The 113,500-nt window shown below is 60.1% G+C and carries 109 protein-coding genes (1 of these 109 cut by a window edge); 49 read left to right on the forward strand and 60 right to left on the reverse strand.

Features of this window, described 5'->3' with window-relative positions:
- Positions 1 to 228 (forward strand): hypothetical protein (locus EGJ27_RS24945; RefSeq protein WP_218568047.1); only part of this gene is annotated, 228 nt, incomplete at its 5' end.
- Between the two features lie 69 nt (positions 229 to 297).
- Here EGJ27_RS24945 and EGJ27_RS04095 read toward each other — a convergent pair.
- Both EGJ27_RS04095 and EGJ27_RS04100 read right to left on the reverse strand, forming a co-directional pair.
- Positions 298 to 1,518, reverse strand: a complete 1,221-nt coding sequence (locus tag EGJ27_RS04095; RefSeq protein ID WP_125829456.1) for a CaiB/BaiF CoA-transferase family protein — start codon at positions 1,516 to 1,518, stop codon at positions 298 to 300.
- 12 nt (positions 1,519 to 1,530) lie between these two features.
- Positions 1,531 to 2,709, reverse strand: a complete 1,179-nt coding sequence (locus tag EGJ27_RS04100; protein WP_125829457.1) for an acyl-CoA dehydrogenase — start codon at positions 2,707 to 2,709, stop codon at positions 1,531 to 1,533.
- A gap of 152 nt (positions 2,710 to 2,861) precedes the next feature.
- Here EGJ27_RS04100 and EGJ27_RS04105 point away from each other — a divergent pair, with 152 nt between their 5' ends.
- From EGJ27_RS04105 to EGJ27_RS04150, 10 genes are all read left to right on the forward strand, one after another.
- Positions 2,862 to 3,791 (forward strand): LysR family transcriptional regulator, encoded by a 930-nt coding sequence (locus tag EGJ27_RS04105; RefSeq protein ID WP_125829458.1) that lies wholly within the window; start codon positions 2,862 to 2,864, stop codon positions 3,789 to 3,791.
- Between the two features lie 408 nt (positions 3,792 to 4,199).
- On the forward strand, positions 4,200 to 5,321 hold the full coding sequence (locus EGJ27_RS04110) for a Re/Si-specific NAD(P)(+) transhydrogenase subunit alpha (RefSeq protein ID WP_125829459.1): 1,122 nt from the start codon (positions 4,200 to 4,202) through the stop codon (positions 5,319 to 5,321).
- A 14-nt stretch (positions 5,322 to 5,335) separates the two neighbouring features.
- The gene (locus tag EGJ27_RS04115; protein ID WP_125829460.1) at positions 5,336 to 5,656 is read left to right on the forward strand and encodes an NAD(P) transhydrogenase subunit alpha; all 321 of its coding nucleotides are present in this window, start codon (positions 5,336 to 5,338) and stop codon (positions 5,654 to 5,656) included.
- Positions 5,656 to 7,110 carry an NAD(P)(+) transhydrogenase (Re/Si-specific) subunit beta gene (locus tag EGJ27_RS04120; protein ID WP_125829461.1) on the forward strand — a complete coding sequence of 485 codons (1,455 nt, stop codon included), beginning with the start codon at positions 5,656 to 5,658 and terminating at the stop codon, positions 7,108 to 7,110. Before EGJ27_RS04115 ends, EGJ27_RS04120 begins: the two co-directional genes overlap by 1 nt.
- Before the next feature lie 182 nt (positions 7,111 to 7,292).
- A complete protein-coding gene (locus EGJ27_RS04125; protein ID WP_125829462.1) occupies positions 7,293 to 8,786 on the forward strand; it encodes an acetyl-CoA hydrolase/transferase family protein in 1,494 nt (497 codons plus the stop codon).
- 320 nt (positions 8,787 to 9,106) lie between these two features.
- On the forward strand, positions 9,107 to 9,322 hold the full coding sequence (locus EGJ27_RS04130) for a DUF1127 domain-containing protein (RefSeq protein ID WP_125829463.1): 216 nt from the start codon (positions 9,107 to 9,109) through the stop codon (positions 9,320 to 9,322).
- Between the two features lie 305 nt (positions 9,323 to 9,627).
- Entirely contained in the window at positions 9,628 to 9,945 is a 318-nt protein-coding gene (locus EGJ27_RS04135) for a DUF2388 domain-containing protein (RefSeq protein WP_125829464.1), read from the forward strand.
- An 89-nt stretch (positions 9,946 to 10,034) separates the two neighbouring features.
- On the forward strand, positions 10,035 to 10,340 hold the full coding sequence (locus EGJ27_RS04140) for a DUF2388 domain-containing protein (RefSeq protein WP_125829465.1): 306 nt from the start codon (positions 10,035 to 10,037) through the stop codon (positions 10,338 to 10,340).
- A 39-nt stretch (positions 10,341 to 10,379) separates the two neighbouring features.
- A complete protein-coding gene (locus EGJ27_RS04145) occupies positions 10,380 to 10,700 on the forward strand; it encodes a DUF2388 domain-containing protein (RefSeq protein ID WP_125829466.1) in 321 nt (106 codons plus the stop codon).
- A complete protein-coding gene (locus EGJ27_RS04150) occupies positions 10,697 to 12,658 on the forward strand; it encodes a DUF4105 domain-containing protein (protein ID WP_125829467.1) in 1,962 nt (653 codons plus the stop codon). The genes EGJ27_RS04145 and EGJ27_RS04150 overlap by 4 nt, the downstream gene beginning before the upstream one ends.
- Here EGJ27_RS04150 and EGJ27_RS04155 read toward each other — a convergent pair whose 3' ends face one another.
- The 5 genes from EGJ27_RS04155 to EGJ27_RS04180 form a co-directional block, all read right to left on the reverse strand.
- On the reverse strand, positions 12,659 to 13,036 hold the full coding sequence (locus EGJ27_RS04155) for a helicase (RefSeq protein ID WP_125829468.1): 378 nt from the start codon (positions 13,034 to 13,036) through the stop codon (positions 12,659 to 12,661).
- Positions 13,037 to 13,198: 162 nt separating this feature from the next.
- Entirely contained in the window at positions 13,199 to 13,642 is a 444-nt protein-coding gene (locus EGJ27_RS04160; protein ID WP_125829469.1) for a hypothetical protein, read from the reverse strand.
- 266 nt (positions 13,643 to 13,908) lie between these two features.
- The gene (locus EGJ27_RS04165; RefSeq protein WP_125829470.1) at positions 13,909 to 14,184 is read right to left on the reverse strand and encodes an HU family DNA-binding protein; all 276 of its coding nucleotides are present in this window, start codon (positions 14,182 to 14,184) and stop codon (positions 13,909 to 13,911) included.
- Positions 14,185 to 14,369: 185 nt separating this feature from the next.
- Positions 14,370 to 15,518 carry an NAD(P)/FAD-dependent oxidoreductase gene (locus EGJ27_RS04175; RefSeq protein ID WP_125829472.1) on the reverse strand — a complete coding sequence of 383 codons (1,149 nt, stop codon included), beginning with the start codon at positions 15,516 to 15,518 and terminating at the stop codon, positions 14,370 to 14,372.
- A gap of 24 nt (positions 15,519 to 15,542) precedes the next feature.
- Positions 15,543 to 15,710 (reverse strand): rubredoxin, encoded by a 168-nt coding sequence (locus EGJ27_RS04180; RefSeq protein ID WP_054086059.1) that lies wholly within the window; start codon positions 15,708 to 15,710, stop codon positions 15,543 to 15,545.
- Positions 15,711 to 15,895: 185 nt separating this feature from the next.
- On the opposite strand from EGJ27_RS04180, the gene EGJ27_RS04185 reads away from it, so the two are divergent.
- Both EGJ27_RS04185 and ubiA read left to right on the forward strand, forming a co-directional pair.
- Positions 15,896 to 16,456 (forward strand): chorismate lyase, encoded by a 561-nt coding sequence (locus EGJ27_RS04185; RefSeq protein ID WP_125829473.1) that lies wholly within the window; start codon positions 15,896 to 15,898, stop codon positions 16,454 to 16,456.
- On the forward strand, positions 16,456 to 17,346 hold the full coding sequence (ubiA, locus tag EGJ27_RS04190) for a 4-hydroxybenzoate octaprenyltransferase (protein ID WP_125829474.1): 891 nt from the start codon (positions 16,456 to 16,458) through the stop codon (positions 17,344 to 17,346). Before EGJ27_RS04185 ends, ubiA begins: the two co-directional genes overlap by 1 nt.
- Before the next feature lie 32 nt (positions 17,347 to 17,378).
- Here the strand turns inward: ubiA and EGJ27_RS04195 are convergent, their stop codons facing one another.
- A complete protein-coding gene (locus tag EGJ27_RS04195) occupies positions 17,379 to 17,756 on the reverse strand; it encodes a hypothetical protein (RefSeq protein ID WP_125829475.1) in 378 nt (125 codons plus the stop codon).
- 160 nt (positions 17,757 to 17,916) lie between these two features.
- On the opposite strand from EGJ27_RS04195, the gene phoB reads away from it, so the two are divergent.
- The 3 genes from phoB to EGJ27_RS04210 all read left to right on the forward strand — a co-directional run bounded on the left by phoB (position 17,917) and on the right by EGJ27_RS04210 (position 21,443).
- Positions 17,917 to 18,606, forward strand: a complete 690-nt coding sequence (phoB, locus tag EGJ27_RS04200; RefSeq protein ID WP_002555882.1) for a phosphate regulon transcriptional regulator PhoB — start codon at positions 17,917 to 17,919, stop codon at positions 18,604 to 18,606.
- A gap of 97 nt (positions 18,607 to 18,703) precedes the next feature.
- Positions 18,704 to 19,990, forward strand: coding sequence for a phosphate regulon sensor histidine kinase PhoR (gene phoR, locus EGJ27_RS04205; protein WP_256672699.1), 1,287 nt, complete (start codon positions 18,704 to 18,706; stop codon positions 19,988 to 19,990).
- 112 nt (positions 19,991 to 20,102) lie between these two features.
- The gene (locus EGJ27_RS04210) at positions 20,103 to 21,443 is read left to right on the forward strand and encodes a hemolysin family protein (RefSeq protein ID WP_125829477.1); all 1,341 of its coding nucleotides are present in this window, start codon (positions 20,103 to 20,105) and stop codon (positions 21,441 to 21,443) included.
- 46 nt (positions 21,444 to 21,489) lie between these two features.
- On the opposite strand, the gene EGJ27_RS04215 is transcribed toward EGJ27_RS04210, so the two are convergent.
- From EGJ27_RS04215 to EGJ27_RS04250, 8 genes are all read right to left on the reverse strand, one after another.
- Positions 21,490 to 22,392, reverse strand: coding sequence for a M23 family metallopeptidase (locus tag EGJ27_RS04215; RefSeq protein WP_125829478.1), 903 nt, complete (start codon positions 22,390 to 22,392; stop codon positions 21,490 to 21,492).
- 158 nt (positions 22,393 to 22,550) lie between these two features.
- Positions 22,551 to 23,447: a response regulator gene (locus EGJ27_RS04220; protein ID WP_125829479.1), complete on the reverse strand. Its 897-nt coding sequence runs from the start codon at positions 23,445 to 23,447 to the stop codon at positions 22,551 to 22,553.
- A 203-nt stretch (positions 23,448 to 23,650) separates the two neighbouring features.
- Entirely contained in the window at positions 23,651 to 24,412 is a 762-nt protein-coding gene (gene phoU, locus EGJ27_RS04225) for a phosphate signaling complex protein PhoU (protein ID WP_125829480.1), read from the reverse strand.
- Positions 24,413 to 24,517: 105 nt separating this feature from the next.
- A complete protein-coding gene (pstB, locus tag EGJ27_RS04230) occupies positions 24,518 to 25,351 on the reverse strand; it encodes a phosphate ABC transporter ATP-binding protein PstB (protein WP_125829481.1) in 834 nt (277 codons plus the stop codon).
- Between the two features lie 70 nt (positions 25,352 to 25,421).
- Positions 25,422 to 27,038, reverse strand: a complete 1,617-nt coding sequence (pstA, locus tag EGJ27_RS04235) for a phosphate ABC transporter permease PstA (RefSeq protein ID WP_177522966.1) — start codon at positions 27,036 to 27,038, stop codon at positions 25,422 to 25,424.
- 69 nt (positions 27,039 to 27,107) lie between these two features.
- Positions 27,108 to 29,393, reverse strand: coding sequence for an ABC transporter permease subunit (locus EGJ27_RS04240; RefSeq protein ID WP_125829483.1), 2,286 nt, complete (start codon positions 29,391 to 29,393; stop codon positions 27,108 to 27,110).
- Positions 29,394 to 29,531: 138 nt separating this feature from the next.
- Positions 29,532 to 30,530, reverse strand: coding sequence for a phosphate ABC transporter substrate-binding protein PstS family protein (locus EGJ27_RS04245; protein WP_125829484.1), 999 nt, complete (start codon positions 30,528 to 30,530; stop codon positions 29,532 to 29,534).
- Between the two features lie 164 nt (positions 30,531 to 30,694).
- On the reverse strand, positions 30,695 to 31,984 hold the full coding sequence (locus EGJ27_RS04250; RefSeq protein ID WP_125829485.1) for an MFS transporter: 1,290 nt from the start codon (positions 31,982 to 31,984) through the stop codon (positions 30,695 to 30,697).
- Between the two features lie 440 nt (positions 31,985 to 32,424).
- On the opposite strand from EGJ27_RS04250, the gene EGJ27_RS04255 reads away from it, so the two are divergent.
- Positions 32,425 to 32,826: an acyl-CoA thioesterase gene (locus EGJ27_RS04255; RefSeq protein ID WP_125829486.1), complete on the forward strand. Its 402-nt coding sequence runs from the start codon at positions 32,425 to 32,427 to the stop codon at positions 32,824 to 32,826.
- Positions 32,827 to 32,916: 90 nt separating this feature from the next.
- On the forward strand, positions 32,917 to 33,834 hold the full coding sequence (locus tag EGJ27_RS04260) for a D-hexose-6-phosphate mutarotase (RefSeq protein WP_125829487.1): 918 nt from the start codon (positions 32,917 to 32,919) through the stop codon (positions 33,832 to 33,834).
- Positions 33,835 to 33,848: 14 nt separating this feature from the next.
- Here EGJ27_RS04260 and EGJ27_RS04265 read toward each other — a convergent pair whose 3' ends face one another.
- The 5 genes from EGJ27_RS04265 to EGJ27_RS04285 form a co-directional block, all read right to left on the reverse strand.
- Positions 33,849 to 34,382 (reverse strand): DUF3299 domain-containing protein, encoded by a 534-nt coding sequence (locus tag EGJ27_RS04265; protein ID WP_125829488.1) that lies wholly within the window; start codon positions 34,380 to 34,382, stop codon positions 33,849 to 33,851.
- Positions 34,383 to 34,542: 160 nt separating this feature from the next.
- Complete coding sequence (locus tag EGJ27_RS04270; protein WP_125829489.1) at positions 34,543 to 34,791, reverse strand: GlsB/YeaQ/YmgE family stress response membrane protein; 249 nt, start codon at positions 34,789 to 34,791, stop codon at positions 34,543 to 34,545.
- A gap of 249 nt (positions 34,792 to 35,040) precedes the next feature.
- Positions 35,041 to 36,123, reverse strand: a complete 1,083-nt coding sequence (locus EGJ27_RS04275; protein WP_125829490.1) for a 5-(carboxyamino)imidazole ribonucleotide synthase — start codon at positions 36,121 to 36,123, stop codon at positions 35,041 to 35,043.
- A gap of 8 nt (positions 36,124 to 36,131) precedes the next feature.
- Positions 36,132 to 36,623, reverse strand: coding sequence for a 5-(carboxyamino)imidazole ribonucleotide mutase (gene purE, locus EGJ27_RS04280; RefSeq protein ID WP_125829491.1), 492 nt, complete (start codon positions 36,621 to 36,623; stop codon positions 36,132 to 36,134).
- A 187-nt stretch (positions 36,624 to 36,810) separates the two neighbouring features.
- On the reverse strand, positions 36,811 to 37,722 hold the full coding sequence (locus EGJ27_RS04285; RefSeq protein WP_125829492.1) for a LysR substrate-binding domain-containing protein: 912 nt from the start codon (positions 37,720 to 37,722) through the stop codon (positions 36,811 to 36,813).
- Positions 37,723 to 37,924: 202 nt separating this feature from the next.
- Between EGJ27_RS04285 and aspA the strand changes: the two genes are divergently transcribed.
- From aspA to EGJ27_RS04300, 3 genes are all read left to right on the forward strand, one after another.
- Positions 37,925 to 39,349, forward strand: coding sequence for an aspartate ammonia-lyase (gene aspA / locus EGJ27_RS04290; protein ID WP_125829493.1), 1,425 nt, complete (start codon positions 37,925 to 37,927; stop codon positions 39,347 to 39,349).
- Positions 39,350 to 39,624: 275 nt separating this feature from the next.
- Positions 39,625 to 41,073, forward strand: a complete 1,449-nt coding sequence (locus tag EGJ27_RS04295; protein WP_125829494.1) for a sodium:alanine symporter family protein — start codon at positions 39,625 to 39,627, stop codon at positions 41,071 to 41,073.
- Between the two features lie 29 nt (positions 41,074 to 41,102).
- Positions 41,103 to 42,107: an asparaginase gene (locus tag EGJ27_RS04300; RefSeq protein WP_125829495.1), complete on the forward strand. Its 1,005-nt coding sequence runs from the start codon at positions 41,103 to 41,105 to the stop codon at positions 42,105 to 42,107.
- A gap of 57 nt (positions 42,108 to 42,164) precedes the next feature.
- Here EGJ27_RS04300 and EGJ27_RS04305 read toward each other — a convergent pair whose 3' ends face one another.
- The 3 genes from EGJ27_RS04305 to EGJ27_RS04315 form a co-directional block, all read right to left on the reverse strand.
- Positions 42,165 to 43,049 carry a bestrophin family protein gene (locus EGJ27_RS04305; protein ID WP_125829496.1) on the reverse strand — a complete coding sequence of 295 codons (885 nt, stop codon included), beginning with the start codon at positions 43,047 to 43,049 and terminating at the stop codon, positions 42,165 to 42,167.
- Between the two features lie 125 nt (positions 43,050 to 43,174).
- Positions 43,175 to 44,386, reverse strand: a complete 1,212-nt coding sequence (locus EGJ27_RS04310; protein WP_125829497.1) for a YeeE/YedE family protein — start codon at positions 44,384 to 44,386, stop codon at positions 43,175 to 43,177.
- A gap of 46 nt (positions 44,387 to 44,432) precedes the next feature.
- Positions 44,433 to 46,007, reverse strand: coding sequence for a PLP-dependent aminotransferase family protein (locus EGJ27_RS04315; RefSeq protein ID WP_371920838.1), 1,575 nt, complete (start codon positions 46,005 to 46,007; stop codon positions 44,433 to 44,435).
- Positions 46,008 to 46,105: 98 nt separating this feature from the next.
- Between EGJ27_RS04315 and EGJ27_RS04320 the strand changes: the two genes are divergently transcribed.
- From EGJ27_RS04320 to EGJ27_RS04330, 3 genes are read left to right on the forward strand one after another with little or no spacing between them, the layout of a single operon-like run.
- Positions 46,106 to 46,732 (forward strand): FMN-binding negative transcriptional regulator, encoded by a 627-nt coding sequence (locus tag EGJ27_RS04320; protein ID WP_125829499.1) that lies wholly within the window; start codon positions 46,106 to 46,108, stop codon positions 46,730 to 46,732.
- A 23-nt stretch (positions 46,733 to 46,755) separates the two neighbouring features.
- Positions 46,756 to 47,202, forward strand: coding sequence for a GNAT family N-acetyltransferase (locus EGJ27_RS04325; protein ID WP_125829500.1), 447 nt, complete (start codon positions 46,756 to 46,758; stop codon positions 47,200 to 47,202).
- A 14-nt stretch (positions 47,203 to 47,216) separates the two neighbouring features.
- On the forward strand, positions 47,217 to 47,888 hold the full coding sequence (locus EGJ27_RS04330) for a GNAT family N-acetyltransferase (protein ID WP_125829501.1): 672 nt from the start codon (positions 47,217 to 47,219) through the stop codon (positions 47,886 to 47,888).
- A 99-nt stretch (positions 47,889 to 47,987) separates the two neighbouring features.
- Here EGJ27_RS04330 and EGJ27_RS04335 read toward each other — a convergent pair whose 3' ends face one another.
- The 4 genes from EGJ27_RS04335 to EGJ27_RS04350 all read right to left on the reverse strand — a co-directional run bounded on the left by EGJ27_RS04335 (position 47,988) and on the right by EGJ27_RS04350 (position 53,045).
- Complete coding sequence (locus tag EGJ27_RS04335; RefSeq protein ID WP_125829502.1) at positions 47,988 to 48,266, reverse strand: helix-turn-helix domain-containing protein; 279 nt, start codon at positions 48,264 to 48,266, stop codon at positions 47,988 to 47,990.
- Positions 48,263 to 49,585, reverse strand: a complete 1,323-nt coding sequence (locus EGJ27_RS04340) for a type II toxin-antitoxin system HipA family toxin (protein ID WP_256672655.1) — start codon at positions 49,583 to 49,585, stop codon at positions 48,263 to 48,265. Before EGJ27_RS04340 ends, EGJ27_RS04335 begins: the two co-directional genes overlap by 4 nt.
- 224 nt (positions 49,586 to 49,809) lie before the next feature.
- Positions 49,810 to 51,618: a sodium-extruding oxaloacetate decarboxylase subunit alpha gene (gene oadA, locus EGJ27_RS04345; protein ID WP_125829503.1), complete on the reverse strand. Its 1,809-nt coding sequence runs from the start codon at positions 51,616 to 51,618 to the stop codon at positions 49,810 to 49,812.
- An 11-nt stretch (positions 51,619 to 51,629) separates the two neighbouring features.
- A complete protein-coding gene (locus EGJ27_RS04350; RefSeq protein WP_125829504.1) occupies positions 51,630 to 53,045 on the reverse strand; it encodes an acetyl-CoA carboxylase biotin carboxylase subunit in 1,416 nt (471 codons plus the stop codon).
- Positions 53,046 to 53,246: 201 nt separating this feature from the next.
- On the opposite strand from EGJ27_RS04350, the gene EGJ27_RS04355 reads away from it, so the two are divergent.
- The gene (locus tag EGJ27_RS04355; RefSeq protein WP_177522967.1) at positions 53,247 to 54,182 is read left to right on the forward strand and encodes a LysR family transcriptional regulator; all 936 of its coding nucleotides are present in this window, start codon (positions 53,247 to 53,249) and stop codon (positions 54,180 to 54,182) included.
- Here the strand turns inward: EGJ27_RS04355 and EGJ27_RS25010 are convergent.
- The 3 genes from EGJ27_RS25010 to EGJ27_RS04370 form a co-directional block, all read right to left on the reverse strand.
- The gene (locus EGJ27_RS25010) at positions 54,136 to 54,357 is read right to left on the reverse strand and encodes a PA3496 family putative envelope integrity protein (RefSeq protein WP_125829506.1); all 222 of its coding nucleotides are present in this window, start codon (positions 54,355 to 54,357) and stop codon (positions 54,136 to 54,138) included. The genes EGJ27_RS04355 and EGJ27_RS25010 overlap by 47 nt on opposite strands.
- Positions 54,358 to 54,545: 188 nt before the next feature.
- Positions 54,546 to 55,412 carry a transcriptional regulator HexR gene (gene hexR, locus EGJ27_RS04365; protein WP_125829507.1) on the reverse strand — a complete coding sequence of 289 codons (867 nt, stop codon included), beginning with the start codon at positions 55,410 to 55,412 and terminating at the stop codon, positions 54,546 to 54,548.
- A gap of 186 nt (positions 55,413 to 55,598) precedes the next feature.
- Positions 55,599 to 58,091, reverse strand: a complete 2,493-nt coding sequence (locus EGJ27_RS04370; protein ID WP_125829508.1) for a bifunctional diguanylate cyclase/phosphodiesterase — start codon at positions 58,089 to 58,091, stop codon at positions 55,599 to 55,601.
- A 291-nt stretch (positions 58,092 to 58,382) separates the two neighbouring features.
- Here EGJ27_RS04370 and uvrD point away from each other — a divergent pair, with 291 nt between their 5' ends.
- The 3 genes from uvrD (at position 58,383) to EGJ27_RS04385 (ending at position 62,205) form a co-directional block, all read left to right on the forward strand.
- Positions 58,383 to 60,566, forward strand: a complete 2,184-nt coding sequence (gene uvrD, locus EGJ27_RS04375) for a DNA helicase II (RefSeq protein ID WP_125829509.1) — start codon at positions 58,383 to 58,385, stop codon at positions 60,564 to 60,566.
- Positions 60,567 to 60,822: 256 nt separating this feature from the next.
- On the forward strand, positions 60,823 to 61,665 hold the full coding sequence (locus EGJ27_RS04380) for a Tim44 domain-containing protein (RefSeq protein ID WP_125829510.1): 843 nt from the start codon (positions 60,823 to 60,825) through the stop codon (positions 61,663 to 61,665).
- 132 nt (positions 61,666 to 61,797) lie between these two features.
- On the forward strand, positions 61,798 to 62,205 hold the full coding sequence (locus EGJ27_RS04385) for an SMI1/KNR4 family protein (RefSeq protein ID WP_125829511.1): 408 nt from the start codon (positions 61,798 to 61,800) through the stop codon (positions 62,203 to 62,205).
- Positions 62,206 to 62,239: 34 nt separating this feature from the next.
- Here EGJ27_RS04385 and EGJ27_RS04390 read toward each other — a convergent pair whose 3' ends face one another.
- Positions 62,240 to 64,003: a cation:proton antiporter gene (locus EGJ27_RS04390; protein ID WP_125829512.1), complete on the reverse strand. Its 1,764-nt coding sequence runs from the start codon at positions 64,001 to 64,003 to the stop codon at positions 62,240 to 62,242.
- Between the two features lie 298 nt (positions 64,004 to 64,301).
- Here EGJ27_RS04390 and EGJ27_RS04395 point away from each other — a divergent pair, with 298 nt between their 5' ends.
- Entirely contained in the window at positions 64,302 to 64,787 is a 486-nt protein-coding gene (locus EGJ27_RS04395; RefSeq protein WP_125829513.1) for an acyl-CoA thioesterase, read from the forward strand.
- Positions 64,788 to 64,839: 52 nt separating this feature from the next.
- Here the strand turns inward: EGJ27_RS04395 and pdxY are convergent, their stop codons facing one another.
- Complete coding sequence (pdxY, locus tag EGJ27_RS04400; protein WP_125829514.1) at positions 64,840 to 65,706, reverse strand: pyridoxal kinase PdxY; 867 nt, start codon at positions 65,704 to 65,706, stop codon at positions 64,840 to 64,842.
- 114 nt (positions 65,707 to 65,820) lie between these two features.
- Between pdxY and EGJ27_RS04405 the strand changes: the two genes are divergently transcribed.
- A complete protein-coding gene (locus EGJ27_RS04405) occupies positions 65,821 to 66,213 on the forward strand; it encodes a DUF3301 domain-containing protein (protein WP_125829515.1) in 393 nt (130 codons plus the stop codon).
- A gap of 3 nt (positions 66,214 to 66,216) precedes the next feature.
- Here EGJ27_RS04405 and EGJ27_RS04410 read toward each other — a convergent pair whose 3' ends face one another.
- On the reverse strand, positions 66,217 to 67,188 hold the full coding sequence (locus EGJ27_RS04410; RefSeq protein ID WP_125829516.1) for a GTP-binding protein: 972 nt from the start codon (positions 67,186 to 67,188) through the stop codon (positions 66,217 to 66,219).
- Positions 67,189 to 67,243: 55 nt separating this feature from the next.
- On the opposite strand from EGJ27_RS04410, the gene EGJ27_RS04415 reads away from it, so the two are divergent.
- Positions 67,244 to 67,618 carry an NADH:ubiquinone oxidoreductase gene (locus EGJ27_RS04415; protein ID WP_125830101.1) on the forward strand — a complete coding sequence of 125 codons (375 nt, stop codon included), beginning with the start codon at positions 67,244 to 67,246 and terminating at the stop codon, positions 67,616 to 67,618.
- Here EGJ27_RS04415 and EGJ27_RS04420 read toward each other — a convergent pair.
- Together EGJ27_RS04420 and zigA are read right to left on the reverse strand one after the other, a co-directional pair.
- The gene (locus tag EGJ27_RS04420) at positions 67,615 to 68,265 is read right to left on the reverse strand and encodes a DUF1826 domain-containing protein (protein WP_125829517.1); all 651 of its coding nucleotides are present in this window, start codon (positions 68,263 to 68,265) and stop codon (positions 67,615 to 67,617) included. The genes EGJ27_RS04415 and EGJ27_RS04420 overlap by 4 nt on opposite strands.
- Positions 68,265 to 69,473 carry a zinc metallochaperone GTPase ZigA gene (zigA, locus tag EGJ27_RS04425; RefSeq protein ID WP_125829518.1) on the reverse strand — a complete coding sequence of 403 codons (1,209 nt, stop codon included), beginning with the start codon at positions 69,471 to 69,473 and terminating at the stop codon, positions 68,265 to 68,267. Before zigA ends, EGJ27_RS04420 begins: the two co-directional genes overlap by 1 nt.
- Before the next feature lie 120 nt (positions 69,474 to 69,593).
- Between zigA and EGJ27_RS25015 the strand changes: the two genes are divergently transcribed.
- Positions 69,594 to 69,983 (forward strand): glutamine synthetase, encoded by a 390-nt coding sequence (locus tag EGJ27_RS25015; protein WP_125829519.1) that lies wholly within the window; start codon positions 69,594 to 69,596, stop codon positions 69,981 to 69,983.
- Positions 69,984 to 70,070: 87 nt separating this feature from the next.
- Here EGJ27_RS25015 and EGJ27_RS04435 read toward each other — a convergent pair whose 3' ends face one another.
- Positions 70,071 to 70,592: a DUF3617 domain-containing protein gene (locus EGJ27_RS04435; RefSeq protein WP_125829520.1), complete on the reverse strand. Its 522-nt coding sequence runs from the start codon at positions 70,590 to 70,592 to the stop codon at positions 70,071 to 70,073.
- Positions 70,593 to 70,760: 168 nt separating this feature from the next.
- Between EGJ27_RS04435 and cls the strand changes: the two genes are divergently transcribed.
- The gene (gene cls, locus EGJ27_RS04440) at positions 70,761 to 72,200 is read left to right on the forward strand and encodes a cardiolipin synthase (protein ID WP_125829521.1); all 1,440 of its coding nucleotides are present in this window, start codon (positions 70,761 to 70,763) and stop codon (positions 72,198 to 72,200) included.
- Positions 72,201 to 72,215: 15 nt separating this feature from the next.
- Here the strand turns inward: cls and cfaB are convergent, their stop codons facing one another.
- Positions 72,216 to 73,400 (reverse strand): C17 cyclopropane fatty acid synthase CfaB, encoded by a 1,185-nt coding sequence (gene cfaB, locus EGJ27_RS04445; protein ID WP_125829522.1) that lies wholly within the window; start codon positions 73,398 to 73,400, stop codon positions 72,216 to 72,218.
- Between the two features lie 405 nt (positions 73,401 to 73,805).
- Between cfaB and EGJ27_RS04450 the strand changes: the two genes are divergently transcribed.
- The 6 genes from EGJ27_RS04450 to EGJ27_RS04475 are packed head-to-tail and all read left to right on the forward strand — an operon-like array spanning position 73,806 to position 79,567.
- The gene (locus EGJ27_RS04450) at positions 73,806 to 74,420 is read left to right on the forward strand and encodes a CDP-alcohol phosphatidyltransferase family protein (protein ID WP_125829523.1); all 615 of its coding nucleotides are present in this window, start codon (positions 73,806 to 73,808) and stop codon (positions 74,418 to 74,420) included.
- A 34-nt stretch (positions 74,421 to 74,454) separates the two neighbouring features.
- On the forward strand, positions 74,455 to 76,212 hold the full coding sequence (locus EGJ27_RS04455) for a bifunctional alpha/beta hydrolase/class I SAM-dependent methyltransferase (RefSeq protein ID WP_125829524.1): 1,758 nt from the start codon (positions 74,455 to 74,457) through the stop codon (positions 76,210 to 76,212).
- Entirely contained in the window at positions 76,209 to 77,576 is a 1,368-nt protein-coding gene (locus EGJ27_RS04460) for a phosphatase PAP2/dual specificity phosphatase family protein (protein ID WP_125829525.1), read from the forward strand. Before EGJ27_RS04455 ends, EGJ27_RS04460 begins: the two co-directional genes overlap by 4 nt.
- Complete coding sequence (locus EGJ27_RS04465; protein ID WP_125829526.1) at positions 77,566 to 78,009, forward strand: hypothetical protein; 444 nt, start codon at positions 77,566 to 77,568, stop codon at positions 78,007 to 78,009. Before EGJ27_RS04460 ends, EGJ27_RS04465 begins: the two co-directional genes overlap by 11 nt.
- Before the next feature lie 8 nt (positions 78,010 to 78,017).
- Positions 78,018 to 78,638, forward strand: coding sequence for a 1-acyl-sn-glycerol-3-phosphate acyltransferase (locus EGJ27_RS04470; RefSeq protein ID WP_125829527.1), 621 nt, complete (start codon positions 78,018 to 78,020; stop codon positions 78,636 to 78,638).
- Entirely contained in the window at positions 78,638 to 79,567 is a 930-nt protein-coding gene (locus EGJ27_RS04475; RefSeq protein WP_125829528.1) for a phosphatidate cytidylyltransferase, read from the forward strand. The genes EGJ27_RS04470 and EGJ27_RS04475 overlap by 1 nt, the downstream gene beginning before the upstream one ends.
- Before the next feature lie 222 nt (positions 79,568 to 79,789).
- On the opposite strand, the gene EGJ27_RS25020 is transcribed toward EGJ27_RS04475, so the two are convergent.
- Positions 79,790 to 80,089: a hypothetical protein gene (locus EGJ27_RS25020; protein WP_256672704.1), complete on the reverse strand. Its 300-nt coding sequence runs from the start codon at positions 80,087 to 80,089 to the stop codon at positions 79,790 to 79,792.
- Between EGJ27_RS25020 and EGJ27_RS04480 the strand changes: the two genes are divergently transcribed.
- From EGJ27_RS04480 to EGJ27_RS04495, 4 genes are all read left to right on the forward strand, one after another.
- A complete protein-coding gene (locus tag EGJ27_RS04480) occupies positions 79,973 to 81,562 on the forward strand; it encodes a glucan biosynthesis protein D (protein ID WP_256672659.1) in 1,590 nt (529 codons plus the stop codon). The two genes, EGJ27_RS25020 and EGJ27_RS04480, sit on opposite strands and share 117 nt — an antisense overlap.
- Before the next feature lie 242 nt (positions 81,563 to 81,804).
- Positions 81,805 to 83,112 carry a hypothetical protein gene (locus tag EGJ27_RS04485; protein WP_125829530.1) on the forward strand — a complete coding sequence of 436 codons (1,308 nt, stop codon included), beginning with the start codon at positions 81,805 to 81,807 and terminating at the stop codon, positions 83,110 to 83,112.
- 10 nt (positions 83,113 to 83,122) lie between these two features.
- Complete coding sequence (locus EGJ27_RS04490) at positions 83,123 to 84,421, forward strand: hypothetical protein (protein ID WP_125829531.1); 1,299 nt, start codon at positions 83,123 to 83,125, stop codon at positions 84,419 to 84,421.
- A 74-nt stretch (positions 84,422 to 84,495) separates the two neighbouring features.
- Positions 84,496 to 86,379 carry an acyltransferase family protein gene (locus EGJ27_RS04495; protein ID WP_125829532.1) on the forward strand — a complete coding sequence of 628 codons (1,884 nt, stop codon included), beginning with the start codon at positions 84,496 to 84,498 and terminating at the stop codon, positions 86,377 to 86,379.
- A 128-nt stretch (positions 86,380 to 86,507) separates the two neighbouring features.
- On the opposite strand, the gene EGJ27_RS04500 is transcribed toward EGJ27_RS04495, so the two are convergent.
- Positions 86,508 to 86,732, reverse strand: coding sequence for a DUF6555 family protein (locus EGJ27_RS04500; RefSeq protein WP_125829533.1), 225 nt, complete (start codon positions 86,730 to 86,732; stop codon positions 86,508 to 86,510).
- Positions 86,733 to 87,166: 434 nt separating this feature from the next.
- On the opposite strand from EGJ27_RS04500, the gene EGJ27_RS04505 reads away from it, so the two are divergent.
- The 3 genes from EGJ27_RS04505 to EGJ27_RS25275 all read left to right on the forward strand — a co-directional run bounded on the left by EGJ27_RS04505 (position 87,167) and on the right by EGJ27_RS25275 (position 89,011).
- Positions 87,167 to 88,057 carry a manganese catalase family protein gene (locus EGJ27_RS04505; RefSeq protein WP_125829534.1) on the forward strand — a complete coding sequence of 297 codons (891 nt, stop codon included), beginning with the start codon at positions 87,167 to 87,169 and terminating at the stop codon, positions 88,055 to 88,057.
- A gap of 37 nt (positions 88,058 to 88,094) precedes the next feature.
- Positions 88,095 to 88,292, forward strand: coding sequence for a hypothetical protein (locus EGJ27_RS04510; protein ID WP_125829535.1), 198 nt, complete (start codon positions 88,095 to 88,097; stop codon positions 88,290 to 88,292).
- A 413-nt stretch (positions 88,293 to 88,705) separates the two neighbouring features.
- Positions 88,706 to 89,011 carry a DUF1652 domain-containing protein gene (locus EGJ27_RS25275; RefSeq protein ID WP_371920839.1) on the forward strand — a complete coding sequence of 102 codons (306 nt, stop codon included), beginning with the start codon at positions 88,706 to 88,708 and terminating at the stop codon, positions 89,009 to 89,011.
- Positions 89,012 to 89,065: 54 nt separating this feature from the next.
- Here the strand turns inward: EGJ27_RS25275 and EGJ27_RS04520 are convergent, their stop codons facing one another.
- Complete coding sequence (locus tag EGJ27_RS04520; RefSeq protein ID WP_125829537.1) at positions 89,066 to 89,578, reverse strand: DUF4142 domain-containing protein; 513 nt, start codon at positions 89,576 to 89,578, stop codon at positions 89,066 to 89,068.
- Positions 89,579 to 89,797: 219 nt separating this feature from the next.
- On the opposite strand from EGJ27_RS04520, the gene EGJ27_RS04525 reads away from it, so the two are divergent.
- The 3 genes from EGJ27_RS04525 to EGJ27_RS04535 all read left to right on the forward strand — a co-directional run bounded on the left by EGJ27_RS04525 (position 89,798) and on the right by EGJ27_RS04535 (position 92,868).
- On the forward strand, positions 89,798 to 90,298 hold the full coding sequence (locus tag EGJ27_RS04525; RefSeq protein WP_125829538.1) for a CinA family protein: 501 nt from the start codon (positions 89,798 to 89,800) through the stop codon (positions 90,296 to 90,298).
- A 147-nt stretch (positions 90,299 to 90,445) separates the two neighbouring features.
- A complete protein-coding gene (locus tag EGJ27_RS04530) occupies positions 90,446 to 91,888 on the forward strand; it encodes an iron-containing redox enzyme family protein (protein ID WP_125829539.1) in 1,443 nt (480 codons plus the stop codon).
- Complete coding sequence (locus EGJ27_RS04535; RefSeq protein WP_125829540.1) at positions 91,885 to 92,868, forward strand: class I SAM-dependent methyltransferase; 984 nt, start codon at positions 91,885 to 91,887, stop codon at positions 92,866 to 92,868. The genes EGJ27_RS04530 and EGJ27_RS04535 overlap by 4 nt, the downstream gene beginning before the upstream one ends.
- Here the strand turns inward: EGJ27_RS04535 and EGJ27_RS04540 are convergent, their stop codons facing one another.
- The 19 genes from EGJ27_RS04540 to yidC form a co-directional block, all read right to left on the reverse strand.
- Positions 92,869 to 93,837, reverse strand: a complete 969-nt coding sequence (locus tag EGJ27_RS04540; protein WP_125829541.1) for a hypothetical protein — start codon at positions 93,835 to 93,837, stop codon at positions 92,869 to 92,871.
- 99 nt (positions 93,838 to 93,936) lie between these two features.
- Entirely contained in the window at positions 93,937 to 95,772 is a 1,836-nt protein-coding gene (gene glmS / locus EGJ27_RS04545; RefSeq protein ID WP_125829542.1) for a glutamine--fructose-6-phosphate transaminase (isomerizing), read from the reverse strand.
- Positions 95,773 to 95,781: 9 nt separating this feature from the next.
- Positions 95,782 to 96,549 (reverse strand): DeoR family transcriptional regulator, encoded by a 768-nt coding sequence (locus tag EGJ27_RS04550; RefSeq protein WP_125829543.1) that lies wholly within the window; start codon positions 96,547 to 96,549, stop codon positions 95,782 to 95,784.
- Positions 96,550 to 96,757: 208 nt separating this feature from the next.
- A complete protein-coding gene (glmU, locus tag EGJ27_RS04555) occupies positions 96,758 to 98,125 on the reverse strand; it encodes a bifunctional UDP-N-acetylglucosamine diphosphorylase/glucosamine-1-phosphate N-acetyltransferase GlmU (RefSeq protein WP_125829544.1) in 1,368 nt (455 codons plus the stop codon).
- A gap of 112 nt (positions 98,126 to 98,237) precedes the next feature.
- The gene (locus tag EGJ27_RS04560; protein ID WP_125829545.1) at positions 98,238 to 98,663 is read right to left on the reverse strand and encodes a F0F1 ATP synthase subunit epsilon; all 426 of its coding nucleotides are present in this window, start codon (positions 98,661 to 98,663) and stop codon (positions 98,238 to 98,240) included.
- A 44-nt stretch (positions 98,664 to 98,707) separates the two neighbouring features.
- Positions 98,708 to 100,087, reverse strand: a complete 1,380-nt coding sequence (atpD, locus tag EGJ27_RS04565; RefSeq protein ID WP_125829546.1) for a F0F1 ATP synthase subunit beta — start codon at positions 100,085 to 100,087, stop codon at positions 98,708 to 98,710.
- 28 nt (positions 100,088 to 100,115) lie between these two features.
- The gene (gene atpG / locus EGJ27_RS04570; protein WP_125829547.1) at positions 100,116 to 100,976 is read right to left on the reverse strand and encodes a F0F1 ATP synthase subunit gamma; all 861 of its coding nucleotides are present in this window, start codon (positions 100,974 to 100,976) and stop codon (positions 100,116 to 100,118) included.
- A gap of 50 nt (positions 100,977 to 101,026) precedes the next feature.
- Positions 101,027 to 102,571: a F0F1 ATP synthase subunit alpha gene (atpA, locus tag EGJ27_RS04575; protein ID WP_125829548.1), complete on the reverse strand. Its 1,545-nt coding sequence runs from the start codon at positions 102,569 to 102,571 to the stop codon at positions 101,027 to 101,029.
- 21 nt (positions 102,572 to 102,592) lie between these two features.
- On the reverse strand, positions 102,593 to 103,129 hold the full coding sequence (locus EGJ27_RS04580; RefSeq protein ID WP_125829549.1) for a F0F1 ATP synthase subunit delta: 537 nt from the start codon (positions 103,127 to 103,129) through the stop codon (positions 102,593 to 102,595).
- A gap of 12 nt (positions 103,130 to 103,141) precedes the next feature.
- The gene (locus EGJ27_RS04585; protein WP_125829550.1) at positions 103,142 to 103,612 is read right to left on the reverse strand and encodes a F0F1 ATP synthase subunit B; all 471 of its coding nucleotides are present in this window, start codon (positions 103,610 to 103,612) and stop codon (positions 103,142 to 103,144) included.
- A gap of 57 nt (positions 103,613 to 103,669) precedes the next feature.
- Entirely contained in the window at positions 103,670 to 103,927 is a 258-nt protein-coding gene (gene atpE / locus EGJ27_RS04590) for a F0F1 ATP synthase subunit C (RefSeq protein WP_002555987.1), read from the reverse strand.
- Between the two features lie 137 nt (positions 103,928 to 104,064).
- Positions 104,065 to 104,934, reverse strand: coding sequence for a F0F1 ATP synthase subunit A (atpB, locus tag EGJ27_RS04595; RefSeq protein ID WP_125829551.1), 870 nt, complete (start codon positions 104,932 to 104,934; stop codon positions 104,065 to 104,067).
- A 16-nt stretch (positions 104,935 to 104,950) separates the two neighbouring features.
- Positions 104,951 to 105,358, reverse strand: a complete 408-nt coding sequence (locus EGJ27_RS04600) for a F0F1 ATP synthase subunit I (RefSeq protein ID WP_125829552.1) — start codon at positions 105,356 to 105,358, stop codon at positions 104,951 to 104,953.
- A 146-nt stretch (positions 105,359 to 105,504) separates the two neighbouring features.
- Entirely contained in the window at positions 105,505 to 106,377 is an 873-nt protein-coding gene (locus tag EGJ27_RS04605; protein WP_125829553.1) for a ParB/RepB/Spo0J family partition protein, read from the reverse strand.
- A 9-nt stretch (positions 106,378 to 106,386) separates the two neighbouring features.
- Positions 106,387 to 107,178, reverse strand: a complete 792-nt coding sequence (locus EGJ27_RS04610; RefSeq protein WP_125829554.1) for a ParA family protein — start codon at positions 107,176 to 107,178, stop codon at positions 106,387 to 106,389.
- A gap of 18 nt (positions 107,179 to 107,196) precedes the next feature.
- The gene (gene rsmG, locus EGJ27_RS04615; RefSeq protein ID WP_177522931.1) at positions 107,197 to 107,841 is read right to left on the reverse strand and encodes a 16S rRNA (guanine(527)-N(7))-methyltransferase RsmG; all 645 of its coding nucleotides are present in this window, start codon (positions 107,839 to 107,841) and stop codon (positions 107,197 to 107,199) included.
- Complete coding sequence (gene mnmG / locus EGJ27_RS04620; protein ID WP_125829555.1) at positions 107,838 to 109,730, reverse strand: tRNA uridine-5-carboxymethylaminomethyl(34) synthesis enzyme MnmG; 1,893 nt, start codon at positions 109,728 to 109,730, stop codon at positions 107,838 to 107,840. Before mnmG ends, rsmG begins: the two co-directional genes overlap by 4 nt.
- Before the next feature lie 676 nt (positions 109,731 to 110,406).
- Entirely contained in the window at positions 110,407 to 111,777 is a 1,371-nt protein-coding gene (gene mnmE, locus EGJ27_RS04625; protein WP_125829556.1) for a tRNA uridine-5-carboxymethylaminomethyl(34) synthesis GTPase MnmE, read from the reverse strand.
- Between the two features lie 78 nt (positions 111,778 to 111,855).
- A protein-coding gene (yidC, locus tag EGJ27_RS04630; protein ID WP_125829557.1) for a membrane protein insertase YidC crosses the window boundary here: on the reverse strand, positions 111,856 to 113,500 show its 3' portion. Its footprint extends 38 nt past the window's final position; only the last 1,645 of its 1,683 coding nucleotides appear in the window; its start codon lies beyond the right edge, outside the window; its stop codon occupies positions 111,856 to 111,858.

The following is a 113,500-nucleotide window of genomic DNA, read 5'->3' on the forward strand; positions in this document are numbered from 1 at the left end:
CGATCAACGTTTGCGTTGTTCGTCAGCGGGAGGCGAATTCTACAGCGTTACAACCGCGTGTCAAACTCTTTTTCCTCGCCGCTGCCGATCAACCGGATCGACGCTGCCTCTTCGCTGACCTTCACTTCAAAACACCTGCAACTCATTGAATTGCAAGGCTTTTTCGTTTCCGTCTGCGCCGGAAGTGGGGCGAATTATAGAGAGATTGGAGAGCACGTCAACCGCTAATTTCAAAACGTTCGAAATAACTGTTCCGAAGCCTTTGCTATATAGAAGAAGACGTACACACCTATATAGCTAAACTACACCCGCCTCTCGCAAGGCAGTGATATCGCCCTCAGACAAGCCGAGCAGTTCTCGCAGGACGCGGTCGGTATGCTCACCGAGCAGCGGTGGTGCATGCCGATATTCAATCGGCGTCTCCGACAGCCTGATAGGGCTCGCAACCTGAGCCACCGTTCCTCCCAGCGCATGGGGCAGCTCCATGGCCAGCCCCCGTGCCTGCACTTGGGGATCGGCGAACACCTGAGCAAGGTCATTGATCGGGCCGCAAGGGACGCCTGCCGCTTCAAGTTCTCCTACCCACTGCGCCGTCGTCTTGAAGACGGTTGCCTGGCGTATCAACGGTATCAGCTCATGGCGATTGGCAACGCGCAGCTTGTTGGTCAGGAACCGATGATCATCCGCCCACTGCGGCTGCCCTGCTACCTCAGCGAATTTCCTGAATTGGCTGTCATTGCCTACGGTAAGGATGAAATCGCCATCAGCCGTAGGAAAGTCCTGATAAGGCACGATGTTGGGATGGGCATTGCCCAGTCGACGTGGCGCCACGCCGGTAGTCAGGTAGTTCATCGCCTGATTCGCCAGACACGCCACCTGAACGTCCAGCAGCGCCATGTCGATGTGCTGACCGACGCCACTCTGCTCGCGATGCGCCAAGGCAGCCAGAATCGCGGTAGTGGAGTAAAGCCCGGTCAAGATGTCGGTCAGCGCCACGCCAACCTTTACCGGGCCGGCGCCCTCTTCCGCATCGGCGCGACCGGTCAGGCTCATCAACCCGCCAAGCCCCTGGATCATGAAGTCATAACCCGCACGCCTGGCATACGGCCCGGTCTGCCCAAAGCCGGTGATCGAGCAGTAGATCAACCGGGGATTGAGCGCCTTGAGCGACGCATAGTCCAATCCATACGCCGCAAGACCGCCGACCTTGAAGTTCTCGATGACGATATCGGACCTGGCGATCAACGCCTTCACCAGCGCCTGCCCTTCGGGCTGAGTGAAGTCGACGGTCACCGACTCCTTGTTGCGATTGGCAGCCAGGTAATAGGCCGCCTCGGTTGTATTTTCACCGGCAGGATCCTTCAGGAACGGCGGCCCCCATGAACGGGTGTCGTCCCCGCAGCCTGGCCGCTCGACCTTGATGACTTCCGCCCCGAGGTCCGCAAGAATCTGCCCCGCCCAAGGACCGGCAAGTACTCGTGACAGATCCAGCACACGTACATGCGATAGCGCCCCCATGACTCTGCCTCCTTAATAGAAAGCCTGGATACCGGTTTGGGCGCGGCCGAGGATCAGCGCATGCACGTCGTGAGTGCCTTCATAGGTATTCACCACTTCTAGGTTGACCAGGTGCCGCGCTATGCCGAACTCGTCGGAGATACCGTTCCCTCCCAGCATGTCGCGGGCCATGCGGGCGATATCCAGAGACTTGCCGCAGGAGTTGCGCTTCATCAGCGAGGTGATCTCGACCGCTGCCGTGCCTTCGTCTTTCATGCGCCCCAGGCGCAGGCAGCCTTGCAAGGCCAGGGTGATCTCGGTCTGCATGTCGGCCAGTTTCTTCTGGATCAACTGATTGGCCGCCAGGGGCCGGCCGAACTGCTGCCTGTCAAGGGTGTACTGACGCGCCGTATGCCAGCAGAACTCGGCCGCACCCAGCGCGCCCCAGGAAATGCCGTAACGTGCCGAGTTCAGACAGGTGAAAGGGCCTTTGAGGCCACGGACATCAGGAAAAATGTTCTCCTCAGGCACAAACACGTTATCCATCACGATCTCGCCGGTGATAGAAGCACGCAACCCGACCTTCCCGTGGATCACGGGTGCGCTCAGCCCGGCCCAGCCTTTTTCAAGCACGAAGCCGCGAATGTCGCCCTCGTCATCCTTGGCCCAGACCACGAACACATCGGCAATCGGGCTATTGGTGATCCACATCTTGCTGCCCGTCAGCCGGTATCCGCCGTCGACCTTCCGGGCGCGGGTGATCATCGCGCCCGGGTCGGAGCCGTGATTGGGCTCGGTCAGCCCAAAACAGCCGATCCACTCACCCGACGCCAGCTTGGGCAGGTACTTCTGCTTCTGCGCCTGGGTGCCGAATTCGTTGATGGGCACCATGACCAGGGAGGACTGCACACTCATCATCGAGCGATAGCCGGAGTCGATGCGCTCGACCTCACGGGCGATCAGGCCGTAACACACATAGTTCAAGCCACTGCCGCCGAACTCCTCCGGGATGGTCGCACCCAACAGACCGACTTCGCCCATCTCGCGAAAGATGGCGGGGTCGGTCTGTTCGTGCCGAAACGCTTCGAGGACACGAGGAGCCAGTTTGCTGCGTGCGAATTGCTCGGCGCTGTCGCGAACCATGCGCTCCTCTTGCGTCAATTGCTGATCAAGCAGCAGCGGATCGATCCAGTTGAAGCTCGCCTTGCTCATCTCTCACCCCACCATCGTGTAAATACGTGGGTTGATCCTAGTCACGTACCGCCAGACGGACAAACGAGAATTACGCACGCTATTGTGCTGATTTCTCACTCCGAAAAGCTCACACTTGGGTTTTTCCAGCGCCATCAGTGAGTACAGCGTACATGCGACGCAAGATCCCCAGCACCGCTGCCTTGGTGAGCTTCGAAACGGCGGCCCGCCACGAAAGCTTCACCAAGGCCGCCCACGAGCTGTCCCTGACGCAGAGCGCCATCTGTCGTCAGATCGCCAGCCTGGAAGAGTTTCTCGGCGTGGAGCTGTTCAAACGATCCCGACGCGGCGTCAAGCTGACGGACGCAGGGCTTTCCTACAGCCGGCGAATCGCGGCGCAACTGGACGCGGTTGAACGCGACACCCTTGCCGTGATGGGACAACAAGGTGCCAATACGATCGAGTTGGCGGTAGTGCCGACTTTTGGCACCCAGTGGCTGCTCCCTCGACTCAAGGACTTCCAACAGCAGCACCCGGAAGTCACGGTCAACCTTACCAACCGCACCCGTCCATTCCTGTTTGCCGATACTGATTTCGACGCCGCCATCTATTTTGGCGACGGCGAATGGCCTGGAACCCAGGCCCACCGACTGATGGGCGAAAATCCCATGCCGGTATGCAGCCCGACACTCTTGCAAGGCCGCCACGATCTCAGCGCCGAGGCCATTGCCGCGTTGCCGCTGCTGCAACAGACCACACGTCCCTACGCCTGGCGTCAGTGGTTCAACGCGCAAGGACTCAATATCGCCCGCGACATGACCGGCCCACGCTACGAGCTGTTCTCAATGCTCGCCCAGGCAGCCACGCATGAAATGGGCATCGCTCTGATCCCGTCGTTCCTGATCCAGCGAGAGCTGGGGGAGAAGCGTTTGGTGATAGCCCACCCTCAAGCCCTCACCAGCGTCAAGGCGTATCACTTGATGATTCCGGAGCGCAAAACCCAATCGGCAGCGCTGCGCGCCTTTCGTGACTGGCTGACACTCCAGGCGCAGAACTACCGCTTACCGCTTCAAAGCCCGGAGACTGGCGGTATAAAAAAGTAGTCGTGAGCATCTTGTCCCTACAGATATAACTTTATGTCGCTCCAAGACAAGCGAACATCGCCAGGTGGAAAACCTCTTCAAAGGCCCGAACAACGTGCGCTTCGGCTTTTTTTTCCGGGAATTTGGGTCGCTCGGCAAAAAATAAGCCTTCCCCACAAATTTCCCAAGGCATTCTCTGTAAGCCCCATAGATAAAGGGCTATAGCGAAATGCCGCGACAATAGGTCACAGGGTGACTTGTAGTTAATCTATAGTCTCGTTACAGAATGTATTGAACCCCCTTTCCCGCGCCTGCAAAATGCGGCGCCCCTTGCTGCAAGGGGCGTGCTGATCGGCCATTCCAGGCGCACCAGCCGTAGTGCCCTGGCCTTATTTATGAAGATAAAAAAGATCGCGCAGGAGATTTGACGTGCACATTGGTGTTCCCCTAGAAACCCAGACGGGCGAGACACGGGTTGCTGCAACCCCGGAAACCATCAAAAAGCTGATCGGCCAAGGCCATAGAATCACTGTGCAAAGCGGAGCCGGCGTTCAAGCCAGCGTTCCGGACAGTGCCTATGCAGCCGCCGGAGCCACTATCGGCAGCCTTCAGGAAGCCTTCGCGGCGGACTTGATCTTGAAGGTGGCAGCGCCGAATGACGCCGAGCTGGCGCTCCTCAAGAGCGGCACGATCGTAGTGGGGATGCTCAATCCGTTCAGCAACGAAACCATCGGCAAGCTGGCAGCCCAGGGCGTAACCGCCTTCGCGCTGGAAGCGGCGCCACGTACGTCCCGCGCGCAAAGCCTCGACGTGCTGTCCTCCCAGGCCAACATCGCCGGCTATAAAGCCGTGTTGCTGGGTGCTCACCACTATCCGCGCTTCATGCCGATGCTCATGACGGCTGCCGGTACCGTCAAGGCCGCGCGAGTCCTGATCCTGGGTGCCGGCGTCGCCGGCTTGCAGGCCATCGCGACCGCCAAGCGGCTGGGTGCCGTGGTCGAGGCTTCCGACGTTCGCCCTGCCGTCAAAGAGCAGATCGAATCCCTGGGCGCCAAATTCATCGACGTGCCGTATGAAACCGATGAAGAACGCGAATGCGCCGAAGGCGTCGGCGGTTACGCCCGCCCGATGCCTGCCAGCTGGATGCAGCGTCAGGCAGTCGCGGTACACGAGCGCGCCAGACAGGCCGATATCGTCATCACCACCGCTCTGATCCCTGGCCGCAAGGCACCTGTGCTGCTCAGCGCCGACACCGTGGCGCAGATGAAGCCCGGCTCGGTGGTCATCGATCTGGCGGCCGCTCAGGGTGGCAACTGCCCGCTGACCGTCGCCGATCAAGTCATTGTCGAGCACGGCGTGACCATCGTCGGCCACACCAACCTGCCCGCGCTGGTTGCCGCTGACGCATCGGCGCTCTACGCCCGCAACCTGCTGGATTTCATGAAGCTGCTGTTCGACAAGGAAGGCACGCTTTCGATCAACCTCGAAGACGACATCGTCGCCGCGTGCCTGATGTGCCGCGACGGCCAAGTCATCCGCAAGAACGGCTGAGGACACATACCAAAATGGAAGAGTTGATCTCCCCCGGCATCTACAACCTGATCATTTTTGTGCTGGCCATCTATGTCGGCTACCACGTGGTCTGGAACGTTACCCCTGCGCTGCACACGCCGTTGATGGCGGTGACCAACGCCATCTCTGCCATTGTAATCGTCGGCGCGATGCTCGCTGCCGCGCTGACCGTGACGCCACTGGGCAAAACCATGGGCACCCTGGCGGTCGCGCTGGCTGCAGTGAACGTGTTCGGCGGCTTTCTGGTCACCCGGCGCATGCTGGAGATGTTCAAGAAGAAAGCGCCGAAAGCGAAGGACGAGGTGCAGAAGTAATGAGTATGAATCTGGTAACCCTGCTGTACCTGATCGCTTCGATCTGTTTCATCCAGGCGCTCAAGGGTCTGTCGCACCCCACCACCTCGCGCCGCGGCAACCTGTTCGGCATGCTGGGCATGGGCCTGGCGGTCATCACCACCATCGGGCTTGTCTACAAGCTGGCCGCGCTGTCGAGCGCCGAGGGCACCAGTGCCGGAATCGGCTACATCATCGTTGGTCTGCTGGTCGGCGGTACCGCTGGCTCGATCATGGCCAAGCGTGTCGAGATGACCAAGATGCCTGAGTTGGTGGCATTCATGCACAGCATGATCGGCCTGGCAGCAGTGTTCATTGCCATCGCGGCTGTCGTTGAGCCGCAGTCACTGGGCATTGTGCGCAACCTGGGCGATGCCATCCCTGCGGGTAACCGTCTGGAGTTGTTCCTGGGCGCGGCGATTGGTGCTGTCACCTTCTCAGGCTCGGTGATCGCGTTCGGCAAGCTATCGGGCAAATACAAGTTCCGCCTGTTCCAGGGTGCGCCGGTACAGTTTGCGGGTCAGCACAAGCTGAACCTGGTTCTGGGCCTGGCCACGCTGTTCTTCGGCGTGACCTTCATGTTCACCGGCAACCTGACTGCTTTCGCAATCATGCTGGCTCTGGCTTTCGTGATCGGTGTGTTGCTGATCATCCCCATCGGCGGCGCCGACATGCCGGTGGTGGTCTCGATGCTCAACAGCTATTCGGGCTGGGCGGCGGCAGGGATCGGCTTCTCGCTGAACAACTCGATGCTGATCATCGCCGGCTCGCTGGTGGGTTCGTCCGGTGCGATTCTGTCGTACATCATGTGCAAGGCGATGAACCGCTCGTTCTTCAATGTGATTGGCGGCGGCTTCGGCGGCGCTACCGACGCAGCCGGGCCGGCGGGGAGCAAAGAGGCGCGCTCGGTGAAATCCGGCTCGGCCGACGATGCCACCTTCCTGCTGACCAATGCCGATACGGTGATCATCGTTCCGGGTTATGGCCTGGCGGTGGCCCGGGCACAGCACGCATTGAAAGAGCTGACCGAGAAGCTGGTCCATCACGGCGTGACGGTGAAGTACGCGATTCACCCGGTTGCCGGTCGTATGCCAGGGCACATGAACGTACTGCTGGCCGAAGCCGAAGTGCCCTACGATCAGGTGTTCGAGATGGACGATATCAATTCCGAGTTCGGTCAGGCCGACGTGGTGCTGGTCCTGGGCGCCAACGACGTGGTCAACCCGGCGGCGAAGAACGATCCGAAATCGCCTATCGCCGGCATGCCGATTCTCGAAGCCTTCAAGGCCAAGACGATCATTGTCAACAAGCGTTCAATGGCCAGCGGTTATGCCGGCCTGGACAACGAACTGTTCTACCTCGATAAAACCATGATGGTGTTCGGCGACGCCAAAAAGGTGATCGAGGACATGGTCAAGGCTGTGGAAAACGCATAGTTTCAGCCCATCGCCAACAGGCCCCGGCTCGCCCTGCGACCGGGGCCTGTTGCATTTCGCGTAACAGTGTTTTGCGCTGCAAGCCGCTAATTAGAGCCCTCCAATGCGACCTTGGTAGTGGGACGAAAAACATTCAACTCACTAGACTTGACGCTCGCATCCTCATCCGAGAACAACCTTCCATGTACCGTGACCGTATCCGCCTGCCCTCACTCATGAACAAGGTAATGAGCGCCGCAGACGCTGCTGCCTTGATCGAAGATGGCATGACCGTCGGCATGAGCGGCTTTACCCGCGCCGGTGAAGCCAAGGCCGTTCCCCACGCACTGGCAGCCCGCGCACTGCTGACCCCGCTGAAAATCAGCCTGATGACCGGCGCCAGCCTGGGCAACGATCTGGACAAGCAGTTGACCGAGGCCGGCGTCCTGTCGCGACGCATGCCTTTCCAGGTCGACAGCACTTTGCGCAAGGCCATCAACGACGGCACGGTCATGTTCATCGACCAGCACCTGTCGGACACCGTCGAGCAATTGCGTAACCGGCAGATCAAGGCGGTGGACGTCGCGGTGATCGAGTGCGTCGCCATCACCGAGGATGGGCACCTGGTGCTCAGCACGTCGGTGGGCAACTCGGCCAGCTTCGCGATTCTGGCCAGGCAAGTGATCGTGGAGATCAACCTGGCGCAGCCGCTGGAGCTTGAAGGTCTGCATGATGTGTACATTCCCAGCTACCGGCCGACGCGCCTGCCGATCCCGGTGCTGGAAGCCGACTCCCGAATCGGCAGCCACGCGGTGAAGATCGACCCGGCCAAGATCGTCGGGATTGTGATCAGCGACCAACCGGACTCGCCTTCCACGGTATTGCCGCCGGACGAGGACACCCAGGCCATTGCCGGTCATCTGGTGGAGTTCTTCAAGAAGGAAGTGCGCGAAGACCGCCTGACCAACAAGCTGATGCCGCTGCAAGCCGGTATCGGCACCATCGCCAATGCGGTCATGCACGGCCTGCTGGATTCCCCGTTCCATGACATGACCATGTATTCCGAAGTGCTGCAGGACTCGACGTTCGATCTGTTCGACGCCGGCAAACTGACCTTCGCATCGGGCAGCTCCATGACCCTGTCGGCCGCCAAGCACGCCGAAGTGTTCGCGGACTTCAACCGCTACAAGTCCAGGCTGGTGCTGCGCCCACAGGAAATTTCCAACCATCCGGAAGTCATTCGTCGCCTGGGCATCATCGGGATCAACACTGCGCTGGAGTTCGACCTGTACGGCAACGTCAACTCTACTCACGTTTGCGGCACCCGGATGATGAACGGGATCGGCGGCTCCGGTGACTTCTCACGCAACGCGCACCTGGCGATCTTCGTCACCAAGTCGATTGCCAAAGGCGGCGCCATCTCCAGCGTGGTGCCGATGGTCAGCCACGTCGACCATACCGAGCACGACGTCGACATTCTGGTGACTGAACAAGGGCTCGCCGACTTGCGCGGCCTGGCGCCGCGGGAGCGCGCTCGGGTGATCATCGACAACTGCGTCCACCCCGCCTACCGCGACGCGCTCAATGCCTATTTTGCAGCGGCATGCGCACGGGGCGGACACACGCCTCATATCCTCCAGGAAGCACTGAGTTGGCACATCAACCTGGAAAATACCGGCCGCATGTTGCCCGCCTGACACGCACAGTTGGGAGTGGGCAGTTCCCCCGACTGCTCGCTCCAAAACTGTTTTGGGCAAACCTGGCAAAAACTGTACTTCTGTACCGGTTGAAAACCGCTTGAAAACACCCTAGAACCGCCCCCTCAAGCCAAAAATGCACCACTTCGGTGCTCACCGGTACAGTTGCCCCATTTACGAACAAAACAGTGCCTTTAAACAGTTAACTGAACCCTCACAATACAGATGAACTGTGTCTGTAGAAGATGGACGACTGCGAGGAAAATGGGCACCAGTCAAGCCACTATCTAAACCCGCCACAAGCGGAAGGAAGTCACACCATGGAACGTACACTCAGTTCCGATCTGTTCAACGAAAGCACCAACAACGCTCCTAAAGCTGCTCTGCCTCTGCGCATGTTCGCCAACCTGATGCTGTGGCAACGTCGCCTCTCCAGCCGCCACCAGCTGGCTCGCCTGGACGCACGTTTGCTCGCCGATGCAGGTATCAGCGAAGCACAGCGTTACGAAGAGCTGAGCAAGCCGTTCTGGCGCTGATTTAGCGCTCGCTGGCTCTGGTCTCACAGGCCTCTTGCCAGCAACCCGAATCGTACAAACAAGACCCGCTCAGCTCTGCTAATGCGGGTTTTGTCGTTCAAGGGGCCAAATAACCTCGACTGATACAGTTTCTTTGGTTGAGATATCCAGCAGTACAGTTATCATTTCCTCAACCCGGACAGGCTGGCGATGCGCCGCGATGACAACAGCGATAGGCGTGCGCTAGGCTTAAGCCTTATTCTGGCCGCGTGCCTCCCGGCGACCGGGACTCAATCACCGGCTTTTTCTCACGACGGACGTTAATCATGACCCTGGTACGTATTCTCGGCGCGGCTGTTCTGCTGTCGGCAGCTGCAAGCGCTCATGCTTCGAGCTTTATCGTCACCACTGATGCAGTGGTGGATGCGGTTGCAGCTTCGACTCATGCCACTTCGGATGCCTCGTCTTCTCTGAGAGATGACAAGATCGTTCGCGCGGCACGTGATGAAGCCGCCAGCTTCGTCGGCAGTGCCGGTGAAATCCGTGGCGCGCAGCTTGAAGGTGCTTTGCAGCACATTCGCCAGCAGCTGCCACAGCTCCAGGCGACAGATGAGCAACTGGCCCAGGCCATCCTCGCCATCTGAAACAAGCCCCGGCAGCCACATTGCCGGGGTAGCCCTTGCCAAAGCATTGCGCTAGCCTTGGCGCTCGTTTTGCCGGTCTACTAAAAGCCATGCGTTTATTGCACTTCGTACTCTCTGTTCCTGTCGCCCTCCTGGCTTGCATCAGCCCAGCCCAAGCGTTCGATACGACGACCCAGAGTCTGTTCAAGACCGGGTACGTCACCAGTCAGGTCACCACCGCTCCCTTTGATAACAAGCTGGTCATGGCCGCTCAGGATGACGCCGCGGCGTTCATCGCCAGTGACGGACAATTCAAGGGCGCCCGACTGGAAGCTGCGTTGCGCAGCCTGCGCCAGTCCCATGCAAAACTTCACGCCAGCGACCTTGAACTGGCGCAGGCAATCCTCGTCCAATAGGCACTTTTTGAACCTTCGCGTTACTGGAGACGTTACTACATGCGCACCCCGCTGATTGCCGCCACCCTTGGCTTCTTGTTGATCGCCGACATCGCCCAGGCCCAGACCGTCGTGGCCACGAGCAATATCATCGTTCGCGCGTTCGGTCGCTCCATCGATTTCACCTCCGACACCACCACCTCGATCCGCGACTCCAAAGTCGTGGTTCAGGCCAAGGACGACGCTGCCAGCTATGTCGCCAGCGGTGGCGATATCCACGGAGCACAGCTCGACGCGGCTTTCGATACCTTGCGCACCCGTTTGCCGGAAGCGCGCGATGCCAGCGATCAGATTCTGGCTGAAGCAATCCTCGCATTGTGAGGCGCCTCGGCGTCTGGCTGCTCGCTGGCGCGCTGGCGCTGGTCGGAACCCCTGTACTGGCCGGGCTGCGCCTGGAACTGCACGCCGACGGGCTGACCGCCGCACAACGGCAGGCCAGCCAGACGCTGCTGGACGAAGCCATCCGGGCATTGCCGCCCAGCCTGGTGCAACGGCTCGACCGCAAGGTGGATGTCGGCTGGTCCAGCGACATGCCGGTCAATGCGTATGGGCAGGCAGCCGGACCCTATCAGCTGTACCTCAATACCCGCCTGCTCACACCGCTGACCGACGGCTCGGCCGCCACTGAACAGACCGGGCGCCCGCATGGCACGGTACGTCGGGAACTGCTGGCTACCGTTGTGCATGAGCTGACTCACGTCTATGACCGCGCACGCCTGTGGTCGCCCGCCGAACGCGCCTTGATCCTGCAATGTACCCGCCGCAGCAGTACGCTGGGCAAGATCGGATTGCCCGATCACTGCCGTGGCGAAACGGAGCGACGCTTCACCCTCAGTGACGATCCCCGGTTGCTCGACCTGGCAGGCTGGCCGCAATACGTGGGCCGACGTGGCGAACGGGAGGAGCACAATGGCCAGGTGGTTCGCAGCCCGGATCTCTATGAAATCAGCAGCCCGCTGGAATTCGTCGCGGTCAATATGGAGTACTTCCTGCTCGACCCGGCCTACGCCTGCCGTCGGCCCGCGTTGTACGCCTGGTACAAAGAGCATTTCGGCTGGGCACCGTCCGCCAAGGCAGAATGCCCGGCGTTCTATCCGTACCTGAACGCCGGCAACGATTTCGGACGTGAACCGCTCGGCAAGCTCGATCCGGAGCGCGTCTACGCTGTCGATTACCTGCTGGCCGAAGCCAATCAGAACTGGGTCAGCCGCTGGGGCCACAGCATGTTGCGCCTGGTGATCTGCAAGCCTGGCAGGCCGCGCGGCCCGGACTGTCGGCTGGATCTGGATCAACATCTGGTGTTGTCGTACCGGGCCTTCGTGGGCGATGTACAGCTTTCCAGTTGGGACGGCCTGATGGGCGCGTATCCGTCCCGGCTGTTTGTCCTGCCCTTGGCGCAGGTGATAGACGAATACACCAAGACAGAGCTGCGCAGCCTGGCGTCCGTGCCCATCACGCTTTCACGACCCGAAATCGAAGGGCTGGTGCAACACGCTGCGCAGATGCACTGGAGCTACGACGGAAACTATTACTTCCTGTCCAATAACTGCGCGGTGGAAAACCTCAAGTTGTTACGCAGCGGCACGCACAACCCCAAGCTGGTCGGGCTGGACAGCATCTTGCCCAATGGTTTGCTGGAGGTGCTCAAGGGCAGAGGACTGGCCGACACCAGCGTGCTGGACGACCCGAAGGAAGCCTTGCGCCTGGGTTACCGTTTTGATTCCTACCGCGACCGTTATCAGGCCATGTTTGAAGTGCTGGCAAAGAACCTGCCCATCACTCAGACCACCGTGGAAGACTGGCTGTCGCAACCTGCCGAAGAACGCCGCCAATGGTTCGCGAAAGCGGACCTGCGCACCAGTGCCGCCATCCTGCTGCTGGAGCAGGCCAGCCTGCGCCGTCAGTTGCTGGTTGCCCAGGACGAGGTGAAGCAGCGTTATCTGGGCGCTCGCGACCAGCACAAAGGCAGCGTTTCCAACGCGACGCGCACCTTGCAGGAATTACTGGCCAGCAGCGGTTTCCTGAGTCGGCCGGCCGAATTGCTGGGCAGCGATGGCTATGGACTGCCCCAGGCCGGGGAATGGACCCGGCTGGAAGCGGAGAGCAGCCAGCGCCAGAAGCAGTTGAAACGCCTCACCGGCGATCTGGACAAGGAAGTACGCGCCTTGCTGGAGCCTGAGCGCGCGAGGGAAATTGCCGCCAACGAGGCCAACCTCAAGCAGGTCGGCGAGCATTTGCGAACATTGCACAAGGCGGCCGGCGGCTTGCAGCTGCCTTGATCAGCGGGTTTTCTTGCGGGGCTTGAGATACTTGGTCAGGCCCTGGAACCAGATCACCAGCGCAGGATTGCCTTTGATCTGGATGTCCTTGTCCTGAATGCCCTTCATGAACGCCAGCTGTTTGTTGCTCGCCTGCAAGGTGGCGAAGCCGTAGGCGGCGTCCCGGAAGGAAATGGCGAAAGCAGGCTCGGCAACCGTGCCGGAAGCGCTACGGATTCGTTCGCCGCTGACGACGTAATGACGCGCCACCTTGCCGTCGGCCGTTTGCAGTTGAAAGGTCAGATCCTTGCCAGACAATTGTTGTTGAAAGGCAGCATTGTTTCGGCTGGCGCGTGCCATCAACAGTCCCAGCATCCAGAGTAAAAAACGGAACTTCATACGTACTGCCTCACCAAGGTTGGATCGCTGGACGCGATCAGCGCGGCAGTTTAACGGTAAATTTTCATGAAGATCTGTAGGACGATTCCGCTTTTTCTGAGCGCCCGTGAAGAATGCTCCGCAAAAGCGCTGCTCCGAACCGGAACAGCGCCTCACAGCCACTCAGCGGATGCTGTTGATGCTGCCTTTGTTGCCGGTGACTTTCACGTTCACCGTCTTGAAGATGAAGTAGTCGTTGACGCTGACTTCATAACGCGGCGCGACGATCAGGTCGGCACCGGAAGACTTGACCGCCTTGTAGGCGGCAGCGGCTTTGGTGGTTCCTACTGGATCAGGAATCGGCAGCAGTCCGCCACCGCTGCTTGCACCAGCGCCGTAGGTAACGCCATCGGCAAACTGGGTGTCGCCACCGAAGGCGAAGAAGTTGAACAGGATCTTGGTCGACGATTCACCGGTGATGGTACCGCCTACCTTGACGTCCGCTTTCAGGTCAGTCTTCACCGAGCCATCCAGCGGTGCCGACGGCTGGCTCACGTTGTAACTCACGCAGCCGCTGGTGGTAGCGATCAGCGTTGCAACCGCAGCGGACATCCATAGCTTTTTCATTCGTGATTTCCCAAATGTAGTTTATGAGGTGCAGCAGGGGCGCGACTTTAAGGGAATCGGCGAAGTGAAAAAGTCAGGAAAATCTGCGTTAGGGTGAGGTAAATGAATACCACCAAGTAGGAAATATCCTGTGTTTAACAGGAGCAGTGCCTGGCGGCAGTATCGACCAGACCGAAGGCGTAACCGGAAACGAAAAACGGGCACCCAAGCTGGTTGGTGTGCCCGTTCTGATCGCTGCCCGCCTCATGCAAGGCGCACAGCCGGTATCACGGATTGACGCTGTCTTTGAGCGCTTTGCCCGGTTTGAAGGCGACGGTATTGCTGGCTTTGATCTTTACCGGCTCACCGGTCTGCGGGTTCTTGCCGGTGCGGGCACCACGATGACGTTGCAGAAAGGTGCCGAAACCGACCAGGGTAACGCTGTCTTTCCGGTGCAACGCATTGGTGATTTCTTCGAGAACGGCGTTGAGGACGCGATTGGATTGTTCTTTGGTGAGGTCCGCCTTTTCAGCGATGGCGGCTGCTAGATCTGGTTTACGCATATGAAGCCTCTTTACGGTTTTTGTTTTTATGTCCCGCGCCGCAGTGAATACGGCAACAAGGCACCGCAACGGCTCTACGTTGCGGCAGACGTGAACGAGAATGGCATGCCGCCGAAGCCCGCGCCAGTACATGCGGCGCGATATTCGAAAGAAAAGAGCGGGCTATCCGACAAAACGAACCGAAATCAGCTCAGCAGTGCGGGAAGCACCTTGTTTAGAGCGAGTTTTTGCATAACGGCCGTTCCGGTCAGCGCGTAACCCAGCAACTGGCCCTCAGGCCCATGGCACAAGGCGGTGATATCAAGCCCCTGCCCTTCTACGCTCCAGACACCGTCCAGGCCTCGCGGTGGCGGCGAGACCACCAGCGGGCAGGCCGGAGTCTTCACTGTGATGGGCATCGGCCCGTACTTGACGCTCGTCGGCACGCCGGAAAGCGTCTGGGCCAAGGCCCGGGCGCACGACATCAGCGGCATGACATACAGCAGATTCAGTCCGTCGACCTCTGCGCAATCACCCAAGGCATGGATATTGGCGTGGGAAGTCCGCAGATGACGGTCAACCAGAATCCCGCGACCAATCTGCAGACCGGCAGCTGCGGCCAGCTCTACTCTTGGACGCAGTCCGATGGCCGAAACCACCAGATCGCAGCCGATGACCTGTCCATCGGACAAATGTGCCTCGAGACCGGCATCGGTACGCTCCAGGCGCGTCAGCACCGGGCCCAGATGAAACCGCGCGCCCAGTGCTTCGAGTCCGGCCTGGACGGCGTTGGCGGCAGGCGCCGGCAAGAGGGTCGGCATGACCTGCTCGCAAGGCGCTACCAGATCGACTTCGTAGCCGCCCAGGATCAGGTCGTTGGCGAACTCACACCCGATCAGGCCCGCGCCCAGGATCAGCACCCGGCGCTGGCCGGCGGCCGCCGCACGAAAACGCGCATAGTCCTGCAAATCGTTGATTGGGAAAACGGCGTCGGCCGCGTCGCCCTGTATCGGCACCTCAATGGCCTCGGCGCCCCAGGCCAGGACCAGATCTCGGTAATACACCGCTTCTTCGCCCAGCCAGACCCGTTTGTGGCCCGGATCGATGCCGCTGATCCGCGTATGGGTGCGGATCTCGGCGCGCAGCTGCTCGGCCATCGCGCCCGGCTCAGCCATGCTCAGGCCGTCGGCATCCTTGTTCTTGCCGAAGCCGGTGGAGAGCATCGGCTTGGAATAGGAACGACCGTCATCGGCCGTGATCAGCAACAGCGGGGTGTCGCTGTCCAGCTTGCGAAACTCCCGAGCGAGGTTGTAACCCGCAAGACCGGTACCGATGATGACGACAGGTGCGCTCATTACTCTTCCTAAGGACAAAGGGGATCAGGCGATTTCAATCATTTCGAAGTCGATCTTGCCGACTCCGCAATCCGGGCACAGCCAGTCTTCCGGGACGTCTTGCCAGAGCGTGCCCGGCGCAATCCCGTCATCCGGCCAGCCGTCGGCTTCGTTATAGATCAGGCCACAGACAATGCATTGCCACTTCTTCATGATTCGGTTCTCTTGAGGCTCGGTTATTACGGCGTGGCGGTCGTTTGCCGCCTGAACGGGGTTTGTACTGATCGGGGCGCCCGGATGCAAGTCTGATTGTGTCAGTGAACGCAACCCCGGTCGTCGGTCGGCCATGGCAATCGTGCTAAGCTCGCGCCCTCGATGATTGCCGATAATCGCTTACCGTGACCCAGCAAAGCCCAGCGTTTCCGTCCCCTTCCTGGCTTGAGCGCGAGCAACTGATCGACGCTCCCGCGCCGTCGATGCTCGACTGGCTGTTCAATCAGGACTCCCTGACCCGCCGTCTTACGCGCTTGTCCGACAACGGCTTCAGCGTGACCCCATTGCTGGAAGGCTGGCAACCGCTACGCGACGACGAGTGCGCCGCGCTGGGTCTGCCCGCTGCCAGTGAAGGCTGGGTGCGCGAAGTGTATCTGCGCGGTCACGGTGACAAGTGGGTATTCGCTCGCAGTGTCGCGGCACGCAGCGCCTTGCAGGCGGGCGGCCTGCACATGGATGAACTGGGCACGCGCTCGCTGGGCGAGTTGTTGTTCAGCGATCCGGCATTCGCGCGCGGCCCTCTCCAGATATGCCGCTACCCGGCGGCCTGGCTGCCGACGGCCGACGCCGCCCAGGGGCTGTGGGCGCGCCGCTCGCTTTTCAGCCGGGGACCGTTGAGCGTGGTCGTGGCGGAAGTTTTCCTGCCCAACCTGTGGAACGCGATTCAGACCAAGGAACACCGCTGATGTACCAGTCCCTGCTCAAATCCTTCAATCGAATCACCCCCCGCGCCTGGGACTTCATCCAGTTGACGCGCATGGACAAGCCGATCGGTATTTATCTGCTGCTGTGGCCCACGTTGTGGGCAGTGTGGATCGCCGGTAAAGGTTCGCCATCGCTGGCAAACGTCATGATTTTCGTCATTGGCGTGTTTCTGATGCGTGCCGCAGGCTGCGTGATCAACGATTACGCCGACCGCAAGGTCGACGGCCACGTCAAGCGCACCGAGCAGCGGCCACTGGTCAGCGGCCGGGTCAGCAGCCGCGAAGCCCTGGTGCTGTTCGCGGTACTGGTGGGGCTGAGTTTTCTGCTGGTATTGATGACCAACGCGACGACAGTGTGGCTGTCCTTCGGCGGCCTGGCGCTGGCGGCCTGCTACCCGTTCATGAAGCGTTATACCTACTACCCGCAAGTGGTGCTGGGCGCCGCGTTTTCATGGGGCATGCCCATGGCGTTCACTGCCGAAACCGGTGAACTGCCCGCCGCCGCATGGCTGTTGTACATTGCCAATCTGCTGTGGACCGTCGGCTACGACACCTACTACGCCATGGTGGATCGCGATGACGACTTGAAGATCGGCGTCAAATCCACCGCCGTGCTGTTCGGCGACGCCGACCGGGTCATCATTGTTACCCTTCAAGGCCTGGCGCTGTTCTGCCTGGCGCTGGCCGGGGCGCGCTTCGAGCTGGGGACGTTCTTTTATATGGGCCTGGTGGTGGCCGCCGGGTGTTTTGCCTGGCAATTCTGGAGCACCCGACTGCGCGAACGGGACGCCTGCTTCAAGGCATTCCTGCACAATCATTGGGCGGGGCTGGCGATTTTCCTGGGGATCGTCGCCGATTACGCACTCCGCTGAGCGGCCGACACGGGCCGGCCGCTCGTCCGGGTTCAGGGTTTGGCAACGTGCCAGACCCCGCCCTTGCCATCGCCTTCCACGTCCCCGGCTTTCTTGTCACTCTTGAACGTGTAGACCGGTTTGCCGTCATAGGCCCACTGCCGCGTCTTGTCGTCACGGGTAATGACCGTCCACTTGCCTTGCGCCGAACTGTCGGCCTCGGCCGCCAGCGGCGGCCAGTTGGCAGCGCATTGGTCGTTACAGGCGGACTTGCCGGCCGTGTCCTTGTCGAAGGTGTACAACGTCATGCCTTCATGATCGACCAGCTTGCCGCCCTCCACCATCGCCGGCTCGGCGGCCAGCGCCATGCCGGACGAGGCCAGCAACGCCGCCGCCAGCAGGCCCTTCAATGCAGCAGGTAAATTAGCCATCGGTACGTCCTCTTGTTGTTGTGGAACCACTACAGCCAGGTCGACCAAGCTTAGCCTCGCGTTCGGATACCGTGCTAGCCTCCTCGCAACCTGTCACACGACTGCAATAATTCCGTTATCTAATGCGCCCCAAGACAGTTAAATGACAAGAGGTTCAAGCATGGCTGGCAGGAGCATCCTGATCGTTGACGACGAAGCGCCTATTCGCGAAATGATCGCCGTTGCATTGGAAATGGCCGGCTATGACTGTATTGAAGCCGAGAACTCGCAGCAGGCCCACGCAATCATCGTCGATCGCAAGCCGGACCTGATCCTGCTCGACTGGATGCTGCCCGGCACTTCGGGCATCGAACTGGCCCGGCGCCTCAAGCGTGACGAACTGACCGGGGATATCCCGATCATCATGCTGACCGCCAAGGGTGAAGAGGACAATAAGATCCAGGGCCTGGAAGTCGGTGCCGACGACTACATCACCAAGCCGTTCTCGCCTCGCGAACTGGTCGCACGCCTCAAGGCGGTCCTGCGCCGAGCCGGGCCGACCGATGGCGAAGCGCCGATCGAAGTGGGCGGCCTGTTGCTCGATCCGATCAGCCATCGCGTCACTATCGACGGCAAGCCGGCGGAGATGGGGCCGACCGAATACCGTCTGCTGCAATTCTTCATGACCCATCAGGAGCGCGCCTACACACGCGGCCAACTGCTGGATCAAGTCTGGGGGGGCAACGTCTATGTCGAGGAACGCACCGTGGACGTTCACATTCGGCGACTGCGCAAGGCGCTGGGTGATGCTTACGAAAATCTGGTACAAACCGTGCGCGGCACCGGCTATCGCTTTTCCACCAAAAGCTGAGCGCCGTCATCGCACGCCCGGCGCGATAGCCGGGAAGTACCAGACAAGGATGTACCTTTAATTGAACCAGAATTGGCACGGCACCTTGATACGCCACATGTTGCTGCTGGTCACTGCCTGCCTGCTGGTCGGGCTGATCAGCGGGGAATACGGCTGGAGCCTGGCCGTCGGTTTGGGTCTTTATCTGGCCTGGACCCTCAAGCAACTGCTGCGCCTGCATGAATGGCTGAGCAGCCACAAGGCCGACGAGCCACCACCCGATGGCTACGGCCTGTGGGGTGAAGTCTTCGATAGCATCTATCATCTGCAACGCCGTGACCAACGCGTCCGGGGCCGTCTGCAGGCGGTCATCGATCGCGTCCAAGAATCCACTGCCGCTCTCAAGGACGCGGTAATCATGCTCGACAGCGACGGCAACCTGGAATGGTGGAACCGCGCCGCCGAAACCCTTCTGGGCCTCAAGACACCTCAGGACAGCGGCCAGCCGGTGACCAATCTGGTGCGCCATCCACGCTTCAAGGAATATTTCGCGCAGGGCAACTACGCCGAACCGTTGGAAATCCCGTCTCCCAGCAACGATCACATGCGTATCCAGCTGCTGATCACTCGCTATGGCAACAATGAACACCTGATGCTGGTGCGTGATGTCACGCGCATCCACCAGCTGGAACAAATGCGCAAGGACTTCGTGGCCAACGTGTCCCACGAGCTGCGCACGCCGCTGACGGTGATCTTCGGTTATCTGGAAACGCTGCTGGATAACGTCGATGAAGTGAACCCGCGCTGGGTCCGCGCGCTGCAGCAGATGCATCAGCAAGGCGGGCGCATGCAGACGCTGCTCAATGACCTGCTGCTGCTCGCCAAGCTTGAAGCCACCGACTATCCGTCCGACAACTACCCGGTCAATGCGGCGGAACTGCTCAAGACCATCAAGAATGACGCTCAGGCACTTTCGGGTGGCAAGAACCAGACTATCGTGCTGGAGGTCGAGAGCGACATGCACCTCAAAGGCAGTGAGACCGAACTGCGCAGCGCGTTCTCGAATCTGATTTTCAACGCGGTGAAGTACACGCCGGCTGAAGGACAGATCCGGATTCGCTGGTGGGCAGACGGCCGTGGTGCGCACCTGAGCGTGCAGGATTCGGGCATCGGCATCGAGACCAAGCACCTGCCGCGCCTGACCGAGCGTTTCTACCGCGTCGACACCAGCCGCGCGTCCAATACCGGCGGTACGGGCCTGGGACTGGCGATCGTCAAGCATGTCCTGCTACGACATCGCGGTACGCTGGAGATCAACAGTGTTCCCGGCAAAGGCAGCGTCTTTACCTGCCATTTTGCGCCCGTGCAACTGGCCAAACCCGGCGAAGGGGAAGCGGGCTACTAGGCAAGCTGGCTTGCAGCCGCTACATTGCCTCGCTCATGGCGCGTTTGTCAGGGCGTGAGCCCGGCGCAGCGTCACCTCTTTCAAGACCATACGGACCCCGTAAAACCCCACCATGGACCCTTCCCCTAGTTTCAACCTGGCTTCCCTGTTCGCCGATTTCGGCATGATTCTCTTCGCTCTGTTTCTGGTACTGCTCAACGGCTTTTTCGTTGCGGCCGAATTCGCCATGGTCAAACTGCGCTCGACCAAGGTCGAGGCCATCGCCGACAAGAACGGCTGGCGCGGGCATATCCTGCGCAAGGTTCACGGGCAGCTGGATGCCTATCTGTCGGCCTGCCAACTGGGTATCACCCTCGCCTCCCTCGGCCTGGGCTGGGTGGGTGAACCCGCCTTCGCGCACCTGCTTGAGCCGTTGCTCGCAGCGATGGGCGTAGACACACCTGAACTGATCAAAGGCATCTCCTTTTTCACTGCCTTCTTCATCATTTCCTATCTGCACATCGTGATCGGCGAACTGGCGCCCAAGTCGTGGGCCATCCGCAAGCCAGAGCTGCTGTCGCTGTGGACCGCCGCACCGCTGTACCTGTTCTACTGGCTGATGTATCCGGCCATCTATCTGCTCAATGCCAGCGCCAACGCCATCCTGCGCATTGCCGGCCAGGGTGAACCAGGGCCTCACCACGAGCACCATTACAGCCGTGACGAACTCAAGCTGATCCTGCACTCCAGCCGTGGTCAGGACCCAAGCGACCAAGGCATGCGCGTACTGGCCTCTGCGGTAGAGATGGGCGAGCTGGAAGTCGTCGACTGGGCCAACTCCAGGGAAGATCTGGTAACCCTGGATTTCAACGCCCCGCTCAAGGAAATCCTGGCCCTGTTCCGCCGCCACAAGTTCAGCCGTTATCCGGTCTACGACGCCGACCGTGGCGAGTTCGTCGGCCTGCTGCACATCAAGGATCTGCTGCTCGAACTGGCGGACCTGGATCACATTCCCGAGTCTTTCAACCTGGCCGAATTGACCCGCCCACTGGAGCGTGTCTCGCGCCACATGCCGCTCTCACAGCTGCTGGAGCAGTTCCGCAAGGGTGGCGCGCACTTCGCGCTGGTCGAGGAAGCCGACGGCAAGGTCATCGGCTATCTGACCATGGAAGATGTGCTGGAAGTGCTGGTCGGTGACATTCAGGACGAACACCGCAAGGTCGAGCGCGGCATCCTGGCCTACCAGCCGGGCAAGCTGCTGGTGCGCGGCGATACTCCGCTGTTCAAGGTCGAACGCCTGCTGGGCATCGACCTGGACCACATCGAGGCCGAAACTCTGGCCGGCCTGATCTACGAAACCCTCAAGCGGGTTCCGGAAGAAGAAGAGCAGATGGAAGTCGAAGGGCTGCGAATCATCATCAAGAAGATGAAAGGCCCGAAAATCGTGCTGGCCAAGGTGCTGAAGCTCGATTGATGCCTGTGGGAGCGGACCGCTCCCACAGTATCAAAGCAGGTGTCGGCTAATTCCCACCCACCGCGAAATTGGGCAGGCTCTGTACCGGTTGAGCGAATTCGTAAGGGATGGACTCCAGCGCCAGACCGGTGTTGCGCTGCACTACAAAGTGCAGATGCGGGCCGGTGCTGTTGCCGGTGTTACCCGAGCGCGCCAACGAGTTGCCCACGCTGACCCGTTGCCCTTCCTGGACCACCACTGAGCCCAGCATCAGGTGCAGATAGACGCCCATGGTGCCGTCGTCATGCAGAATCCGCACGAAATTGCCCGACGAGTTCGAACCTCGGCCGGACTGGTTGTTCTCGATCTTGACCACGGTCCCGGCACGTGCCGCGATAATCGGCGTGCCCACCGGCATGGCGATATCCATGGCGTAACGTCCCTTGGGGCCGTAATGGCTGTATTTGCCATTGGGGCCTTGGGTCAGGCGAAAGGGTCCGCCGATCCACGGCAGCGGGTATTTGTAGGCATGGGCAATACCTTTCGGATCGCCCAGCGCCGTGGTCAGCATCGAGGCGTAGTTCATCGCCTTGCTCGCCACCTTGGGACTGAGCACCACCAGGCGCTCGGTACTGCGCGCAGCAATGGTGCGCCGAAGCATGGAAGATGAACCGGTCACCCCCAGCACGTTCTTGAGATTGGAGAGTTTCAGCTCGACCTCGACCGGCGCATACAAATCGTTGCGCACATACAGGCTGTGAGCGCCTTTGTCGCGCTTGATGCTCAGATGAACCTGCCGGTCGAAGCGCTCGACCATGCGATCCCTGAACACCACGACCGACGCCCCGCGGGTGGGACGGTCGGTGAACGAGACAACCCCATCGGCATCGGTGAATTTATAGATCGTGACAGCCCCGGCCGATTGCGCGACCAGCGTCAGGGCAAGCAGGATCAATAAGCGTTCGAGCATCAGGGCAGTTCGGAGTCGGTGGCGAAGGAGCCAAGCCTAGCAGCGTTGCGGACAAAAGAGGAATCGCGGGTATCAATCGGCAACAGACCGGCCGTCAAGAAGTCCGCGTCAAAGCGTCGAATGGGGCAGGCCTGTGCTCAGGCCGCCCCAGCGGGCCGTCAGGCGCCCGGTATGAAGTGTTTCTGTGCGGTGCCGCGGGCGATCAGACGGGACAGGTAATCAAGCTTCTGCGCATCCTGGTCGACGAAGCGGAAGGTCACTTGCAGCCACTCGCTGTCCGGCTTCTGCTCGAACGCAGAAATGCCCTGCAGATAACCGTTGAGCCGTGCGATTTCGTTGCTCTCGCCCTGCTCCAGGTCCAGAACGGCACTGTCGAGGATCTGTGGCAGGCTGTCACTGCGACGCACCACCAGCAACGCTTCTTTGAGGCTCAGCGCCTTGATCACGCAAGACTGAATGCCGTTGGGCAAACGCAATTGGCCTTGCCCACGGCCGGCCGGCTCTGCCGACTTGGCAGGAACGGCGGGCGCTCGGGCAATACCTGCCGAAGCAGGAGCGCCGGCCGGAGCCGAACGAACCACTTCCGCCTTGCCGCCGGTCAGCGCGCTCAGGGAATCGTTGAGCGGCGAATTCATGCGTGCCGGGCCGGAGGACATCACGGCGTCCAGCTTGCCGACCTTGGCCAGGGCTTTCTTGACCTTGGACAACAGTTGCTCGTTGGTGAACGGCTTGCCGACGAAATCGGTCACGCCGGCCTGGATGGCCTGCACGACGTTTTCCTTGTCGCCACGGCTGGTCACCATGATGAAAGGAACGGTTTTCAGATAGTTGTCCTGCTCCCGACACCAGGTCAGCAGCTCAAGACCGGACATCTCGGGCATTTCCCAGTCGCACAGAATCAGGTCGAACGTATCTTTGCTCAACACTGCCTGGGCCTTGCGGCCGTTGACCGCATCCTCGGTATGAATGCCGGGAAAGTAGTTGCGTAGCCCTTTTTTTACCAAGTCGCGAATGAACGTCGCGTCATCCACCACCAACACACTGACCTTACTCATCGACGCTCCTGCGGACGTGTTCACCACGAAGGCGAACTGCGGTATGCCAACACGCCCTTTGTTTCGGCAAGCATAGCGTTGACCCATAGCCAACTGCCATATTGATTGGCTGCGCCGGCACATTAAGTTCGCGGGCGGCCTGGAATTCGCGCCTGGAATGAAAAACGCCCGGCACAGGCCGGGCGTTTATTTCGCAGGCAATCTTACTTATCGTCAGCGGCGCCCGGAACATTAGCGGTTTCGCTCGAGATACCCTGCACTTCTTCCTTCATGCGCTTGAGGCCCATGTGGCGCACGTCGGTTCCGCGTACCAGATAGATGACCAGCTCGGAGATGTTGCGTGCGTGGTCGCCGATGCGCTCCAGCGAGCGCAGTACCCAGATCACGTTCAGTACGCGGGAGATCGAGCGTGGATCTTCCATCATGTAGGTGGCCAGCTCGCGCAATGCGGTCTTGTACTCACGGTCGATGACCTTGTCGTACTGCGCGACGGACAACGCCAGCTCGGCGTCGAAGCGGGCGAACGAGTCCAGCGCATCGCGGACCATATTACGCACTTGGTCGCCGATATGACGCACTTCCACGTAGCCGCGCGGCGCCTCGCCTTCTTCGCACAGCTGGATGGCACGACGGGCGATCTTGGTCGCTTCGTCACCGATGCGCTCCAGATCGATCACCGACTTGGAAATGCTGATGATCAACCGCAGGTCGGAAGCCGCCGGCTGGCGACGGGCGAGGATGCGCAGGCATTCCTCGTCGATGTTGCGCTCCATCTGGTTGATCCGGTCGTCAACTTCCCGAACGCGTTGCGCCAGGCCGGAATCGGCTTCGATCAGCGCGGTCACGGCATCGTTGACCTGCTTTTCGACCAGCCCACCCATTTCGAGCAAATGGCTGCGAACGTCTTCGAGTTCAGCGTTGAACTGTTGGGAAATGTGATGCGTATGGCTGTCTTTGTGGATCATGCTGGGTGTCCTTGGAACGTCCGGTTAAATGCGAAAACGCAGCGGTGGTTCAGGTCTGACGAAGCACGTCCTAGGTTGTGCACGAAATGACATTTCGTACAGAACCTAGCCGTAACGACCGGTGATGTAGTCTTCCGTCTGTTTTTTTGCCGGATTGGTGAACAGGGTATCCGTATCACCAAACTCGACGAGCTTGCCCATGTACATAAACGCGGTGTAGTCCGACACCCGAGCCGCCTGCTGCATATTGTGGGTAACGATCACAATGGTGTATTTGGATTTCAGTTCGTAGATCAGCTCTTCAACTTTCAGGGTTGAAATCGGGTCCAGTGCCGAGCAAGGCTCGTCGAGCAGCAAGACTTCCGGCTCGACGGCAATGGTGCGGGCTATCACCAGACGCTGTTGCTGACCGCCGGACAGGCCCAAGGCCGATTCATGCAACCGGTCTTTGACCTCGTCCCACAATGCAGCGGCTTTCAACGCCCACTCGACGGCTTCGTCGAGCATGCGTTTTTTATTGATGCCCTGGATACGCAGCCCATAGACCACGTTTTCGTAGATGGTCTTGGGGAACGGGTTGGGCTTCTGGAACACCATGCCCACCCGACGCCGCAACTCGGCGACTTCCTCGCCACGGGTATAGATGTCGTGCCCATAAAGGTTGATAGCGCCTTCGACTCGACAGCCATCGACCAGATCGTTCATGCGATTGAAGGTGCGCAGCAGCGTCGACTTGCCACAGCCGGACGGGCCGATGAACGCAGTGACCTTCTGCTTGGGAATGTTCAGGGTGATATCGAACAGCGCCTGTTTCTCACCATAGAACAGATTCAGCCCCGGCACTTCGATCGCCACGGTTTCGTCGGCCAGGTGCAGGCTTTGCTTGGTGCGTCTCAAAGAGGACATGTTCACGCCTTGAGTGGGGCTATCGTGCTGCATGGTTTGCTCCTGTGCGAACCATTCGTTTCATCGGACCGCCCTGCTCGTGTTCGGGGGCGGTACTCTCGGATCAGTTGTCCAGCGCCTTGTACTTTTCCCGAAGGTGGTTGCGAATGGCGACCGCCGACAGGTTCAACAGAGCGATGACCAGCACCAGCAACAACGCCGTGGCATAGACCAGCGGACGGGCAGCCTCGACGTTGGGGCTCTGAAAGCCAACGTCGTAGATATGAAAGCCCAGGTGCATGATCTTCTGGTCCAGGTGCAGATAAGGGTAATTACCGTCCAGCGGCAGCGAGGGTGCAAGCTTGACCACGCCCACCAGCATCAGGGGTGCCACCTCGCCCGCAGCACGCGCCACGGCCAGGATCAGGCCAGTCATCATTGCCGGGCTGGCCATCGGCAGCACAATCTTCCACAGGGTTTCAGCCTTGGTGGCACCCAGCGCCAGCGAGCCTTCGCGCAGGCTCAAGGGAATCCGCGCCAGACCTTCCTCGGTGGCGACGATGACCACCGGCACGGCCAGCAGCGCCAGGGTCAGCGACGCCCACAACAGGCCGGGCGTGCCGAAGGTCGGTGCCGGCAGTGCTTCGGGGAAGAACAGCCTGTCCAGCGAACCCCCCAATACGTAAACGAAAAAGCCCAGGCCGAACACGCCATAGACGATGGCCGGGACGCCGGCCAGGTTATTGACCGCGATACGAATCAAGCGGGTCATCGGCCCCTGGCGTGCGTATTCACGCAGGTACACCGCAGCCAGCACGCCGAACGGCGTCACGATCACGGCCATGATCAGGGTCATCATCACCGTACCGAAGATCGCCGGGAAGATACCGCCTTCGGTATTGGCCTCACGCGGCTCTTCGCTGAGGAATTCCCAGAGCTTCTGGAAGTAGAAGCCCAGTTTGGTGAGCGTCCCCATGCTGTTGGGCTGATAGGCGTGCACCACCTTGCCCAGGTTGATCTCGATTTCTCTGCCGTTGGCGTCACGCGCCGTCAGGCTGTCGCGGTCGACGGCCAGATGCAGTGCGCTCAGCTGCTGCTCGATGGCGTTGTAACGGGCATCGAGTTCGGCACGTTCGGCGGCCATGTCGGCCTGTGCCGCAGCGTCGAGCGCGCCGTCCAGCTCCAGCTTGCGCGCCTGAAGACGCAAGCGCTCGATGCCATGGTTGATGGCACCGATGTCCTGGCGCTCGAGGGCATAAAGCTCGTCGGCGAGGCGTTCGACCCGCTGGATGCGCTCCTGAAGCGTCGCCCAGGCCGCTTCGCCTTCGGCAACGACCTGTCCGTTTTCCTTCACATTGACCAGATAGCCGTAGAAGTTGCCCCACTCGCGGCGTTCCACTGTCATCAAGTGCGCTGGAAGGGTCTGCTGAGTCAGCCACTCGCCAACGACCCAGGTGAAGTCGCTGGGGTTGAGATCACGGTTGCCGACCTTGAACAGCTCGCGGGTCATGAATTCCGGGCCGTTGTCGGGGACCGGCAAGCCGGCACCCTTGAGGCGCGCCAGGGGAACCTGTTCGCTGTCGACCCGTTCGCCTACCACCAGCATGCCCGGCTGGCCCGGTACGTCGTACTGCGCGGCCACCAGGTCGGCCGGCCAGAAATGGCCCAGGCCGCGCACGGCAATGACCGCCAGCAGGCCGATGGTCATGATCACGGCAATCGACACCGCGCCCGCACTCATCCAGATGCCGGGAGCACCGCTTTTGAACCAGCCTTTGACGGAGTTGCGTTTCACGAACTTCTGCCTTCCTTAAAGCGACGAGTATTTCTTGCGCAGGCGCTGACGGATCAGCTCTGCGAAGGTGTTCATCACAAAGGTGAACACCAGCAACACCAGCGCGGCCAGAAACAGCACGCGATAGTGACTGCCACCCACTTCCGACTCGGGCATTTCCACCGCCACGTTGGCCGCCAGCGTGCGCATGCCCTCGAACAGGTTCATGTCCATGATCGGTGTGTTGCCGGTGGCCATCAGCACGATCATGGTTTCCCCGACCGCACGGCCCATGCCGATCATCAACGCCGAGAAGATGCCGGGACTGGCCGTCAGGATCACGACTCGTGTCAGCGTCTGCCAGGCGGTTGCACCCAGCGCCAGCGAACCCAGCGTCAGGCTGCGCGGCACGCTGAACACGGCGTCTTCGGCGATGGAGTAAATATTGGGGATCACGGCGAAGCCCATGGCGATGCCGACCACCAGTGCGTTGCGCTGATCGAAGGTGATGCCCAGGTCTTCCCTGATCCAGGTGCGCATGTCTCCGGCGAACAACCAGTTCTCCAGGTGCGGGCTCATGCTCAGCGAGCACCAGCCCACCAGCACAATCACCGGAATCAGCAGCGCGCTTTCCCAGCCGTCAGGCACCCGCAGGCGAATCGAGTCAGGCAGCCGCGCCCAGGCGAAACCCGCCAGCAGAATGCCGATAGGCGTCAGCAGCAGCAGGCTGAAGACGCCGGGCAGATGAGCTTCCAGATACGGCGCCAGGAACAGTCCGGCGAAGAAACCCAGGATGACCGTGGGCATCGCTTCCATCAGCTCGATCACCGGCTTGACCTTGCGGCGCATGCCCGGCGCCATGAAGTACGCCGTGTAGATCGCCGCGGCAACCGCCAGCGGTGCGGCCAGCAGCATGGCGTAGAACGCCGCTTTCAGGGTGCCGTAGGTCAGTGGGGCAAGGCTCAGCTTGGGTTCGAAGTCGGAGTTGGACGCCGTGGACTGCCAGACGTACTGCGGCTTGTCGTAGTTTTCATACCAGACCTTGCCCCACAGCGAACTCCAGGACACTTCCGGGTGCGGGTTGTCCAGCGTGAACGGCAGGATCTTGCCGCCGCTCTCCAGCAGAATGTGGTTGGCGCGCGGGGACATCGCCAGAATGCCGGGGCCTTCTGCAACCTTGTCCACCAGCAGCGTGCGATGCGCAGTGCTATGGAACACGCCGAGCCGGCCGGCTGCATCCACGGCAATGAACCCTTTGCGGCGCTGCTCCGACTTGATCTGCATGACCGGCGCATCGCTCATCCTGAAATCGCGAACATGCATGAAGCGTGGTTCGCCGTCGGTATCCCGAGCCATGAACCACTGGGCCATGCCGCCCTTGGAGTTGCCGATCACCAGCGAAATACCGCCAACCAGCTGCGTGCTGGCGGTGATTTCGGCGTTGGCGTCTTCCAGCAGTTTGTAGCGGCCGTTGAGGGTGCTGTCGCGCAGGCTGAACACGTCCGCCTGCGCCCGCCCATTGATGACATACAGCCACTGCTGACGCGGATCGATGTAGATGGCCTTGACCGTGGCAGAGGTCTGCGGCAGCTCGATACGCGTCTGCTCGCTGGTCATCTCGCCGGTCATCATGTTTTCGGTCTGTTCGATCGCCAGCACATGCAACTGAGTGCCGGTAGCGCCGGCCAGCTTCAGACGCTCGCCATCCGCGGTAAGCGTAACGTGCTCGACCGGCCGCCCTTGCTCGTCCAGCACCAGCGGTGTCTCGCCATACGGCCAGACGACACTGGGCGTGATGGTCTTGCGATTATCGGGATAGGTGGTCTTGTAGATGTGGCGAAACACCAGCACCTGGCCGTTGGACAAACCCAGTGCGATCAACGGTGCGCCGGGCTGGTCCTTGCCGATGGACACCACTTTTGCGCCGGCCGGCAACGGCACGCTCAGGCGCTGCAATTGGGCGCCGCTCTCCAGATCGAAGAAGACCATTTCGCCCTTGTCGGAAATGCGCATCCCGACCTGGTTCTGCTCTTCGATGGTGATCATCAGCGGATTGCCCGCGTCCTGCATCCACGGGGCGCTGAGGGGATTCCGGGCCGTGAGGCTCGCGCCCTGAAACAACGGAGCGACGACGTAGGCCAGGTAAAAGAAGATCAGCGTGATGGCCGCGAGCACCGCCAGGCCACCCACCGCCACGTACCACCGCGTCACGCGATCCTTCAGGGCGCGGACACGCCGCTTGCGCTGCATCTGCGGCGTATTGAAGTCGATACGCTTGGGCAGCGAACGCTCGTCGGTGGTGGATTTGGCCAGCTCATTCATGCACAGATACCGTAGGCGCCCCGTATGACAGATTCGTTACAGCAGGGTGACGCAAAAAAGCCCGCCGCCCATGGATATTGGCAGCGGACCATTCGATTGACGACAAGACCCATCCTTGAGCCTCGCTGATAAATTCAACTACTTCGCCGCGACACCACTGGCGTTCTGCAGCCCCAGATCCGCCAGGGCTTTTTCAACGACCCGCGACGGCAATGGGATGTAACCGTCCTTCATGACCACTTCCTGTCCCTGACGAGACAGCACCAGCTTGAGGAATTCAGCCTCCAGTGGCGCCAGTGGCTTGTTGGGCGCCTTGTTCACGTAAACGTACAGGAAACGCGACAGCGGATAGGTGCCGTTCAAGGTGTTGGCTTCGTTGTCTTCGACAAAGGCGCCGCCTTCCTTCTTGGCCAGTGGCACGGTTTTGACGCTCGATGTCTTGTAACCGATACCTGAATAACCGATGCCGTTGAGCGAACTGCTGATGGAACTGACCACCGATGCCGAACCCGGCTGCTCGTTGACGTTGGCCTTGAAGTCGCCTTTGCACAGCGCCTCTTCCTTGAAGTAGCCGTAAGTGCCCGAGACCGAGTTGCGGCCAAACAATTGAATCGGCTTGCCTGCTAGGTCGCCGGTCACGCCGACGTCGCCCCAGGTCTTGGCATCGGCCTTGGCGCCGCACAGGCGGGTGGAGGAAAAAATCGCGTCCACCTGCTGCAGCGTCAGCCCCTTGATCGGGTTGTCTTTGTGAACGAACACGGCCAGGGCATCGACGGCCACCGGGATGGCCGTGGGTTTGTAGCCATGTTTCTGCTCGAACGCCGACAGCTCACCGTCCTTCATCTTGCGGCTCATCGGGCCGAGGTTGGCGGTGCCTTCGGTCAGCGCGGGCGGTGCCGTCGAAGAACCGGCCGCCTGAATCTGGATGTTCACGCTAGGGTATTCTCGCTTGTAGGCCTCGGCCCACAAGGTCATCAGGTTCGCCAGCGTATCGGAACCTACACTCGAGAGGTTGCCTGAAACGCCGCTGGTCTTGGTGTAGGACTTGATCGCGGGATCAACGGCGGCGAACGAATTGGCTGCCGCAACACCAGCGGCAACGAACGTCAGGGCGGTCATCAGGTTCTTGAGTGTCATGCCACGCGCTCCTAAGGAGAGTATCCACGATCAATATTTTGCTCATCGCATGAACACTTTATGAACTGATTGTGACAATAAGATGAAAAAAGGCCACCGTCTTCAAAAGAGGGTGGCCTTTGTATATCACGCATGATTGTCCGCCGAATGCTGTCGGCGATGGCTCAGCGCTTCTTCGACAGCAGGTACACGCCGATCGCCATGCCCATGCCGCACAGGATCGCGACATACCACGCCGGCCCCATCGGGCTGGACTTGAGCATGAACGTCACCACCATCGGGGTCAGGCCACCAAAGATGGCGTAGGCCAGGTTGTAGGAGAACGACAGGCCGGAGAAACGCACCACCGGCGGGAATGCCTTGACCATGACATACGGAACCGCACCGATGGTGCCGACGAACAGGCCGGTCAACGCATAGAGCGGGAACAGCACGCCGGGGTTATCACCCAGGATGTGATAGAAGGTCCAGGAACTCACCAGCAGACCGGCGCTTCCCAACAGGAACACCCAACCTGCGCCGAAGCGGTCGGCCAGCGCGCCGGCGCCGATGCACCCCAGGCTCAGGAACACGATTGCCAGGCTGTTGGCCTTCAGGGCAGTCGCTGCGGGAAAACCATAGATGGTCTGCAGAATGGTCGGCGTCATCAGGATCACCACGATGATGCCGGCCGACAGCAGCCAGGTCATCAGCATGGACAGCGCCACTGCCCCACGATGGTCGCGCAGCACGGCCTTGAGCGGCACTTCATCGGCCAGCGCCTTGCGCAGTTGCAGCTCGGCGAACACCGGGGTTTCGTGCAGCAGGCGACGCAGGTAGACCGACATCAGGCCGAACACACCGCCCAGCAGGAAGGGAATCCGCCAGGCGTAGTCCGACACTTCCACCGGGGTGTAGATACTGTTGATGGCCGTGGCCACCAGAGAACCCAGAAGAATGCCCGCAGTCAGCCCGGCCGTCAGCGTGCCGCAAGCGTAACCGACGTAACGTGCCGGCACGTGCTCGGACACGAACACCCAGGCGCCCGGCACTTCACCGCCGATGGCAGCGCCCTGAATGACGCGCATCAGCAGCAACAGGATAGGCGCCCACATCCCGATCTGGGCATAGGTCGGAAGCAAGCCCATGATCAAGGTCGGAACGGCCATCATGAAAATGCTCAAGGTGAACATCTTCTTGCGCCCCAACAGGTCACCGAAGTGCGCCATGATGATGCCACCCAGCGGCCGCGCGAGGTAACCGGCGGCAAAAATGCCGAAGGTCTGCATCATGCGCAGCCAGTCCGGCATGTCTACCGGGAAGAACAGCTTCCCGACGACGGCGGCAAAAAACACGAAAATGATGAAGTCGTAAAACTCCAGCGCCCCACCCAGGGCAGAGAGCGACAGAGTTTTGTAATCGCTTCGGGTCAACGGCCGCGCCGGTTGCGCAGCGCTTGAAGGTACGGATGACATGACAAGGGCTTCTCTTAACTTTCTTTGAATGGGCAAGCGACAGCTACGCTGGCTGCGGCGGGGTGGCATGCAGAAGCGATCGTCCGGCGGCAATTGTGCGGGTGGGCACCAAAATTGCCTGTACAGGTGATCTTGTTACCTGTAAGGGTCAGGCAAGATAGCAAATTGCTTCAAAAAACACATGATTAGAACAGTGCAACGGCAAAATGAAGACCCAACGGTCGTCCTGTGACGTTGCGGCCGATATACTCGCAGGCTGTCACCGGCATTGGGAATTTGTGCGAAAACGTCTGAATCAGCGGTTTTCGCAGAGTTTCCCTTCAGGCGCCTTCCGGGCGTGGGACGTGCACTGATCGCACAACCTTCACGCCCGGGGTTTCAAATGGCCCTGTCAACCGCGACAAAAATAATGAGAGTCATGGGTCAGAGGCACCCTAGGCATGATTGAGCTCGAACAGGAAGATCCAACTCCGCAAGGCGACCTTGCCTTGCAAATCACCGCACTTCCGCGGGAAACCAACGGCTTTGGCGATATCTTCGGCGGCTGGCTGGTCTCCCAGATGGACCTGGCCGGCACCGCGATGGCCAGCAAAGTGGCCGCCGGACGCGTTGCCACCGTTGCCATCGACCGCATGGCGTTCCTGGTCCCGGTTGCCGTTGGTGAGCAATTGTCCTTCTATACCCGAACCCTGGAAGTGGGCCGCACCTCGATCAAGATGATGGTCGAGGTCTGGAGCGACGATCCGCTGACCAGCGAATGGCGCAAGGTGACCGAGGCGGTGTTCGTCTTCGTGGCTATCGACGGCAGCGGCAGGACACGCTCGGTGCCCGCACGGCGCTGATCGCCGTTCGGGTATTTGCCGGGCAGTCGGTTAAACTCGACGATTGTAGAGGGGTCTATCTCCGTCACAGTCCTTGAGCGAGAACTACGCATGTCCACACTTCCGGCTGAACCCTCCATCGAATCGGTCCAGTTCGACGAACTTGAATGCTGGCGGATTCGCCACGGCAACGCCGAACTGCTGGTCGCCCGCCAAGGCGCGCAGATCCTCAGCTATCAGGTCGACGGTCAGGAACCGCTGATCTGGCTGAATGACGAGGCCGTGTTCAAGCAAGGCAAGCCGGTTCGTGCAGGCATGCCGATCTGCTGGCCGTGGTTCGGTAATCTGGAGCGCAATCCCGACAGCGTGCAGGCCATGCGCCAGAGCAGCGAGCCGGCCAAGGCCCACGGCGAAGTGCGCGCCTTGAACTGGGAATTACTGGGCGTGGGTGAAGACGGCGACGCCTTGCTGGTCGAACTGGTGCTGCCGCAGGCCGAAGGCCAGTTGCCCGGCTGGCCGCACAACGTCGCGCTCAAGCTGAGCATCCGCATGGACCAGGCGCTGAACGTCAGTCTGGTCAGCTACAACGGCGGCAGTGAAACCGTGACCCTGAGCCAGGCGCTGCACACCTACTTCGCGGTCAGCGATGTCCGTCAGATCAGCATCGAAGGGCTGAACGGCCTGCGCTACATCGAAACCCTTGAAAACTGGGAAGAGCGCGAGCAGGCCGGTGACCTGACCTTCGGCGGCGAAACCGACCGCATCTACCTCGATACGCCGAATCTGCTGAGCATTGTCGACCCACAATGGCAGCGGCGGATTCAGGTCCACACCTCCGGCTCGAACTCGGCCATCCTGTGGAATCCGTGGATCGAGAAGACCAGGAAATTCACTGACATGGCTGCCGACGGCTGGCAGCGGATGGTCTGTGTCGAAACCGCCAACGTGCTCGATGACGTGGTGACACTGGCGCCGGACGAAATGCACGTCATGGCCGTGAGCATCTGGGCCGAAGCGCTGCCGGAATAAGCGCTGCCAAGGCGTCAGAGGTCCGATTCGACAACGACCCGGGCCTTTGACGCATCCATCGCATAGGCCGCGTCGGCCAGATCATTATTGACCTTCTCTATCTTCAACGTGCCCGTTACCCACAGCGGCACGTAGATATCATCGAGCTTCACACCCTTGGGATAACGCACCAGCACCAGTTGGTTGGGCGGTGGAGGCGGCACGTGGATGCAGGCGCCCGGATACGGCACCAGGAAAAACAGGGTAGCGTTGCCTTTGGCGTCGGTTTCCAGCGGAACCGGATAACCACCAAGGCGAATGTTCTTGCCGTTCATCGCTGCCACGGTTTTGGTCGAGTACATCACCGCGGGCAAGCCCTTGCTCTGCTTCAGTCCGCCCTTGCTGTCGAACGTGCCCATGGCCTCCGGCGAGTCGTGGTCGATTTCCGGCATAGCTTCCAGTGCCTGCTGATCGGACGGGGGCATCAGCTCGAGCCAGTCGGTTTCAGGTACCTCGGCTTGGGCGAGCCCGGATAGCAACAACAGGGTAATGAACGCAAAGCGACGCATGGACAGTGCTCGGGAGGGCGAAAAGTGCCGCGTATTCTAATGCGCGGGCGGGGCTTGCACCTTGCTCTTTCGTCGTAGAAACAGCTTTGCGACAGGTCAAAAACGCAGCAGCCCCTGCACGCGAACGGGCAAGGGCTGAGCGGATGCTACTGCCAGGGGATCAGGCTTTCTTTTTGATCAGCCCGTACAGGACCAGCAGAATGATCGCGCCTACCAACGCGCCGAGGAAACCTGCACCCTCGCCTGCCTTGTAGAAACCGACTGCCTGGCCGCCATACGTTGCAGCCAGCGAACCGGCGATACCCAACAGAATGGTCATGATCCAACCCATGCTGTCATCGCCAGGCTTGAGGAACCGGGCCAGCAGGCCGACGATCAAGCCAATGAAGATGGTTCCGATAATACCCATGCCATTTCCCTCTGTATGAATTGGACACACAAACGCCTGATTGCAGCGTTGTTACTGGTATCTGAGAACAGAGGGTTGGAATGGTTCCGGAAAGCATGCCTTTGCAGACAACATCCTCCAGAAATGCCGTCGCCAGCGAGCGGCCCCCTGCACGACGGAGGAGCCAGCTTGCTGGCGAAGAGATCGGCACAGACGCGGCTCGTATTCGCCAGCAAGCTGACTCCTACGGGTAAAAGCTACCAAGGCTGATCAGATTTTGATCAACGCCTCAACCTGCTTGACTTGACGGTCAAGGGTGGCACGGTCAGCGCTGCGCACCGTGGCATGGCCGACCTTGCGGCCTGCCTTGAACGCCTTGCCGTAGTGATGCAGATGGCAGTCTTGCACCGCCAGCACTTTATCCACAGCCGGCACTTCACCGATGAAGTTGAGCATCGCGCTTTCGCCGACCTTGGCAGTCGACCCCAGCGGCAGACCGGCAACCGCCCGCAGATGGTTCTCGAACTGGCTGCATTCAGCGCCTTCGGTGGTCCAGTGCCCGGAGTTATGCACACGCGGCGCGATCTCGTTGGCCTTCAGGCCACCGTCGACCTCGAAGAACTCGAACGCCAGCACGCCGACGTAATCGAGCTGCTTGAGCACACGGCCAGCATAATCCTGGGCCAGCGCCTGCAACGGGTGATCGGTGCTGGCGATGGAGAGACGCAGGATGCCGCTGTCGTGGGTGTTGTGCACCAGCGGGTAGAAACAGGTTTCCCCGTCACGACCCCGCACGGCGATCAACGACACTTCACCGGTGAACGGCACAAAGCCTTCCAGCAGGCAAGGCACGCTGCCCAGCTCGGCGAAAGTGCCCACCACATCAGCCGCCGTGCGCAGCACTTTCTGCCCCTTGCCGTCGTAACCCAGCGTACGGGTTTTCAGGACTGCGGGCAGACCGATACTCGCTACCGCAGCGTCCAGATCGGCCTGGGACTGGATATCGGCGAACTCCGGCGTCGGAATGCCGAGGTCCTTGAACATGCTCTTCTCGAACCAGCGGTCACGGGCGATGCGCAGGGCTTCGGCACTCGGGTAGACCGGCACGAACTGCGAGAGGAAAGCCACCGTTTCAGCCGGTACGCTTTCGAACTCGAAGGTCACCAGATCCACCTCGTCGGCCAGCTGGCGCAGGTGGTCGAGATCGCCGTAGTCGGCACGCAGATGTTCACCCAGCGCAGCGGCGCAGGCGTCCGGCGCCGGGTCGAGAAAAGCGAAGTTCATCCCCAGCGGTGTACCCGCCAGAGCCAACATGCGACCCAACTGGCCGCCACCGATTACACCGATCTTCATGAAAAACCTCAGGCGTCGCGCGGGTCCGGGTTGCCCAGAACGCTGTCTGTCTGATCAGCACGGAATTGCTTCAGCACTGCATGGAATTGTGGATGCTTGGCGCCCAGGATGCTGGCTGACAGCAGAGCGGCGTTGATCGCGCCGGCCTTGCCGATGGCCAGGGTGGCGACCGGAATGCCGGCCGGCATCTGCACGATCGACAGCAGGGAATCGACACCCGACAGCATCGAGGACTGCACCGGAACGCCCAGGACCGGCAGGTGCGTCTTGGCTGCGCACATGCCCGGCAAATGCGCTGCGCCGCCGGCGCCGGCGATGATGACTTCGATGCCTCGGCCTTCGGCTTCTTCGGCGTACTGGAACAGCAGGTCCGGCGTCCGGTGGGCTGAGACCACCTTGACTTCGTAAGGGATGCCGAGCTTGTCCAGCGTATCTGCGGTGTGGCTAAGGGTGGACCAATCGGACTTGGAACCCATGATCACGCCAACCAGTGCGCTCATCGTCGTGCCTCTCATCAGGCGCCCGCAGGCGCTGCAAAAAACAAACAAGCCACGCGGGGTGACCGGCGTGGCTTGCTGTACGAAAAATGACCGATCAAACCGGCCAAAGGCCGCGCAGTATACCGCAAAGCGTCAGGATGACAGCCCCCTGGGCGACCATCCGTTACAGCTTTTTACCACTGCGGCGTCAGGACGACTCTTGCGCCGCCGCGCCTTCAAGTTTGCGCCACAGCAGCCGGACGTTGGCTTTGCGCACCAAGGCGCAGCGGTACAGACGAATTTCCAGCGGGACGTGCCATTGCGGGCCGCCGCAGACCACCAGTTCGCCCCGCGCCAGCTCGGCGCGCACGCTCAGCTGCGGCACCCAGGCGATCCCCAGCCCTTCGAGCGCCATGCTTTTAAGGCTGTCAGCCATTGCGGTTTCGTAGACAGTCGTGAAACGCAGGTTGCGCTGACGCAGCAGCAGGTTCACCGAACGCCCCAGAAAAGCCCCGGCGCTGTAGGCCAGCAAAGGCACGCTGCCCTCGCCTTCGATGTCGAACAGCGGCTGCCCGTTGGCATCTGCCGCACAGACCGGCAGCATCTCGGTCTGCCCAAGATGCAGTGAAGGAAATATTTCGGCGTCCATCTGCAGGGCCGCATCCGGGTCGTAGAACGCCAGCATCAGGTCGCAGCCGCCTTCGCGCAACGCGTGAACGGCATCGCCGACGTTGGTTGCTACCAGACGGGTCGCGATATTCAGGCCTTCATTGCGCAGCTGCGCGATCCAGCGCGGGAAGAACCCCAGGGCCAGGGAGTGCGCGGCCGCCACCTGCATCACTTCGCCCTGCCCGCCTTCCAGATGATGAAGGTGGCGAACCACTTCGCCCAATTGCTCGACCACGGTTCGCGCGGTGACCAGAAACAATTGACCGGCAGCCGTAAGCTCGATTGGCGTGCGCGAACGGTTGACCAAGGTCAGCCCCAACGCGGCCTCCAGGCTGCGGATGCGACGACTGAAAGCCGGCTGCGTTACGAAACGCCGCTCGGCAGCCTGGGAAAAGCTGCGCGTTGCGGCGAGGGCGCTGAAGTCCTCCAGCCATTTGCTTTCCAGATTCATCACATCTCCCGGATTGATCTCAGGATGGCAGGCCATCCAGTGCCGACGACCTGCCCACGTTCCGCATACGGACGGCGTCACACCATCGTTATGCCGTTCTTGCATAGCCCAGCTTGTAACAGCATTGGTCAATCATAACCGCAAAGCCCACTATTCGGGGCGTTCCGGCATTGTCCGTGCCTATCTTGAGACTCTCTCTATCATGTCCTCGTCTGCATCATCGCGCATCGAAAAAGACCTGCTTGGTGTCCTCGAAGTACCTGCCCACGCTTACTACGGCATTCAGACCCTGCGAGCGGTGAACAATTTCCACCTCTCCGGCGTGCCGCTTTCCCACTACCCGAAACTGGTCGTGGCACTGGCAATGGTCAAGCAGGCGGCAGCAGACGCCAACCACCAGCTCGGGCACCTCAACGACGCCAAGCATGCGGCGATCAGCGAAGCCTGCGCACGGCTGATCCGTGGCGATTTCCACGATCAGTTCGTGGTGGACATGATCCAGGGCGGCGCCGGCACGTCGACCAACATGAATGCCAACGAAGTCATCGCCAACATTGCGTTGGAAACCATGGGCTTCGAGAAAGGTGAATACAAGCACCTGCACCCCAACAACGACGTGAACATGGCGCAGTCGACTAACGACGCCTACCCGACGGCCATCCGCCTGGGTCTGCTGTTGGGCCATGACGCGCTGCTGGCCAGCCTCGCCAGCCTGATCCAGGCGTTCGCCGCCAAGGGTGAAGAATTCAACCACGTCCTGAAAATGGGCCGCACCCAGCTGCAGGACGCTGTTCCGATGACGCTTGGCCAGGAATTCCGCGCCTTCGCCACGACCCTGACCGAAGACCTGAACCGCCTGCGCAGCCTGGCGCCGGAGCTGCTGACCGAAGTGAACCTGGGCGGCACGGCGATCGGCACCGGCATCAACGCCGACCCTGGCTATCAGCACCTGGCGGTCGAGCGTCTGGCGACCATCAGCGGCCAGCCGCTGGTGCCTGCCGCCGACCTGATCGAAGCAACCTCCGACATGGGCGCGTTCGTGCTGTTCTCCGGCATGCTCAAGCGCACCGCGGTCAAGCTGTCGAAGATCTGCAACGACCTGCGCCTGCTGTCCAGCGGCCCGCGCACCGGCATCAATGAAATCAACCTGCCGGCGCGCCAGCCGGGCAGTTCGATCATGCCGGGCAAGGTCAACCCGGTGATTCCCGAGGCCGTCAATCAGGTGGCTTTCGAGATCATCGGCAACGACCTGGCACTGACCATGGCGGCCGAAGGCGGCCAATTGCAGCTCAACGTCATGGAGCCTTTGATCGCTTACAAGATCTTCGACTCGATTCGCCTGCTGCAACGTGCCATGGACATGCTGCGCGAGCATTGCATCGTCGGCATCACCGCCAACGAACAGCGCTGCCGCGAGCTGGTCGAGCATTCGATCGGTCTGGTCACCGCGCTCAACCCTTACATCGGCTACGAGAATTCGACCCGTATCGCACGCATCGCGCTGGAAACCGGCCGTGGCGTACTGGAACTGGTCCGTGAAGAGGGCCTGCTCGACGACACCATGCTCGACGACATCCTGCGTCCGGAAAACATGATTGCCCCGCGTCTGGCGCCCTTGAAGGCCTGATGCATCACGCAACACGCTCACCAGGTTGAGGGTCCTAGACAGCCCTCGGCTTTTGAGGGTCTGGGAGTGATTCTCCAGGCCCTTTTTTTTGCCTGCTCGTCGGAAATCCACTCGTGTTTTTCCTACATCAGGCGACTCGTTTTCCCTGCAAACACAGGGGGAACATTCATTTAGCGCCGTAAATGAAGAATCAGTCACACAAGAAAACGGCTACAGACGTAAAAACTTCGCACCGGTATAGTGCGCCCCCTCAAATGTAACGAGGAATAACAAAAATGCTGGAAATGATTAACGACTTCCTCTCAGGCAAAGTGCTGATCGTCCTTATTGTCGGCCTGGGCGGGTATTTCACGATCCGCTCACGGTTTGTCCAGTTTCGCCATTTCTTCCATATGTTCGCCGTATTCCGCGACAGCCTGCGCAGCAGCTCCGGCCAACTGAGTTCCTTTCAGGCCTTGATGCTCAGCCTCGCCGGTCGCGTCGGTGCGGGGAACATTGCCGGTGTCGGCATTGCCGTGACCCTCGGCGGCCCCGGCGCCGTGTTCTGGATGTGGGTGACCGCGCTGGTCGGCATGTCCAGCAGCTTCATCGAATGCGCCCTGGCCCAGCTGTACAAGCGCAAGGACTCCGAAGGCCAGTTCCGCGGTGGCCCGTCGTTCTACATCGAGCACGGTCTGGGCAAGCGCTGGCTGGGTATGGTCATGGCCGTGCTGCTGCTGGTGACCTTCGGCTTCTCGTTCAACGGCCTGCAATCCCACGCAGTAACCGACTCGCTGCACAGCGCGTTCGGCGTCGACTCGATGACCACCGGCATCTGCCTGGTCGTGCTGCTGGGCATGGCCTTCATCGGCGGCATCAAGCGTATCGCCGCGATTTCCGACCTGCTGGTTCCGGTCAAGACACTGATCTACATCGCGGTCACCCTCTACGTTATCGCCATCCAGATCGACCACGTACCGGCCATGCTGATGACCATCGTCAAGAGCGCCTTCGGCCTTGACCCGGTTTTCGGCGGCCTGATTGGCAGTGCGATTGTCATGGGCGTCAAGCGTGGCGTTTTCGCCAACGAAGCGGGCCTTGGCAGTGCGCCGAACGTCGCGGCCGTGGCTCAGGTCGAGCACCCGGTTGCCCAGGGCGTGGTCCAGGCATTCAGCGTGTTTCTCGACACCTTCGTGATCTGCACCTGCACCGCGCTGCTGATTCTGCTGTCGGGTATCTACGACGTGGGCTACGACGGCAACGGTATCGTGCTGGCGCAAAATTCGCTTGCCGCAGTTGTCGGTGACTGGGGTCGGATCTTCATCAGCGTTGCGCTGGCGTTGTTCGTATTCACTTCGATCCTCTACAACTACTACCTGGGCGAAAACAGCCTGCGCTACCTGGTTGGCGAAAAGCTCGGCGCCCTGGTGGGCTACCGGATTCTGGTGCTGGTGCTGATTCTCTGGGGTGCAGTGGTGGACCTCAAGACCGTGTTCGCCTTTGCCGACATCGCCATGACCATGCTTGCGTTCGTCAACCTGATCGCTCTGGCCCTGCTGTTCAAGGTCGCCCGACGCATCCTGGCCGACTACGATGCACAGCGTAAAGCCGGGATCAAGACACCGGTCTTCGACTCCAGCAAATTCCCGGATCTGGACCTGGACCGCACCGCATGGCCGGCCAACCCGACCGGGCAGCCGGTAAACACGGCCGAGGTAGACGCCAAACCCGTTCAAGCACAGTAATCACCGAAGCGCCGCGCAGGAGAACAGCCATGACTCACGATGTATCACGACCCGCCCAACGAGTGATGGTTCTTTATACCGGCGGCACGATAGGTATGCAGGCCAGCGCTGGCGGCCTGGCACCCGCGTCGGGCTTCGAGGCGCGGATGGCCGCGCAGCTGGCGGAGCTGCCGGAGCTGGTCGTTCCGCAGTGGCGTTTTCGCGAGATGTCGCCGCTGATCGATAGCGCCAACATGACCCCGACCTACTGGCTGCGGCTGCGTGATGCGGTGGTCGAAGCCGTCGATACAGACGGCTGCGACGCCGTGCTGGTGCTGCATGGCACCGATACCCTGGCCTATAGCGCCGCAGCCATGAGCTTCCAGTTGCTGGGGCTCGACGCACCGGTGGTCTTCACCGGCTCGATGCTGCCGGCCGGCGTGCCGGACAGCGATGCCTGGGAAAACGTCAACGGCGCCCTGCTTGCGCTAGGCGGCGGTCTGGCGGCGGGTGTTCATCTGTACTTCCACGGCCAGCTGCTGGCGCCGACCCGCTGCGCGAAAGTTCGCAGCTTCGGACGCCACCCGTTCGCTTCGCTGGAACGCTCGCGTGGCGGTCAGGCGCTGGATGTGTTGCCCGAAGCACTGAGCTATCGCCATCCCAAGGCACTGGCTCGCGTTGCCGCATTGCCGCTGTATCCGGGCATCGGCGCTGCGCAGGTCGATGCCATGGTCCACAGCGGTATTCAGGGTCTGGTTCTGGAGTGTTTCGGCAGCGGCACTGGCCCAAGCGACGATGCGCAATTTCTCGCCAGCCTGTCCCGCGCCAACGCACAAGGCGTTTGTGTGGTCGCCATCACTCAGTGTCATGAAGGCGGCGTCGAGCTGGACGTCTACGAAGCAGGCAGCCGCCTGCGCGTGGCGGGCGTACTGTCCGGCGGCGGCATGACCCGCGAAGCGGCATTGGGCAAACTGCATGCGTTGCTGGGGTCAGGTCTGGACACTGCCGAAGTCCGGCGCTTCATCGAACTGGACCTTTGCGGCGAACTGCGCTGACAGGTCAAATGATCGGGGCCGAGCCGTTCGGTCCCGATTTCCCGCCGTTCGCACCGATCAAACGGTGCACTCTTCCTTCGCATCACGCAGCATCGAATCCAGATTGCGTTCGATGTTTTCGCACAGCGCCTCCATCTGGATTTCATGTTCGCTGGCCCGGAACGGGCTCTGCAGATCGGTACCGATCCGTTCGATGGCCAGCAGCATGAAACCCACCACGGTAGAAGCCAGCGGCGTGAACCAGCCCAGGGTTTCCACCAGGCCGATGGGCACGATCAGGCAAAACAACGTGATGAACAGGCGTGGAAAAGCCACGTAGGGGTATGGCAGTGGCGTATTGGCGATCCGCTCCATGCCGCCCTGGCAGTTGGAGATATCCACCAGCGTGGATTCCAGCCGGGACAGGCGAATACTGTCCAGACGGCCGGCGGCGTATTCCTTGGCCAGCAGCGCGGCCGAAGCATTCAGCAAGTCGTTGGGGAAGTTATTGGTGTCGTGCCGCCGCTCGTATTCTTCGCGTGGAATCAGCGCGCGTACTTCGTCGCCGCAGCTCCCGCCCTTCAAATGGGCGGACAGGCATTTGACGTAGGCAACGTGCCGACGCAGCAACACGGCCTTGACCGGATTGATGCCGTCGTCGTCCTCCACCAGGGTCAGCACCTGCCGGGCAAAGCTGCGCGAGCTGTTGACCAGCGCGCCCCATAACGTCCGGGCTTCCCACCAGCGGTTGTAGGCGCTGGAGTTGCGAAAGCTGGTCAGCACCACCAGAGCCGAACCCAGCAGGGTCAAAGGCATCGACGGCAACGTGATCTTGCGCTCCAGATAGAGCATGAAGTCCACGGTAACGATCACATCCCAGATCAACAGCCAGAACAGCGACCAGCCCACATACCCGATGGTCTTGCCGAGAAACCGGATTTTCTCAATGATCGTCTGCTGCAAAGGCTCACCCCTTTTGTGAAATGGCCGGGCCGCTCTACATCGGCCTTGCCGCTACAGGGTGTTTGAATGCCGTTACAGCAGATGGTTCGCAAGCTACCTTTTTTAGACCGTCGACCCAGAGCGGTTCAGCAACCGCTCAATGCCACTTGCGGACGTTCGCCGGTGAAGAACATCGGACGCAGTCGGACACCCACCACGTTGCCGATGTAGGCGGCAACCAGCCACAGCCAGCCGTGCAGGCTGCCGGATGCGATCCCACTGAAATAGGCGCCGATGTTGCAGCCGTAGGCAAGCCGCGAGCCGTAGCCCAGCAGCAGGCCGCCGATGACCGCCGCTACCAGCGAGCGCTTCGGAATGTTCAGGTTCGGGGCGAAGCGTCCAGCCAGGCCAGCCGCCAACAGGGCGCCGAGCATGATGCCGATGTCCATCACGCTGGTAATGTCTTCCCAGACCGGCGCGGCGAGCGCCTTGGCATTCGCCGGCATCTGCCAGAACGGCCAGCTGGCGACATCGACGCCCATGCCGCTCGCCACTTTCCCGCCCCAGACCGCGAACGCCGAGGTAATTCCCCAAGGTCGGCCGGCCAGCGCCAGCGTTGCGTAGTTGAGCAGCGCCAATGCCACCGCGCCCCAGACCAGAATCCACGGACCACGCAGTACACGGCGCAAGCCGGTGTGTTCGCTGGTGACCGGGGCTTCCAGCTGGCCATGACGGCGCTTTTCCAGTTTCACGGTGACGAAGGCGATCAGGGCAAAGACCGCCAGGTTGGCCAGCAACGCGGGAACCACACCGAAGGTCTTGACCACCGACGTTGCAGGAAAAGACGGCAAGGCAAACCACCAGTCCACATGGTGGGTAGCGATCAGCGAACCGAGGATGAAGAACAGCAGCGTGACCAGCATTCGGGCGTTGCCGCCGCCTGCGGTAAACAGCGTGCCGGATGCACAACCGCCGCCCAGCTGCATGCCGATACCAAAGATGAACGCGCCGACGATCACGGAGACACCGGCCGGAGCCACCAGGCCTGTCACCGGCTTGCCGAACAGCTCGCCCGCACCCAGCGCCGGGAAGAACAGCAGCACGGCGACTGCGAGCATGACCATCTGCGCCCGTAGCCCGGCGCCACGACGTTCACGGATGAACACCCGCCACGCCGAGGTAAAGCCGAACGCGGCGTGATAAAGGGTGATTCCCAGGGCGGCGCCGACGATCCACAACAGCACTTGATGCATGCCGACGCTGAGCAACAGGAACTGGGCGCCGAGCAACAGCAGGAACAGCGCGGCCAACGGAGCGCCGAACTTGCGTTCCGGTGTAGCAGAAAGGGAAGTACTCATGACTGGCTCTGTGACAAATGAAAAGTGGTGGCGAGTATACTCCCGCTCATGACCCAGCCAAATGGTCGGGATTGACGCACCAGGCACGCCGCAGTCGCATCAACGCCTCTGTGATCGCGTGTTCGTCGACAGCGGCAAACCCAAGCACCAGCCCGGCACGGTTATCCACAGGCTCTGCTGAATCCGACAACCAGTAATCACTCAGTGCATTGATTTCAACACCCACACTACCGGCCTTGGCGATCAGTTCCTGTTCGCGCGCGACGCTGTCCACCTTGACCATCACATGCAGACCGGCGACCGCCCTGGGCATCGGCTGGCAGCCGGGAACATCGTTCGGCCAACCGGCCAGCAAGGCATTGCGCCGACTCAGCGCGGCACGCCGCATGCGCCGGATATGCCGCTGGAAATGCCCTTGGGCGATGAACTGCGCCATGACGAGCTGGGTGCTGACTTCCGAATGGCGCATATCCAGTGCTTTGCGCTGGGCGAACGGCTTGACCAGCGCTGGCGGCAACACCAGATAACCCAGCCGCAGCGCAGGAAACGCTACCTTGCCGAAGGTGCCGACGTACAACACTCGCCCTTGCCGGTCGAGCGCCGCCAAGGGTGCCAGCGGTGCGCCGCTGTAACGGTATTCGCCATCGTAGTCATCCTCGATGATCCAGCCGCCGCTGTTCTCGGCCCAGGCCAGCAATTCCAGACGCCGCGCCAGGCTCATCACCACGCCGGTCGGGTACTGATGCGACGGCGTCACATAGGCGAGCCGACACTGCCCGCTCTCCAGTTCATCACAGCGCATGCCTTCGACATCGACCGCCATTCCCTGCACGCGGGCACCGGCGATGGCGAACGCGTGCCCCGCTGCACGATAGCCTGGGTTTTCCACCGCCACTGCATCCCCCGGCTCCAGAAGCAACTGTGCACAAAGGCTGATGGCCTGCTGCGCGCCACTGGTGATCAGAATTTGTTCAGCGCTGCAATTCAGTCCACGCGATGAATGCAAGTAGGCCGCGATCAGCTCGCGCAGCCGCCACTCGCCGGCCGGCTCTCCATAGCCGAGCTGATGAAGCCCCGGCCTGCGCCAGAAAGCCGCCTGAAGCCTGCCCCATATGTCGAAAGGGAACAGATCGAATGCGGGCACGCCGACGCGAAACGCCCGAGGTTCGCCCTTGAGCGGATCATTCAGGTGATGTGTGTTCAACCGTTCCAGCGCCGCGCTGTGGATAACTTCAGAGGGAACTTTCACGCTGTTTTTTAGTGAATTTGTGGATAAGGCTGTGGGTAAGCTTGTTGATAAGCCTGTGGATACATTTGTGGATAATCTCTCGCGCTGCCTGTTCACTTCGCCCGGTTCGGCGCTACGCAGCGCGGCAATGTACGTTCCGTCACCCACACGCCCTTCGGTAAAACCCTCGGCATACAGTTGGTCGTAAGCCCGCATGACCGTGTTGCGTGAGATGCACAGCAATGCCGCCAGATCCCGGCTCGCCGGCAGCCGCACTCCGCTGCTCAGTTGTCCATCGAGAATGCGTTGGCGCAGCGCCTGGTAGAGCTGTCGACTCAGACCACGCTTACGATCCAGCTCGATACCGGCCAGGCTGAGTGGAAATGAAGGAATGATCGTCACGGCAATGGCCCTGCTGAATTGATCGGAAATGGATCTTACAAAGAGCCATTAGCCTGCCTAGGATTTGCCGGTCAGCCAAGGAAAATTCCATGTACACACCCGCAGCCTTTCGTGACACCGATCTTGCGAGCTTGCAGCAGCAGATGGACCAGACTCGCCTGGCAATCCTGATGACCCATGGCGAGCACGGTTTGCAGGCCTCGCATCTGCCCCTGCTGCTACGCCCGGAACAAGGCGCCCGCGGCACGCTCTACGGCCACCTCGCCAAAGCCAACCCGCAATGGCAAGACCTGGCGACCGGCTGCGAAGCGCTGGTGGTATTTGCCGGCAGTGACGCTTACATCAGCCCGTCGTTTTATCCGAGCAAGGCCGAACACGAGAAAGTCGTACCCACCTGGAATTACCTGGCCGTGCACGCCTATGGCCGGGCCGAGGTCTTCACCGATGCCCAACGCCTGCGGCAGCTGGTCAGCGAGCTGACCGACAAGCATGAGTCCCGCCGCAGCCAGCCCTGGTCGGTGGACGATGCGCCCGCCGACTACATCGCCAAGATGCTTGGTGCCATCGTCGGCTTTGCGCTGCCCATCGAGCGCCTGGAAGGCAAGCGCAAGCTGGGCCAGAACCGCAGCGCCGAAGACTACGCCGGGGTACGCAGCGGCCTGGCCGCCAGCGCCGACCCGCAGGATCGGGAACTGGCCCGGCTGATGAACCCCTGACGGGTGAACCAGAGGAGTCCACAATGCATACCGCACAGATTCGTCCAGTGACCGCCGATGATCATGCCGCCTGGTTGCCGTTGTGGCGGGCCTACCTGCAGTTCTATAACACCGAACTGGCGCCCGGCGTCAGTGACGTCACCTGGCAACGCCTGCTCGACGACACTGAGCCCAATCATTCGGCACTCGCCTGGATGAACGGTAAAGCCGTCGGCATGGTGAACTTCATCTACCATCGCTCGAACTGGAGCATCAACGATGCCTGCTACCTTCAGGATCTGTACGTCGCTGCGGAGCAACGCGGCACCGGGTTGGGCAGGTCGCTGATCGAACATGTCTACGCCACCGCCAAGGCCGATGGTTGCGACAAGGTTCACTGGCTGACCCATGAAACCAATGCGACGGCCATCCAGCTGTACGAACGCATCGCCGAACGCGGCGGCTTCATTCAATTTCGCAAAGCCCTCTGACCGGAAGTCCGCACATGTCCGAAACCGAACTGCACTGGCAAGATGCAAAGCGCCCTGACACCCGAACGCTCGAAGGGCGTTTCATTCGCCTGGAAAAACTCGATGTCGCCCGCCATGCCGCTGATCTGTGGCAGGCGTTGGAAGGTCCGAATGCCGATCCGAAATTATGGGATTACTTGCCTTACGGTCCATTTAGCGAGCGCAGCGGGTTCGATGCCTGGCTGACCGGCCACGCCGCTGAAACCGATCCATGGTTCTACACCGTGATCGATCAGCAAAGCGGCATCGCCGAAGGCATCATCAGTTTTCTGTCGATCGTCCCCGCCCACGGTCGAATCGAGATAGGCCATGTCACTTTCGGCGCGGCGATGCAGCGCACGCCCAAAGGCACCGAAGCGGTCTATCTGCTGGCCCGGGAAGCCTTCGCCCTGGGCAATCGCCGCCTGGAATGGAAATGCAACGCCAACAACGCCCGCTCCAAACGCGCAGCGAACCGCTTCGGCTTCAGCCATGAAGGCACGTTCCGCCAGCACATGGTGATCAAGGGCGTGAACCGCGATACGGCGTGGTATTCGATCATCGACAGCGAATGGCCGGATTTACAGAAAGCGTTCGAGGGATGGCTGGCTGTGGATAACTTCAAGGACGGGCAGCAGATCAAAGGGCTTGAGGGATTCAGATCGTAGGAACGGAAGACATCTAACCAAGCGGCCCACATCTTTCGGCTGCACCGGCCTCTTCGCGAGCAAGTTCGCTCCTACATGGACCGAGGCGGGCTCGACCTCTCAGGCGAAATCCCGCTTGCGCCTGACAACGCCCATCTGCAATCCGAAAGGCCGGAACACTGCGTTCAAGGATTTGAGCGTCGGGTTACCTTCTCCCTGCTCGATCTGGATCAGCGTACGCACTGAGATTTTGCAGATTTGGGCGTAGGTGCTCTGGGGCATCTTGGCTCCTTCGACACGCAGTCTTCTGACCGCGTCGCCGATTTGCAGCGAGCCATCGGCAATGCCGTTCTGCACCTCTTCTATCAACAACACACGAGCGTCAATGGAGAGCGTCATAGCAGTCCCCAATCAGCCAACCGCTGATCCAGTTTTCCCAGGGCAATGGCCGGGTGTTCAAAGGTTTTGCGAGGCAAGCCGCTGTCCTGCAACAGGTCGGGTAGAGCCCTTAACCGCGCGGCATCCCCCCGCAAATGCTCGAAGAGATGTTCGGGGTCGGCAATATCAGCCAAGGCACCACATGCCTTGCGCCAATTGATATCGCCTGCCCTCTCGATTTCTTTCGGCCATTTGGTGGTCCGGGTGACGCCTTCTGCATCCATGACCATCGGTGCCAGATCATAAATCGGGGCAAGCTCGAACCGGTCATCAAAGCGAATAATGGCAGTGTTTCGACCGTGGTTATCAGAGTTGCCCAGTATCTTGTTGATCAAATCCCGTCGCATGTAATCACAGACCAGTTCCACCACCTGCTTCTGCTGACCCGCTTGCGACCAGAGCCGCGCTAAATGAGTTACCACGTACACATGATCCATTCGACTGCCGGGTATCGTGACACCAGCCAACGAATAAACCGACTCCACCGCTAACCGCTCAACACCCTGCTGACTAACGCGGCGATCAAAGCGCTTGAGCCACAGACTGGGTTTGGCGCCTTCTTCAAGGCCCATATCATCGCTGGCTACCGTATCGATATTCAGAGCGCGCAGAGCCTGGTAATACAGGTGTTCACTGCGCAGGATATCTTGATCGTCCTTCAACGCTTGATTACGGGAGAATTTGATAAACCAGTGGGTGCGCGCTTGTGCATCCGGCAGGATCGCGTCCGGATAGAGCTGTCCGCTCTGCGCCTCCGTCATCAGCAGTTTCGGCGCCTCACCACCAGCGCCTGTAGCACCACCGATTGCCGCGCCTTGCTCGTAAGCATATTCAAGGAAGCGTTGATCGCGAGTAATCACATCCTGTCGGGAGAATCCTAACGGAGTACCAGCGTCCAGAGCCTCGAGAGACTCTTTGATTCGCATGTTCCCTATCGGAGCGGGCGTGCTCTGAGTCAGCAGGTACAGATCATCGCTGATGCCTTCCGGCTTTCGACCGATCAGATGCTTGATCAGAAAGCGTTTGGCCGCACCCGACGGCGCGATATCGTGGAGAAAAGCCGGAGCCTCTGGCAGCGATAGTGGATTGAAATCCACCGGCAGCCGGGCACTGACGGCCTGTTTGAACGGGCTTTGAAATGCATCCAGGTTGCTGTGGACGTATTTGGAGAGATATCCGACGCGGCACGGACCGAGAAGCCCCTTTATCGGCTCGGCAAACGAAAGCGTCATAGCGTCCTGCCAACGTTGGCTCGCGTACAGCTGTAGCGTGAGTTCCATGGTTGCCCCTCGAACCAGTGCGTCTGCATTGTAGTGCAGATACCTGGGGCGGACCGCTAAAAAAATGCACTTTAATGCAGATTTTCGCGGTGGAAAAGCTGGCTAGCTGCAATTTAATACAGATAGTGAAAGATGGAGGCCCATTTTCGGGGCAAAAAAAGGGGAAGCTCGCGCTTCCCCAATGAGGTAAATCTTAAATTTTTACTCGCGATACGGGCTTTTGGTCAGCCTTCGATCTCCACCAGGATTTCGCCCGGATTGACGCGGTCACCCTTGGCGACGTGGATAGCCACGACCTTGCCGGCGACGGACGCCTGGACTTCGGTTTCCATCTTCATCGCTTCAGTGATCAGCACGGCCTGACCCGCCTTGACCATGTCGCCTTCTTTGACCAGCACGTCGACGATATTGCCCGGCATTGTGGTGCTGACATGCCCGGGCGCGTGAGCCTGCTTGCGCTTGCTGGCGCCGCCGCTGACGAACTCGTTGAGCGGTTCGAACACCACCTCTTCCGGCATGCCGTCGATGGACAGGTAGAAGTGCCGCTTGCCTTCCGCCTTCACGCCCACGCCAGTGATGTCCACGCGGTAGGTTTCACCATGCACGTCGATGACGAATTCGGTCGGGACGCCCTCGCCGCCTGCCCGGGCAACCGCGCCCGCTTCAGGAATCGGCAACAGCACTTCGGGCGTCAGGGTGCCGGCAGCGCGCTCTTCCAGGAACTTGCGCCCGATATCCGGGAACATGGCATAGGTCAGCACGTCTTCTTCCGACTGTGCCAGCGCGCCGATTTCCGCGCGTAGCTTGTCCATTTCCGGCTTGAGCAGGTCGGCCGGACGCACCTCGATCAACTCTTCGTTGCCGATGGCCTGACGGCGCAGCTTTTCATCCACCTGACCCGGCGCCCGACCATAACGGCCTTGCAGGTACAACTTCACTTCATTGGTAATGGTCTTGTAGCGCTCGCCGGCCAGCACGTTGAAGAACGCCTGGGTGCCGACGATTTGTGAGGTCGGCGTGACCAGCGGTGGATAGCCAAGGTCTTTGCGCACCCGCGGAATCTCGGCGAGCACTTCGTTCATGCGGTTGAGCGCGCCCTGCTCCTTGAGCTGGTTGGCCAGGTTGGAAATCATCCCGCCAGGCACCTGATTGACCTGGACGCGGGTATCCACCGCGGTGAACTCACTTTCGAACTGGTGGTACTTCTTGCGCACGGCATAGAAGTACAGGCCGATCTCTTGTAGCAGCTCCAGATCCAGGCCGGTGTCGAACTCGCTGCCCTTGAGCGCAGCAACCATGGACTCGGTGCCCGGATGGCTGGTGCCCCAGGCAAAGCTGGAAATCGCGGTGTCGATGTGATCCGCACCGCATTCGATAGCCTTGAGCTGACACATGGCCGCCAGGCCTGCGGTGTCGTGGGAGTGAACGAAGACCGGCAACGACTGCTCGGCTTTCAGCGCCTTGACCAGCTCACCCGTGGCGAATGGCGTCAGCAACCCGGCCATGTCCTTGATCGCGACCGAGTCGCAGCCCATCGCCTCCATCTGCCGCGCCTGTTCGACGAAGGCCTCGATGGTGTGCACCGGGCTGGTGGTATAGGCGATTGTGCCTTGCGCATGCTTGCCGGTCGCCTTGACCGCCTCGATGGCCACCTGCAGGTTACGCACATCATTCATCGCGTCGAAGATGCGGAACACATCGATGCCGTTGTCTGCCGCTTTGGCGACGAACGCTTTGACCACATCATCGCTGTAGTGCCGATAGCCCAGCAGGTTCTGCCCACGCAGCAGCATTTGCAGACGGGTTTCCGGCAACGCCGCACGCAACTGGCGCAGGCGCTCCCACGGATCTTCCTTGAGGAACCGCACGCAGGCGTCGAACGTTGCGCCACCCCAGACTTCCAGCGACCAGTAACCGACCTTATCGAGCTTGTCACAGATCGGCAGCATGTCTTCGGTGCGCATGCGGGTTGCCAGCAGCGACTGGTGAGCGTCGCGCAGGATGGTGTCGGTGACGAAGATTTTCTTGCTCATTGTTCTATTCCTCACAGGCCCGCATGGGCGGCGATGGCGGCGGCGATGGCCAGGGCCAGCTCTTCAGGTTTGCGCTTGATCGAGTAGTTGGTCAGTTCAGGATGGCTTTCCACGAAGCTGGTGTTGAACCGGCCACTGCGAAATTCCGGATTGCGCAGGATTTCCTGGTAATAGGCGGCGGTGGTCTTCACGCCTTGCACGCGCATGTCGTCCAGTGCACGCAGGCCGCGGTCCATGGCCTCTTCCCAGGTCAGCGCCCAGACGATCAATTTCAGGCACATCGAGTCGTAGAACGGCGGGATGGTGTAACCGGTATAGATCGCCGTATCGGTGCGCACGCCGGGGCCGCCGGGCGCGTAATAGCGGGTGATCTTGCCGAAACTGGGCAGGAAGTTGTTCTTCGGGTCTTCGGCGTTGATCCGGAATTGCAGGGCGAAGCCGCGGTGAATGATGTCTTCCTGCTTGACCGACAGCGGCAACCCGGATGCGATGCGGATCTGCTCGCGCACGATATCGATGCCGGTGATCTCTTCGGTGATGGTGTGCTCCACCTGAACCCGGGTGTTCATCTCCATGAAGTACACCTCGCCGTCGGCAAGCAGGAACTCCACGGTGCCGGCGTTCTCGTAGCCGACAGCCTTGGCCGCACGCACCGACAGGTCGCCGATATAGGCGCGCTGTTCGGGGGTCAGTTGCGGGCTGGGGGCAATCTCGATCAGCTTCTGGTTACGGCGCTGGATCGAGCAGTCGCGTTCGAACAGATGCACGACATTGCCAAAGCTGTCGCCCAGTATCTGGGCCTCGATGTGCTTGGGGTTGACGATGCACTTTTCCAGAAACACTTCGGCAGAACCGAAAGCCTTGGTAGCTTCGGAAATCACTCGCGGGAAAGCCTGCTCCAGCTCCTCGCGGCTGTTGCAACGGCGAATGCCGCGCCCGCCGCCACCGGAAGTAGCCTTGAGCATGACCGGGTAACCGATGCGGTCACCTTCTACCAGCGCCTCATGGATATCGGCCACGTTACCTTCAGTGCCCGGCGTCACGGGCACGCCGGCCTTGATCATGCTGCGCCGCGCTTCGGTCTTGTCGCCCATCCGGCGAATGACTTCCGCCGCAGGGCCAATGAACTTGATACCGCGCTCGACGCAGATTTCCGCCAGCTCGGCATTTTCAGAAAGGAACCCGTAACCTGGATGCAATGCATCGCAACCGGTCTCCACGGCCAGGTTCACCAGCTTGCGAGGGTTCAGATAACCGGCAAGTGGTTCAGCGCCAATGCTATAGGCTTCGTCTGCACGTTTGACATGCAGGGCATGGCGGTCGGCATCCGAAAAGATGGCCACCGAGCGAATGCCCATCTCGGCGCAGGCGCGCACGATCCGAACGGCAATCTCTCCACGGTTGGCGATCAATATTTTTGTTATCACTGGCTTTTCCTCAACCATAAGGATCCGCGACCCGACGAGGTCGCCGCATTTGTAACCGCACATGTGGCTCAATGACGCAGGACCACCCTAAGCCGGATCAGCAATTAATAAAAATGAGTAAAAATTGGGGTAGCCATAAGTAAAAGCTTATAGTCAGCACTTCAGCTATTGGCCGGAGCGGCACTAATGCGTAAGTCATTGATGCGTATGACATTGCGTCAGCTGCGGATCTTCAATGAAGTCTGCGACCTGCGTTCTTACAGCCGGGCAGCGGAAGAAATGGCGTTGACCCAGCCAGCGGTGAGCCTGCAGATTCGTCAACTGGAAGAGTTGGTCGGTCAGCCGTTATTCGAGTACGTCGGCAAAAAGCTGTACCTGACCGAAGCGGCCGAGGCGCTGCAACAGGCCAGCCGGGATATCTTCGGACGCCTGGAAAACCTCGACATGCAGCTTTCGGACATGCAGGGTTCGTTGCAAGGGCAGCTGAAGCTGGCAGTGGAATCGAGCTGCAAATACTTCACTCCCCACCTGTTCGCGGCCTTCAAGCGCCAGCACCCCGAAGTCAGCCTGAACCTGACGGTGGTCAATCGTGCCCAGGTCATCCGGCGCCTGTCGGACAACCGTGACGACCTGGTGGTGATGTCGATGGTGCCGCAGGACATGGGCCTGGAGTTCCTGCCTTTTCTCAACAATCCGATCGTCGCCGTAGCGCCGCCGGATCATCCGTTGTGCGCCGCCGCACAGCTGAGCCTCAAGGAGCTGGAACCCTGGCCGCTGCTGGTTCGCGAATCGGGTTCGGGAACGCGCCGGGCATGCGAGGAATATTTCAAGGAGAAACGCGTGCATTTCACCCAGACGCTGGAGGTGTCTTCCAGCGAAGCGCAGCGTGAATGCGTGGTGGCCGGGCTAGGGCTGGCGATGTTGACGCGGCACGCGGTGAGTCAGGAACTCGCCACCGGCGCGCTCAAGGAGCTGCCCGTGGCCGAGTTGCCGTTATACCGCAGTTGGTGCGTGGTGCAGGCCAGGGACAAGCGTCTGTCGCCGGTCGCTCATGCCTTCCTTGGCTTCATCCGCACGGAACGTGCGCAGATCAGCCAGCTTGTTGAACGTTTCGACGGCCGCCCTCGGAAGGTCTGACTGACTGCCAGAGATGCTCGGGCGCGCTGTCCAGGTAATCGCAGAGATCCTGGTTGAGTTGGCGCGCCTCGCTGTAACTCTCGATTGCGCGGCGAAACTCCATACGTCGCTGGTCTTCCAGTTGACGACGGGTTTTGACGGCGCTCTTGGGTAAATCATCGTAGTGCCGAGCCATGTTCTGTCTCCCCAATACGTGGTGTGGGCATACAGAATGACGCTCGGGGATGACGATCAGGCGGCGAACACATGACAAGATGATTAAGGCTGCGCAGGCCCGCTGTCATCAGGTTCGAAAGGAGAAAAATACATATGTAACGCATCTGTGCCGTGCTGACCGGCGATAGTCGCGCTACTGAAAGGCCGTCAATCGTCGTGAGTCTTCACAGACTTGGGCGACAGCCGCAGCCCACGCAGACTGCGCTTCACACTCTTGAGGTGGTTGACCAGGCTCGGGCCGCGCGCCATGGCAACGCCCATGGCCAACACGTCGATCACCACCAGATGCGCGATGCGTGAGGTCAGCGGCGTATAGATTTCCGTGTCTTCGTGCACATCGATTGCCAGATTGACCGACGACAGCTCGGCCAGCGGCGTTTGACTCGGGCACAGGGTAATGAGGGTCGCCCCGCTCTCGCGCACCAGATTGGCCGTGATCAGCAAGTCTTTCGAACGTCCGGATTGGGAGATGCACACCGCAACATCCGTAGGCTTGAGCGTGACCGCCGACATGGCCTGCATGTGCGGGTCCGAATAGGCCGCCGCAGTCAGCAGCAGCCGAAAGAATTTGTGCTGGGCGTCGGCGGCAACCGCACCTGAGGCCCCGAAGCCGTAGAACTCCACGCGATTGGCGCCGGCCATCGCCGACACTGCCTGTTGCAAGGCGTGAGGGTCGAGGTTCTCGCGCACTTCCATCAAGGTGTGCAGCGTGGTGTCGAAGATCTTCAGGCTGAAGTCGGCGACCGAGTCATCCTCGTGAATCGCGAACTGCCCGAAGCTCGCGCCCGCAGCCAGGCTTTGCGCCAGCTTCAGCTTGAGGTCCTGAAACCCGGTGCACCCGATGGCCCGACAGAAACGCACAATCGTCGGCTCACTGATACCCACGCTGTGTGCCAGATCGGCCATGGAACTGTGCATCACCGCCGCAGGATCGAGCAGCACATGATCGGCTACCTTGAGCTCTGACTTGCGCAGCAGATGACGGGACTGGGCGATGTGTTGCAGCAGATTCAAGGGACTGACTCTATAAAGTGCGGTGGGCTGGGTTGTAGCTTTCTTGTAGTTATACTACATGACCTGCAAACCGCCCAGTTAAACGAGGCTCAAACCTCGCATCCAGGCCCACATACGGCAAAACGGCCATTTTTGTGGGAATAATCCTACATCATTGACCCTGGCGACCCATGCATTCGGCCGGTCCTACACCGGCCGACTCAATATCCCGATCATGACATCCGCTTCGACGGGCCTGCTGATCAGGTAACCCTGGACCTCGTCGCAACCATGCGCCCTGAGAAATGCCAGTTGGTCCTGATTCTCCACGCCTTCGGCCACTACCTCCAGGCCCAGGCTGTGGGCCATGGAAATGATCGCCTGAATAATGGCCGCATCCTCGGTTCCTTCTCCCAGCCCACGAATGAACGCCTGGTCGATCTTCACGTAATCCACGGGGAAGCGCTTCAGATAACTCAATGAAGAGTAGCCGGTACCGAAATCATCGATAGCCAGTTTCACACCCAGCTCATGCAACTGCAGGAAGGTCGCGATGATGTGTTCGACGCTGTCGAGCAGTTGGCTTTCGGTCAGTTCCAGCTCCAGGTATTGAGGCGCCAACCCGGTTTCATCGAGCACCTGCCGGACCAGGCTGACCAGTTTGCCCTGGCGCAACTGATGCACCGACAGGTTGACCGAAACCCGAATCGGCGCCAGTCCCTGGCGCTGCCACTCGCAGGCCTGCCAACACGCCTGCCGCAAGACAAACTCCCCGATGGCGCCAATCAGGCCGGTTTCCTCGGCCAGACCGATGAACTCGCCCGGCGGCACCATACCCCGCTCCGGATGGCGCCAGCGCACCAGCGCCTCGGCGGCATCCATGCGTCCGTTCTTGAGGGTCAGCTTGGGCTGATAGAACACTTCCAGCTGGCGCTCTTCGATGGCTTTGCGCAGCTGGATCTCCAGTTGCAGGCGTTCCAGGGTGCTGGCTTGCAGGCTGTCGGTGAAGAACTGGAAGTTGTTCCCGCCCAGATGCTTGGCGTGCTGCATCGCCATGTTTGCCTGGCTGACCAATGCGGGAATTTCCCGGGCCGAGTCCGGCAACAGGCTGATGCCCACCGACGCGCTGACCACCAGATCATGGCCGGCCACCGACAACGGCGTGCGCAGCTTGGTCAGCAGGCGGCTGGTAACCCGCGCCAGGCTCGACAGGTTGGCATAACCATCGAACAGCACGGCGAATTCGTCGCCGGAAAGCCGCGCGATAGTGTCGGCTTCCGGCAGCGTGCTGCTCAGTCGGCGGGCTACATGCTTGAGCAACTGGTCGGCAACTTCGTGGCCCAGGCTCTCGTTGAGCAGCTTGAACCGGTCCAGATTGATGTGCAGCAACGCCAGACTGCGCCCGCCTTGTCGCACTCGCAGGCTGGCTTCACGCAAACGATCCCGGAACAGCGAACGGTTGGCCAACCCGGTCAGCTCATCGAAATGGGTCAGGTAACGCATGCGCTCTTCCGACTCCCGACGCGCCGAGAGATCCGCCAGGAAACCCACGATATGACTGGTGTTGCCGGCCGAGTCGCGGACCACGCTCAGTTGCAGCCATTGCGGATACAGCTCGCCGTTCTTGCGCGTTTCAATCAGTTCGCCTTGCCAGCTGCCGGTCAGCTCCAGTGACTGGCGGATGGTCTGAAAGTGACGGCGCGCGTCCCGACTGCTGGCGATATCCATCGCCTTGCGGCCGATGACATCTTCCGGCTCGTAGCCCGATACCCGGCTGAACGCACGGTTGACGGTCAGGATGTTGTAATCCGGGTCAAGGATCAGAATGCCTTCGCTGGCCGCCTCGAATACCGTTGCGGCCAGGCGCGGCGGGCTTTTGCTCAGTGCCTGATTGGCCTCCTCCAGCTCAAGCGTGCGTTGCATGACCCGGCTCTCCAGCCCAGCTTGCGCCTCCATGAGGCTGACTTCGGCCTGGCGCCGTTGCTCGATCTCTTTTGCCAGCTCCTTGTTGAGCTGGGCGCTGCGGGTCTGGGCCTGCTGCAGATGCTCGATCAGCGCCTGGTTCTGAAAGCGGCGCAGCAGCCCTCGCAGGATCAGGCGGTTGACTTGCCAGGCGACGACGACCAGCGCAAACAACAGGATCAGGCCCAACCAACCCCAACCGCGCAAAGGAACATCGGCACCCAGGAAAAGATAGAGAATCGGCGGCACCAGGCACGGCAGGCTGAAGGCCAGAAACGCCCAGAGGCTGACCGCATAGGCCACGCTCGCTGAAAGCGTGGCCGCACCGATCAGGCCGAAAACCCATGCCTGTTGTTCGAAATTATCCACCGGCACCATGACCCACGCGGCGGTAGCCAGGGTCAGGCCGCTGACACCGGCTCCCAGCAGGAACATGCGCTGCCAGATGGGCGCTGCCTGGCGCTCCGGTGATGCATTGCGAAAGGCGGCAACCTGGGAAACCCGCAGGCAGATCAATGCCGCCAGCCAGCCCAGCCAGATGCTCACCCGCAGGTAGCCTTGCGGACTCCAGAGCAGCCAGGCGCATACCAGGCCGTTGATAAGCATGAACAGGGTCGGCAGCACCGATCCCTGGTAGAGCAAGCGTGTCCGCTCGACTGCCAACTGGCTGGCGAACTGTTTGAGAAGGCCGCGGCGACTGCCGTCATAGGCGTCGTTCGCGCTGAAACTGTCTGTCATGGCGTTTTTCTTGTCATTGATCGGCATTTCCGTGCGCCACCGGATTCGCCGGCGGCCTACAGAACCACGGCCTGAGCATGCGTCGAGCATACACAAGCGTCGGAGCGGACCAAACACCGTGCGCGGATAAAACCCGAGAACCTGCGTCGACCCCTCGCCTGCGTTACATGCGGCGCTCAACGCTCCCGCCACTTGCGAGCCGACATGACCGGTCGTCAGCACCCCGGATTTTTTAAGCCTCGCAGCAAAGCATGGTTTGCCCGACATGACGCGGCACCCTAGAATGCGTCGATGCGCGATGATCTCTCTCTTCTTCTCAATTCCCTCAACGATGCCCAGCGGCAGGCCGTAGCGGCTTCGCTGGGTCGTCAGTTGGTCCTGGCCGGCGCTGGTTCCGGCAAAACCCGTGTGCTGGTGCATCGCATCGCCTGGCTGATGCAGGTCGAGCAAGCCTCCCCGCATTCAGTGCTGTCGGTGACATTCACCAACAAGGCCGCCGCCGAGATGCGCCACCGCATCGAGCAACTGATGGGTATCAACCCGGCCGGCATGTGGGTCGGTACGTTCCACGGCCTGGCACATCGCCTGTTGCGTGCGCACTGGCAGGAAGCCGGGCTGGTCCAGACCTTCCAGATTCTCGACAGCGACGACCAGCAGCGGCTGGTCAAGCGCGTCATTCGCGAACTGGGGCTGGACGAGCAGCGCTGGCCTGCGCGCCAGGCTCAGTGGTTCATCAACGGTCAGAAAGACGAAGGCTTGCGCCCCAAGCATATCCAAGCCAGCGGCGACCTGTTCCTGACCACCATGCGCAACATCTACGAAGCCTACGAGACCGCCTGTCAGCGCGCAGGTGTCATCGACTTCTCCGAGTTGCTGCTGCGAGCACTGGATTTGTGGCGCGATAACCCCAGTTTGCTGGCGCATTATCAGCGCCGTTTCCGCCACGTGCTGGTCGACGAGTTCCAGGACACCAACGCCGTGCAGTACGCCTGGTTGCGTCTGCTGGCCCAGGGCGGTGACAGCCTGATGGTGGTCGGCGACGACGATCAGTCCATCTACGGCTGGCGTGGCGCGAAGATCGAGAATATCCACCAGTATTCCGATGACTTCCCGGATACCGAAACCATCCGCCTCGAACAGAACTACCGCTCCACCGCCAGCATCCTCAAGGCTGCCAACGGCTTGATCGTCAATAACAGCGGTCGCCTGGGCAAAGAGCTGTGGACCGATGTCGGCGAAGGCGACTTGATCAACCTGTACGCGGCCTTCAACGAACACGATGAAGCGCGCTATGTGGTCGAGACCATCGAGAGCGTGCTCAAGACCGGCATCGCCCGCAGCGATATCGCGATTCTTTACCGTTCCAACGCCCAGTCCCGGGTACTTGAAGAAGCCTTGCTGCGCGAGCGTATCCCGTACCGGATCTACGGCGGCCAGCGCTTCTTCGAGCGTGCCGAGATCAAGAACGCGATGGCCTACATGCGCCTGCTGGAAGGTCGCGGTAACGATGCGGCGCTGGAGCGGGTGATCAACGTACCGCCCCGCGGCATCGGCGAAAAGACTGTCGAAGCGATTCGCGAGCATGCGCGCCACTCGGATGTCTCGATGTGGGAAGCGATGCGCCTGCTGATCGTCAACAAGGGCCTCACCGGCCGGGCCGCCAGTGCATTGGGCGCGTTCGTCGAGATGATCGAGAACCTCTCGGCCAAGGTCATGGACATGCCGCTGCACCTGATGACGCAAACGGTCATCGAGCAGTCCGGGTTGATCAACTATCACCAGCAGGAAAAAGGCGAGAAAGGCCAGGCTCGGGTAGAAAACCTTGAGGAACTGGTCAGCGCCGCGCGCAACTTCGAGAACACGGACGACGACGAAGAGCTGACCCCGCTGGCCGCTTTCCTGGGTCATGCGTCGCTGGAAGCCGGCGATACCCAGGCGGAAGAACACGAAGACAGCATCCAGCTGATGACCTTGCACAGCGCCAAGGGCCTGGAATTCCCCCATGTGTTCCTGGTGGGCATGGAAGAAGGCTTGTTCCCGCACAAGATGAGCCTGGAAGAACCGGGTCGCCTTGAAGAAGAACGCCGTCTGGCCTACGTCGGGATTACCCGTGCCATGCAGCAGTTGGTCATGACATATGCGGAAACCCGTCGGCTGTACGGTAGCGAAACCTACAACAAGGTGTCGCGCTTCGTACGCGAGATTCCACCGGCGCTGATTCAGGAAGTGCGTCTGTCCAACAGCGTCAGCCGCCCTTTCGGCGGTACGCAGAAGGTCAGCAACAGCAGCCTGTTCAGTGGCGCAGGCATCCCCGAGACCGAATTCAAGCTTGGACAGCACGTGCAACACGCGGTATTCGGCGAAGGCGTGATCCTCAATTTCGAAGGCGCCGGCGCCCAGGCCCGGGTGCAGGTCAACTTCGCCGACGGCAGCAAGTGGTTGATGATGGGCTACGCCAAGCTGGTGCCGCTGTAGACGCAACGACTCATCTGTAGGAGCGGACTTGTCCGCGAAGGCGCATGCACAGACGATGCATTTTCTGTGGCGGTACAGGCCTCTTCGCGGACAAGCGGAGCGCCGCACGGTCCGCTCCCACAATTCAAATCCTACAGACAGATCTGAAACGTCCTACGCAAATCATGCAAAAGTCCGAAACACTAACCCGCTAGCCATGACCCTATGTGATGTGCAACATGGCGGGCGTGCAATTCACAAATACGGGATTACCCTTATGCAACGTTTTCTCAGCATCGCTATGGCGCTGTGCATCTCGCTCACTATGAGCCTGGATGCCAATGCCGCGCGTTTCGGTGGTGGCAAGAGCATGGGCTCGGCCCCATCCCATCAGGCGCGCCAGACTGCGCCCGCCACACCCGCCGCAGCCCCCAACGCTGCCGGACGCCCCGCGCCTGCCGCCAGCGGTGCTTCTCGCTGGTTGGGTCCATTGGCCGGTATCGCCGCCGGTGGCCTGCTCGCTTCGATGTTCATGGGCGACGGTTTCAACGGCCTGCAGCTGTTCGACATCCTGATCATGGGCCTCATCGCCTTCCTGATCTTCCGCTTCATTGCTCGCCGTCGGCAGCAGCAACAGCCGAAGATGGCCGGTGCCGGCGCGCCGTATCAGCGTGAAAGCAGCCAGCCTGCCCAGAACCCGATTTTCGGCAGCAGCTCGGCCAGCTCGACGGCTCCTGTGATCAACGCTCCGGCATGGTTCAACGAACAACGCTTCCTTGAAGCCGCCCGCAGCCACTTCCAGGCGTTGCAAGAGCACTGGGACGCCAACGAGATGGACAAGATCAGTGAATACGTGACGCCGCAGATGCTGCAGTTCCTGAAAAAGGAACGTGCGGACCTGGGCGACGGCTTCCAGTCGACGTTCATCGACAACCTGAGCGTCCAGCTCGAAGGTGTCGACGATCGCGCCGACAAGACCATCGCGACCCTGACCTTCTCCGGCGTGTCCAAGACCTCACGCTTTGACCAGGGTGAAGTGTTCAGTGAAAGCTGGAATATGGAACGCGCTCAAGGCGACAACCAGCCTTGGCTGGTGGCAGGAATTCGCCAGAACGGTTGAACCAGAACCCGTTCTCGCGTTCAGAACCCCGGACATGTCCGGGGTTTTTCGTTCTGTCCTTTTGGATAGTTATTTTGAGAAAGCCGTTACGCTACTGTATAACCCGCGCCATCAAGTAAGAGGATTCGTGTCGTGGAAGAAGTCATCGAACAACTGCGTGAAGCAAACGAAAAGGTCCCGGTTCCGCTCGAACTGCCGGACGAAGACTTGCTCGTCGAAATCGAGGAGCAGCTGTTCATCAATATTCCCTTTGTCTTCAAGGAATTCCTCCTGACCGTCAGCGACGTGGTGTATGGCAGCCTGGAGCCGGTCACTGTGACCGACCCGCAGTCGCACACCTATCTGCCGGACGTTGCCGCGCAAGCCTGGGACGATGGTGTGCCACGCGAGTTGATTCCGATCTGTCAGGACGGCGACGATTACTACTGCGTCGAGGAAGACGGCACCGTAGTGCTGTGGTCCGGCGAAGAAGAACTGGTGACTGAAGAGAACTGGGAATCGGTCTGGCACTGGGCGCGGGACGTCTGGCTGGAAAGCTGAGAGCGCCCCGATCCGCAGCTAACGGTCGCCGGGTTCAGTGCCCGGACGACTCGCTGTTATTGCCCAGTGTCTCCAGCAAGGCGATCTGCATCCGCGTATGCACGCGGATGAACCATCGCCACAACACAGCGGCCACCACCGCCGCCACCGCCAGAATCACCAGCAGCGACTCTCTGGTCGGCACGATACTGGCCGACAGCGCCGCCAGCATGATGAAAATCACCACCAGCGACAGCAACGGAATCACTTCGGCCACCACCTTGCGCACGCGAGCCGTATGGCGGCCGGCCATCTCGGGCTTGACGCCCATTTCCGCCAACAGCATCGAGAGCGCCTTGAGCTTGCGATAGGCGGCGATCAGGAACGGCAACGACAGCACCACCGCCGCACCGCAAATCCAGGCCTTCTGGGTACCGACGTCAGCTACCCAATCGCTCAGGTATTGGCCGATGCGCTCGGCAAAATAGCTGCCGCAGAAAAAGATCGCCATGACCAGCGCCAGGTTCACACCCACCTGCAGCAAAATGCGCCGGATCATTGACGCCAGCACCGCGCCCTGCCCGTGCGGCTGGATACTGCGCAGCCATTCGCCGTACATGCCGAACACCCGTGACAGCCGCTGCGGCATCACCGAGGCCAGCTTGTTGGACAACGGATCGGCGCCGCGAATCAGGTACGGCGTCAGCAGGGTGGTAATCGCCGAGACGGCCACTGCCACCGGATACAGGAAGTCACTGGTGACCTGCAGCGTCATCCCCAGCGCGGCGATGATGAAAGAGAACTCGCCGATCTGTGACAGCCCCATGCCAACCCGCAGCGAAGTGCGGCCGTCGTTGCCGGCAATGAACGCTCCCAACCCGCAGGACAGCATCTTGCCCAGCACCACGGCGACCGTGATGACCGCGATGGGCCAGGCGTACTCCAGCAGGATGCCGGGGTCGATCATCAGGCCGATGGCGACGAAGAAGATTGCGCTGAACATGTCGCGAATCGGCTCGACCAGGCGCTCGATCTTCACCAACTGGCGGGATTCGGCCATGATCGCGCCAATCAGGAACGCGCCCAGCACCATGCTGTATTCCAGCTTGACCACCAGCAGGCAGAAACCGAAGCACAGGCCCAGCACCGTCACCAGCAGCATTTCGTTGCTTTCAAAACGGGCGACGTAAGCCAGCAGCCGGGGTACCAGCAGAATGCCGACCACCAGCGCCACGATCATGAACAGCGAAAGTTTGCCGACCGTGGAGAACACTTCGCCGGAACTGACCGTGCCGCTGACGGCGATGCCGGACAACAGCGCGATGATGCCGATGCCCAGAATGTCTTCGACGATCAGCACGCCGAAGATCAGTTGAGCGAAGCGCTCGTTCTTCATCTTCAGGTCATTGAGTGCCTTGACGATGATGGTGGTAGAGGAAATCGCCAGAATCGCGCCCAGGAACAGCGAATCCATGGTTTTCCAGCCGAAGAACTGGCCGATCTCGTAGCCGATCCAGATCATCAGGGCGATTTCCAGGAAGGCGGCGATGAACGCCGTTGCTCCCACCTTGAACAGCTTGCGCAGGCTGAACTCCAGACCCAGGCAAAACATCAGGAAGATCACCCCGAGTTCGGCCAGGGTCTTGATGGTGTCCTCGTCATGAATCAGGCCGACCGGCGGCGTGTGAGGGCCGATGATGAAGCCGGCGACGATATAGCCCAGCACCACGGGCTGCTTGAGACGATGGAAAAGAATGGTCACCACACCCGCCACCAGCATGATCACTGCCAAGTCCTGAATGAAGTTGATGGCATGCATGGTTTCCGGCTCCTTTGGTATGACGGCGACGCTTCCACGCGCTCGACAGGCGCATGAAGCAGCCGATGAGTCGTAGAAAAGTCTGTTAAGCGTGTAGGACAAAACCCGATCCGCGGGTTTTCGCAGGTTAACACTGCACTCTCTGTCAGAATGCCGGTGCAATATATGGAAACAGATCGAGTGGATGCTGCGTGACGACCATCAGGCCGGCAGCGTCCCGATAACAGTCTTTATCAGACGCAACGATGCGAGCGCCAGCTGAGGCGCCATTTACACCCCTTGACCGTACGAGTGAGCTATGGAACCTGGAAACGCCCAGCTGTCGATGACTGTATTGATGACCCCGGACATGGCCAACTTTTCCGGCAACGTGCATGGCGGTACGTTGCTCAAGTACCTCGATGAAGTCGCCTACGCCTGCGCCAGCCGCTACGCCGGTCGCTATGTAGTGACACTGTCGGTAGACCAGGTGATTTTCCGTGAGCCGATTCATGTCGGCGAGCTGGTAACCTTCCTGGCCTCGGTGAACTACACCGGCAACACCTCAATGGAGGTCGGCATCAAGGTGGTTACGGAAAACATTCGCGAGCGCTCGGTGCGCCACACCAACAGCTGTTTCTTCACCATGGTTGCGGTGGACGACAATCGCAAACCGGCCAGCGTCCCACCGCTGGAGCCGGAAACCCCGGACGGCAAGCGACGCTTCATTCAGGCGCAACAACGCCGCCAGATCCGCCAGGAACTGGAGAAGCGTTATCAGGAAATCAAGGAAGAAACCTTGTAAGGCTATTGCCGCTCACGCTTGAATCAACGGGCGTGAGCGGAAAAAAGCCGGGCTACAGCCGTACCGCTTCGAACTTGACGCGTGGATGGGCAATACGGTCCTGGGCACGCACCAGTTCCAGCTCATAACTGGCACAAGCCTGGGTTTCCAGCAGCACTTCGTGGACCGCTGCTGCGGTGTATTCGAATGCCGCGACCAGATCGTCACCCAGCAGCACCCGACTCAGGAACAGGCCCGAGGTCAGGTCGCCGACGCCCACGGGCTGACGCGGGAACGCCAGCAACGGCCGGCGCAGGTGCCAGCTGGCGTCGGCAGTAACCAGCAACATTTCAAAGCCGTCGGCCGGCTTGCCTGGGTAATCCAGATGTTTCACCACGATCGCACGCGGGCCGCGGCTCAGCAGTGCGCGTGCCATGGCCAGGCAATCGAGCAGCGATTCGGGCTTTCGGCCTGAAAAGCTATCCAGCTCAAGCTGGTTCGGGCAGAGAAAGTCCGCCACTGCCGCTGCTTCGTCCAACAGGAAATCGCTGACTTCAGCTGGAACGATGCAGCCTTTTTCAGGATGGCCCATCACGGGATCGCACAAGTACAGCGCTGCGGGGTTGGCCGCCTTGATGCGCGCTACGCCCGTGAGGATCGCCCGGCCCTGTGCCGCACTGCCCAGATAGCCCGATAGAACGGCATCGCAGTTGCCCAGCTCACCGATGGCCGCGATACCGTCGATCAGCGCGGGAATCTGCTGCGGAGCCAGGACTTCGCCGGTCCAGTGCTTGTACTGGGTGTGGTTGGAGAACTGGACCGTGTTGAGCGGCCAGACATTGACCCCGATACGCTGCATCGGGAACACCGCTGCGCTGTTGCCGGCGTGGCCGAATACCACATGCGACTGAATGGCGAGCAAGTGAGGGGTACGTTTCATTGATCGATCCTGAACACGATGCAAATGCAGTAATAAGAAATATAAGCCGCGCAGTATGGCTGTAAATCACTCCGGGCAGTTAAGCTGGTGGCTCCTTTGTTGGAGCTACCTGCCATGCTGACCCTGGGAAACATTTTCGTGCTGATGCTGTTCGCGACCGCCGGCGCCTGGTTGTGGCACGCCCATGGCCTGCGTGAGCGAGCACTGGAGCGGGTCAAACAGCACTGCGCCAAGCTGGATCTTGAACTGCTGGACGGCAATGTCGCCCTGCGGCGCCTGACTTTCACCCGCGACGCCCAAGGCCGCAAGCGCCTGGCGCGGATCTACAACTTCGAATTCACAGTCACCGGCGAGCAGCGCCATCCCGGCACGATCACCATGTTTGGTGCCCACACCGCTCAGATCGAGCTGGCGCCCTACCCGTTCGAGATCAAGACGCCACCACCGAGCGCCGAAATCATCCAGATGAACGAGTGGCGCCAGTCCCATCAGAAGCTGAAGCCGTAGACGTTACAGCCGGCAATCGGCGAACTGCGCCTGCAACAACCCGATATCCTGAGGCGTGGTGAAGATCAGTTCCAATCGCGAATCCTGACGCCACTCACTGGGCTGCCAGTCGATGTCTCCGACGGACGCGGCGTTGCCCGAGAACCACGCGTGTTCCCCATGAATCACCATCTTGGCCCGCAGCCACTGGGCGCTGCGCAGCCAGCACTGTAAGCGTGGCAGATCGAAACGCTGCGACGGATGCCAGCGCCAGCCGACACTCCAGCCTTCCCCACTGGCATGGCTGGAGCACAGCGGCTGATCCAGGCTTGCCCAGCGCTCGGGCAACGGCGCGATGCTGAGCGGCACGTCCAGGTTATCCACAGCCTGGTTATCCACAGCGGTTCGAGCGGTAAATCCCGGAAGCTGCGCCAGCATGATCTGACCGTGTCGAGTCCACAACAGCGAGTGTTCCTTGTACTGCTCAGCCAGCGCGTGACGAGCACCGGCGTCGAGTGCCTCCGACTTGTTCATCACCAGCAATCCCGCTTCAGGCAACGCGTCTTGCTGAATGACCGGTAACGGCAAACCGGCGGCCATCGCCGCTGAGTCCAGCACCAGCACGGCTGGCTGCACATCGAGCACGCCAAGCCATGGAGCCTGACGCAGTTGCGCGATCAGTTGCGCCGGATGCCCCAGTCCTGACGGCTCGATCAGCAGACGATCAGGCCGCGCCTTGCGCAGCAGCCGTCCCAGACCTATCTGGAATGGCACGCCGTTCACACAGCACAGGCAGCCGCCAGCCACTTCGCCAAGTGCGATACCATCGGCAGCCGTGGTCAGCAGCGCGGCATCCAGACCGACCTGACCAAACTCGTTGATGAGTACCGCCCAGCGCTCGCCCGCAGGTTTGTTCGCGAGCAGGTGTTTGATCAGGCTGGTCTTGCCGGCACCCAGCGGGCCACCGATCACATGTGTGGGAATGTTCTGCAACATGAAGGTGACTTCTTCGCGAGGGTCTGGCGCCATTGAAGATGAAGGACAGGTAACGATGCAAGCACACCCGCTGCCCCTATGGATCGCGATGATCCTTGTGGCGACGCATTCAGGTTCGGTTTTGGCCGAGGCATGTCTGGTGCATAGCCAGGCTGAGCGGCTGGACGTCAAGGTCTGCCAGGAAAATATCAGCATCCCGCCGAAGATGTTCCGCGACAGTTTCTGCCAGCCGCAGTTGTCCGGGCAGAAAGTGGCGACCCAGTTTTCCCGGCAGTGCCCGACGGGTGCCTTTGGCGTCTGTAACAACGCGCAGATCGCCAATATGCCCTATCGGGAAAACATTCACTATTACGGCGTGGCGAGCGATGCCGCGTACCTCAAACCCTTTTGCGAGGGACAAAGCAAAGGCCAGTGGGTGACGCCGCCCTAGGCAAGCCAATCCAGCGTCAGAATCAGCCTTCGTTCGTTGTGCGCCAGTTGCGGTGAGCGGTGTACCAGGCCACGGCCTTCATTGCCACGCCAGCGCTCGCCCTTGAGCAGCGCAACGTCGCCGCATTCGATTTGCTGGATACAAAGCGGGTCCCGCGGCTCGGCGCCGGCCTCACCCAGCCGCTTGCGGTCGATGGCATCCTCCTTGAGCCATTGGCTGCCGACGCCGGCGTAGGTGGTAATCAGGCGCATCGGCACGTGGTCGACGTGAAAGCGCGGGCACATGGCCTTGTCCAGCGTTCGCAAGCGCAGGCCCACCGAGTCTGCACCCAGCAGGCAGGCGTAAGCGCTGACCAGCCAGGACAGGTCGGCGATGAATCCTTCGTAGCCGTGTACGTCGGCATAGCCCGACGCGAGGCCGCTCAGGTTCGGCTCCACGTCCCCGGCTTTCACACTCAAAGTAATGGACTCGGCCAGAGGCTGGTTCATCGATAACAACAGCGCGCTGAAGTCTTCGATGTGCGCGGGTAAACGGCGCTGCCAGACAGCCAGGTTGATGTCGTCGTCGAGCGCCCGGCTCAGCACTTCAGGCGTGTCACCCAGCACCTGGCGGACATGTCGGCCGTCAATCGGCAAGGCAGCGAGCATCAGGCGGCCTCTTCTTCATGCCAGGGGCCGAACGGGTCCGACAGCAATTGCCAACCCTCGGCGCCCAAGGCCATTTCGGCATCGGTCAGCAGGCAGTTATCCAGCTCGGCGATCAACAAGGTAAAGTCTATGTCTTGCCCGATGAACACCAGCTCCTGACGGCAATCTCCGGCTTCGACCGTCCATTGTTCCATGATGGACGTGACGCTCTCCTGATCCTGCGGCCAGCTCTCGCGAGGCACGAAGCGCCACCAGCGTCCGGCCAGCCCGTGGCGCATCAGCCCGCCGGCCTGAGACCAGCTGCCGGCTTCCCGGTACTTGCTTGCCAGCCAGAAGAAGCCCTTGGAGCGCAGCAATTTGCCGTTGGTCCACGGGCGGTCAATGAAACTGAAAAAGCGCTCGGGGTGAAACGGACGTCGTGCCCGGTAAGCGGTCGAGGCGATGCCGTATTCCTCGGTTTCCGGTACGTGCTCGCCGCGCAGCTCCTTGAGCCAGCCCGGCGCCTGGGAGGCGCGCTCGAAGTCGAAGCGGCCGGTGTCGAGAATGGTCGCCAGCGGCACCGCGCCCATGACCATCGGCACGATAGCGGCGTGGGTGTTGAGGCGTCTGAGGATCGCCATCAGCTCCTCGCGTTCGTGGCTGCCGATCAGGTCAATCTTGCTGATCAACAGCACGTCGGCGAACTCGATCTGCTCGATGAGCAGGTCGGTGATCGAGCGGTCGTCATCCTCGCCCAGGGTTTCACCTCGGGTCGAGAGGCTCTCGGAAGCTTGGTAATCGAGCATGAAATTCACCCCGTCGACCACCGTGACCATGGTGTCGAGCCTTGCCAGATCAGCCAGGCTCTTACCGGCTTCATCGCGGAAGGTGAAGGTTTCCGCCACAGGCAGCGGCTCGGAAATCCCGGTGGACTCGATCAACAGATAGTCGAAGCGGCCGTCCTGGGCCAAACGACTGACCTCCTCAAGCAGGTCTTCCCGCAAGGTGCAACAGATGCAGCCATTGCTCATCTCGATCAGTTTTTCTTCGGCACGATTGAGGCTGACGTCACGCTGCACCTCACCGCCGTCGATATTGATTTCGCTCATGTCGTTGACGATCACAGCGACGCGCAGGTTTTCGCGGTTGCGTAGTACATGGTTGAGCAGCGTACTTTTGCCGGCTCCCAGAAAGCCGGACAGGACAGTGACAGGTAGGCGGTCGGGCATCAGACTCATTCTCGGTACGGTTACAAGCCACGGGCTTGGTCAAGCAGGCAAACCTGCGACGGTAGATTTGTTATAGTATAACAATACACTAACCCAAGGCGGTCGACGAGGTTGTTTGTCATGTCCAGAGTTTCACTCGCCTTGATTGGCTCGCTTGTACTGCTTAGCGCTAACGCCGTGGCGTCCGGCCCCAGGCCCAATGTGGATCTGGCGACGTGTACGCGAAGCGCAACGTTGCTGGCCTGTGCAGACAGAAAGGGAAACAGCTACAGCGTGGCCACGGTCGGCCAGACACTTTACTTGCGGGGATATGAATCGAACGATGAACGCAGTTGGGCGCAGACCAATACCTACGCCGACGGGATGACGTTTTTTACAGGTCTGGCGTCGGACGGAGAGGTCTGGATAGGCACGATTCAGCGCGTCGGATGGACCACCATCACGCGACTATCCAGCTCTGATGGCACTCGCAGCAAGATCACTTGCAGCCGGCTCAGCGGTTGCCGATAAGCTGTCAGCGTTGTGGAACATTCAGCCCAGGCGTCGTAAATGCCTGAGGAAAAACGTAAATGTTCCACGTGGAACGTGTGCAAAAAATCAGCTTCGTGGCGCCACGGCACCGCATTGAGCACCCAGCCAGACGGCGCGTGTATCCATGCTGCCGTTCTGTTGCTGCCCGGTGGCGTTGAAGCTGCCAACCACGTGAGTAGTGAACTCTCGATCACTGAGAAATTGTGCTTGCCCGGTTCCCTGGGCTTTGGGGCAGGTGAACTGAAAATTCCAAGTCTTGCCATTGCGGGCCGTGATCTTCTGCGAGCAACCCGACTTTGGATCAGTCAGCGGGATATTGTCCGATTGGACCTGTGCCGGCGTCAGGCACACGCGTACACCCTGACCGCCTAATGTGACGCCCTGCTTCTGTAGCATCTGTTCCATCATCGCGCGTTGCTCAGGCGGCAGGTTCTTCAACTGCCCTAACATGAACTGCATGTCCGGCATCTGTTGGCCGTCCACTTTCATGTTGCTGGAAGTGACTTCCCACAGTCCCGGCTGCAGCATTTGCGCTTGAGCGACCGGTGCTGCCAGACAAAAAACCCAGGCCAATACTCGTTTGTTCATTAGAAGTTTCCTGATTAACCATCACCATTACTGCGCGGTCAGGCGGCGCCGTCGGGCGGGCAGTGACGATTAGACGATGAATACCGCGGCCAGTTGCACGCTGAAGAAAATAGCGACAATCCCAGCCCGCTGTGGTCTGTTAGGCACAACGACAGGAGTAGCACCGGTATGGATTATCACAGCCCTTATTTCTTTGGCTATGTGCTGGGCTTCATTCATCTGCTGGGAACCGGAGCCGCCATTCATGCGCTGCTGACCGTCCGTACCGCGCAGGGCGCCATCGCCTGGGCGATGCCGCTGCTGTTCATTCCCTACGTGACCTTGATCCCTTATCTGGTATTCGGCCGCAGCTCATTCGATGCGTACATTCGTGCACGGCGCGATGCCAACGCCGAAATGCGCAACGCTATCGGCAGCCTGAACTGGCGACCATGGGTCGAGCGCGCCGTCGCCGCGCGCCGTTCGGATGCCTACGCATCGTTGCGTGCCATGCCCAAGCTGGGCCACACACCGGCGCTGGCCAACAACGAAGTCCGACTGCTCATCAACGGCGACGCCAGCTTCACGGCGATCTTCGAGGCGATTGGTCAGGCCACACAAACGGTGTTGATCCAGTTTTTCATCATTCACGACGACGCGCTCGGCCGCCGCCTGCAGCAGCTGTTGCTGGAAAAGGCCGCAGAAGGCGTCGCGGTGTTCGTGCTGTACGACCGCATCGGCAGCCATGCCCTGCCCAAGTCCTATAGCGACAAGCTGCGCGCCGGCGGTGTGCAGATCAAGGCATTCGCCACACGCAGCGGCTGGTTGAATCGTTTCCAGATCAATTTTCGCAATCATCGCAAGATCGTTGTCGTCGATGGCTTGAAGGGTTACCTCGGCGGGCACAACGTAGGCGACGAATACATGGGACTGAAACCGCCTCTGGCGCCTTGGCGAGACACCCACGTCGAGGTGATCGGGCCGGTGGTGGCCTGTTTGCAGGAGTCCTTCGCCGAAGACTGGTTCTGGGCAACCCGGCAGCTGCCGCCGCTGAGCCTGCCCGATGTATTCCCGGAACACGGCGTGCTCTGCCAATTGCTCGCCAGCGGTCCTGCCGACGCCCAGGAAACCTGCTCGCTGTTCTTCGTCGAGGCCATCCATGCCGCCGAAGAGCGAGTGTGGATAACCAGTCCCTATTTCATTCCCGACGAAGCAGTATCGGCGGCGCTGCGCCTGGCCGTATTGCGCGGAGTGGATGTCAGAATACTGTTGCCGTCGCGCCCCGACCATTACGTGGTGTACGCCGCCTCAAGCCTGTTCGCTTTCGATGCAGTGCGAGCCGGTGTGCGGGTGTACCGCTACGAGCCGGGTTTCATGCATCAGAAGGTGGTGCTGGTGGACAGCGAAATCACCGCCATTGGCAGTGCCAATCTCGATAACCGCTCGTTCAGGTTGAATTTCGAACTCATGCTGCTCACCGTCGACCCGGCATTTTCCAGCCAGGTGGAAGCCATGTTGCTCGAAGACTTCAGCCTGGCGCGGGAGATTTCCCTTCAGGAAAGCCGCGAGACGCGTCGCCTTCATCAACTGGGCATGCGCGTGGCGCGGTTGATTTCTCCTATCCTTTGACACCGAACGAGCCGGTCAGCGGTAAAGGTCTTCCCGGGTCAAAGGCAAGCCGGTGCTTCCGTCGGCGTAAGGCTTCACCGCCAGGATCTGGTGCAGGTTGATCCAGCCACGGGCGAAGGCATAGGCGCAACCGGCCAGATACAGCCGCCAGATGCGCAACGTGTGTTCCGGCACCAGCGCCGCAGCCTGATCGAGGCGTGATTCGAGCCGACTGCTCCAGTGCTCCAGCGTCCGCGCGTAATGCGGGCGCAAGCTTTCCACATCGACGATCTCCAGGCCTGCGTTGCTGATATCGGCACTGATCATCGTCAGGTGCGGCAGCTCGCCATTGGGGAACACATAGCGATCGATGAACTCCCCTGCCCCGCGCCCGACCGGTCGACCATCCGTATGCCTGGCGGTGATGCCGTGGTTCATGACCAACCCGCCTTCCCGGACTGCTCCGAACAACCGCTGCGAGTAAAGCGGCAGGTTGGCATGGCCGACATGCTCGAACATCCCGACGCTGACCACCTTGTCGAAGCGTCCGTCCTGTGGCAGATCACGGTAGTCCAGCAGTTGCAGCTCGATCTGCCCGTCCAGTCCCTGTGCCTGAATACGCTGATTGGCGAGGTCCAGCTGTTGACGACTGAGGGTAATGCCCAGCACCGTCACACCAAACTTGCGCGCGGCATAGCGCGCCAGTCCGCCCCATCCGCAACCGACGTCGAGCAAATACTCTCCAGGCTGCAAACGCAGTTTGCGACACAGGTGCTCGAACTTGTCCAGCTGCGCCTGCTCCAAGGATTCGTGACCGGTCTTGAAGTAGGCACACGAATACGCCATCTCTTGATCGAGCCACAGCTGATAGAAGTCGTTGGACAAATCGTAGTGGTAGGAAATCGACTCGGCGTCGGTTTGCTTGTCGTGCTGCGTGCGTGAAGGCAGTACCGGGTCTTCGTCACTGAGCAGCGCATGGGTCAGCTCATCGCAAACCCTGACGACTTCGCTGATAGAGCCTTCCAGCTCCAGGCGCCCTTCCACGAACGCACTGCCGAGCAAATCGAGACTGGGATGAGTGAAATCGGAAACCAGTTGCGGGTCTTTGACCAGAATCGTGACACTGGGCGAGGGGCCAAGATCCATCTCATGGCCGTTCCACAGCTTGAGCCGCAGGGGTAGCTGTAGATTCCGAAGGGCTGGGGGAAGTAGCGCGATCATGTGAGTAACCCCTAATCCAGAAGCTGGAAAAAAGGGTAGTCCAAAACGGATCCTATCAGGAACCGTCAGGCCGAATGGCGTGCTGGCAAAGACTGGAAATCGACGACGGGAACGGCACAAAGCCCACTGATTCAAGCCAGACGTGCAGCCTGTATTGGATCACCCTGAGTTGAGAGACCCTCAATTTGTAACAGAGTTCTTCGACGTTCGTCCGTGAAAATTGTTTTAAGTGCGCATCTCATAGCGGCAGAGCTCAAAAACCGCTCAATTTGTCGGCGGTGAGAGCTATCGCACAAATGGGAGTGCGTGGTAAGTACGGCATTATGTTTCACTAGCACAACGCTGCTTCCCGCTTATCCAACGCCCGGTGTCAGGCAGTTATCCACAGACAAGGATGTACCTCCGTTGATCTCGATCTACCAGCTGAAGCCGCGCTTCCAGAACCTGCTGCGCCCGCTTGTAAAACGTCTCTATGACCGCGGCACCACGGCCAATCAGGTCACCCTCGCCGCCTGTGCCGTTTCTATCCTGATCGGCGCCATCGTCGCGCTTTCGTTGCCCCATGTCTGGGTGTTTGCCCTGATCCCGGCGTGGATGATCCTGCGCATGGCGCTCAACGCAATCGACGGCATGCTGGCCAGGGAATTCGGCCAGCAGTCTCGGCTCGGTGCCTACCTGAACGAACTGACCGACGTCATCGCCGACAGCGCACTGTTCCTGCCCTTTGCTTCGCTTCCAGGTGTCAGCCCCTGGCTGGTGGTGCTGGCGACATTGCTGGCGATCATCACCGAATACGCTGGCGTGCTCGGCCCGATGGTCGGTGCCTCCCGGCGCTACGACGGACCGATGGGCAAGAGCGACCGCGCGCTGGTATTCGGCGTGCTGGGCGCAGGTGTGGCAGTCGGCTGGTTTGCGCCCTTGTGGATAAATACTGTGCTGGCGGTGGTCAGTGCATTGCTGGTGTACACCGTGATCAATCGAATCCGGCGCGGGCTGGCCGAAGCGCCCGCACCTGAGTAACGAACCGACCTGAACTTTGCATAAGGAAATTGCAATGCGTGATGTGAACGAGCGGCGCTTCACCACCCATGATGGAGCAGAGCTGTTCTACCGCCACTGGCCTGCCGCCGGACTCGCGCCCGGTGTTCCACGTCAGGCGGTCGTCCTGTTCCACCGAGGACATGAGCACTCTGGCCGCATCGCCCATCTGGTCGACGAACTGGACCTGCCCGGATTCGATTTCTACGCCTGGGACGCGCGCGGTCACGGCCAGTCTCCCGGCGCCCGAGGTGACAGTCCAAGCTTCGCCACCAGCGTGCGTGACGTGCAGACCTTCGTCGATCACATCAGCGCGACCTACGATATTCCCGAGCAGAACATGGCCGTGGTCGCGCAAAGCGTCGGCGCCGTGATCGCGGCGACCTGGGCGCACGACTACGCGCCGAAGATCCGCGCCCTGGTGCTCGCCTCGCCCGCTTTCAAGGTCAAGCTGTACGTGCCCTTTGCCCGCACCGGGCTGGCGCTGTTGCGCAGGTTCAAAGGCAACTTCTTCGTCAACAGCTACGTCAAGGCGCGCTTTCTGAGCCATGACCCGGCACGTGTGGCGTCCTACGACAGTGACCCACTGATCACCAAGGCCATTTCGGTCAATGTGTTGCTGGGGCTGTATGACGCCGCCGAGCGCGTGGTCGCCGATGCCCAGGCGATTCAGATCCCGACCCAGCTGTTGATTTCCGGTGCAGACTTTGTGGTCCACCGCCGGCCGCAGGAACGCTTCTTTGAGCGGCTGAGCAGCCCGCGCAAGGAAAAGCACATCCTGCCGGGCTTCTTCCATGACACCCTTGGCGAGCGAGACCGGCATCTGGCCGTCAGCCGGATACGGCGTTTCGTGTTGCAGAACTTCGCGAGCGCACCCCAGCCACTAGCGTTGCTGGACGCCGACCGGCTTGGAGCGACCTGCGCCGAGGCCGAAGCCTTGGCGGCTCCACTGCCACGCAACTCGCTGCGCGACCTGTACTGGCGCATGACCCGCGCCAGCCTGCGTCTGGGCAGTCGACTGTCGGTCGGCCTGAAGCTGGGCTTGGACACCGGCTTCGATTCGGGCAGCACCCTGGATTACGTCTACCGCAACACCGCCATGGGCAAAGGCGCCCTGGGGCGGATGATCGATCAGAACTATCTGCAATCCATCGGCTGGCGCGGGATACGTCAGCGCAAGCTGCACGCCGAAGAATTGCTGCGCCTGGCCATGGCGCAGCTGCGCAAGCAGGACACGCCAGTGCGGATCGTCGACATCGCCGCCGGCCATGGCCGTTACATCCTTGAAGCCATGCACGGCGTCGAACCGCTACCTGAATCCATCCTGCTGCGCGATTACAGCGACATCAACGTGCGCGACGGCAGTGCATTGATCCAGCAAAAAGGTTTGCAGGGCGTCGCCCGCTTCGTCAAAGGCGATGCGTTCGATCGTAACGACCTGGCGGCGCTGGAGCCGAAGCCGACCCTGGCGGTTGTCTCCGGGCTGTATGAACTGTTTGCCGACAACCAGCGGGTCGCCGACTCGCTGGCCGGGCTGGCGTCGGCCGTCGAACCCGGCGGTTACCTGATCTACACCGGCCAGCCGTGGCATCCGCAACTGGAACTGATTGCCCGCGCCTTGACCAGCCACCGTGAAGGTCAGGCGTGGGTCATGCGGCGCCGCAGCCTGATCGAAATGGACCAGCTAGTGGAAGCCGCGGGGTTCCGCAAGCTCACCCAGCGCGTGGACGAGTGGGGAATCTTTACCGTGTCTCTGGCGCAGCGCATCCAGTGAGCGCCCAACGTGAGCCTGGCTTATGGAAGCGGGCGGTGCTCTGGTTGCTGCTGTTGGCGCCGTTCTTCTTCGCCAGTTACGGTTTCGCAACCTGGTACACGGCGCAGCGCAGCGACGTCGGCAGTTTGTCGTTCGCCTGGGAAAGCGCCATTCCGTTCTGGGCCTGGACCATCGTTCCCTACTGGTCCATCGATCTGCTCTACGGCTTCTCACTGCTGGCCTGCCTGACACGGCGCGAGCTGGATACCCATGCACTGCGCCTGTTCAGTGCGCAGCTGCTGGCGGTCAGCTGTTTTCTACTCTGGCCGCTGCGGTTCACTTTCGAGCGTCCCGATATGGACGGCCTGTTCGGCTGGTTGTTCGCGGTACTGGCAGGCTTCGATAAGCCGTTCAACCAGGCGCCCTCGCTGCACATCGCCCTATTGGTCATCCTCTGGGTCTGCTTCGCACGCTATGCCCGGCACTTTCATCCCGCCTGGCGCTGGCTGCTGCATGGCTGGTTCACGTTGATCGGGCTGTCGGTGCTGACCACCTATCAACACCACTTCATTGACTTACCCACAGGCGCGCTCGCCGGCTGGTTCTGCGTCTGGATGTGGCCTGATCACGGCCGCAGCCCCTTGCTGACCGCCCGCCTGACCCGCCACCGGCAGCGCTTGAAACTGGCGGCCTACTACGGCCTTGGCGCACTGGCGCTGGCGGCGCCCGCCTTCGCGCTGAAGGGCGGCTCGCTGTGGCTGATCTGGCCGGCACTGGCGCTGGCCATGGTCGCGCTGAACTACTTGCTGTTCGATGCCACGGGCTTTCAGAAAGGCGCTGACGGACAGTTATCCCCAGCCTCGCGCTGGCTGCTCGCTCCGTATCTGCTGGGTGCGTGGATAAATTCTCGCCTGTGGACAAGACGCCAGCCGGACCCAGTGTTGGTGGTCGGGGGTATCTGGCTTGGCCGTAACCCTGATCAGCGCCAGCTTCAACCCTTCGCAGCCGTGGTAGACCTGTGCGGCGAGTTGCCTGTGCAGCCAGGCCAACGAGGTTACCGATGCGTACCGGCGCTCGATCTGGTTGCACTGTCTCAAGCGCAGTGCCGCCACGCAGCCGAAGCCATCGAACACCTGCGCCAGCAAGGCCCGCTTCTGGTGTGCTGCGCATTAGGCTATTCCCGCAGCGCGATGGCCGTAGCCGCATGGCTGCTGGAATCCGGACGCGCGGCCTCCGTGGATAACGCGGTATCGATCATTCAAGCAGCGAGGCCAGGCGTCGTATTACGGGCCGAGCATCTAGAGATTCTGGCGCAGACCTACGGCAACCCGCCTTGCCCTGTGAATAACCTGGACCTTAATGCGGACTCGGCTCATGCCCGCTGACCTGCACCTCGCCATCGTCGCCAGCCTGCTGCGGCGAGGAAAAGCCCTCGATCTTTTATCCACAGGCCTGACCTTGCTGGCGCTTGCCGGCGGCATGGCTCAACTGTGGATAGATTCCGCCAGCTTCTGGCTGGCCGCACTCATGACCTGGATCGCGATCTGTGGCATAGCGGAAAAGTATTACGGCTTCCGTGTGGCCTTCGATGCTGAACTGTTCACGCTCGCCGCCGCCGATATCGAGCGCACTGCGGGCCTTGATCAGGCGCTGACCGCACTTGGGCTACTGCCTGTGGACAAGTCCGGGCGCCCCTGGGACGTACGTTGTCGGGGTGCGCTCAGGTTGCTGCGCCTGCAGGTTTTGTTTGTCGCGCTCCAGTTGCTGTCGCTGCTGGTCGCCTTATCGATCTTTCCCTGGCTACCTTCTGCCCTATAGGAATTGTCATGTTCGAACCCTTGGTCGCCACGATCATCACCGCCGGTGCGCGCAGCGTGACCGGCGCTCGTAGCCTGTGGCTGGGCTGTACGCCTGAACCCAGGCAACGCATCTATTTCGCCAACCACAGCAGCCACGGCGATTTCGTCCTGCTCTGGGCATCGTTGCCGCCGGCCCTGCGCAAGCTGGCGCGGCCAGTGGCAGGGGCCGATTACTGGCAGGCCAGCCCGCTACGCCGCTACATCATCAACCGGGTGTTTAACGGCGTGTTGGTGGACCGCAAGCGCGGCACATCGGACAGCAACCCGCTGCAACCCATGCTGCAAGCGCTTGAACAAGGCGATTCGCTGATCCTGTTTCCCGAAGGCACGCGCAATCTGGAAGACGGCCTGCTGCCGTTCAAGAGCGGGCTTTACCATCTGGCAAAAAGTTACCCACAGGCCGAACTGGTGCCGGTGTGGATAGCCAACCTCAATCGCGTCATGCCCAAGGGCCGCCTGCTGCCGTTGCCACTGTTATGCACAACCAGCTTCGGCGCACCGTTGCGCGTCGAAGAAGACGAAACCAAAGAACAATTTCTTGCCCGCAGCCGCGACGCGCTGCTGTCCCTGGCACCGGAGCCGCTGTGATGGATAACCAGACTCAACTGCTGTTCATGGGCATTGGCGCCATTCTGCTGCTTGCTTCGTTGATCGGTTACGTACTCAAGCGCAAGGCCGGCGGTCCCAATGCGGTCATCGATAACCTCAATGCACGGATCAACGCCTGGTGGGTGATGGTGCTGGTGATCGGCTTTGCCTTCTGGCTCGGCCATTACGCGGTAATCCTGTTGTTCTACGCGGTGTCGTTCTACGCCTTGCGGGAGTTCCTGACGCTTACACCCACGCGGCGCAGCGACTACCCTGCCTTGGTGGCGGCGTTCTATCTGGCGCTGCCGCTGCAATACGTGCTGATCGCGATGAACTGGTACGGGCTGTTCTCGATCTTCATTCCCGTGTACGTATTCCTGCTGCTGCCGATCCTTGCGTCGCTGGGTGGCGACAGCAAGCACTTCCTGGAACGTGCCTCCAAAGTGCAATGGGGACTGATGATCGCTGTGTTCTGCGTGTCCTATGTGCCGGCGCTGTTGACCTTGGACATCGCCGGCTATGAAGGCCGCAACCTGTTGCTGATCGCCTGGCTGGTGATCGTCGTGCAATTGTCGGACGTGCTGCAGTACGTATGCGGAAAACTGTTCGGCAAACGCAAGATTGCGCCCAACCTGTCGCCATCCAAAACCGTGGAAGGCTTCATCGGCGGCCTCGCCCTGGCGTCGCTGATCGGCGGTGCATTGTGGTGGATCACGCCGTTCAACCCGTGGCAGGCGATGCTGATCGCGCTGCTCGTCAACCTGCTGGGTTTTGCCGGCGGCATCGTCATGTCGGCCATCAAACGCGACCGTGGCGTGAAGGACTGGGGCCATATGATCGAAGGCCACGGCGGGATGCTGGACCGGCTGGATTCAGTGTGTTTCGCCGCGCCGATTTTCTTCCATCTGGTGCGTTACTGGTGGACCTGAAACCCCGCACCGAGCATTTGGGTGGTCAGCGGCGGACCAAGCTGGCGGGCAAATGATTGCCAGATATTGCATGGCTTGATTCAGCCTTTGGACGCTGTGATCGCCCGGCTAGATGGCCAGTAAAATGATGGCCTGCGTGAAACCCTTGTGCCATGCGGCGCGCAGGGAAATCGGCCGGCCCGTAAAGGCCGCTTGAACCGGACGCTCAGCCTTGAAACGCCGTCATCCCTGAACAGGAGCGGCGTTTTTTTTCGGGCTTTTTTCGAACCGCATCTCGTCTTTGTTATCTGTTGTGGGTAGTTTGCGTTCGGCAAGGAGTGGTTGGCGCGCATTTTCCTGTGCAGGACGCACAGCATTACTCAGAGGCTTCACTTTATGAATCGCAGGAATCTCCTGAAAGCATCCATGGCGTTGGCCGCTTATAGCAGCGTGCCGGCCTCGGGGCTTTTCGCTGCGCGTGCGCTCGCTGCGGCAGCTGATGGTGAAATCGAGCACTTCGATTTTGCCGCCTTGCAAGCTCATGCCAAGCAACTGGCCGGACGCGGTTACGTGAGCACCAAGCAGGTATTGCCGCCGGTGCTGGCGAACATGACGCCGCAGCAGTTCAATGCCATTCGCTACGATCCGGGTCATTCGCTGTGGAAAGACGTCCAGGGCCAGCTCGACGTGCATTTCTTCCACGTCGGCATGGGCTTCAAGACCCCGGTGCGGATGTACAGCGTAGATCCCAAGAACAAGCAGGCCCGTGAAGTGCATTTCCGCCACGACCTGTTCAACTACGAGAAAAGCGGCATCGACAAGAACCTGGTCAATGGCGATCTGGGTTTTGCCGGTTTCAAACTGTTCAAGGCGCCCGAGATCGCGATCAACGATATCGTGTCGTTTCTCGGCGCCAGCTACTTTCGCGCCGTCGACAGCAGCAAACAGTACGGCCTGTCTGCACGCGGCCTGGCCATCGACAGCTATGCCAAGCGTCAGGAAGAATTTCCGGACTTCACCAAATTCTGGTTCGAGACGCCGGACAAGAACGCCACGCGGTTCGTGGTCTACGCCCTGCTCGACTCACCCAGCGCGACCGGCGCCTACCGTTTCGATATCGACTGTCAGGCCAGCCAGGTGGTCATGGAGATCGACGCCCACGTCAACGCCCGCGTCGACATCCAGCAGTTGGGCATTTCGCCGATGACCAGCATGTTCAGCTGCGGTACGCATGAACGTCATATGTGCGACACCATCCACCCGCAGATTCATGACTCCGATCGCCTGTCGATGTGGCGTGGCAACGGCGAATGGATCTGCCGCCCGCTGAACAATCCGCTGAAACCACAGTTCAGCGCCTTCGCCGACAAAGACCCGAAAGGTTTCGGCCTGGTGCAGAGCGACCATGAATTCTCCAGCTATCAGGATACGGTCGTGTGGTACAGCCGCCGTCCGAGCCTGTGGGTCGAGCCGACCACCGCCTGGGGCGATGGCGAGGTCAGCCTGCTGGAATTGCCGACCACCGGCGAAACGATGGATAACATCGTGGTGTTCTGGACTCCCAAGAAGCCGGTCAAGGCCGGCGACTCGCTCAATTACGGCTACAAACTGTATTGGAGTCCGCTGCCTCCGGTCAGCACACCATTGGCCCAGATTCACGCCACCCGGTCGGGCATGGGCGGCTTCCTCGAAGGCTGGGCGCCGGGCGAGCACTACCCGAAAACCTGGGCGCGCCGTTTCGCGGTGGACTTCCACGGCGGCGGTCTGGACCGTCTGCCCGAAGGCGTCGGCATCGAGCCGGTGGTGAACGTTTCCCATGGCAAGGTGCAGGACTTCAACATCCTGGCGCTGCCGGACATCAAGGGCTACCGCGTGACGTTCGACTGGATCCCGACCAACGACTCTGTCGAGCCGGTCGAGATGCGTATGTTCATTCGTTCCCGCGACCGCACCCTGAGCGAAACCTGGATGTACCAGTACTTCCCGCCGGCACCGGACAAACGCAAATATCCGTAACATTGGCTGACCTTCGTTCCTGCGCGCTGCGCGGGAACGATCGCCGTGAGCAACAATTTCCGTCGAAATAATTGACAGGTTCGCCAACACCGGCTGATATATCCCCTGTCACGCCGTTGCGAGCATTCGCTCCAGACCTCTTCCCTTTCCTGGCTCTTCCCCGAATCGACTGATCCCTTGCAGTCGGTGGGCGGTAGCTTTGTCCGTTGAAAAACCCTGACGTTATTCAGAAGGCAGACATCATGGAGTCGAGTCCCGCGAACAGTGGCGACGAGCAATCGTCGATCATGTCTTTCGACAAGTCCTCCGCAGCCGTATGGGTCGCCATCGGCCTGCTGCTGGTCGAGACCTTTTCCGGCGCGCTGCGCTTTTACTTCGACAAGGCCGGTATAGGCCCGCTGTTGTACCTGCCAAAAGTCGGCTGCGTGCTGCTGTTCGTCATGGAACTGCGCACCTACAAGGCCGGGCGGCTGTTCTGGATTTTCATGATGATCTGGCTGCTCTCCGGCATGCTTGCCATGCTGCACCGCGCCAGCCTTTCCAACCTGGCATTCAGCCTGTTCGCGCTCAGCCCGCTGCTGTTCGGCATCGTCTGCAGCCAGCACTTGCTGCATCGCAAGAAGCTACTGTGCTGGGGCGTGGCGTTCTGTATGGCGGCTTCGCTGGTCGGGCTGGCGCTGGACAAGTTTGGTGCGGTGCCCTGGAAAGGCTACAGCTACCTGGTGGGCGACACGCAACTGTCGGCCAACACGGCCTGGAGCGCCGACGAGCAGGACCGCGCCGCCGGTTTTGCCCGAGTCTCCAATGTGCTGTCGATCATGCTCGCCCTCTACACCATTTACCTGCTGATGTTCATACGTTCCGGTGTCGCCAGGCTCGCGCTGAGCGCCGTGGCGATGTATGCGATCGTTCTGACCACCAGCAAGGCACCGGCTGCTGCGTTTGCTTTGACCATGGGCCTGCTGTTCATCCAGCGCATGACCTGGACCTGCCGGATCCTGTGCGTGGTGGTGGTTGCGTTCGGGCTGCTGTTGCCGACCCTGGGCCTGATGCACCACTTCGATATGCGAACGGTCAGTGAAGGCGGCAGTTCACTGGCTTCGTTGTACGACCGGCTCAACAACACCTGGCCACGGCTGGTGGACTTCATGAACCTGCAGGGCTGGGGTCTGACGGGCGCCGGCTTTGGCATGGTCGGCAGCACCATGGCGATTTTCCCGGTGCCCGGCAGCGACATCCTGCTCGGTGCCGACAGCAGCGCGGTCTACCTGTGGGCCATGCTGGGCGTGGTCGGCGTGCTGCTGTACCTGTTGCAGATTCCGATGCTGTTCAAGCTGATCAACGACTCGTCCCGGATCGGCCGCATGCTGCTGGCGACCGGTTTCTGCTGGTGCCTGATCGGCTGGACCACCGACATGTTCGAAGTGGCGGTCGCCAACCTGTTTATCGGTCTGGCGGCAGGCTACGTGTTGGCGGCCGCTCGCGTTGAAGATGTGCCGCAGCCCAGGCAACGCGAGCTGAAGTTGAACACCCTGTCCGCTCCATACTGAGGGCCGCGCCATGACCTCTTTCTTGCGGCGTTTCTCCGGCCTGGCGCTGGCCGTCAGCCTCGGCTGCGGATCGGCGATGGCCGAAGACACGCCCTTTATCCTCGGCATCTCGACCCACCTGATGAACTATGACCGGCCGGCGAAAAAGCCACTGACCCTCGCGGCCGACGCAGGCTTCAACGCGGTCAAGGATGACGTTTTCTGGTCTACCGCAGAACCAACGCCCAATCGTCTGCGCATCACACCGCGCTGGCGCAGCTACCTGGAGACCGCCAGCGGGCTGAACATGAGCCGCCTGGCGATCCTGGGCTACAGCACGTATTTTCATGACAACAAGAAGCCGCGCGATCCGCAGATCATGCAGGCCTGGCTCAAGTACACCGACTATGTGAGCCGCCAGCTGGGCAACCGGGTGGACTACTACGAAATCTGGAACGAGTGGGATCTTGAGGCGCCCGCCGACCGCCAGTTGAGCCTGGACTATGTGAAGCTGGTGCAGGAAACCGTGCCGGTGATTCGCAAGAACACCCGCAACAGCACCGGCAAGCCGGCGAAGATTCTGGCGGGCGCGGTGACGCCGGACGGCATCCGCTTCGGCTTCGCCGACCACTTGATCGAGAGTGGCGCGCTGGATCTGGTCGACGGCCTGTCGATTCACCCTTATGCCCACTGCTCAGCCAACGACGGCAACACGCCGGAAGCCTGGGTGCGGTGGATGCGGGAGTACGAGCAGCAAATCCGCAGCAAAGCAGGCCGCGACGTACCCTTGTACCTGACGGAAATGGCCTGGCCCAGCCATCAGGGACCGTGCGGCAAGAGTGAGGTCACTCAGGCGCTGTACATGGCCCGGATCTTCTTCCTCGCGCGCACGATCCCCAATTTCAAAGGCATGTGGTGGTACGACCTGTACAACGACGGGCCGAATCGCTACGACCAGGAACACAACTTCGGCATCCTCAACGAAGATCTTTCGCCGAAGCCGGCCTATCCCATGATGCAGGCGATTGCTCCGGTGGTGCGGGATTTCACCTACGACGCTGAGGCTAGCGTGTTGTCCGAAGACCTGTACCGGCTGTATTTCCACAAAGGTGCGCAGCGGGTGCTGGTGGCGTGGGCAATCGGCAAGCCGCGCGAGGAAACCGTCAGCAGCAGCGCGGCCATGAGCGGCCCGGTGCGCTTGATCGATACGGTCAAGGCCGAGCAAGGTCAGATCAACAGCGACCAGGCGTGGACCTGCCAGAACGGCCAGTGCTCCGCCATGGTGACCCTGACCAACTTTCCCAAGATCATTCAACTGAGCCCGCGCTGAACCTCGCGGAGTTCGTTCGCCTGCGCCCCCGCCACGACCCTCCTACCACCTTCTCATCGACTGGGCATGCCGTCATGGATTTCAGAAAAGACATCAATGGTCTCCGCGCCATAGCTGTTGTCGGTGTATTGATCTATCACTTCAATCCGGTCTGGCTGTCTGGCGGGTTCGCCGGTGTGGACGTGTTTTTCGTGATCTCCGGTTTCCTGATCACCGGCATCATCATGCGCGGCCTCAAGGCAGGCACGTTCAGCCTCGCCGCGTTCTACAGATCCCGCGCGCGACGCATCATTCCGGCGCTGGCGGTGCTGTGCCTGACGTTGCTGGTCGCAGGCTGGTTCTACATGCTGCCGATGGATTACAGCGCCTTGGGCACGCATGTGGCCAGCAGCCTGGCTTTCGTCTCCAACTTCGTCTACTGGGGAGAAGCAGGCTATTTCACTGCCAACGCCCACGAGAAATGGCTGCTGCACACTTGGTCGCTGTCGGTTGAATGGCAGTTCTACCTGCTGTTTCCGCTCACGCTGTTGATACTGGTCCGCTTCATGTCCATCGCCGCGCTGCGCTGGTGGATTCTGAGCGGATGCGTGGCAGGTTTCGCGTTTTGCGTATGGGCGTCGTACCAATGGCCGGAGCCGTCGTTCTACCTCTTGCCGACCCGCGCCTGGGAACTGCTGCTTGGCGGCGTCGCCTGCCTGTTTCCCTGCCAATTGCGGCCGGGAGCGCAACGACTGCTGGAGCTGACCGGGCTTGGGCTGATCCTGGCCGGCTTCGTATTGCTGAACGTGGAAGAAGTCTGGCCCGGCTACCTGGTGCTGTTGCCGGTGTTGGGGACTTTCGCCGTGATTGTCGCGGCACGTCAGGATTCGGTACTGACCAACAACCCGATCTCACAATGGATCGGCACGTTGTCCTACTCGCTCTACTTGTGGCACTGGCCGGTGGTCGTGCTGATGAACTATGCGGGCTGGCTGGGCGTGACCGGCAATGTCCTGCTCGGGATGACGGTCGCATTGGTTCTGGCCGTCGCCTCCTACTGGATGATCGAAAAGCCCACCGGCAGCGTCCGGAAAGAACGCGGTTGGGCCTTCGCCACGCTCGGCACACTGATTGCGCTGGTATTCGTAGGCGGCGCGGCAGTCACTGCCAGCGGCGGCGTGGTGACACCGGTGCGCACGGTGAGTGTGTCGGACAAGGCACGCTTCATTCAGGATTACGTCGATCGCCAGCAAAATCTGTATGAGCCCTATTGGCTCAAATGCGATGCGTTTTCCGCCATCAATCAGCGCGGCCAGTCCGGCATAGATGCCTCGTGTATCGCCAGAAAAGGCGAAGGCGGCGTATTTCTCTGGGGAGACTCGCATGCTCAGGCGCTGTCTCTGGGCCTGCGCACGCTGCTGGCGCAGGGTACCCCGTTCTATCAGGTGGCATCGGCCAGTTGCCGGCCCAGCCTGACCCCCGAGCAAGGCCGAATGACGTCCATCCGCGAAGCCTGCAATTATTCCAACCGGACCGCGCTGAAGAGCATCGAGGCGCTGCGCCCGGACATCGTGGTGATTGCGCAAAAGGACGGCCACGACAAGACACGCTGGAACGACATCGCTACCCGGCTCAAAAGCTACGGCGTCAAACACATCGTGCTGATCGGGCCTTTGCCACAATGGAATCCCTCGCTGCCCAGTGTCATCGTCAATCGCCATTGGGAGGTGACCGACTCGCACATCAGCGACCCGGCCCTGGATCGCAACACGCTCGCGGTAGATCAGGCGACCCGCCGGTTGATCGACCCGGCTGACATGCAGTTCGTCTCGCTCATCGACAAGCTGTGCGTGAAAGGCGCCTGTCTGGCCCGGCTGGAGGACACCCATTCTCTGTTGCAGATCGACTCCGGACACCTGAGCGCCGAAGGCTCGCTGTACATCGTCAGGAATTACGTACTGCCGCAACTGGTGAACTAAAGAACGCAGAGTGCCAAACACTGTGGGGAAGTGCCTTGCCGGCTCTTGGGCGGGGTGCAGCGTATGCGTCTGCTCGGCGTGCAGATGCGAAAAGCGCCGCAACGAGGCGGCGCTTTCGTGTCAGACCATCAAGCCGCGGTCCACTCCACGTTCGACAACCCAAGCTTTTCAGCCTGAGGCTTGCTGAGCTTTGGCACCTTGTCCGAGCGATACTTGGGTATCGCTCCAAACCCTGCATCAACCGTAGCCCAGTGCCAGGCCTCCTGATTGTCCATGGAGCCTGCCCGGATGTAGAAAGTCTTGTAATTACCATGCAGCAAATAGTCAATCCGATAGTGTTTCTCATCAGGCATGACCTGCTCCTCCTTTATGTACACGCAAAACAGATCGTATCCATTCGAGAAGATTCCGAGAATTTTTTAGCTTTATAAAACGATATCAAATAGCCATGTAATTCAGGCCGCTCTATTAACCAACAGTGCCACTCACTGATCATAGTCTCTTTTAATGATGGACTGCGCTTGCGCCTGTAAGTGTTCACCAGACTAACCTGCTGTTTCTTCGCTACAGGCAAAGTCCTGCGCTGCGTTACTTGCTAATGACCGCTTCTGAACCTCTAAAAAGAAAATTCTATGGAACCTTGGCTTTCCTACCGTTGGTCCTGTCATCGCGTTTATTTTCGCAACCTACCTTTGCCGACTCGCCTCATAAGCTCTGACTGCGTTGAAGTAAGCTCAATTCATATGGGTAAAACGCTTCCGAAGTAACAAGCCTGAGGAAACGCATAATGTTCATTCATAACAAGCGTCTGCAATACACCGTCCGTGTAGCCGAGCCGAATCCTGGCCTGGCCAACCTTTTGCTCGAACAATTCGGCGGCGCCCAAGGCGAACTCGCGGCGGCTGGCCGCTATTTCACCCAAGGCCTCAGCGAAGATGATCCAGGCCGCAAGGACCTGCTCATGGACATCGCGACCGAAGAACTGAGCCACCTGGAAATCGTAGGCTCCATCATCGTCATGCTCAACAAGGGTGCCAAAGGCCAACTGGCCGAAGGCGTCCAGGAAGAAGGCGAGCTGTACCGCGCGATCAATGGCGACGGCAACGACTCGCATATCACCAGCCTGCTCTACGGTGCCGGTGCGCCACTGGTCAACTCGGCCGGAGTGCCCTGGACAGCCGCCTACATCGACACCATTGGCGAACCTACCGCCGACTTCCGTTCCAACATCGCAGCCGAAGCCCGCGCCAAGATCGTCTATGAGCGCTTGATGAATATCACCACTGACCCAGGCGTCAAGGAAGCACTGGGCTTTCTCATGACCCGCGAAATCGCGCACCAGCTGTCGTTTGAAAAGGCGCTGCACTCGATTCAGCCGAACTTCCCGCAGGGCAAACTGCCAGGCATGCCTGAGTTCACCAACAAGTACTTCAGCATGTCGGGTGAGCCGAACGTCCGCGGCCCATGGAACCAGGGCGGCGAGTGGGAATACATCGAGAATCCGCAACCGGCGGTCGACGGAGGCGATGGATCGGCTTCGGTCACGCTCAGCGCCGACGACGCCGAAGTGCTGGAAGCGATGAAGCTGCGGACCATGTCCGACCCAACCGCCAACCCGGTGACTGGCGCTGATCTGGGCTCCGGCCTGGTCCAAGGCGGCGATAAGACCAAGCTGTGATACTCGGCTGAACCCATCAATCCCCAGGAGAATGGCCATGAAAAACATACCTACCAAAACAACAGGTCTGCCTCATGGCACTCTCGATGAGGGGTTGCCGGGCAAAGCGTTCGCAACAGGTTTGCGTGCTTTTGAAATCGAGGCATTGAACGCTCGTCGAGGCTTCCAGGTTGCGATGGCGGTCAATGTTTTCGGTGTAGGCACCGTACTCGAAAACAACTTGCTCCGGCGTTGATCGTCGGACAGGTTCGACCTGTCTGTATTACAACGCGCTGAACAGCAACGACCCGTCAGGGAAACAAGTTGGCGTTCATGCGCACTGCTCTGGCCCTCTGTGTAAGCAGTTGGGCCATTGTTTTATCAAGCAAGGACTTATAACCCACACACGCCTTAAGAAGTTGGCTGCGCCGCATGTAATCTCGCTGCCATCGGGATGAGCCTTATACGCTTACTACCGGTCGGCACAAGCCATTCAAATGAATGGCTTGATATAAAAACATACCTCGTTCGAATTAGCCCGTGCCCTCCTATATGCACACCGGCCTATTTGTAAACCCGCTGAAGTTGTGCGCCACTATTAAGCCATCCTTGTGGACTTTCCATCACTTGTGGCTGAATGCTATCTCTCGCTACCGAAGACCCATGCTCATGCATGCGTCAGGGGTACCTAATACTTTCAGGAATCGGTCTTTGCTATCGAACACAGAGATTCGTCACATCATTGAGTCAGGCTTCGCTCCACTGTCCTGTCGGTGCGAGCTGACGAGCAATGAAGCGCTCACTGTCGAAATCTATGAGGCCGATACCGGAAAGGTCGAGTTATTCGTAACGGGGATTGCGCTGAGTGACGTGCAGACAAGTCGAGCAGTTGCGCGTCTGATCTGCGAGCTGCGCTCGGAGGTGGCCTTCACCAGGCTGGAGGGTCCGCACAGGCGCCGGCAGCGTAGCGCTTGATGGAGACCAGAGGTGATCCGCGCAAAGCGGACCACCTCGTGACGCCCTTACACTTTAGTTCTTGGCTGCGCTTCCACCATGGGCCTTGGCCAACGCCCGGGCGTGTTCCAGATGCGCCTTGAGCTTGGGCAGCGTGGCGGTGGCAAAGGCTTTCAACTCTGCATCTTCACCCTTGGCCGCTTCTTCTTCGAACAGTTTGATGGTCTGCTCATGAGCCATGACCTGGTTGTTCGCATACGCCTGATCGAACGACTTGGCACCGCGCAGCTCCAGAATCATTGCCTTGGCCTTGTCCAGCAGCATGGCTTCATCCGAGACTTCCAGGTTCTTTTTCTGGGCGATTGCCAGCAGTTCTTTGTTGGCAGCGGTGTGGTCGGTGATCATCTGCTGGGCAAACGTCTTGACGTCTGCCGAGGTGCCTTTTTCCTGCGCCAGCTTGCCCGCTTCGATTTCGGCAACGCCCTTGGCGGATGCGTCTTCCACGAAGTCTTCCGAATCCGCCATCGCCGCCTGGCAGCCTAGCGAAAGCACAACAGCAAGAGCGCTCATACGAAATAAATTGGCCATCTTGATCATTCCTTTTTCTTGGGCTGGATAGGCCGTCGGCTAGCGACGACATAATCCTGTGACTGGCGACATAAATCGGCGTTCATCTTTTTTGCTTTCGTTTTTGACGAGATGTCGTTCAGGGCCGTCGGCCGGATTCGTGGAACGCTCGGGAAACAATCCCGGTCCATCGGATAACCGGACGCCGCCCCAACGCGCGGCGCGAAACAAGGCGCGATTATGAAGATCATCGAGGATGTGGTTGATTACCTGCGTGACGAGCAACTGCTGCTGGCGACCGCCGAGTCATGCACGGCAGGGGAAATCATTACCCTGCTGGCGCAGATCCCTGGCAGCGGCTCGCTCATCGAGTGTGGGTACGTTGTCTATTCGCCGGAAGCCAAACAACGCCTGCTCGGTGTCAGCCCGCGCACCATCGAGCAATTCAACCTGACCAGCTGTGAAGTGGCTCGCGAAATGGTGCTGGGCGCCTTGCGGGACAGCCCCGCCAATGTGGCCGTCGCAACCACCGGCCTGTGCGGGCCTGACGACGTGGACGGCATTCCTGCCGGCACCGTTTGCTTCGCCTGGGGCTTCGTACATGACGGGCAGCACAGAGCGTTCACCGAACAGCACCGCTTCTCTGGCAGCAGAGAAGATGTGCAACTGCAGGCCGCATTGCATGCGCTCAAGCAGATCCCGCACTTCCACCGTCGCCTGCTCAACGACGAAACGAAATGACACACACTGGCCAAGCGCCGCCTATCGGTCCTGGAACAGTTTTGCTGAATTTTCCGACAGCTTTGGTACTCAGTTGAACAAGAACAACAGATGGGCATCGCGTGATCATTTCTTGCGCGATTTTCAAACTGCCAAGGAATGATTTCTATGACGTCTCTTCAGATGATGGCTAGCCGAGTTGTCGCCAACCCGGCCATGGTTGAAGAAGCCAGTGCAAGAACCCTTTACCAGGCGTGGATGAGCGAAACGGCGACGCAAGACAAGTCCGCGACCCATGCATTTCTCAATCATTGCCTGAGCCTTGCGGATCACGAGCCGTGCGATCTGCCTTCCACGCCCGACGATCTGGAACAGTGGATGGAACACAACGTCGGGCAGGTTGCGCAACAGTACGCGCTCTATCTGGATCAGCGCCGTGCCGGCCAGCCTCGCCGGTTCTTTCGCAACAAATCCCATGCGATGTATTTCATTCAACAGGTCGCACCTACCAAGCTGGTGGACGGCGCCTGGCTCTATGGACTGCTGCCGCACTGGAGCGACTATCGCTTCCACGGCCTGATCCGCACGTACCTCGAAGAACTGGGTGACGGCGAACAGGCACTGAACCACGTTTCGCTGTATCGCAAACTGCTGGCGGATCTCGACTGTGACGGCGCCGCTCCCCTCGCGGACGAACTGTACCTGCAAGGCGCCATCCAGCTGGCGCTCGGCCATTCGGCCGATCAGTACCTGCCTGAGGTGATCGGCTACAACCTGGGCTATGAGCAACTGCCGCTGCACCTGCTGATCACTTCGTTCGAGCTGAACGAGCTGGGCATCGACCCGTACTACTTCACCCTGCACGTCACCATCGACAACGCCAGCACCGGACATGCACGCAAGGCAGCGCAAAGCGTGCTGGCGCTGATGCCAGTGGGCGACGAGCGTGATGATTTCTACAAACGTATCGCCCGCGGTTACGCGCTCAATGAACTGGGCATCGGCTCTTCTGCCGTTATCCAGGCATTCGATCTGGATCAGGAAATCATCTCGATGCTCGAACGCAAGCGCACCTTCGGCCAGCACATGCATTCGGACTATTGCCGCCTGGATGGAAAGACCGTCAACGAGTGGCTGGCCAAACCGGATCAGATCGCCGAATTCCTGGCCGTGCTGGAAAATCGAGGCTGGATCAAACGTCATCAGGACCCGGCCGAAAGTCGCTTCTGGCAGCTGATCGAAGGCGCAGGCGCACCGATGTTCGGCGTGTTCAGTGGTTACGAAAAGCAGTTGGTACACGATTGGATTGCCGGTGACTGGATCGCCGACGGCAGTGCCGCAGCGCCGTCCGGCAAACGTCTGCCGGAAGCCTTTCGCTCCAGATTCCGTACAACGTCGGGTACCAACCAGCAAGCGATGGGCGCGGGCGAGCAGTACGATCCGGACGTCCAGGAGTTGGAGGACAAACTCGCCTCGGTGGCTTGCGGTGAAAAAATGCAGATGCTGATTCAGAACATGTCGCCCGCCCGTCACGCTTCACTGGCTGGGCTGCACGCTACCCGCCTGTTCGTTGCCGCGATGTCAGAACGTATGACAGGAGCTACTTCATGATTGCCACTCAGCCGTTGCCCACCGAGGCCCTGCCGCCGGACCCGCTACCGGACCCCGTCGCCACGGTTGCGCTGGGCTGGCGCCTGAGCAACGGCGGCTATCATTTCATCACGCCCACGCCAGTCACCCATCAACGAGTCAACGCACGGCCCGCCAACCAGACCGCTCGCTCCTTGCGTGACGTGTTCGGCTGGAGCCGAGTCATGCCTCGCACTCTGCTGACGGCGCCGGAAGTCGAAGAGCTGCTGCAGGCGGGCGTCCTGGAGCACCATGCGCAAGGGCTGAAAAGCCGGGTTCGCTGGTCCAGCCTCGACGGCCTGCTACTGCTTCACTCGGCCTTCCCGACTACCGACGAAGACTCGGTGTTCTTCGGCCCGGACACTTATCGTTTTGCCCATTCGATCAATCTGCACCTGCAACACACACCGCACCCTATCCTGCGGGCCGTGGACGTAGGGTGCGGCAGTGGCGCAGGTGCGATGCTGATCGCCCGCGCCCGGCCTGAAGCGCAGGTGTACGCGGTGGACATCAATCCCAAAGCCCTGCACTTTGCCCAGATCAACGGCGTGGTGGCGCGACTGGATAATCTGGAGTGCCGTCACAGCGACATTCTCAGCGGTGTCGACGGGCAGTTCGATCTGATTGTCGCCAATCCGCCATACATGAAAGACTCCCGGCGCAGGGCGTATCGTCACGGCGGCGATGCGCTGGGCGCGGATCTTTCGGTGCGCATTCTGCGCGAAGCCCTGCCAAGGCTCGCTCCAGGTGGTTCGCTGGTGCTGTATACCGGCGTGGCGATGGTCGATGAACAAGATCCGTTTTTCAGCGCCATCAGCGACGACATCGAGCAGCCGGGATTCGACTGGACCTACCGCGAACTGGACCCCGACGTCTTCGGGGAAGAACTCGCCGAGCCCGGCTATGAAGAAGTCGATCGCATCGCTGCGATCGAGCTGATCGTTACCCGTCGCTCAGTATGATCAGCGTGCCGGAACAGCGTTTTCCCGGGTCAGGCACTCGATCATGTAATCCGGGGAGTACGCGTAGAGCGTCTCCTTGGGCAACGGTTCGAAGGGCACGCCCAGAAATTCGCCGAGGGCTGTAACATCCCAGCAATCTTCGCTGCCGATGACCAGAATATTGTTCGGATGGTAGAGCGGCGCATCTTTGACCGATGCGTTGTTGGTGATCAGCTTCTTGCCGAAGTAGGCCGCTTCCAGCGTTCGCAAGGTGAAACCGGCCTGTCCAGGCTGGTTTATCTCGATCAACACGTCTGCCGCCAGAGACAACTTCAGGTTGGCTTCGTAATCGAGTAACGCATCGGTGTGAAAGCGCGACGGTGGCGTCGAGGTACTGTCTCGAACGATATGGAAGTCCGCTGTGCAGCCGTGCTGCTCCAGGATACCGGCAAGCCGGTCCAGCAATGCAGACCGTCCTTTGTCACGGCCCAGGAAGAAACACTGCTTGTGGGTAACAGCCTTCGGCCTTTCAGCCAGCAGCAACTCGGCCTCGGCAAAACCCAGCGGAAAAAACTGATTGAGAGGATGCATGCCCAGGCGCTTGCACTGGGACTGATCAAAACTGTAGATCCGGTCAAATAACGGCGTCATCTCTTCGACGAACGCTGCATCCACCAGATCGCGAACCAGCAGGATCTTGCATCCAGGAAAGGCGCTGACAATCGTAGGCAAGACATTGCGCCTTACCTGCCCCTCGTTGCAGACCAGAATATCCGAGCGATCAAACCCTTTCGACGCACAGTACAGGCGCCCCAGCCATGCCACTCGCCTGCCTTGCACGTCATCGGACTTGCGAAAGCCTGTGGCAAGGCGATGGATACGCTTGAACAGCTTGGGCACTTCCAGCCTGCTGACATTGTAGTGACGTGCCAGATAGCCGATGAAACGCCGCTCATACTGAGCCGTCCAGCCGAGAAAGAACGTTCGCAACCTGTACACCCTGAAACCGACTGCGCCTGATCGCCAGGCGTTGAAAGAGCGGAAGTATCGCAGACAATGCCTGCGACCTTCCACTCAGGCTGTGGATAACTATTCCACAGTGACCGACTTGGCCAGGTTGCGTGGCTGATCGACATCGGTCCCCTTCAATACGGCGACGTAGTACGAAAGCAGCTGCAACGGGATGGTGTAAAGGATAGGCGCCAGCGCATCAATGATGTGCGGCATGGCGATGACGTGGATGCCCTCACCGTTCTTCATCTGGGCCTGCTCATCGGCAAACACCACCAACTCGCCGCCGCGGGCACGGACTTCCTGCAGGTTGGACTTGAGCTTTTCCAGCAGTTCGTTATTCGGCGCAACGGTAACCACCGGCATGTCGGCGTCGACCAAGGCCAGCGGGCCATGCTTGAGTTCGCCCGCCGGGTAGGCTTCAGCATGGATGTAGGAAATCTCTTTGAGCTTGAGCGCGCCTTCCATCGCCACCGGGAACTGCGCGCCGCGACCCAGGAACAGGGTGTGGTGCTTTTCGGCGAACAGCTCGGCGACCTTTTCGACGGTGCCATCCATCGCCAGCGCCTCGCCCAGGCGAGTCGGAAGACGACGCAGCTCTTCCACCAGTTCGGCTTCCACACCTTCGCCCAGCGTACCCTTGACCTGCCCCAGCGACAGCGTGAGCAACAGCAACGCTACCAGTTGCGTGGTGAACGCCTTGGTGGACGCCACGCCGATCTCTGGACCTGCCTGGGTCAGCAGGGTCAGGTCGGACTCGCGTACCAGAGAGCTGATGCCCACGTTACAAATCGCCAGGCTGGCCAGAAAGCCCAGTTCCTTGGCGTTACGCAACGCAGCGAGGGTATCGGCAGTCTCACCCGACTGAGAGATGGATACGAACAGGGTGTCCGGCTGAACCACCACTTTGCGGTAGCGGAATTCGCTGGCCACTTCGACCTGGCAAGGAATACCGGCCAGCCCTTCAAGCCAGTAACGGGCAACCATGCCGGCGTGATAGCTGGTGCCGCACGCCACGATCTGCACGTTGCGCACCCTGGCGAACAGCTCGGCCGCTTGCGGACCAAATGCATGAACCAGCACTTGCTGCTGCCCAAGGCGACCTTCCAGGGTGCGCTGTACCACCTTGGGTTGCTCGTGGATCTCTTTGAGCATGAAGTGGCGATATTCACCCTTGTCGGCGGCTTCGGCGCCTTCGTGGTACTGCACCGCTTCACGCTCGACCGGCAAGCCGTCCACCGACCAGATCTGCACGCTGTCGCGGCGGATCTCGGCGATATCGCCCTCTTCCAGGTACATGAAGCGGTCGGTGACCTGGCGCAGCGCCAATTGGTCCGAAGCCAGGAAGTTCTCCCCAAGGCCCAGACCGATCACCAGCGGGCTGCCGCTACGGGCGGCCAGCAAACGATCCGGCTGACTGGCGCTGATCACCGCCAGGCCGTAGGCGCCATGCAGTTCCTTGACCGCTGCCTTGAGTGCCACCGCCAGGTCGGCAGTGTCCTTGAGCTTGTGGTCAAGCAGGTGGACGATGACTTCGGTATCGGTGTCCGACGCAAATACATAGCCCAGGGCCTTGAGCTGCTCGCGCAAGGCTTCGTGATTCTCGATGATGCCGTTGTGGACAACGGCCAGCTGGTTTCCCGAAAAATGCGGATGCGCATTGCGCTCGCACGGCGCGCCATGGGTGGCCCAGCGGGTGTGAGCGATTCCGAGGCGTCCGGCCAGCGGCTCGCCCGCCAGCGCCTGTTCCAGCTCGCTGACCTTGCCGGAACGACGGCGACGTTCAAGTACGCCGTCATTGCTGAACACGGCTACACCGGCACTGTCATAGCCGCGGTATTCAAGGCGCTTGAGGCCTTCAAGCAAGATGGCCGTGATATTACGTTCAGCGACGGCACCGACGATTCCACACATGGTTTTCTCCTAGCTGACAGCGGCACAAATCAGGTTGATGCCGCGGGCTTGTATCTGTTCGCGCGCCTCTTCAGGCAGACGATCATCAGTAATAAGGGTGTGGACACTGCTCCAGGGCAGCTCCAGATTGGGGATCTTGCGGCCGACCTTGTCGGCTTCGACCATGACGATCACTTCCCGGGCAACTTCCGCCATGACCCGGCTAAGGCCCAGCAACTCATTGAACGTGGTAGTGCCTCGGGCCAGATCGATGCCGTCGGCGCCGATGAAGAGCTGGTCGAAGTCGTAGGACCGTAACACCTGCTCCGCGACCTGCCCCTGAAAGGACTCGGAATGCGGGTCCCACGTTCCGCCGGTCATCAGCAGCACGGGCTCGTGCTCCAACTCCGTCAGGGCGCGGGCTACATGCATCGAATTGGTCATGACCACCAGGCCAGGCTGAACGCCCAGTTCGGGGATCAACGCCGCCGTGGTGCTGCCGCTGTCGACGATGATTCGTGCGTGCTCTCGGATGCGGGCTGCGGCCGCCCGCGCAATCGCCTGCTTGTAACGAGAGACCGGCTGGGCTGACTCATGGATCATTTCCTGCGGCAACGTCACGGCACCGCCATAGCGGCGTAGCAATAAGCCATTGGTCTCCAGGGCAGCCAGATCCTTGCGAATCGTAACTTCCGAAGTTTCGAAACGCCTGGCCAGATCGTCCACACTCACTTCGCCCTGCTCAGTCAGCAGCGCAAGAATGTTGTGGCGTCGTTGGGGCGTATTACGTTTCGACATGAGAGCCTTATGTTTCGTTACGAAAGATAACGAAGGCAATCAAAACCTATTTAGCCGTTTCGGTCAAGTTTGCGTTAGAACCCAACCAAAACCCGTAGAAGCGAGCTTGCTCGCGAAAGCGCCGGTGCAGCCGCAGAATAGGCGTCGGTTGCACTGACCTCTTCGCGAGCAAGCTCGCTCCTTCTGTCTGCGGGAGGCTGTGGATAACTCAGCTTTTCTTGATCTTGACCGGGCGCTTCCAGCCCTCGATGTTCCGCTGACGCGCACGTGCTACACCCAGTTGCTCGGCAGGCACATTTTGGGTAATCGTCGAACCGGCCGCCGTGGTAGCGCCGGAAGAGATATCCACAGGCGCAACCAGCGAGTTGTTGGAGCCGATGAATACGTCTTCGCCCAGGGTTGTCTGGTGCTTGTTGGCGCCATCGTAGTTGCAGGTAATGGTGCCGGCTCCGATATTGGTCCGCGCTCCCACCTGGGCGTCGCCCAGATAAGTCAGATGCCCGGCCTTGGCGCCTTCGCCCAGGCGAGCGTTCTTGAGTTCAACGAAGTTACCCACATGCGCCCTGGCGCCAAGCTCGCTGCCCGGACGCAGCCGCGCGAACGGACCGGCATCGCTGCCTTCGCCCAGCACGGCGCCATCGAGGTGACTATTGGCCTTCACGATGGCGCCCTTGCGAAGGGTGCTGTCCTTGATGACGCAGTTGGGACCGATGATGACGTCATCCTCGATCACTACCTTGCCTTCGAGGATCACGTTGATGTCGATCAGCACATCACGGCCCACGGTCACTTCGCCGCGCACATCGAACCGCGCCGGATCACGCAGGGTCACGCCCTGCGCCATCAAGCGACGCGTCTCACGCTGCTGATAGTGACGCTCCAGTTCGGCCAGCTGACGCCGGTCGTTGGCGCCCTGCACCTCCATCGCATCGTATGGCTGCTCGGTTGCCACGATCAGGCCGTCGGCCACAGCCATGGCGATCACGTCCGTCAGGTAGTACTCACCCTGGGCATTGTTGTTGGACAACCGCCCCAACCAGTCAGCCAACAGTTTGCCCGGAACGGCGAGAATACCGGTGTTGCCTTCGGTAATCGCTTTTTGCGCCTCGGTGGCATCCTTGTGTTCGACGATGGCGCAAACCCGGTCGCGCTCATCACGCACGATGCGGCCATAGCCGGTTGGATCGGCAAGATTGACCGTCAGCAGGCCCAGTTGCTCTGGCGTCACCAACGCAAGCAGACGATTCAGGGTCTCGACCTCGATCAGCGGCACGTCGCCGTACAGGATCAGCACGGTATCGGCGGTCAGTTCCGGCAAAGCCTGCGCCACGGCGTGACCGGTGCCCAGTTGCTTGTCCTGCATCACGAAATTCAGGTCCTGCGCGCCCAGGCGTTCGCGCACCGCATCTGCACCATGACCGATGACGACGTGGATGCCGATTGGGGATAACTGTCGTGCGCTGTGGATAACATGGCCAAGCATGGAATTGCCCGCCACCGGATGAAGAACCTTGGGCAGGGCCGAACGCATCCGGGTACCTTGGCCAGCAGCAAGAATAACGATATCGAGAGACATGAGAGGACTACCAACTGAGCGGCCAATAGAGCCGTGGGCGGGCGAATGCCAAAAAAGAAAAAGGGTAGCCGAGGCTACCCTTTTTCTCAATCGCATCAGCAATGCAGCGGGATTAACCGCCGAACTTCTTGCGAATCTGCTGAACGGTGCGCAGCTGAGCTGCAGCCTCGGCCAGACGAGCAGTCGCGGATCCGTAATCGAAATCTGCGCCTTTTTCGTTCAGGGCCTTCTCGGCAGCCTTGACGGCAGCCTGAGCAGAAGCTTCATCCAGGTCGGCAGCACGTTGCACAGTGTCGGCAAGCACCTTGACCATGTTCGGCTGAACCTCGAGGAAACCACCGGAGATGTAGAACACCTCGGTGTCTCCACCCTGCTTGATCAAGCGGATCGGGCCTGGCTTCAGATCAGTGATCAGCGGCGCGTGGCCTGGAGCGATACCGATATCACCCAGGTTGCCGTGCGCAATCACCATCTCGACCAGACCGGAGAAGATTTCCCCTTCCGCGCTGACGATGTCGCAATGGACTGTCATAGCCATTTGCTTGCCTCAACCTAATTAGCGCCCGTTGCCGGGCGCCGGGATTACAGTTTCTTGGCTTTCTCGATCGCTTCTTCGATGCCGCCAACCATGTAGAACGCTTGTTCTGGCAGGTGGTCGTAGTCACCGTTGAGGATGCCTTTGAAGCCAGCAATGGTGTCTTTCAGGGAAACGTATTTACCCGATGCACCGGTGAAGACTTCAGCCACGAAGAACGGCTGGGACAGGAAACGCTGGATCTTACGAGCACGGTTAACCAGCTGCTTGTCGGTTTCCGACAGCTCGTCCATACCCAGGATCGCGATGATGTCCTTCAGTTCTTTGTAGCGCTGCAACACGTACTGAACGCCGCGAGCGGTGTCGTAGTGATCCTGGCCGATAACGTTCGGGTCCAGCTGGCGCGAGGTCGAATCCAGTGGATCTACCGCTGGGTAGATACCCAGGGAAGCGATGTCACGGGACAGTACGACGGTTGCATCCAGGTGGGCAAACGTGGTCGCTGGCGACGGGTCAGTCAAGTCGTCCGCCGGTACGTATACCGCCTGGATCGAGGTGATCGAACCGTTCTTGGTCGAAGTGATGCGCTCTTGCAGAGTACCCATCTCTTCGGCCAGGGTCGGCTGGTAACCTACTGCCGAAGGCATACGGCCCAGCAGTGCGGATACTTCAGTACCGGCCAGGGTGTAACGATAGATGTTGTCGACGAACAGCAGAACGTCGTTACCTTCGTCACGGAACTTCTCGGCCATGGTCAGGCCGGTCAGTGCTACGCGCAGACGGTTACCCGGCGGCTCGTTCATCTGACCGTAAACCAGTGCCACTTTGTCCAGAACGTTGGAATCCTTCATCTCGTGGTAGAAGTCGTTACCCTCACGAGTACGCTCGCCCACACCGGCGAACACGGAATAACCGCTGTGCTCGATGGCGATGTTACGGATCAGTTCCATCATGTTTACGGTCTTGCCGACACCGGCACCACCGAACAGACCGACTTTACCGCCCTTGGCGAACGGGCAGACCAGGTCGATAACCTTGATGCCGGTTTCCAGCAGGTCGTTGCCGCCTGCCTGCTCAGCGAAGGACGGCGCAGGACGGTGAATGCCCCAGCGTTCTTCGGTCGCAATCGGACCGGCTTCGTCGATCGGGTTGCCCAGCACGTCCATGATCCGGCCCAGAGTCGCTTTACCGACCGGTACGGAGATGGCAGTGCCAGAGTCTGTTACTTCCAGACCACGCTTCAAGCCCTCGGTGGAGCCCATCGCAATGGTACGAACCACGCCGTCGCCCAGCTGCTGCTGAACTTCCAGGGTGGTTCCTGCCGCGCTTTTGACTTCCAGCGCGTTGTAGATGCTCGGTACGCTATCGCGTGGGAATTCCACGTCGATCACGGCGCCGATGATTTGAACGATACGTCCGCTACTCATTAGCTGGTTCCTCTGAATATTTGAACCGTTAAACCGCGGCAGCGCCGCCGACGATTTCCGAGATCTCTTGGGTGATCGCTGCCTGACGCGCCTTGTTGTAGATCAGCTGCAAATCGCTGATCAGATCACCGGCGTTGTCGGTGGCGTTCTTCATTGCAATCATCCGCGCCGCTTGTTCAGCTGCGTTGTTCTCGACCACCGCCTGGTACACCTGCGATTCCACGTAGCGAACCATCAGGCCGTCTAGCAGCTCTTTGGCATCGGGTTCGTAGAGGTAGTCCCAGTGGTGCTTGAGTTCTTGATCCGGGGTCGCCACCAGGGGAATCAACTGTTCCACTGTTGGCTGCTGGGTCATGGTGTTGATGAACTTGTTGGACACCACGGACAGGCGATCGATACGGCCGTCCAGATAAGCATCCAGCATCACCTTGACGCTGCCGATCAAATCGTTGATCGACGGCTCTTCGCCCAGGTGGCTGATCGCAGCGACGACGTTACCGCCGAAGTTGCGGAAAAATGCCGCACCTTTGCTGCCGACCACACACAGATCGATCTCTACGCCGTTTTCACGGTTTACCGCCATGTCCTTGACCAGAGCCTTGAACAGGTTGGTGTTCAGGCCACCGCACAGACCACGGTCACTGCTCACTACGACATAACCGACACGCTTTACTTCGCGATCGATCATGAACGGGTGGCGATATTCCGGGTTGGCGTTGGCGAGATGACCAATTACCTGGCGGATGCGATCCGCGTAAGGACGGCTAGCAGCCATGCGGGCCTGAGCCTTGCGCATTTTGCTGACCGCCACTTTTTCCATGGCGCTGGTGATCTTTTGCGTGCTTTTGATGCTCGCAATCTTGCTGCGAATCTCTTTTGCGCCTGCCATGTAACACCTATCAGGTTAGCAAGCGGGAGCCTTGCGACTCCCGCTGCGGCTTACCAGGTTTGGGTGGCCTTGAACTTCTCGATACCGGCTTTCAGGCCAGCGTCGATTTCGTCATTGAAGTCACCCTTCACGTTGATCTTCGCCATCAAATCGGCGTGATCGCGGTTGAAGTAAGCAATCAGCGCTTGTTCAAAGCTGCCGACCTTGGCGATTTCGATGTCGGTCAGGAACCCACGCTCAGCGGCATACAGCGACAGCGCCATGTCAGCGATCGACATTGGTGCGTATTGCTTCTGCTTCATCAGCTCGGTAACGCGCTGACCATGCTCAAGTTGCTTACGGGTCGCTTCGTCCAGGTCAGAAGCGAACTGGGCGAATGCCGCCAGTTCACGGTACTGAGCCAGAGCGGTACGGATACCACCGGAGAGCTTCTTGATGATCTTGGTCTGAGCGGCACCACCCACACGGGATACCGAAACACCGGCGTTCACTGCCGGGCGGATGCCGGAGTTGAACATGGCCGATTCCAGGAAGATCTGACCGTCGGTGATGGAAATCACGTTGGTCGGAACGAACGCGGAAACGTCGCCAGCCTGGGTTTCGATGATCGGCAGTGCGGTCAGGGAACCGGTTTTGCCGGTCACTGCGCCGTTGGTGAACTTCTCTACGTACTCTTCGGAAACACGCGATGCGCGCTCCAGCAGACGGGAGTGGAGATAGAACACGTCGCCTGGGTAAGCTTCACGGCCTGGTGGACGGCGCAGCAGCAGGGAAATCTGGCGGTAAGCCACTGCCTGCTTGGACAGATCGTCATAAACGATCAGCGCGTCTTCACCGCGGTCGCGGAAGAATTCACCCATGGTGCAACCCGAGTACGGTGCAAGGAACTGCAGCGCAGCGGATTCGGAAGCACTTGCAGCCACGACGATGGTGTTAGCCAGTGCGCCGTTCTCTTCGAGTTTGCGCACAACGTTGGCGATGGTCGATTGTTTCTGACCGATTGCCACGTAGACGCAGAAGATGCCGCTGTCTTTCTGGTTGATGATCGCGTCGATGGCCAGAGCGGTTTTACCGATCTGACGGTCACCGATGATCAGCTCACGCTGGCCACGGCCGACAGGAATCATGGCATCGACAGCCTTGTAGCCAGTCTGTACAGGCTGGTCTACCGACTTACGCCAGATCACGCCTGGAGCAACTTTCTCGACCGCATCGGTCTCGGTGTTGTTCAGCGGACCTTTGCCGTCGACTGGGTTACCCAGTGCGTCGACTACGCGACCCAGCAGTTCCTTACCAACCGGAACTTCGAGGATGCGGCCGGTGCACTTGGCGCTCATGCCTTCAGCCAGAGTCGTGTATGCGCCCAGTACCACGGCACCTACGGAGTCTTGCTCAAGGTTCAGCGCCATACCGTAGACGCCGCCCGGAAACTCGATCATCTCGCCGTACATTACGTCGGCCAGACCGTGAATCCGCACGATACCGTCAGACACGCTGACGACTGTGCCTTCGTTACGGGCTTGGGAGGTTACATCGAGCTTCTCGATGCGACCCTTGATGATTTCACTTATTTCGGAAGGATTGAGTTGCTGCATTGCTCTGCTGCCCCTTCAAACTCAAGATTTCAATGCTTCGGCTAGTTGCGCGATTTTGCCGCGAACTGAGCCATCGATAACCAGGTCGCCGGCGCGGATCACGACACCACCGATAAGGGTGGCATCCTCCGCAGCGTGCAGGCGCACTTCCCGGCCGAGCCGTGCACTGAGAACCTTGGCGAGTTTGTCTTGCTGATCTTGGTTCAATGCAAAAGCACTGGTGACGTCCACATCGACCGATTTTTCCTGCTCGGCCTTGTACAGGTCGAACAGTTCGGCGATCTCCGGCAGAAGCGGGAGACGATCGTTTTCAGCAACGATGTGGATGAAATTCTGTGCCTTGGCATCGAACTTGTCGCCACACACTTCAATAAAAGTGGTGGCCTTTTGTGCGCTCGTCAGTCGCGGGGCCTTGAGCATGCGCTGCATGGTGTCGTCTTGCGACACCGCAGCAGCCAGGCCGAGCATGGCTGACCAATTGGCCAGTTGCTGGTGGGCCTGCGCGTGCTCGAAGGCCGCCTTAGCGTAAGGTCGGGCCAACGTGGTCAGTTCTGCCATGATCGCCCTCGCTTAAATTTCAGCAGCCAGTTTGTTAACCAGCTCCGCGTGCGCGTTTTGATCGATTGTGGCACCCAGGATCTTCTCGGCACCGTTGACTGCCAGGCTACCCAGTTGGGCACGCAGCGCGTCTTTGACACCGTTCAGTTCCTGCTCGATCTCGGCCTGAGCCTGGGCCTTCACACGGTCAGCTTCGACGCGAGCCTGTTCACGGGCCTCGTCGACAATCTGCGCACCGCGCTTCTTGGCTTGCTCAATGATTTCGGCTGCTTGAGTCTTAGCTTCGCGCAGTTGTTGACCCACTTTGTCTTGGGCCAGCTCCAGGTCGCGAGCTGCTCGGCTAGCAGCGTCCAGTCCATCCGCGATCTTCTTCTGACGTTCGTGCAAAGCCGCGATGACCGGAGGCCACACGAACTTCATGCAGAACAGCACAAAAATGAAGAACGCAACGGACTGGCCAATCAGGGTTGCATTAATGTTCACGCCAACACCTCGCTCGTTCGTTGTCCATCACACCAATCACCTCGAAAATTCGAGAGATCAGCCAGCGAGTTGACCAACGAAGGGGTTCGCAAAGGTGAAGAACAGAGCGATACCAACACCGATCATGGTCACGGCGTCGAGCAGGCCCGCAACGATGAACATCTTGACTTGCAGCATTGGAACCATTTCTGGCTGACGCGCTGCGCCTTCCAGGAACTTACCGCCCAACAGGCCGAAACCGATTGCAGTACCCAGTGCGCCCAGGCCGATCAACAGTGCAACAGCGATAGCGGTTAGACCAACTACAGTTTCCATCTTTCCTCCCGACTTTTACGTCGTATTGGTTAGGTTTTTTAATTGAAGCGGTAAAACAAAATCGTTTTTTACATCAGCCCTTGCGGGCACCTTCTCGCCTTCGCGAGAAGGTCATCAGATGCGCCGGGTGGCGGATCTCAATGGTTATCTTCGTGAGCCATCGACAGGTAGACGATGGTCAGCATCATGAAGATGAACGCTTGCAGGGTGATGATCAGGATGTGGAATACAGCCCACGCCCATTGGAGAACCACACCCAGGCCGCTCAACCAGAGCAGGCCGCTGCCGAACATCACGGCAATCAGGATGAATACCAGTTCGCCGGCGTACATGTTGCCGAACAGTCGCAGAGCCAGGGAAATCGGCTTGGCGACCAGTGTCACGAACTCAAGCAGGAAGTTCACCGGGATCAGCAGCGCCTGAACGAAGACGTTCTTGCTGCCGAACGGGTGAAGGGTCAGTTCGCCGATGAAGCCGCCGATGCCCTTGACCTTGATGCTGTAGAAAATGATCAGCGCGAAGACGGACAGGGCCATGCCCAGCGTGGCGTTCGGGTCAGTGGTCGGCACAGCGCGGAACGGAATGTGCTCGTCGCCCGAGATCAGCATCGCCAGCTGAGGAATCCAGTCGACCGGTACCAGGTCGACGGCGTTCATCAGGAATACCCAGACGAAAATGGTCAGTGCCAGCGGCGCGATCACGGCGCTGCGGCCATGGAAGCTGTCCTTCACGCTGCCGTCGACGAACTCGACCAGCACTTCGACGAAGTTCTGCAGTGCGCCCGGCTGGCCGGAAGTTGCCTTCTTGGCCGCCATGCGGAAAAGCAGTACGAAAATCAGGCCCAATGCCACCGACCAGCCGAGGGTATCGACGTGGAAAGCCCAAAAGCCCATTTCTTTCGCTTCTGCCGCGGTGTGGGCAAAGCCCCATTCGCCGTTAGGCAAATGACCGAAAGTCAGGTTCTGCAAGTGGTGCTGGATATAGCCCGAAGCTGTCTGCTCTGCCATGGTTGCCTCAAACGCCCTAAGGTCTCGAAAGTCTTGTTCTCGTAAGCAGGGGAGCGAACCAGTTGACCACCTGGATCAACATGAATACGCCAAATACCGCCAACGGTGCCAACGGCTTCACGCCTGCAAACGTCAGTGCAAAAAGCACTGCCGTAAAAATAAGTTTGCCTGCCTCGCCGGCGTAAAAGGACCGGACGATGGCTTGCGCTGCTCTAGCCCCGGAAAACCGGAATGCCTTATGAACAAAATACAAATTGGGCAGCCACGCTATCAGGCCTCCGCAAAGGCCTGAATATCCTGCCACGACTCCCTTCCACTGCCAGAGCGTCAGGGAAGCCAGCACCAGGACGATCAATTGAGCCAGCAATACCGGAAAGACCGCCAGTCGATGGAACGGCAAGCGGTCTGGCATGCGTGATTCCATTGCAACTGCTCCTTTCGCGTCGGTCGCCATAATCATCAACTTGGCATAATTTGTGCCGACAAAATGCGCGCAGAGTATAGGGGCGCTTAACTCCCTATTCAACTGTAAGGTAGTGATTTCCGACTACACGCTACAGGCCAATTGTTTCAGCGGATGTGGGCCAGTACCCCTTGCAACTCATCGAGCGAGTTGTAACGGATCACCAACTGCCCCTTGCCCTTCTGACCGTGGCGTATCTGCACCGCAGAGCCCAGACGCTCGGCCAGCCGCTGTTCGAGGCGGCTGATGTCCGGATCGGCCTTGACCGGCTCGGCTGCGGCCGGTTTGCCGCTGAGCCACTGCCTGACCAATGCCTCGGTCTGGCGCACGGTTAGCCCGCGTGCGACAACATGACGCGCCCCCTCGACCTGCCGATCTTCGGGCAACCCGAGCAACGCGCGAGCATGACCCATTTCCAGGTCACCGTGGGAAAGCATGGTCTTGATGGCTTCCGGCAACGCAATCAGACGCAGCAGGTTGGCCACGCTGACGCGGGACTTGCCCACCGCATCGGCGACTTGCTGCTGGGTCAGCTGGAATTCGTGCTGCAGGCGCTGTAGTGCCAGCGCTTCCTCGATCGGATTGAGGTCTTCGCGCTGGATGTTCTCGATCAACGCCATGGCAATGGCGGTTTCATCCGGCACATCGCGAACCATCGCCGGGATGGTTTCCAGGCCCGCCTGCTGGCTCGCACGCCAGCGACGTTCACCCGCAATGATCTCGAAGCGATTATCAGCGATCGGACGAATCACGATCGGCTGCATCACACCGTGGCTCTTGATCGACTGAGCCAGTTCTTCGAGTGCCTGCGGGTCCATGTCCCGACGCGGTTGATACTTGCCACGCTGGATCAGGTCCAGCGGCACATGCTGCAACTCGCGTTGGTCGGCCTTGGCGGCCTGTTCTTCCAGCGAACTGACGGTTGGACTGCTCAGAAGTGCGTCCAACCCACGTCCGAGACCTCGTTTCTTGACGGCCATGGGATTTCCTTAGGTGGGCTGAGCGGCTTTCGAGCTGCGGCGTTGACGACGGACCAGTTCACTGGCCAGCGCCAGGTAGGCCAGCGCGCCACGGGATGACTTGTCGTAGGCGAGCACCGGCATGCCGAAGCTCGGCGCTTCAGCCAGCCGAATGTTGCGCGGGATCACCGTATCGTACAGCTGCTCGCCGAAGTGCTCCTTGAGCTGCGCCGACACATCGTTGATCAGGCTCAGGCGCGGGTCGTACATGGTCCGCAGCAGACCTTCGATCTTGAGCTGCGGGTTGAGCAACTCGCCGATACGCTTGATGTTATCCACAAGGTCGCTCAACCCTTCCAGCGCGAAGTACTCGCACTGCATGGGAATGATGACGCCGTCGGCCGCCACCAGCGCGTTCAATGTCAGCATCGACAGGGACGGCGGGCAGTCGATCAGGATGAAATCGTAGTTTTCGCGGATCGGCGCCAGTGCGTTGCGCAGACGACTTTCCTTCATCTGCATTTCCAGCAGGACCACTTCACCGGCCGTCAGGTCACGGTTGGCCGGCAGCAGCTGGTAACCGCCGTGCTCGGAAAACTGCATGGCCTGGGCCAGATCGCATTCGCCGATCAGCAGGTCGTAGACCGAGTTTTCCAGGTTGTGTTTATCCACACCGCTGCCCATCGTCGCGTTGCCCTGAGGGTCGAGATCGATCAGCAGTACACGACGCTTGGTCGCCACGAGGGACGCTGCGAGGTTGATGCACGTGGTGGTCTTGCCCACACCACCTTTCTGGTTCGCTATCGCGAATACCTTAGCCATTCTTGCTTGTGTTCCCAATCATGCCGTGCGGCGCAGTATCAGCAGATGGCGTTGGCCTTGGCAACCTGGAACGGTCAAGGCTTGTGCGCTATCGAGATGAAAATCTGCCGGCAATGCTACCAGCTCATCCGCAGGATGCAGCCCTTTCATTGCCAGCCATTGCGTATCGGTGTCGCCCATGTGGCGAGTCCAGCCAGTGAAATCCTCCAGACTGCTGAACGCACGGGAGATGATCCCGGTGAACGGCTGATCCGGCTGGTAAGTCTCGGCCCGGCTGTGGATAACTTCAAGGTTATCCAGCTTCAGCTCCAGTTTGACCTGGGTCTGGAAGCGGGTTTTCTTGCCATTGCTGTCGAGCAACGACACTTTCATGTCCGGAAACAGGATAGCCAATGGAATCCCCGGCATCCCGCCGCCGCTGCCGACGTCCAGCCAGCGCTCGCCTTTGACGAACGGCACGACGCTCAGGCTGTCGAGCAGATGCCGGGAAACCATTTCGTCGGGATTGCGCACCGCCGTCAGGTTGTAGGCCTTGTTCCACTTTATCAACAGGGCCAGATACGCCAGCAGCTGACTGTGCTGGGTTTCGCTCAGATCGATGCCCAGCTCACGGGCACCGGTGGATAACTCTTGGGCGTGCTGCGGGGTGACCATAGAACTCAAGCGCTTTGCTCCAACTGACGGCCCGCGCCGCGTTTTTTCAAGTGAATCATCAACAGGGAAATCGCCGCAGGCGTCACCCCTGGAATCCGCGATGCCTGACCCAGCGTCTCTGGACGAGTTATCCCCAGCTTGCTTTGAATTTCCTTGGACAACCCGGAAATCCCGGCGTAATCGATGTCTTCCGGCAGGCGCGTATCTTCGCTGGCCCGCAGGCGAGCGATCTCGTCCTGTTGCCGATCAATGTAACCGGCGTACTTGGCCTTGATTTCGACCTGTTCGGCGACTTGAGGATCGGTGCTGCCATGACCGGTGATGGAAACCAGGCTCGCGTAGTCGATTTCGGGCCGGGTCAGCAGGTTGAGCAGATTGTATTCGTGGGTCAGCGGCGTGCCGAAGTGCGTGGCAATCGCATCACCCTGCTCGGTGCCGGGGCGAACCCAGGTACTTTTCAGACGCTGCTCTTCCCGTTCGATGTTCTCGCGTTTGGCGCAAAACGCGGCCCAACGGGCATCATCGACCAGCCCCAGTTCGCGCCCTTTTTCCGTCAGACGCAGATCGGCGTTGTCTTCGCGCAGGATCAACCGGTATTCGGCCCGCGACGTAAACATTCGGTACGGTTCCTGGGTACCCAGCGTGATCAGGTCATCGACCAACACGCCGATGTACGCTTCATCGCGGCGCGGGCACCAGCTTTCACGACCTTGCGCGCGCAGGGCAGCGTTGGTACCGGCCAGCAGACCTTGGGCACCGGCCTCTTCGTAGCCGGTTGTACCGTTGATCTGACCGGCGAAGAACAGCCCGCCGATTACCTTGGTTTCCAGGCTGTACTTCAGATCGCGCGGATCGAAATAGTCGTACTCGATGGCATAGCCCGGGCGAACGATATGTGCGTTTTCCATGCCGCGAATCGAGCGCACGATCTGCAGTTGCACATCGAACGGCAGTGAAGTCGAGATTCCGTTGGGATACAGCTCATGGGTGGTCAGGCCTTCCGGCTCGATGAACACCTGATGGCTCGCCTTGTCGGCGAACCGATGAATCTTGTCTTCGATGGACGGGCAGTAACGCGGACCGATCCCCTCGATCACACCCGAGTACATCGGCGAACGATCCAGGTTGGACGCGATGATTTCGTGGGTCCGCTCGTTGGTATGAGTAATCCAGCAACTGACCTGCGCGGGATGCTGTTCCTTGGAGCCCAGGAACGACATGACCGGGATCGGTGTATCGCCCGGCTGTTCGGTCATCACCGAGAAATCCACGGAACGCCCGTCGATTCGCGGCGGAGTACCGGTTTTCAGGCGACCTACTCGAAGCGGCAGCTCGCGAAGACGATGCGCCAGCGAAATCGATGGAGGATCTCCCGCCCGACCACCGGAATAATTCTGCATGCCGATGTGGATAAGCCCGCCCAGGAACGTGCCGGTCGTCAATACCACAGAGTCGGCCATGAATCGCAGGCCCATCTGGGTGATCACTCCACGAACCTGATCCTGTTCGACGATCAGGTCATCGCAGGACTGCTGGAATATCCACAGGTTCGGCTGATTTTCCAGTGCTTCACGGATTGCCGCTTTGTACAGCACGCGATCTGCCTGAGCACGCGTAGCCCGTACGGCCGGCCCTTTGCGGCTGTTCAAGACACGGAACTGAATGCCGCCCTTATCGGTGGCCATTGCCATCGCGCCGCCCAGGGCATCGATTTCCTTGACCAGGTGGCTTTTGCCGATCCCGCCGATGGCCGGATTGCAGCTCATTTGGCCGAGGGTTTCCACGTTGTGCGTAAGCAGCAGGGTTTTGACACCCATGCGTGCCGACGCAAGTGCTGCCTCGGTACCGGCATGACCGCCACCGATGACGATCACTTCAAAACGGGAAGGGAAATCCACCACGCACCTCGTGCCTGTTGTCGATGAGAAATTGGGATAGCTGACAAGTATAGGGACTTCACCCCCCTGAATGAAACCCGTTGCACAAAATTTAACCAGCTGTGGAAAAGCCGCGGATAAAGAAAATAAAAGAGAAAGAATTTTTATAAAACCTTGTTTTTATGTTTATTCTTACTGGGCGCCCTTTCTGTGGATAGATCGCTGCAGCCCTTTATTTCCGATATGTACAGAGCTTCAAAAGGCTGTGGTCATGTGCCAATGAGGGCTTGGGATAACCGTCTTGAGCCTGTGGATTAAACGGACACTTGTCCACAGGGCAGGTTATATCCAGTTTTCACGACCGGTTATCAACTGAGCTAAGGGCTGCTTATGCACAGGGCTTAGGAAGAAAAAAATCGGGCTTTTCTTCGTTGTTGCCAGTTCGGCGCGGCTGAGGGACGTGGGATTGGCGTACCGGGGGGTCGATATGAGCCTGCTTTCAGAACGGGCCACGTATCCGAGCCTGCTGAGCAGACGTTACGCGCATGGAAGCAGCTCGCCTGGAGAGGGCAAGGTTGTCGGAGAGGGCATTTTAGGATCGTAAAGACACAGGTAACGGATTATCCACAGCGATGCCGATGACCGGCACGCCGCCTGCCTCTGAAGCTGGATTGGTCATCTCAGAGGCAGGCGAGGCTCATTTACCGATACAGAAACTGGAGAAAATTCGGCCCAGCAGATCATCCGAGCTGAACGCGCCGGTGATTTCACCCAACGCCTGTTGAGCCTGGCGCAGGTCTTCGGCCAGCAGCTCCCCTGCGCCCGCCAGGGTCAGTTGCGCACGACCGTGCTCAAGCGCGGTGCTGGCGTGTCGCAGTGCTTCCAGATGGCGTCGACGAGCACTGAAGCTGCTTTCCGAGGTTTGTTCATAACCCATGCAGGCTTTGAGATGCTCGCGCAGCAGTTCCAGTCCGTCTCCGCCGGCCTTGGCACTCAGACTGAGGGTCACATGACCATCAGTACTGGTTTCAAGCCCAATAGCGTCACCGCTCAGATCAGCCTTGTTGCGGATCAAAGTCACTTTGGATGGATCCGGACGTTGCTCAAGAAATTCAGGCCATAGTGCGAATGGGTCTGATGCTTCCGGTGCCGTAGCGTCGACCACCAGGAGGATGCGATCTGCCTCGCCGATGGCCTTGAGCGCCCGCTGCACACCTATCATTTCTACCTGGTCGTCGGTATCGCGCAGGCCGGCGGTATCCACGACGTGTAACGGCATGCCATCGATGTGGATATGTTCGCGCAATACATCCCGCGTCGTACCCGCAATCTCCGTCACGATGGCCGCGTCACGCCCTGCCAGTGCATTGAGCAGGCTCGATTTGCCGGCGTTTGGCCTGCCGGCAATGACAACCGTCATCCCGTCACGCAGCAGCGCACCCTGCCCGGCTTCGCGCATTACTGTGGATAACTCCGTGCGGACGTCATCGAGCATGCTCAGCACATGGCCGTCGGCCAGAAAGTCGATTTCTTCCTCGGGAAAGTCGATGGCGGCTTCGACATAAATGCGCAGGCCAATCAGTTTCTCCGTCAGGTTATCCACGCGCCGGGAAAATGCACCTTGTAAAGAGCGCAACGCATTGCGGGCGGCCTGAGCGGAGCTTGCCTCGATGAGGTCGGCGATGGCTTCGGCCTGGGCCAGATCCAGCTTGTCATTGAGGAATGCACGCTCGCTGAATTCCCCTGGCCTCGCCAGACGGCTGCCCAGTTGCAGGCAACGCTGCAACAGCATGTCCAGGACGATCGGGCCGCCATGACCCTGAAGTTCCAGAACATCCTCCCCGGTAAAAGAATTCGGGCCCGGAAAATACAGGGCGATGCCTTCGTCGATCACTTGTCCGGCGTCATCTTCGAACGGACCGTAGTGGGCGAAACGAGGCTTGGGGATTCGCCCGGTGATTGCTTCGGCGGCCTTGCCGGCCAACGGCCCTGACACGCGGACGATACCAACGCCGCCGCGGCCCTGAGCGGTGGCGATGGCGGCAATGGTTTCACGAGGGACATTCATGGTCCGACTCCTGGAAAACTGACAGATAGCAAAACGCCCCACGAGGGGGCGCTTTGTAGAACATGTTCACAGGTTAGATCAGGCGGCAGCTTTCTTGGTAGCCGCTTCGATCTTGCGTGTGATGTAAGCCTGCTGTGCGATGGACAGGGTGTTGTTCACAACCCAGTACAGAACCAGACCGGCAGGGAACCACAGGAAGAAGAAGGTGAAGATGATTGGCATCATTTTCATGACCTTGGCCTGCATCGGGTCCGGCGGAGTCGGGTTAAGGCGCTGCTGGATGAACATGGTCGCGCCCATGATGATCGGCAGGATGAAGAAAGGGTCTTTGATCGACAGGTCGGTTATCCACAGGATCCACGGTGCCTGACGCATTTCGACGCTTTCCAGGAGCACCCAGTACAGGGAAAGGAAGACCGGCATCTGCACCAGAATCGGCAAGCAGCCGCCCAGGGGGTTGATCTTCTCTTTCTTGTACAGCTCCATCATCGCCTGGGACATCTTCTGGCGATCGTCACCAAACTGTTCTTTCAGCGCGGCGAGCTTCGGCGCCACGGCGCGCATGCGGGCCATGGACTTGTAGCTGGCTGCGGAAAGCGGGAAGAACAGGCCTTTGATCAGCATGGTCAGGATGATGATCGACCAGCCCCAGTTACCCAGGATGGCGTGGATATGCTGCAGCAGCCAGAAAATCGGCTGGGCGATGAACCACAGGATCCCGTAGTCGACCGTCAGCTCCAGGCCTGGGGATAACTCTTTGAGTACCGCCTGGCTTTTCGGACCGGCATACAAGGTAGCCGCCGTTTCACCTTTGGCACCTGGCGCTACGGCCAGAGTCGGGCTGGTGAAACCGATGATGTAATTGCCTTGGCTGTCCTTGCGGGTTTGAACAGCGTTGCTGGAATTGTGATCAGGAATCCACGCGGTCACGAAGTAGTGTTGCAGCCATGCGACCCAGCCACCTTGAACGGTTTCGCGGATCTGTCCCTTGTCGATATCTTTCATCGACACTTTTTTGTACGGCTCGGCCGCGGTCCACAGTGCCGCACCCAGATAAGTGGCGGTGCCAGTGGCGGTAGTCGACGAAGGATCGGAGCTGGAATCGCGTTTCAGCTGTGCGAACAGATTACCAGCCCACGGCTGAGTGCTCTGGTTATCCACAATGTAGGTAACCACGAGGTCGTAGAGACCACGCTTGAGGGTGAAACGCTTGATGTAGTTGACGCCGTTTTCAGAAAACTTCAGGTCGATGACCAGCTCATTCTGGCCTTCAGCCAGTTGATAAGTTTTCTGTTCGGTCGCGTAAACCGGGCGACCTGCAGGACGAGCGTCTGGACCATTGGTGCCTGTCAGGCCGCTTTGTGCCAGGAAAGTACGCTCGCCACCGTTATCGAACAGCTGGAAAGGTACGTCTGGACGATCCTGACGACGCGGGTACAAAGGCAGACGCAGCTGAACCACGTCACCACCCACCGGATCGATTGCCAGATCAAGCACATCGGTCTTGACCTTGATCAGATCCTTGCTCACTACGGCCGGAGTTTCCAGCGGCGCAGCTGTATTCGCGGTTGCGCTAGGAACATCGGCACTGGCAGAACCCGTGTTGCCGGCTGCTGTGTCCGGAATTGCCGGTGCGGCTGGAGTGGCAGCAACATTCTGGGTCGGCATGGCAGCCTGGCCGTAGTCTTGGTTCCATTTCAGAACCCCGACGTAGGTCACGATT

Source organism: Pseudomonas sp. v388 (assembly GCF_003935425.1).
Lineage (GTDB): Bacteria > Pseudomonadota > Gammaproteobacteria > Pseudomonadales > Pseudomonadaceae > Aquipseudomonas.

Coding starts and splice junctions, on each gene's coding strand:
- EGJ27_RS04580 (WP_125829549.1), bottom strand. CDS start 103,129: ATGGCAGAACTGACCACGTTGGCCCGACCTTACGCTAAGGCGGCCTTC.
- EGJ27_RS04155 (WP_125829468.1), bottom strand. CDS start 13,036: ATGAAGTTCCGTTTTTTACTCTGGATGCTGGGACTGTTGATGGCACGC.
- cls (WP_125829521.1), top strand. CDS start 70,761: ATGGATTATCACAGCCCTTATTTCTTTGGCTATGTGCTGGGCTTCATT.
- EGJ27_RS04560 (WP_125829545.1), bottom strand. CDS start 98,663: ATGGCTATGACAGTCCATTGCGACATCGTCAGCGCGGAAGGGGAAATC.
- EGJ27_RS04605 (WP_125829553.1), bottom strand. CDS start 106,377: ATGGCCGTCAAGAAACGAGGTCTCGGACGTGGGTTGGACGCACTTCTG.
- EGJ27_RS04285 (WP_125829492.1), bottom strand. CDS start 37,722: ATGAATCTGGAAAGCAAATGGCTGGAGGACTTCAGCGCCCTCGCCGCA.
- EGJ27_RS04410 (WP_125829516.1), bottom strand. CDS start 67,188: ATGTTGCAGAACATTCCCACACATGTGATCGGTGGCCCGCTGGGTGCC.
- EGJ27_RS04160 (WP_125829469.1), bottom strand. CDS start 13,642: ATGAAAAAGCTATGGATGTCCGCTGCGGTTGCAACGCTGATCGCTACC.
- phoB (WP_002555882.1), top strand. CDS start 17,917: ATGGCTGGCAGGAGCATCCTGATCGTTGACGACGAAGCGCCTATTCGC.
- EGJ27_RS04520 (WP_125829537.1), bottom strand. CDS start 89,578: ATGGCCAATTTATTTCGTATGAGCGCTCTTGCTGTTGTGCTTTCGCTA.
- EGJ27_RS04270 (WP_125829489.1), bottom strand. CDS start 34,791: ATGGGTATTATCGGAACCATCTTCATTGGCTTGATCGTCGGCCTGCTG.
- EGJ27_RS04510 (WP_125829535.1), top strand. CDS start 88,095: ATGAAAAACATACCTACCAAAACAACAGGTCTGCCTCATGGCACTCTC.
- EGJ27_RS04405 (WP_125829515.1), top strand. CDS start 65,821: ATGCTGACCCTGGGAAACATTTTCGTGCTGATGCTGTTCGCGACCGCC.
- atpB (WP_125829551.1), bottom strand. CDS start 104,934: ATGGCAGAGCAGACAGCTTCGGGCTATATCCAGCACCACTTGCAGAAC.
- EGJ27_RS04300 (WP_125829495.1), top strand. CDS start 41,103: ATGACTCACGATGTATCACGACCCGCCCAACGAGTGATGGTTCTTTAT.
- EGJ27_RS04275 (WP_125829490.1), bottom strand. CDS start 36,123: ATGAAGATCGGTGTAATCGGTGGCGGCCAGTTGGGTCGCATGTTGGCT.
- EGJ27_RS04485 (WP_125829530.1), top strand. CDS start 81,805: ATGGAGTCGAGTCCCGCGAACAGTGGCGACGAGCAATCGTCGATCATG.
- zigA (WP_125829518.1), bottom strand. CDS start 69,473: ATGCCCGACCGCCTACCTGTCACTGTCCTGTCCGGCTTTCTGGGAGCC.
- EGJ27_RS04245 (WP_125829484.1), bottom strand. CDS start 30,530: ATGACACTCAAGAACCTGATGACCGCCCTGACGTTCGTTGCCGCTGGT.
- EGJ27_RS04130 (WP_125829463.1), top strand. CDS start 9,107: ATGGAACGTACACTCAGTTCCGATCTGTTCAACGAAAGCACCAACAAC.
- EGJ27_RS04215 (WP_125829478.1), bottom strand. CDS start 22,392: ATGCTCGAACGCTTATTGATCCTGCTTGCCCTGACGCTGGTCGCGCAA.
- EGJ27_RS04420 (WP_125829517.1), bottom strand. CDS start 68,265: ATGCTCGCTGCCTTGCCGATTGACGGCCGACATGTCCGCCAGGTGCTG.
- cfaB (WP_125829522.1), bottom strand. CDS start 73,400: ATGATCGCGCTACTTCCCCCAGCCCTTCGGAATCTACAGCTACCCCTG.
- atpE (WP_002555987.1), bottom strand. CDS start 103,927: ATGGAAACTGTAGTTGGTCTAACCGCTATCGCTGTTGCACTGTTGATC.
- glmS (WP_125829542.1), bottom strand. CDS start 95,772: ATGTGTGGAATCGTCGGTGCCGTCGCTGAACGTAATATCACGGCCATC.
- EGJ27_RS04255 (WP_125829486.1), top strand. CDS start 32,425: ATGATTGAGCTCGAACAGGAAGATCCAACTCCGCAAGGCGACCTTGCC.
- EGJ27_RS04195 (WP_125829475.1), bottom strand. CDS start 17,756: ATGGCTAATTTACCTGCTGCATTGAAGGGCCTGCTGGCGGCGGCGTTG.
- EGJ27_RS04240 (WP_125829483.1), bottom strand. CDS start 29,393: ATGAATGAGCTGGCCAAATCCACCACCGACGAGCGTTCGCTGCCCAAG.
- EGJ27_RS25020 (WP_256672704.1), bottom strand. CDS start 80,089: ATGAGCTTGCAAGGCGGCAAAATCGAAGTGCTCGATTTCACCATCAGC.
- oadA (WP_125829503.1), bottom strand. CDS start 51,618: ATGAGCAAGAAAATCTTCGTCACCGACACCATCCTGCGCGACGCTCAC.
- ubiA (WP_125829474.1), top strand. CDS start 16,456: ATGTACCAGTCCCTGCTCAAATCCTTCAATCGAATCACCCCCCGCGCC.
- EGJ27_RS04490 (WP_125829531.1), top strand. CDS start 83,123: ATGACCTCTTTCTTGCGGCGTTTCTCCGGCCTGGCGCTGGCCGTCAGC.
- EGJ27_RS04535 (WP_125829540.1), top strand. CDS start 91,885: ATGATTGCCACTCAGCCGTTGCCCACCGAGGCCCTGCCGCCGGACCCG.
- EGJ27_RS04610 (WP_125829554.1), bottom strand. CDS start 107,178: ATGGCTAAGGTATTCGCGATAGCGAACCAGAAAGGTGGTGTGGGCAAG.
- EGJ27_RS25015 (WP_125829519.1), top strand. CDS start 69,594: ATGTCCAGAGTTTCACTCGCCTTGATTGGCTCGCTTGTACTGCTTAGC.
- atpA (WP_125829548.1), bottom strand. CDS start 102,571: ATGCAGCAACTCAATCCTTCCGAAATAAGTGAAATCATCAAGGGTCGC.
- EGJ27_RS04295 (WP_125829494.1), top strand. CDS start 39,625: ATGCTGGAAATGATTAACGACTTCCTCTCAGGCAAAGTGCTGATCGTC.
- EGJ27_RS04335 (WP_125829502.1), bottom strand. CDS start 48,266: ATGACGCTCTCCATTGACGCTCGTGTGTTGTTGATAGAAGAGGTGCAG.
- EGJ27_RS04100 (WP_125829457.1), bottom strand. CDS start 2,709: ATGAGCAAGGCGAGCTTCAACTGGATCGATCCGCTGCTGCTTGATCAG.
- EGJ27_RS04095 (WP_125829456.1), bottom strand. CDS start 1,518: ATGGGGGCGCTATCGCATGTACGTGTGCTGGATCTGTCACGAGTACTT.
- uvrD (WP_125829509.1), top strand. CDS start 58,383: ATGCGCGATGATCTCTCTCTTCTTCTCAATTCCCTCAACGATGCCCAG.
- EGJ27_RS04105 (WP_125829458.1), top strand. CDS start 2,862: ATGCGACGCAAGATCCCCAGCACCGCTGCCTTGGTGAGCTTCGAAACG.
- EGJ27_RS04220 (WP_125829479.1), bottom strand. CDS start 23,447: ATGAGTAAGGTCAGTGTGTTGGTGGTGGATGACGCGACGTTCATTCGC.
- EGJ27_RS04525 (WP_125829538.1), top strand. CDS start 89,798: ATGAAGATCATCGAGGATGTGGTTGATTACCTGCGTGACGAGCAACTG.
- EGJ27_RS04325 (WP_125829500.1), top strand. CDS start 46,756: ATGCATACCGCACAGATTCGTCCAGTGACCGCCGATGATCATGCCGCC.
- EGJ27_RS04210 (WP_125829477.1), top strand. CDS start 20,103: ATGGACCCTTCCCCTAGTTTCAACCTGGCTTCCCTGTTCGCCGATTTC.
- purE (WP_125829491.1), bottom strand. CDS start 36,623: ATGAGCGCACTGGTTGGCGTGATCATGGGTTCCAAGTCCGATTGGTCC.
- EGJ27_RS04260 (WP_125829487.1), top strand. CDS start 32,917: ATGTCCACACTTCCGGCTGAACCCTCCATCGAATCGGTCCAGTTCGAC.
- EGJ27_RS25010 (WP_125829506.1), bottom strand. CDS start 54,357: ATGGCTCGGCACTACGATGATTTACCCAAGAGCGCCGTCAAAACCCGT.
- atpG (WP_125829547.1), bottom strand. CDS start 100,976: ATGGCAGGCGCAAAAGAGATTCGCAGCAAGATTGCGAGCATCAAAAGC.
- EGJ27_RS04415 (WP_125830101.1), top strand. CDS start 67,244: ATGCAAGCACACCCGCTGCCCCTATGGATCGCGATGATCCTTGTGGCG.
- EGJ27_RS04530 (WP_125829539.1), top strand. CDS start 90,446: ATGACGTCTCTTCAGATGATGGCTAGCCGAGTTGTCGCCAACCCGGCC.
- EGJ27_RS04390 (WP_125829512.1), bottom strand. CDS start 64,003: ATGCATGCCATCAACTTCATTCAGGACTTGGCAGTGATCATGCTGGTG.
- EGJ27_RS04500 (WP_125829533.1), bottom strand. CDS start 86,732: ATGCCTGATGAGAAACACTATCGGATTGACTATTTGCTGCATGGTAAT.
- EGJ27_RS04175 (WP_125829472.1), bottom strand. CDS start 15,518: ATGAGCGCACCTGTCGTCATCATCGGTACCGGTCTTGCGGGTTACAAC.
- EGJ27_RS25275 (WP_371920839.1), top strand. CDS start 88,706: ATGCATGCGTCAGGGGTACCTAATACTTTCAGGAATCGGTCTTTGCTA.
- EGJ27_RS04145 (WP_125829466.1), top strand. CDS start 10,380: ATGCGCACCCCGCTGATTGCCGCCACCCTTGGCTTCTTGTTGATCGCC.
- phoU (WP_125829480.1), bottom strand. CDS start 24,412: ATGATCCACAAAGACAGCCATACGCATCACATTTCCCAACAGTTCAAC.
- EGJ27_RS04505 (WP_125829534.1), top strand. CDS start 87,167: ATGTTCATTCATAACAAGCGTCTGCAATACACCGTCCGTGTAGCCGAG.
- EGJ27_RS04465 (WP_125829526.1), top strand. CDS start 77,566: ATGCCCGCTGACCTGCACCTCGCCATCGTCGCCAGCCTGCTGCGGCGA.
- EGJ27_RS04165 (WP_125829470.1), bottom strand. CDS start 14,184: ATGCGTAAACCAGATCTAGCAGCCGCCATCGCTGAAAAGGCGGACCTC.
- pstA (WP_177522966.1), bottom strand. CDS start 27,038: ATGAGTGCGGGCGCGGTGTCGATTGCCGTGATCATGACCATCGGCCTG.
- EGJ27_RS04495 (WP_125829532.1), top strand. CDS start 84,496: ATGGATTTCAGAAAAGACATCAATGGTCTCCGCGCCATAGCTGTTGTC.
- EGJ27_RS04135 (WP_125829464.1), top strand. CDS start 9,628: ATGACCCTGGTACGTATTCTCGGCGCGGCTGTTCTGCTGTCGGCAGCT.
- EGJ27_RS04480 (WP_256672659.1), top strand. CDS start 79,973: ATGGCGTTGGCCGCTTATAGCAGCGTGCCGGCCTCGGGGCTTTTCGCT.
- EGJ27_RS04395 (WP_125829513.1), top strand. CDS start 64,302: ATGGAACCTGGAAACGCCCAGCTGTCGATGACTGTATTGATGACCCCG.
- EGJ27_RS04600 (WP_125829552.1), bottom strand. CDS start 105,358: ATGGAATCACGCATGCCAGACCGCTTGCCGTTCCATCGACTGGCGGTC.
- EGJ27_RS04310 (WP_125829497.1), bottom strand. CDS start 44,386: ATGAGTACTTCCCTTTCTGCTACACCGGAACGCAAGTTCGGCGCTCCG.
- EGJ27_RS04115 (WP_125829460.1), top strand. CDS start 5,336: ATGGAAGAGTTGATCTCCCCCGGCATCTACAACCTGATCATTTTTGTG.
- EGJ27_RS04470 (WP_125829527.1), top strand. CDS start 78,018: ATGTTCGAACCCTTGGTCGCCACGATCATCACCGCCGGTGCGCGCAGC.
- EGJ27_RS04250 (WP_125829485.1), bottom strand. CDS start 31,984: ATGTCATCCGTACCTTCAAGCGCTGCGCAACCGGCGCGGCCGTTGACC.
- atpD (WP_125829546.1), bottom strand. CDS start 100,087: ATGAGTAGCGGACGTATCGTTCAAATCATCGGCGCCGTGATCGACGTG.
- EGJ27_RS04380 (WP_125829510.1), top strand. CDS start 60,823: ATGCAACGTTTTCTCAGCATCGCTATGGCGCTGTGCATCTCGCTCACT.
- phoR (WP_256672699.1), top strand. CDS start 18,704: ATGTTGCTGCTGGTCACTGCCTGCCTGCTGGTCGGGCTGATCAGCGGG.
- pstB (WP_125829481.1), bottom strand. CDS start 25,351: ATGCAGCACGATAGCCCCACTCAAGGCGTGAACATGTCCTCTTTGAGA.
- pdxY (WP_125829514.1), bottom strand. CDS start 65,706: ATGAAACGTACCCCTCACTTGCTCGCCATTCAGTCGCATGTGGTATTC.
- EGJ27_RS04180 (WP_054086059.1), bottom strand. CDS start 15,710: ATGAAGAAGTGGCAATGCATTGTCTGTGGCCTGATCTATAACGAAGCC.
- EGJ27_RS04435 (WP_125829520.1), bottom strand. CDS start 70,592: ATGAACAAACGAGTATTGGCCTGGGTTTTTTGTCTGGCAGCACCGGTC.
- EGJ27_RS04140 (WP_125829465.1), top strand. CDS start 10,035: ATGCGTTTATTGCACTTCGTACTCTCTGTTCCTGTCGCCCTCCTGGCT.
- EGJ27_RS04320 (WP_125829499.1), top strand. CDS start 46,106: ATGTACACACCCGCAGCCTTTCGTGACACCGATCTTGCGAGCTTGCAG.
- EGJ27_RS04120 (WP_125829461.1), top strand. CDS start 5,656: ATGAGTATGAATCTGGTAACCCTGCTGTACCTGATCGCTTCGATCTGT.
- glmU (WP_125829544.1), bottom strand. CDS start 98,125: ATGTCTCTCGATATCGTTATTCTTGCTGCTGGCCAAGGTACCCGGATG.
- aspA (WP_125829493.1), top strand. CDS start 37,925: ATGTCCTCGTCTGCATCATCGCGCATCGAAAAAGACCTGCTTGGTGTC.
- EGJ27_RS04125 (WP_125829462.1), top strand. CDS start 7,293: ATGTACCGTGACCGTATCCGCCTGCCCTCACTCATGAACAAGGTAATG.
- EGJ27_RS04550 (WP_125829543.1), bottom strand. CDS start 96,549: ATGTCGAAACGTAATACGCCCCAACGACGCCACAACATTCTTGCGCTG.
- EGJ27_RS04355 (WP_177522967.1), top strand. CDS start 53,247: ATGCGTATGACATTGCGTCAGCTGCGGATCTTCAATGAAGTCTGCGAC.
- EGJ27_RS04265 (WP_125829488.1), bottom strand. CDS start 34,382: ATGCGTCGCTTTGCGTTCATTACCCTGTTGTTGCTATCCGGGCTCGCC.
- EGJ27_RS04340 (WP_256672655.1), bottom strand. CDS start 49,585: ATGGAACTCACGCTACAGCTGTACGCGAGCCAACGTTGGCAGGACGCT.
- EGJ27_RS04330 (WP_125829501.1), top strand. CDS start 47,217: ATGTCCGAAACCGAACTGCACTGGCAAGATGCAAAGCGCCCTGACACC.
- EGJ27_RS04455 (WP_125829524.1), top strand. CDS start 74,455: ATGCGTGATGTGAACGAGCGGCGCTTCACCACCCATGATGGAGCAGAG.
- mnmE (WP_125829556.1), bottom strand. CDS start 111,777: ATGAATGTCCCTCGTGAAACCATTGCCGCCATCGCCACCGCTCAGGGC.
- EGJ27_RS04475 (WP_125829528.1), top strand. CDS start 78,638: ATGGATAACCAGACTCAACTGCTGTTCATGGGCATTGGCGCCATTCTG.
- EGJ27_RS04370 (WP_125829508.1), bottom strand. CDS start 58,091: ATGACAGACAGTTTCAGCGCGAACGACGCCTATGACGGCAGTCGCCGC.